General features: G+C 47.5%; 102 protein-coding genes and 7 tRNA genes (1 of these 109 running past the window's edge). 57 read left to right on the top strand and 52 right to left on the bottom strand.

Going from position 1 to position 115,343, the window contains the following annotated elements; genetic code table 11:
* From V2I46_11060 to V2I46_11050, 3 genes are all read left to right on the top strand, one after another.
* Nucleotides 1-155, top strand: the 3' portion of a protein-coding gene (locus tag V2I46_11060; protein ID MEE4178034.1) for an acyl-CoA carboxylase subunit beta. The gene continues 1,381 nt to the left of window position 1, outside the view; 155 of the gene's 1,536 nt are visible here — the last part of the coding sequence; its start codon lies beyond the left edge, outside the window; the stop codon is at nucleotides 153-155.
* Between the two features lie 84 nt (nucleotides 156-239).
* Nucleotides 240-314 (top strand) — tRNA-Val (locus V2I46_11055).
* A 20-nt stretch (nucleotides 315-334) separates the two neighbouring features.
* Nucleotides 335-416: transfer RNA gene (locus tag V2I46_11050), tRNA-Tyr, on the top strand.
* Between the two features lie 162 nt (nucleotides 417-578).
* On the opposite strand, the gene V2I46_11045 is transcribed toward V2I46_11050, so the two are convergent.
* The 4 genes from V2I46_11045 to V2I46_11030 all read right to left on the bottom strand — a co-directional run bounded on the left by V2I46_11045 (nucleotide 579) and on the right by V2I46_11030 (nucleotide 3,853).
* Complete coding sequence (locus V2I46_11045; protein ID MEE4178033.1) at nucleotides 579-1,037, bottom strand: NUDIX domain-containing protein; 459 nt, start codon at nucleotides 1,035-1,037, stop codon at nucleotides 579-581.
* A 134-nt stretch (nucleotides 1,038-1,171) separates the two neighbouring features.
* Nucleotides 1,172-1,855 (bottom strand): tRNA (5-methylaminomethyl-2-thiouridine)(34)-methyltransferase MnmD, encoded by a 684-nt coding sequence (mnmD, locus tag V2I46_11040; protein ID MEE4178032.1) that lies wholly within the window; start codon nucleotides 1,853-1,855, stop codon nucleotides 1,172-1,174.
* A 1-nt stretch (nucleotide 1,856) separates the two neighbouring features.
* Nucleotides 1,857-2,567 (bottom strand): class I SAM-dependent methyltransferase, encoded by a 711-nt coding sequence (locus V2I46_11035; GenBank protein MEE4178031.1) that lies wholly within the window; start codon nucleotides 2,565-2,567, stop codon nucleotides 1,857-1,859.
* A gap of 35 nt (nucleotides 2,568-2,602) precedes the next feature.
* Nucleotides 2,603-3,853, bottom strand: coding sequence for an S-adenosylmethionine:tRNA ribosyltransferase-isomerase (locus tag V2I46_11030; GenBank protein MEE4178030.1), 1,251 nt, complete (start codon nucleotides 3,851-3,853; stop codon nucleotides 2,603-2,605).
* Nucleotides 3,854-3,999: 146 nt separating this feature from the next.
* Between V2I46_11030 and V2I46_11025 the strand changes: the two genes are divergently transcribed.
* Nucleotides 4,000-7,119, top strand: a complete 3,120-nt coding sequence (locus tag V2I46_11025; GenBank protein ID MEE4178029.1) for an AAA family ATPase — start codon at nucleotides 4,000-4,002, stop codon at nucleotides 7,117-7,119.
* A 29-nt stretch (nucleotides 7,120-7,148) separates the two neighbouring features.
* Here V2I46_11025 and V2I46_11020 read toward each other — a convergent pair whose 3' ends face one another.
* The 5 genes from V2I46_11020 to trmD form a co-directional block, all read right to left on the bottom strand.
* Nucleotides 7,149-9,077, bottom strand: coding sequence for an AMP-binding protein (locus V2I46_11020; GenBank protein MEE4178028.1), 1,929 nt, complete (start codon nucleotides 9,075-9,077; stop codon nucleotides 7,149-7,151).
* A 351-nt stretch (nucleotides 9,078-9,428) separates the two neighbouring features.
* Entirely contained in the window at nucleotides 9,429-10,502 is a 1,074-nt protein-coding gene (locus V2I46_11015) for an alanine racemase (protein ID MEE4178027.1), read from the bottom strand.
* A gap of 63 nt (nucleotides 10,503-10,565) precedes the next feature.
* Entirely contained in the window at nucleotides 10,566-12,254 is a 1,689-nt protein-coding gene (gene ftcD / locus V2I46_11010; GenBank protein ID MEE4178026.1) for a glutamate formimidoyltransferase, read from the bottom strand.
* A gap of 231 nt (nucleotides 12,255-12,485) precedes the next feature.
* Nucleotides 12,486-12,842: a 50S ribosomal protein L19 gene (gene rplS, locus V2I46_11005; GenBank protein MEE4178025.1), complete on the bottom strand. Its 357-nt coding sequence runs from the start codon at nucleotides 12,840-12,842 to the stop codon at nucleotides 12,486-12,488.
* A 401-nt stretch (nucleotides 12,843-13,243) separates the two neighbouring features.
* Entirely contained in the window at nucleotides 13,244-13,921 is a 678-nt protein-coding gene (gene trmD / locus V2I46_11000) for a tRNA (guanosine(37)-N1)-methyltransferase TrmD (GenBank protein ID MEE4178024.1), read from the bottom strand.
* Nucleotides 13,922-14,255: 334 nt separating this feature from the next.
* Between trmD and V2I46_10995 the strand changes: the two genes are divergently transcribed.
* Nucleotides 14,256-15,317, top strand: a complete 1,062-nt coding sequence (locus tag V2I46_10995) for a hypothetical protein (protein ID MEE4178023.1) — start codon at nucleotides 14,256-14,258, stop codon at nucleotides 15,315-15,317.
* A gap of 145 nt (nucleotides 15,318-15,462) precedes the next feature.
* Nucleotides 15,463-18,132, top strand: coding sequence for a calcium-translocating P-type ATPase, PMCA-type (locus V2I46_10990; GenBank protein ID MEE4178022.1), 2,670 nt, complete (start codon nucleotides 15,463-15,465; stop codon nucleotides 18,130-18,132).
* Nucleotides 18,133-18,153: 21 nt separating this feature from the next.
* Here V2I46_10990 and V2I46_10985 read toward each other — a convergent pair whose 3' ends face one another.
* On the bottom strand, nucleotides 18,154-18,930 hold the full coding sequence (locus V2I46_10985) for a TIGR02757 family protein (protein ID MEE4178021.1): 777 nt from the start codon (nucleotides 18,928-18,930) through the stop codon (nucleotides 18,154-18,156).
* A gap of 113 nt (nucleotides 18,931-19,043) precedes the next feature.
* Here V2I46_10985 and V2I46_10980 point away from each other — a divergent pair, with 113 nt between their 5' ends.
* From V2I46_10980 to V2I46_10970, 3 genes are all read left to right on the top strand, one after another.
* Entirely contained in the window at nucleotides 19,044-19,511 is a 468-nt protein-coding gene (locus V2I46_10980) for a nucleoside deaminase (protein ID MEE4178020.1), read from the top strand.
* Nucleotides 19,511-20,257 carry an XdhC family protein gene (locus tag V2I46_10975; protein MEE4178019.1) on the top strand — a complete coding sequence of 249 codons (747 nt, stop codon included), beginning with the start codon at nucleotides 19,511-19,513 and terminating at the stop codon, nucleotides 20,255-20,257. Before V2I46_10980 ends, V2I46_10975 begins: the two co-directional genes overlap by 1 nt.
* Before the next feature lie 80 nt (nucleotides 20,258-20,337).
* A complete protein-coding gene (locus V2I46_10970) occupies nucleotides 20,338-20,916 on the top strand; it encodes a hypothetical protein (protein MEE4178018.1) in 579 nt (192 codons plus the stop codon).
* A gap of 3 nt (nucleotides 20,917-20,919) precedes the next feature.
* Here V2I46_10970 and V2I46_10965 read toward each other — a convergent pair whose 3' ends face one another.
* Complete coding sequence (locus V2I46_10965; protein ID MEE4178017.1) at nucleotides 20,920-22,323, bottom strand: amidohydrolase; 1,404 nt, start codon at nucleotides 22,321-22,323, stop codon at nucleotides 20,920-20,922.
* Nucleotides 22,324-22,505: 182 nt separating this feature from the next.
* On the opposite strand from V2I46_10965, the gene V2I46_10960 reads away from it, so the two are divergent.
* Nucleotides 22,506-23,321, top strand: coding sequence for a purine-nucleoside phosphorylase (locus V2I46_10960; GenBank protein ID MEE4178016.1), 816 nt, complete (start codon nucleotides 22,506-22,508; stop codon nucleotides 23,319-23,321).
* 78 nt (nucleotides 23,322-23,399) lie between these two features.
* On the opposite strand, the gene V2I46_10955 is transcribed toward V2I46_10960, so the two are convergent.
* Complete coding sequence (locus V2I46_10955; protein MEE4178015.1) at nucleotides 23,400-24,245, bottom strand: helix-turn-helix domain-containing protein; 846 nt, start codon at nucleotides 24,243-24,245, stop codon at nucleotides 23,400-23,402.
* Nucleotides 24,246-24,486: 241 nt separating this feature from the next.
* Between V2I46_10955 and dinB the strand changes: the two genes are divergently transcribed.
* From dinB to V2I46_10940, 3 genes are all read left to right on the top strand, one after another.
* The gene (dinB, locus tag V2I46_10950; protein ID MEE4178014.1) at nucleotides 24,487-25,644 is read left to right on the top strand and encodes a DNA polymerase IV; all 1,158 of its coding nucleotides are present in this window, start codon (nucleotides 24,487-24,489) and stop codon (nucleotides 25,642-25,644) included.
* 209 nt (nucleotides 25,645-25,853) lie between these two features.
* Nucleotides 25,854-28,787: a DNA polymerase III subunit alpha gene (dnaE, locus tag V2I46_10945; GenBank protein MEE4178013.1), complete on the top strand. Its 2,934-nt coding sequence runs from the start codon at nucleotides 25,854-25,856 to the stop codon at nucleotides 28,785-28,787.
* Between the two features lie 96 nt (nucleotides 28,788-28,883).
* Nucleotides 28,884-29,324: a hypothetical protein gene (locus V2I46_10940; GenBank protein MEE4178012.1), complete on the top strand. Its 441-nt coding sequence runs from the start codon at nucleotides 28,884-28,886 to the stop codon at nucleotides 29,322-29,324.
* Nucleotides 29,325-29,847: 523 nt separating this feature from the next.
* On the opposite strand, the gene V2I46_10935 is transcribed toward V2I46_10940, so the two are convergent.
* The 20 genes from V2I46_10935 to V2I46_10840 all read right to left on the bottom strand — a co-directional run bounded on the left by V2I46_10935 (nucleotide 29,848) and on the right by V2I46_10840 (nucleotide 47,807).
* The gene (locus tag V2I46_10935) at nucleotides 29,848-30,162 is read right to left on the bottom strand and encodes a DUF3467 domain-containing protein (GenBank protein ID MEE4178011.1); all 315 of its coding nucleotides are present in this window, start codon (nucleotides 30,160-30,162) and stop codon (nucleotides 29,848-29,850) included.
* 34 nt (nucleotides 30,163-30,196) lie between these two features.
* Entirely contained in the window at nucleotides 30,197-34,486 is a 4,290-nt protein-coding gene (rpoC, locus tag V2I46_10930; protein ID MEE4178010.1) for a DNA-directed RNA polymerase subunit beta', read from the bottom strand.
* A gap of 125 nt (nucleotides 34,487-34,611) precedes the next feature.
* Nucleotides 34,612-38,424: a DNA-directed RNA polymerase subunit beta gene (rpoB, locus tag V2I46_10925; GenBank protein ID MEE4178009.1), complete on the bottom strand. Its 3,813-nt coding sequence runs from the start codon at nucleotides 38,422-38,424 to the stop codon at nucleotides 34,612-34,614.
* A 128-nt stretch (nucleotides 38,425-38,552) separates the two neighbouring features.
* Nucleotides 38,553-38,933 (bottom strand): 50S ribosomal protein L7/L12, encoded by a 381-nt coding sequence (gene rplL, locus V2I46_10920; protein MEE4178008.1) that lies wholly within the window; start codon nucleotides 38,931-38,933, stop codon nucleotides 38,553-38,555.
* 52 nt (nucleotides 38,934-38,985) lie between these two features.
* Complete coding sequence (rplJ, locus tag V2I46_10915) at nucleotides 38,986-39,507, bottom strand: 50S ribosomal protein L10 (GenBank protein ID MEE4178007.1); 522 nt, start codon at nucleotides 39,505-39,507, stop codon at nucleotides 38,986-38,988.
* Nucleotides 39,508-39,545: 38 nt separating this feature from the next.
* Nucleotides 39,546-40,241, bottom strand: coding sequence for a 50S ribosomal protein L1 (rplA, locus tag V2I46_10910; GenBank protein ID MEE4178006.1), 696 nt, complete (start codon nucleotides 40,239-40,241; stop codon nucleotides 39,546-39,548).
* A 64-nt stretch (nucleotides 40,242-40,305) separates the two neighbouring features.
* The gene (gene rplK, locus V2I46_10905; GenBank protein MEE4178005.1) at nucleotides 40,306-40,740 is read right to left on the bottom strand and encodes a 50S ribosomal protein L11; all 435 of its coding nucleotides are present in this window, start codon (nucleotides 40,738-40,740) and stop codon (nucleotides 40,306-40,308) included.
* A 75-nt stretch (nucleotides 40,741-40,815) separates the two neighbouring features.
* Nucleotides 40,816-41,358 carry a transcription termination/antitermination protein NusG gene (gene nusG / locus V2I46_10900; protein ID MEE4178004.1) on the bottom strand — a complete coding sequence of 181 codons (543 nt, stop codon included), beginning with the start codon at nucleotides 41,356-41,358 and terminating at the stop codon, nucleotides 40,816-40,818.
* A gap of 95 nt (nucleotides 41,359-41,453) precedes the next feature.
* A complete protein-coding gene (gene secE / locus V2I46_10895; protein MEE4178003.1) occupies nucleotides 41,454-41,648 on the bottom strand; it encodes a preprotein translocase subunit SecE in 195 nt (64 codons plus the stop codon).
* Nucleotides 41,649-41,673: 25 nt separating this feature from the next.
* Nucleotides 41,674-41,746: transfer RNA gene (locus tag V2I46_10890), tRNA-Trp, on the bottom strand.
* 55 nt (nucleotides 41,747-41,801) lie between these two features.
* Nucleotides 41,802-42,989: an elongation factor Tu gene (gene tuf, locus V2I46_10885; GenBank protein MEE4178002.1), complete on the bottom strand. Its 1,188-nt coding sequence runs from the start codon at nucleotides 42,987-42,989 to the stop codon at nucleotides 41,802-41,804.
* A gap of 55 nt (nucleotides 42,990-43,044) precedes the next feature.
* A tRNA-Thr gene (locus tag V2I46_10880) sits at nucleotides 43,045-43,116 on the bottom strand.
* 21 nt (nucleotides 43,117-43,137) lie between these two features.
* Nucleotides 43,138-43,210 (bottom strand) — tRNA-Gly (locus V2I46_10875).
* An 8-nt stretch (nucleotides 43,211-43,218) separates the two neighbouring features.
* A tRNA-Tyr gene (locus V2I46_10870) sits at nucleotides 43,219-43,300 on the bottom strand.
* A gap of 20 nt (nucleotides 43,301-43,320) precedes the next feature.
* Nucleotides 43,321-43,394 (bottom strand) — tRNA-Thr (locus V2I46_10865).
* 146 nt (nucleotides 43,395-43,540) lie between these two features.
* Nucleotides 43,541-43,840 (bottom strand): HPF/RaiA family ribosome-associated protein, encoded by a 300-nt coding sequence (locus V2I46_10860; GenBank protein MEE4178001.1) that lies wholly within the window; start codon nucleotides 43,838-43,840, stop codon nucleotides 43,541-43,543.
* 17 nt (nucleotides 43,841-43,857) lie between these two features.
* Nucleotides 43,858-44,742 carry a tyrosine-type recombinase/integrase gene (locus V2I46_10855; GenBank protein ID MEE4178000.1) on the bottom strand — a complete coding sequence of 295 codons (885 nt, stop codon included), beginning with the start codon at nucleotides 44,740-44,742 and terminating at the stop codon, nucleotides 43,858-43,860.
* 103 nt (nucleotides 44,743-44,845) lie between these two features.
* Nucleotides 44,846-45,043 carry a 30S ribosomal protein S21 gene (gene rpsU / locus V2I46_10850; protein MEE4177999.1) on the bottom strand — a complete coding sequence of 66 codons (198 nt, stop codon included), beginning with the start codon at nucleotides 45,041-45,043 and terminating at the stop codon, nucleotides 44,846-44,848.
* Nucleotides 45,044-45,194: 151 nt separating this feature from the next.
* Nucleotides 45,195-47,393 carry a S9 family peptidase gene (locus V2I46_10845; GenBank protein ID MEE4177998.1) on the bottom strand — a complete coding sequence of 733 codons (2,199 nt, stop codon included), beginning with the start codon at nucleotides 47,391-47,393 and terminating at the stop codon, nucleotides 45,195-45,197.
* A gap of 165 nt (nucleotides 47,394-47,558) precedes the next feature.
* Nucleotides 47,559-47,807, bottom strand: coding sequence for a hypothetical protein (locus tag V2I46_10840; protein ID MEE4177997.1), 249 nt, complete (start codon nucleotides 47,805-47,807; stop codon nucleotides 47,559-47,561).
* Between the two features lie 45 nt (nucleotides 47,808-47,852).
* On the opposite strand from V2I46_10840, the gene V2I46_10835 reads away from it, so the two are divergent.
* The 5 genes from V2I46_10835 to V2I46_10815 all read left to right on the top strand — a co-directional run bounded on the left by V2I46_10835 (nucleotide 47,853) and on the right by V2I46_10815 (nucleotide 51,175).
* Nucleotides 47,853-48,575: a CDP-alcohol phosphatidyltransferase family protein gene (locus V2I46_10835; GenBank protein MEE4177996.1), complete on the top strand. Its 723-nt coding sequence runs from the start codon at nucleotides 47,853-47,855 to the stop codon at nucleotides 48,573-48,575.
* 31 nt (nucleotides 48,576-48,606) lie between these two features.
* Nucleotides 48,607-48,861, top strand: coding sequence for a phosphoribosylformylglycinamidine synthase subunit PurS (gene purS / locus V2I46_10830; protein ID MEE4177995.1), 255 nt, complete (start codon nucleotides 48,607-48,609; stop codon nucleotides 48,859-48,861).
* Nucleotides 48,862-48,892: 31 nt separating this feature from the next.
* Nucleotides 48,893-49,255 (top strand): YraN family protein, encoded by a 363-nt coding sequence (locus V2I46_10825; protein ID MEE4177994.1) that lies wholly within the window; start codon nucleotides 48,893-48,895, stop codon nucleotides 49,253-49,255.
* Nucleotides 49,256-49,476: 221 nt separating this feature from the next.
* Entirely contained in the window at nucleotides 49,477-50,166 is a 690-nt protein-coding gene (locus V2I46_10820) for a peroxiredoxin (GenBank protein ID MEE4177993.1), read from the top strand.
* A gap of 589 nt (nucleotides 50,167-50,755) precedes the next feature.
* On the top strand, nucleotides 50,756-51,175 hold the full coding sequence (locus V2I46_10815; protein MEE4177992.1) for a TM2 domain-containing protein: 420 nt from the start codon (nucleotides 50,756-50,758) through the stop codon (nucleotides 51,173-51,175).
* Between the two features lie 65 nt (nucleotides 51,176-51,240).
* Here the strand turns inward: V2I46_10815 and V2I46_10810 are convergent, their stop codons facing one another.
* The 7 genes from V2I46_10810 to V2I46_10780 all read right to left on the bottom strand — a co-directional run bounded on the left by V2I46_10810 (nucleotide 51,241) and on the right by V2I46_10780 (nucleotide 57,616).
* A complete protein-coding gene (locus V2I46_10810; protein MEE4177991.1) occupies nucleotides 51,241-52,173 on the bottom strand; it encodes a hypothetical protein in 933 nt (310 codons plus the stop codon).
* Nucleotides 52,163-53,062 (bottom strand): hypothetical protein, encoded by a 900-nt coding sequence (locus V2I46_10805; protein MEE4177990.1) that lies wholly within the window; start codon nucleotides 53,060-53,062, stop codon nucleotides 52,163-52,165. Before V2I46_10805 ends, V2I46_10810 begins: the two co-directional genes overlap by 11 nt.
* Nucleotides 53,001-53,858 carry a hypothetical protein gene (locus tag V2I46_10800; protein MEE4177989.1) on the bottom strand — a complete coding sequence of 286 codons (858 nt, stop codon included), beginning with the start codon at nucleotides 53,856-53,858 and terminating at the stop codon, nucleotides 53,001-53,003. The genes V2I46_10805 and V2I46_10800 overlap by 62 nt, the downstream gene beginning before the upstream one ends.
* Complete coding sequence (gene yidD, locus V2I46_10795; GenBank protein ID MEE4177988.1) at nucleotides 53,855-54,319, bottom strand: membrane protein insertion efficiency factor YidD; 465 nt, start codon at nucleotides 54,317-54,319, stop codon at nucleotides 53,855-53,857. The genes V2I46_10800 and yidD overlap by 4 nt, the downstream gene beginning before the upstream one ends.
* On the bottom strand, nucleotides 54,312-55,022 hold the full coding sequence (locus V2I46_10790) for a hypothetical protein (GenBank protein MEE4177987.1): 711 nt from the start codon (nucleotides 55,020-55,022) through the stop codon (nucleotides 54,312-54,314). The genes yidD and V2I46_10790 overlap by 8 nt, the downstream gene beginning before the upstream one ends.
* Before the next feature lie 125 nt (nucleotides 55,023-55,147).
* Nucleotides 55,148-56,689 carry a HAMP domain-containing sensor histidine kinase gene (locus tag V2I46_10785; protein ID MEE4177986.1) on the bottom strand — a complete coding sequence of 514 codons (1,542 nt, stop codon included), beginning with the start codon at nucleotides 56,687-56,689 and terminating at the stop codon, nucleotides 55,148-55,150.
* Nucleotides 56,690-56,737: 48 nt separating this feature from the next.
* Nucleotides 56,738-57,616, bottom strand: a complete 879-nt coding sequence (locus V2I46_10780) for a polyphosphate kinase 2 family protein (GenBank protein ID MEE4177985.1) — start codon at nucleotides 57,614-57,616, stop codon at nucleotides 56,738-56,740.
* Between the two features lie 177 nt (nucleotides 57,617-57,793).
* Here V2I46_10780 and V2I46_10775 point away from each other — a divergent pair, with 177 nt between their 5' ends.
* The 11 genes from V2I46_10775 (at nucleotide 57,794) to V2I46_10725 (ending at nucleotide 68,466) form a co-directional block, all read left to right on the top strand.
* Entirely contained in the window at nucleotides 57,794-59,308 is a 1,515-nt protein-coding gene (locus V2I46_10775) for a GH3 auxin-responsive promoter family protein (protein MEE4177984.1), read from the top strand.
* Entirely contained in the window at nucleotides 59,305-60,129 is an 825-nt protein-coding gene (locus V2I46_10770; protein MEE4177983.1) for a hypothetical protein, read from the top strand. Before V2I46_10775 ends, V2I46_10770 begins: the two co-directional genes overlap by 4 nt.
* 26 nt (nucleotides 60,130-60,155) lie before the next feature.
* Nucleotides 60,156-60,770: a deoxynucleoside kinase gene (locus V2I46_10765; protein ID MEE4177982.1), complete on the top strand. Its 615-nt coding sequence runs from the start codon at nucleotides 60,156-60,158 to the stop codon at nucleotides 60,768-60,770.
* Nucleotides 60,771-60,781: 11 nt separating this feature from the next.
* On the top strand, nucleotides 60,782-61,534 hold the full coding sequence (gene kdsB / locus V2I46_10760) for a 3-deoxy-manno-octulosonate cytidylyltransferase (GenBank protein MEE4177981.1): 753 nt from the start codon (nucleotides 60,782-60,784) through the stop codon (nucleotides 61,532-61,534).
* A gap of 190 nt (nucleotides 61,535-61,724) precedes the next feature.
* Nucleotides 61,725-62,861 carry an SPOR domain-containing protein gene (locus V2I46_10755; protein MEE4177980.1) on the top strand — a complete coding sequence of 379 codons (1,137 nt, stop codon included), beginning with the start codon at nucleotides 61,725-61,727 and terminating at the stop codon, nucleotides 62,859-62,861.
* Between the two features lie 25 nt (nucleotides 62,862-62,886).
* The gene (gene trmB, locus V2I46_10750; protein ID MEE4177979.1) at nucleotides 62,887-63,576 is read left to right on the top strand and encodes a tRNA (guanosine(46)-N7)-methyltransferase TrmB; all 690 of its coding nucleotides are present in this window, start codon (nucleotides 62,887-62,889) and stop codon (nucleotides 63,574-63,576) included.
* Entirely contained in the window at nucleotides 63,569-63,904 is a 336-nt protein-coding gene (locus V2I46_10745; GenBank protein ID MEE4177978.1) for an MGMT family protein, read from the top strand. Before trmB ends, V2I46_10745 begins: the two co-directional genes overlap by 8 nt.
* 78 nt (nucleotides 63,905-63,982) lie before the next feature.
* Complete coding sequence (locus V2I46_10740) at nucleotides 63,983-65,071, top strand: Mrp/NBP35 family ATP-binding protein (GenBank protein MEE4177977.1); 1,089 nt, start codon at nucleotides 63,983-63,985, stop codon at nucleotides 65,069-65,071.
* A 49-nt stretch (nucleotides 65,072-65,120) separates the two neighbouring features.
* Nucleotides 65,121-65,366 (top strand): NifU family protein, encoded by a 246-nt coding sequence (locus tag V2I46_10735; protein ID MEE4177976.1) that lies wholly within the window; start codon nucleotides 65,121-65,123, stop codon nucleotides 65,364-65,366.
* Between the two features lie 827 nt (nucleotides 65,367-66,193).
* Nucleotides 66,194-67,669, top strand: a complete 1,476-nt coding sequence (locus V2I46_10730) for a serine hydrolase domain-containing protein (GenBank protein MEE4177975.1) — start codon at nucleotides 66,194-66,196, stop codon at nucleotides 67,667-67,669.
* An 86-nt stretch (nucleotides 67,670-67,755) separates the two neighbouring features.
* A complete protein-coding gene (locus V2I46_10725) occupies nucleotides 67,756-68,466 on the top strand; it encodes a hypothetical protein (protein ID MEE4177974.1) in 711 nt (236 codons plus the stop codon).
* 211 nt (nucleotides 68,467-68,677) lie between these two features.
* Here V2I46_10725 and V2I46_10720 read toward each other — a convergent pair whose 3' ends face one another.
* Entirely contained in the window at nucleotides 68,678-70,324 is a 1,647-nt protein-coding gene (locus V2I46_10720; GenBank protein ID MEE4177973.1) for an NAD+ synthase, read from the bottom strand.
* 10 nt (nucleotides 70,325-70,334) lie between these two features.
* Entirely contained in the window at nucleotides 70,335-71,015 is a 681-nt protein-coding gene (locus V2I46_10715) for a porin family protein (protein MEE4177972.1), read from the bottom strand.
* Nucleotides 71,016-71,117: 102 nt separating this feature from the next.
* On the opposite strand from V2I46_10715, the gene V2I46_10710 reads away from it, so the two are divergent.
* Complete coding sequence (locus V2I46_10710) at nucleotides 71,118-72,137, top strand: hypothetical protein (protein ID MEE4177971.1); 1,020 nt, start codon at nucleotides 71,118-71,120, stop codon at nucleotides 72,135-72,137.
* Nucleotides 72,138-72,140: 3 nt separating this feature from the next.
* Here V2I46_10710 and yihA read toward each other — a convergent pair whose 3' ends face one another.
* Genes yihA through V2I46_10695 form a run of 3 tightly spaced genes read right to left on the bottom strand, consistent with a single transcriptional unit; the run spans nucleotide 72,141 to nucleotide 74,641 of the window.
* Complete coding sequence (gene yihA, locus V2I46_10705) at nucleotides 72,141-72,752, bottom strand: ribosome biogenesis GTP-binding protein YihA/YsxC (protein MEE4177970.1); 612 nt, start codon at nucleotides 72,750-72,752, stop codon at nucleotides 72,141-72,143.
* A 42-nt stretch (nucleotides 72,753-72,794) separates the two neighbouring features.
* Entirely contained in the window at nucleotides 72,795-73,748 is a 954-nt protein-coding gene (locus tag V2I46_10700) for a GNAT family N-acyltransferase (GenBank protein MEE4177969.1), read from the bottom strand.
* 23 nt (nucleotides 73,749-73,771) lie between these two features.
* On the bottom strand, nucleotides 73,772-74,641 hold the full coding sequence (locus V2I46_10695; protein ID MEE4177968.1) for a 1-acyl-sn-glycerol-3-phosphate acyltransferase: 870 nt from the start codon (nucleotides 74,639-74,641) through the stop codon (nucleotides 73,772-73,774).
* Nucleotides 74,642-74,958: 317 nt separating this feature from the next.
* Between V2I46_10695 and mraZ the strand changes: the two genes are divergently transcribed.
* The 21 genes from mraZ (at nucleotide 74,959) to V2I46_10590 (ending at nucleotide 99,827) form a co-directional block, all read left to right on the top strand.
* Nucleotides 74,959-75,435 (top strand): division/cell wall cluster transcriptional repressor MraZ, encoded by a 477-nt coding sequence (gene mraZ, locus V2I46_10690; GenBank protein MEE4177967.1) that lies wholly within the window; start codon nucleotides 74,959-74,961, stop codon nucleotides 75,433-75,435.
* A complete protein-coding gene (gene rsmH / locus V2I46_10685) occupies nucleotides 75,419-76,318 on the top strand; it encodes a 16S rRNA (cytosine(1402)-N(4))-methyltransferase RsmH (protein ID MEE4177966.1) in 900 nt (299 codons plus the stop codon). The genes mraZ and rsmH overlap by 17 nt, the downstream gene beginning before the upstream one ends.
* Nucleotides 76,319-76,342: 24 nt before the next feature.
* Nucleotides 76,343-76,747 carry an FtsL-like putative cell division protein gene (locus V2I46_10680; protein ID MEE4177965.1) on the top strand — a complete coding sequence of 135 codons (405 nt, stop codon included), beginning with the start codon at nucleotides 76,343-76,345 and terminating at the stop codon, nucleotides 76,745-76,747.
* A gap of 34 nt (nucleotides 76,748-76,781) precedes the next feature.
* Nucleotides 76,782-78,884, top strand: a complete 2,103-nt coding sequence (locus V2I46_10675) for a penicillin-binding protein (protein MEE4177964.1) — start codon at nucleotides 76,782-76,784, stop codon at nucleotides 78,882-78,884.
* Between the two features lie 13 nt (nucleotides 78,885-78,897).
* Nucleotides 78,898-80,349, top strand: coding sequence for a UDP-N-acetylmuramoyl-L-alanyl-D-glutamate--2,6-diaminopimelate ligase (locus V2I46_10670; protein ID MEE4177963.1), 1,452 nt, complete (start codon nucleotides 78,898-78,900; stop codon nucleotides 80,347-80,349).
* A gap of 31 nt (nucleotides 80,350-80,380) precedes the next feature.
* Nucleotides 80,381-81,637, top strand: coding sequence for a phospho-N-acetylmuramoyl-pentapeptide-transferase (gene mraY, locus V2I46_10665; protein ID MEE4177962.1), 1,257 nt, complete (start codon nucleotides 80,381-80,383; stop codon nucleotides 81,635-81,637).
* 2 nt (nucleotides 81,638-81,639) lie between these two features.
* On the top strand, nucleotides 81,640-82,980 hold the full coding sequence (gene murD / locus V2I46_10660) for a UDP-N-acetylmuramoyl-L-alanine--D-glutamate ligase (protein ID MEE4177961.1): 1,341 nt from the start codon (nucleotides 81,640-81,642) through the stop codon (nucleotides 82,978-82,980).
* A gap of 11 nt (nucleotides 82,981-82,991) precedes the next feature.
* Nucleotides 82,992-84,143, top strand: coding sequence for an FtsW/RodA/SpoVE family cell cycle protein (locus V2I46_10655; protein MEE4177960.1), 1,152 nt, complete (start codon nucleotides 82,992-82,994; stop codon nucleotides 84,141-84,143).
* Nucleotides 84,118-85,242, top strand: a complete 1,125-nt coding sequence (murG, locus tag V2I46_10650) for an undecaprenyldiphospho-muramoylpentapeptide beta-N-acetylglucosaminyltransferase (GenBank protein ID MEE4177959.1) — start codon at nucleotides 84,118-84,120, stop codon at nucleotides 85,240-85,242. Before V2I46_10655 ends, murG begins: the two co-directional genes overlap by 26 nt.
* Before the next feature lies 1 nt (nucleotide 85,243).
* On the top strand, nucleotides 85,244-86,602 hold the full coding sequence (gene murC / locus V2I46_10645; protein ID MEE4177958.1) for a UDP-N-acetylmuramate--L-alanine ligase: 1,359 nt from the start codon (nucleotides 85,244-85,246) through the stop codon (nucleotides 86,600-86,602).
* Nucleotides 86,599-87,390 (top strand): hypothetical protein, encoded by a 792-nt coding sequence (locus V2I46_10640; GenBank protein MEE4177957.1) that lies wholly within the window; start codon nucleotides 86,599-86,601, stop codon nucleotides 87,388-87,390. The genes murC and V2I46_10640 overlap by 4 nt, the downstream gene beginning before the upstream one ends.
* A gap of 8 nt (nucleotides 87,391-87,398) precedes the next feature.
* Nucleotides 87,399-88,667: a cell division protein FtsA gene (ftsA, locus tag V2I46_10635; protein ID MEE4177956.1), complete on the top strand. Its 1,269-nt coding sequence runs from the start codon at nucleotides 87,399-87,401 to the stop codon at nucleotides 88,665-88,667.
* A gap of 100 nt (nucleotides 88,668-88,767) precedes the next feature.
* On the top strand, nucleotides 88,768-90,312 hold the full coding sequence (gene ftsZ, locus V2I46_10630; protein MEE4177955.1) for a cell division protein FtsZ: 1,545 nt from the start codon (nucleotides 88,768-88,770) through the stop codon (nucleotides 90,310-90,312).
* 584 nt (nucleotides 90,313-90,896) lie between these two features.
* A complete protein-coding gene (locus V2I46_10625) occupies nucleotides 90,897-91,367 on the top strand; it encodes an FKBP-type peptidyl-prolyl cis-trans isomerase (protein MEE4177954.1) in 471 nt (156 codons plus the stop codon).
* 74 nt (nucleotides 91,368-91,441) lie between these two features.
* Nucleotides 91,442-91,723, top strand: a complete 282-nt coding sequence (locus V2I46_10620; GenBank protein ID MEE4177953.1) for a hypothetical protein — start codon at nucleotides 91,442-91,444, stop codon at nucleotides 91,721-91,723.
* Between the two features lie 65 nt (nucleotides 91,724-91,788).
* The gene (locus V2I46_10615; protein MEE4177952.1) at nucleotides 91,789-92,469 is read left to right on the top strand and encodes an SOS response-associated peptidase; all 681 of its coding nucleotides are present in this window, start codon (nucleotides 91,789-91,791) and stop codon (nucleotides 92,467-92,469) included.
* A gap of 43 nt (nucleotides 92,470-92,512) precedes the next feature.
* The gene (locus V2I46_10610; GenBank protein ID MEE4177951.1) at nucleotides 92,513-93,850 is read left to right on the top strand and encodes a pseudouridine synthase; all 1,338 of its coding nucleotides are present in this window, start codon (nucleotides 92,513-92,515) and stop codon (nucleotides 93,848-93,850) included.
* A 16-nt stretch (nucleotides 93,851-93,866) separates the two neighbouring features.
* On the top strand, nucleotides 93,867-96,473 hold the full coding sequence (locus V2I46_10605) for an AsmA-like C-terminal region-containing protein (protein ID MEE4177950.1): 2,607 nt from the start codon (nucleotides 93,867-93,869) through the stop codon (nucleotides 96,471-96,473).
* Nucleotides 96,474-96,492: 19 nt separating this feature from the next.
* Nucleotides 96,493-97,314 (top strand): 4-(cytidine 5'-diphospho)-2-C-methyl-D-erythritol kinase, encoded by an 822-nt coding sequence (ispE, locus tag V2I46_10600; protein ID MEE4177949.1) that lies wholly within the window; start codon nucleotides 96,493-96,495, stop codon nucleotides 97,312-97,314.
* A gap of 274 nt (nucleotides 97,315-97,588) precedes the next feature.
* Nucleotides 97,589-99,136 (top strand): AbgT family transporter, encoded by a 1,548-nt coding sequence (locus V2I46_10595; protein MEE4177948.1) that lies wholly within the window; start codon nucleotides 97,589-97,591, stop codon nucleotides 99,134-99,136.
* 280 nt (nucleotides 99,137-99,416) lie between these two features.
* Nucleotides 99,417-99,827, top strand: a complete 411-nt coding sequence (locus V2I46_10590) for a hypothetical protein (protein ID MEE4177947.1) — start codon at nucleotides 99,417-99,419, stop codon at nucleotides 99,825-99,827.
* Between the two features lie 79 nt (nucleotides 99,828-99,906).
* On the opposite strand, the gene argS is transcribed toward V2I46_10590, so the two are convergent.
* The 5 genes from argS to V2I46_10565 all read right to left on the bottom strand — a co-directional run bounded on the left by argS (nucleotide 99,907) and on the right by V2I46_10565 (nucleotide 104,417).
* Nucleotides 99,907-101,700, bottom strand: a complete 1,794-nt coding sequence (argS, locus tag V2I46_10585; GenBank protein ID MEE4177946.1) for an arginine--tRNA ligase — start codon at nucleotides 101,698-101,700, stop codon at nucleotides 99,907-99,909.
* Between the two features lie 100 nt (nucleotides 101,701-101,800).
* On the bottom strand, nucleotides 101,801-102,811 hold the full coding sequence (locus V2I46_10580; protein ID MEE4177945.1) for a DUF2846 domain-containing protein: 1,011 nt from the start codon (nucleotides 102,809-102,811) through the stop codon (nucleotides 101,801-101,803).
* An 83-nt stretch (nucleotides 102,812-102,894) separates the two neighbouring features.
* Entirely contained in the window at nucleotides 102,895-103,491 is a 597-nt protein-coding gene (locus V2I46_10575; GenBank protein ID MEE4177944.1) for a class I SAM-dependent methyltransferase, read from the bottom strand.
* A 71-nt stretch (nucleotides 103,492-103,562) separates the two neighbouring features.
* A complete protein-coding gene (locus tag V2I46_10570) occupies nucleotides 103,563-104,204 on the bottom strand; it encodes a hypothetical protein (GenBank protein MEE4177943.1) in 642 nt (213 codons plus the stop codon).
* Nucleotides 104,205-104,216: 12 nt separating this feature from the next.
* A complete protein-coding gene (locus V2I46_10565; protein MEE4177942.1) occupies nucleotides 104,217-104,417 on the bottom strand; it encodes a hypothetical protein in 201 nt (66 codons plus the stop codon).
* Nucleotides 104,418-104,770: 353 nt separating this feature from the next.
* On the opposite strand from V2I46_10565, the gene V2I46_10560 reads away from it, so the two are divergent.
* The 3 genes from V2I46_10560 to pyrI all read left to right on the top strand — a co-directional run bounded on the left by V2I46_10560 (nucleotide 104,771) and on the right by pyrI (nucleotide 107,612).
* Entirely contained in the window at nucleotides 104,771-106,129 is a 1,359-nt protein-coding gene (locus V2I46_10560) for a cyclic 2,3-diphosphoglycerate synthase (GenBank protein ID MEE4177941.1), read from the top strand.
* A gap of 78 nt (nucleotides 106,130-106,207) precedes the next feature.
* Complete coding sequence (pyrB, locus tag V2I46_10555) at nucleotides 106,208-107,116, top strand: aspartate carbamoyltransferase (protein MEE4177940.1); 909 nt, start codon at nucleotides 106,208-106,210, stop codon at nucleotides 107,114-107,116.
* Nucleotides 107,117-107,150: 34 nt separating this feature from the next.
* The gene (pyrI, locus tag V2I46_10550; GenBank protein MEE4177939.1) at nucleotides 107,151-107,612 is read left to right on the top strand and encodes an aspartate carbamoyltransferase regulatory subunit; all 462 of its coding nucleotides are present in this window, start codon (nucleotides 107,151-107,153) and stop codon (nucleotides 107,610-107,612) included.
* 76 nt (nucleotides 107,613-107,688) lie between these two features.
* On the opposite strand, the gene V2I46_10545 is transcribed toward pyrI, so the two are convergent.
* Nucleotides 107,689-109,368, bottom strand: a complete 1,680-nt coding sequence (locus V2I46_10545; GenBank protein MEE4177938.1) for a M20/M25/M40 family metallo-hydrolase — start codon at nucleotides 109,366-109,368, stop codon at nucleotides 107,689-107,691.
* 363 nt (nucleotides 109,369-109,731) lie between these two features.
* Nucleotides 109,732-111,369 (bottom strand): Zn-dependent hydrolase, encoded by a 1,638-nt coding sequence (locus V2I46_10540; protein MEE4177937.1) that lies wholly within the window; start codon nucleotides 111,367-111,369, stop codon nucleotides 109,732-109,734.
* Nucleotides 111,370-111,550: 181 nt separating this feature from the next.
* On the opposite strand from V2I46_10540, the gene V2I46_10535 reads away from it, so the two are divergent.
* The 3 genes from V2I46_10535 (at nucleotide 111,551) to V2I46_10525 (ending at nucleotide 114,149) form a co-directional block, all read left to right on the top strand.
* On the top strand, nucleotides 111,551-112,801 hold the full coding sequence (locus tag V2I46_10535; GenBank protein MEE4177936.1) for a DUF819 family protein: 1,251 nt from the start codon (nucleotides 111,551-111,553) through the stop codon (nucleotides 112,799-112,801).
* A gap of 98 nt (nucleotides 112,802-112,899) precedes the next feature.
* Nucleotides 112,900-113,166, top strand: a complete 267-nt coding sequence (locus V2I46_10530; protein ID MEE4177935.1) for a LapA family protein — start codon at nucleotides 112,900-112,902, stop codon at nucleotides 113,164-113,166.
* A gap of 74 nt (nucleotides 113,167-113,240) precedes the next feature.
* Nucleotides 113,241-114,149, top strand: a complete 909-nt coding sequence (locus tag V2I46_10525; protein MEE4177934.1) for a flavin reductase family protein — start codon at nucleotides 113,241-113,243, stop codon at nucleotides 114,147-114,149.
* 9 nt (nucleotides 114,150-114,158) lie between these two features.
* Here V2I46_10525 and nspC read toward each other — a convergent pair whose 3' ends face one another.
* The gene (nspC, locus tag V2I46_10520) at nucleotides 114,159-115,310 is read right to left on the bottom strand and encodes a carboxynorspermidine decarboxylase (protein ID MEE4177933.1); all 1,152 of its coding nucleotides are present in this window, start codon (nucleotides 115,308-115,310) and stop codon (nucleotides 114,159-114,161) included.
* Nucleotides 115,311-115,343: the final 33 nt, after the last annotated feature.

Genomic DNA, 115,343 nt, shown 5'->3' with positions numbered 1-115,343 from the left:
CCTTCTGCACCCCGTTTAAAGCCGCTGGACTGGGTTATATTGACGAGATCATCCATCCCAGGCAAACCAGGCTCAAGTTGATCCAGGCCCTCGAAATGTGCGAGAACAAGCGCGAAACTGCCCCTGCGAAAAAACACGGGAATATCCCCCTTTAACCCGGGTAAAATAAACCAAGAGCACGCATTTTTTTTACCTGATTAGGTTTTTTTGTTATTTTTGCATTCCCTAATTCAAAAAACGGGGCGTTAGCTCAGTTGGTTTAGAGCGCATGCTTGACAGGCATGAGGTCACTGGTTCGATTCCAGTACGTCCCACTTTTTACAGTCTTATTTCTGGGGGGATTCCAGAGCGGTCAAATGGGGCAGACTGTAAATCTGTTGGCACAGCCTTCGGAGGTTCGAATCCTCCTCCCCCCACTTCCAGAGTTTTTTCTTTATTTCATTTGCTTATTTAAAAAGGAAGTTTCTTTCCCCACCCAACGACGGGTCGAAGTCACTGATTTAATTCAGTAACTTACCTTTCTTTTGGTTCTTATTTTTCGATTTAGTATCGGGCAGCCAATCAAGAACAAAAAGATTTTACTGCTTTTTCTTCTGCCAGATCAAAAGCTTTTCCGTCACCAGTTTATCAATAGGCAGGGTTAACTCGTTTGGGCTTAGATGGTCTAGTGGCAGCCATCGAAAGGACATGGAGCCTTCCTTTTTCTCAAAATCAAATTTTTTGGAACTGACTTTGATCTTCTGCGGGCTTTTAATTTCCATCACATAATAAATGCTGATCAATTGCTTGCCAGGTAGAAATCTTGTCTCCTGGAAAAAATCCGTGGTATAAAAATGTTCCAGTACTTTTACTTCCTGACCAAACTCTTCCATGCATTCTCTTTTCAAGCAATCGATGGTTCCTTCCCCATATTCAAGCCCGCCACCAGGAAATTTGGTCATAAAAGTATCAAACCAGAACTCATCCACCACAAGCAGATGATCATCGTATATCCCAAGCCCATAAACACGAATAACAAAATGACCGTAGGAAGACATATTTAAGGATTAAGAATAAAGTATAAAGCTTATAAATAAAACAAAAATACTTTTTTCAATTCATTTGAATTACAAATCTTTTAACCGCAATAAGCCGTCAAGGATTTTTGATTTATCCTTAAGAAAAATTCCACCTAAGGTTTCACGGCCCGGGTCATCTCCCTTTTCCCTGGAGGTCCTGGAAGTCTTTCAATGGTAAAGCCGCAAGCCCGGAGGGCTCTTTTAACCATCCCTTTTGCACAATAGGTGACAAGCACCCCAGCCGAGTGCATGGCGTTGAAGACCTTTTCGAATAAGGCCTGCTCCCATAATTCGGGTTGGGTGTCAGGGCCAAAGGCATCAAAATAAACCAAGTCAAAAAATCCTGAGGACAGTTTGGCTTCTTTCAGACCATACCGGGTCTTATGAAAAGAAAAACCCTTGGCAATCTCTACCGGCTTATCCCATTCGCATTGATGAAAAGCTTCAAAACAGGCAGCATATTTGCCTTGTTCAAGGATTTGAGGATAATTCAGCACTTCGTATTCTTCCCTCTCCAGCGGAAAAGGCTCAAGTGTAAAATAATGAACCTGAATACCCTGGTTTTGTGATTCAATAAAGGTAAGAAGGGCATTCAAGCCCGTTCCAAATCCCACCTCAAGAATATGAATAGGGGTTTCCTTATGGGGGAGGCTAAGCAGGCCGCGCTGAATAAATACATGCCGGCTTTCCTGCACCGCACCAAATGTGGAATGATAATGTTCGCCTTGGCCCACCAACTCAAGGGAGTGTGAGCCATCGTCTGTCTTAATGATCCTTCGCTGAAACCCTTTTCCCATCTTACACCGGATTTTCCAGAACAAGTCTGGCTAAATAATTGCGGTCTTCTCCAAGGAAAAGGAACTCAACGGAGAAACCTTCTTTTTGGGCCGCATGCGTCAGGTTATCCGGGTCAACAAACAACCATGGAAAAGGTTTCCCTTTCCTGCCCTTGTATTCCAGCTGGTAAACAACCTCCCCGTAATAGTGGTCACCCATAGGGATACAATAACCCCCGTCTTCCTCTTCAAAAAGATAGATAAGGTCAGTAGATTCTACAAGGATTTGACCTCCGGGGTTCATCCACTTACGAGCGTGGCGAAACAGCCGCTGCAATCCTTCCAGGTTGGCCGCCATTCCAGCGCCATTCATCAAGAAAAGCAAGGAATCAAAACCTTTTTCTTTAAAATGGAAGAAGTCCTGGCATAGGGCGTTTTTGACGCCCCTGACCTTCATCATCTCGACGGCCCCGGGAGAGATATCAAGGGCCACCACTTCCATTCCCCTCTCCTGCAGGGCCAATGCATGCGCCCCTGCTCCAGCCCCGGCATCTAAAACCTTTCCACGGCAGGCATCCAGGGCGATCTGCTCCCAAACAGGCATATCTTCATAGGTCCTGAAAAAATAAGCCACCGGCAGGTCATCCGGCTCCGAAACATCCAAATAAACCTTTATTAGGGCTTTGGTGTCACCATCTAGAAAATCCTTAAAAGCCTTGCCAAATATATCCAATGGTCGATTGGTCTTTTTAAAAATAATTCCGGTTTCTAATGCAATTTTTTCCGAAAGAACAGGCAACTATCACCATAACTTAGGAACCGGAACCCATGGTGCATTGCGTAATCGTAGGCTTTTTTCCAGGCGGGTCCGGCAAAGGCAGCCACAAGGAGCAAAAGGGTACTCCTGGGCTGGTGAAAATTTGTGATCAATACATCCACAATCTTAAATTCATATTCAGGCACAATGATCAAGGCCGTTTCACCCTGAATCGTCTGCAGGCTTTCCTTATCCATAAAGGCGGCAATAGCTGTCAAGGATTCCTTAACACTAACTCCTACCCTTAGCATATAAGGCTCCCATTGCTCAATGCGAACATAGCCATCAGATGGTTTATACCCCTGAAGCATTTTTACCCCCAGCCAGTAAAGGCTTTCAAGGGTTCGCATACTGGTAGTGCCCACAGCAACGATATCACCTTGATGGTTGGCAAGGGCTGCAAGAAATTTACGATCAACCAGAAATTGTTCGCTGTGCATGGTATGCCCGCCTATGGTTTCAGATGAAACCGGCTTAAAGGTACCCGCCCCTACGTGTAAGGTCAAAAACCGGGTAGAAATTTCCTTTGCCTCCAGTTCAGCGAATACTTTTCGGGTAAAATGTAAGCCTGCCGTAGGTGCTGCCACAGAACCATCATCTTTTGCATATACGGTCTGATAAGTGGTTTTATCCTTTTCCTCAGCTTTACGAGTGATATATGGGGGCAAGGGGGTTTGCCCGGCCAGTTCAAGCACTTCTCCAAAGCTTAAATTGGGAGGATTCCACGAAAAAACAACCTCAAACTCTTCTCCATTCCTGTCTAATTGCTCTGCTGTTAGCCGAAGACCCGTGGCAGGGTTCTCCAGGCTAAGAACACCCGACTTCCACCTTTTTGCATTGCCCACCAAACATTGCCAGTGCACTGGGCTGGAGAGCCCCAGGGCCAGATGAACATCAGAAACAGGCTTAAGGGGCTGCAAACAAAAGATCTCAATACGCGCACCGGTTTCCTTGAAAAACTCAAGCCTGGCCTGCACAACCCGCGTGTTGTTCAGGACCATAAGGCTTCCGGCAGGCAAAAATTGCCCGATTTGGTCAAAACGGGACTCAATAATGAAACCCCCTCGCGAAACAAGTAATTTTGACTGATCACGCTGTTCCAAAGGAAAGGAAGCAATCCTTTCCTGAGGCAAGGTATAGGAGTATTCTTCTATCCTTAAACCAGCAATATTTTCAGGGATGTTCTGTTCACTTTTTTCCACAGGCAAAATTACCCAATAATTAGAAATGGCAGGCTTAAGGTCATTTTTTTCAGTATTACCCGTAAGAAAATCCTCTCAAGTGCCTATATTTTTGACAAAGGTTTTTACATTTGTCGTCAGTCTGTTTTTTTTAATATATCTTTTTTATGTTTGCATCCCGCTTTTCTTTTTCCAATGGCCCCATCTTTCCGCAATCTGATATTGACAAGCAATTCTGGCAAAAGAATGAGCCTGTCGGTTTTGTTTGTTATGCCAACAGCGTTTGGGTCATGTCAAATGCACTGGATTTCAGCAGTGCAGAGCAATCCTGGCTAATCAATCCAGAATTTCCTGAAAAGGAAATAAACGATATCATTCATAAAGGGCATGCCATAACCTGGCTCACATGGCAAAATGATGTTTGGGTTGTATTCTCCACACCCGAAAAAGTTTATGGAAATCAAAAGATTGTGACTGGGCGGAAATTCCCCGAAAGTGACATCAACAAACTAGCCCGTAAAGGGTATTTTGTCACCAATATTTCCTATGGGCAACAGCAATGGGTGTTAGTCTGCTCCCAAGGTACCGGCATTCATGAACAGCGAATTTCCACCTCCAGGGAGTTTCCCGAGCAAGGCCTTCAGCAGGCTTGGGACGATGGTTATGATGTATGGCAACTGGCTCATGGAAAAGGTCTATGGGATCGCGACCTGCATGTGCTGATTGGCATCAAAGGTCTGCCCTTTCAAGGTCAACACTGGTTTACTGCCAATGATTTCCCGGAGCAAGGTTTCCGCGAGAAATTAAAGGAGGGTTTCCGGCTCAGTTTCGCAAACTATGTTGGTGATCGTTGGTTCATAATGATGTCATTACCACCGGAAGGCTTCGAACAATTGAAGGCGCAGCGGAATGCTGAGGCAGCCATTGAGGAGCTGGAACAAATGCAATCACAGACTATGGCTGCTGAAGTGGCAGAGAACCCGCAGGAACAAGATGGGGTGAATCCGGATTATGCCGGCATTCCCCAAACAGCCATTGATTATGACAATACCGCCTATAAATTTTATCAGGAAGAAAAGTACGACAAAGCCCTGAAATATTGTAAGAAGGCGATAGAGACAGCTCCTGCCTTTGCGCTTTCCCACAACCGTATGGGGCTCATTTATTCCATTCAGGAAGAAATGGATAAGGCCAGGGCATGTTTTAAAAAGGCTTTTACCCTGATGCCAAAAGAAATGGCTTACCTGGAAAATTATGTTACCTCCCTGGAAGACAAAAAAGACGAAGAAGTATTCAACATTGTGGTCTCTACCAAGAAGAAGCTGTTCCAGAAATACGAACCTTCAGAAAAAGAATACTGGTCAATGCTGGGAACGCTTTGTTATGATTTTGAAGACTTTGAAAATGCCATCTTCTTTTATAAGCTTGGCCTGAAAAAGTATCCATCTAATAATTATTTAAAGGAAATGCTTGCAGATGCTGAGCGGGAAAAGGCAAAAAGCGCTGCAGGGAATGGAATTAAAGAACAAGCGGGCCAAACTGCCGGAATATCCAATACAGGTATTGATGCGGATTCTCAGGCAAGCCTTGAAGAGACCCTCAGAGAGCTCAATGGCCTCATCGGGATGACCCGAATCAAGCAGGAAGTGAATAAAATGCTCAAGGAGCATAAGATCCTGATGAGGCGCAAGGAAATGGGCATAGAAAGTGGACAAAAATCCTGGCATGCTGTATTTGAAGGCTCGCCAGGAACAGGGAAGACAACCGTTGCCCGCTTAATGGCACAGATTTTCAAATCGTTGGGAATCCTTAAAAAGGGCCACCTGGTAGAAGTAGATCGCAGTCAACTTGTATCAAATTATATTGGCGATACGGCCATCAAAACAAACAAGGTCATTGATTCGGCCCTCGACGGCGTGCTTTTCATTGACGAGGCCTACGCCCTGACGCCCTCCTCAAATAGCGACTTCAGTCAGGAAGCCATTGACACCCTCATCAAACGTATGGACGCTGACCGCGACCGCCTCGTGGTGTTTATGGCAGGATATCCCGAGGAGATGAAAGAACTCATTGCCTCCAACAGCGGTTTTGAATCAAGAGTAAAGAATTTCTTTCACTTTGAGGATTTCCAGCCCGATGAACTCCTGGCCATTTTCAAAACCATGGCCGAAAAAAACCAGTTCGATTTAACCGAAGAAGCTGAAGCAAAACTTGAACGGTATTTTGATTTCATTTTCCGCTCAAAGGACAACAACTTTGGCAACGCACGCCTGGTCCGTAACCTTTTTGAGAAGGTCACCTCACAGCAAGCCTTCAGGCTGGCTGACCTCCCCGATGTAAATGACAATGAGCTTATGCACATCATTGAAGAAGACATCACCGAAGTGGTGAAGCATGATTTCGACGACAACAAAGAGGTGCCACTGGAAACGATCCTGGATGAGCTGAATGACCTCGTTGGACTGGATTCTGTAAAGGAAGACGTATCACGCCTTGCCAAGCATATGAAAGTGGCCAGAAAACGCGTGGAACGCAATCTTCCTGTTGAGCCCATCATGCTTCATTCTGTTTTTGTTGGCCCTCCCGGAACAGGGAAGACTACCGTTGCCAGGCTGATGGGAAGGATCTTCCGCTCGCTGGGTTTGCTGGCCAAGGGGCATGTGGTAGAGGTTGACCGCTCAGGACTGGTTGGCCGCTATGTGGGTGAAACCGCCCAAAAAACCACCAAGGTAATCGATTCTGCTATGGATGGGATTCTCTTCATCGATGAGGCATATTCCCTGGCCGGAGGCGGTGAAAGCGATTTTGGGCCCGAAGCCATCCAAACCCTCCTTAAGCGTATTGAAGATGACCGCGAACGCCTTGCCGTTATTCTGGCAGGATATCCAAAAGAAATGGAGAACTTCTTTGACTCCAATACCGGGTTGCAATCACGATTCTCAAGAACCTTTGAATTCAAAGACTACAATCCACTGGAGTTGAAGGATATCTTCTGTCGCATTGCCAAGGCCAAAAATTACCTGTTGTCACCCGAAGCAGAACAAGCTGTCCTGGGCATCATGGAAGAAGCCTTCCAAAACCGTGACCGACACTTCGGAAATGGACGCATGGCCCGTAACCTTTTCGAAAAAGCCATTCAGAACCAGTCGGACCGAATTGTCGAACTTGAGGATATCTCTAATGAGGAGTTTATCACCATCCACGCTGAAGACATCCTGAAGGCAGCTCCTGATAAAAAACAAGCGCCGGGTGAGGATACCCGGCGCGAAATTGGTTTCAGAAAATAAGGCAACCATAAGCCTTTTTCCAGCAGGCATTAACTCAGCTGGGCAATCACTTCCATATTTTTGGGGTTCAGTAATTCCTTGCCCTCTGGTGAGTAAAGATAATCCAGCGTTTCCTTATGGTATTTTACAATGGCCGGGCGTACAATTTTCATCGTACTGTTCATCAGCTTATTCTGCTCAGAGAAAGGCTCATCGAGGAATGCTACAGCAGCCGGCAGCCATCTGGCAGGAAACATTCCGCCAAAGTCTCCGCCTGGCATAAAGCGATCAATCTCTGCACGCATTTTCACTAAAGCAGCCGTCTGACCCGATTCTGTATCAATAATCAATTTATGCTTCTGAAGGAATTCCTTCAGCTTGGCTTTATTGATCACCACCAAGGCCACCGTATACTGGTTCTGGTTGTTATAAAGCATCACCTGGTCAAAGAACGGGATCTGCTCTACCATTGCTTCTTCAATGCCTTCGGGACTGTATTTCTCACCGTCACTGCCAATGAGCAAACTTTTACTACGCCCCAAAACATAGAGATAGCCATCTTTGTCCAGGTAACCCAAATCACCTGTATACAGCCACCCATCGCGAATGGTTTCCCGGGTGGCCTTTTCGTTACCCCAATAACCTGCCATAACATTATCGCCGCGGATCACAATCTCACCCTGTTCGCCGATGGGCAATTCCCGGCCATCATCACTGCAGATCTTCAGGTCGAGCCAGGGAACCACCTTCCCCGAAGAGCCCAGTTTGTGAAAATCTGGCGTATTCGAAGAAATGATCGGCGAAGCTTCCGTCAGACCATAACCCTGGTACATTGGAATGCCTATGGCATAAAAGAAACGCTGCAACTCAATGTCAAGCAAGGCACCTCCGCCAACAAAGAAACGAAGCCTGCCCCCAAAGTTTTCCCGTATCTTTTTAAACAAAATGGTATCCATCAGGCTGTAAAGCGGCTTAAGAATGATCCGCCAGCCCTGCCCTTTATTAAATCCTTCCTGGTTGAAAGTATATGCCACCTTTATGCCAAAACTAAACAATGACCAGGCAAACTTCCCTTTGTCCCTAACACCCTTTTCAATGTTTTTGCGGAAATTCTTTGCCAAAGCAGGAACACTTAGCAGAAAATAAGGCTTCACTTCCTTGATGCAGATGGGCACATTGCGAAGGGTTTCGTTGGCCGTACGGCCCACTTTTACTGAAGCCAGGCTGGCACCGTTGCGAATCAGGGCATAAATACCTACCGTGTGGGCAAAACTATGGTCCCAGGGCAGAATATGAAGGGAAGTATAGTAAGAAGGCACATCAAAAATGGCTGAACCCTGTTCTACATTGCACAAGTAATTTTTATGTGTCAGAATGATCCCTTTCGGATCAGCAGTAGTCCCTGAAGTATAGCAAATATTTGCATGGTCATCTGGTTCAATACTGTTCTTAATTTCTTCCAGCTCTTCCCGGTGCTCCCTCAGATACCCATCCCCTTTTTCAATCAGATCGTCAATCACAACCACCTTATCTTTCAAGGCTGGTTCAGCTATCGCCTCTTCAGGGGCATCCAGCAAAAGAATGAATTCAACGGTTGGCAACTGATCTATGATATTAAAGATCTTTTGCTTATGATTGCCCGAAACAATCACGCCCTTGCAGCCAGAATGGCTGATACGAAAGATCAAATCACCGGGTTCTTCCAGTTTAACTGAAAGCGGAACACTGGCGGCATTGCAATAAAAGAGAGCAAGTTCTCCAATGACCCAGTCGTTCCTGCCTTCCGAGACCAAGGCCACACGGTCTCCTTTTTCCAGGTTAAGGGTCAGGAACCCTGCTGCCAACTGAAGTACCCGCTCATAGGTTTCCTGGTAAGTCATACCACGGTATTCTGTGGTTTTCTTCTCCCACAACAACACGTTGTCGGGAAATTTCTTTACACTTGTTTCAAATAGTTGAGGTAGACTCTTATGTTCCATTGGTTTTGTGTTGATTATTAAATGCTTAATAACAAAAGTCTCAAAAAACCCATGCTAATATCGTAACAAATAACTTAATTTTGCCCCTGTTTCAGAATTAATTTTACGCCATACACATTCAGGATCCCTTATAGCCCCATTCCGCAAGGCTTTTCCTTTTTCTGACCTTTGTTTTCCCCTGAATTTTTAACCACCATGAAAAAGTCTTACCAAAAGACATGCCTTACCCATCTCAGCTTCGGCATCAAACCCATTTATGAATTATTGACCTGAAAGTTAAAGAAAATATCGGTCCGAATAAGAAAGCGGCCCTTAAACTGGCAAGAGAGTTGGAAGGAAACGAAAATCAGGTTAAATATATCGGGTTTCTTTCCGCAACAAATCCGCGGTCAGGCAGGAATGCACCGGCAAAATGCCCACCAGATCACCTGGTTTAAAATGATTCAGAAAGTTTTCCGGAAGCCTGATCACCCCGTGTTCCTGTGAAATACGATTAACATAACATGGCTCTTCAGGGAAGCTCCAGTGTCCGTCTTCATCCAGTATGACCATTAGCCCGAAATGGGTATAGCCCAGGGCATCCTTACCGGACTCTTTCGAAAGGTGTACTGCTCCCCCGTATATCACCATTTCATTGCGTTCAGGATGGAGGGCAACCACTGGTGCAGCCACTGCAACGGCAATATCCTCCGGTCGGCAGGCACCCAGCGAAGCTTGCATCAGGTCATAATACACAAAATTGCCCGGCCGCAATTCATCGGCGCCAAAAAAGGTTTTGGCGAGCGAACACGAGGGCGTATCGCCCCACGAAATCTGAAGCGGGGGAAAAGAATCAGTAAAATAGTCTTTTAGGCCATTAAGGATGCGCATTGAATCACGCTGAATTTGCAGGATTTCCTGGGAATTTCGGGCGTGATAGGTATGCCCGGCGTGAGCCAGAAGCCCTGAAAGGGTAATCAGGGGATTTTTCCCAGCCTGCTCAAGTGTATGGCCGATGGCATCCAAATCACTGTGGTCAAATCCTGTCCGGTGTGTACCCACATCGATCTTCAGCCAAAGGTCAACAGGGGCTTGCAAAAGATCAGAAAATAAGGGCATCACTCCATGCGCAGATAGCGTCAAACCCATCCTGACGGAACCTGCCAGGCGGTTGATCTCAACCATTTCCCGAAGGTTCACAGGGAAGGCAATGAGAATGTCATTCCAGCCTGCTTTTGCAAACTGCTTCGCCATTGAAACCGAAGAAACCGCAATGCGGTCCACTCCCGATTCCCTGAACCACTGCCCAACTTCCACTGACTGATGCGTCTTAAAATGGGGCCGCAGTATGGCTCCCTGGTCGCGGGTCTTTTTCAGCATCCGGCCGATATTAGCCTTGGCCTTTTGACGATCAACCAGCAGGGTCGGTTTGGTTACGCCTTGCATATTGCATTGAGGTTTGTGGTGAATCCAATGAACCTGAAACCTGAAAACCTGAAACCTGAGACCTTATTTCTCCAGTCTTTGGGCTACCAGCTTAACTATTTCATCTTCTTTCTGACGGGCGGCAAGCTGTATCTCATTGGCTTTCCCCATTATCTCTTCAACAAAAGCCTTGTCTTCCAGATCCATCACATTAACCTTCACATTCAGGTAAGCACCGATCACGGCGGTGCGGGCACAAAGAGCTCCAACACCAGCATCTGTTACCGAAGTTGGATTTCCCTTCTCTACCATAGCCTCGATTACCTCCATAGCTTTAAAAGCGTTTTCCATCACCCTAAAGGGAATCTCAATGGCGTATTTTGTAGCGGCCTGAATGGCTTCTTTACGGTCTTTCTTCTCCTGTTCGGTTCCCTTCGGAAGCCCATAGGCATCCATGATACGGTTGAAGGCCCGTGTATCCTCATCCACCAGGAAGATCAGCTCGTCTTTAATGGCCTGACCTTTCTCGGCCCATTTGCTGAATTCTTTCCAGCGCTCATCCCATCCTCGCTTGTGCGATGACAGGTTGGCCACCATCGTACCCAGCGATACGCCCAGCGCACCCACATAGGCCGATACCGATCCGCCACCCGGAGCCACCGACTCACTGGCGGTTTCGTCGGCAAAGGCTTGCAGATCCATATCCACCAGTTTCTTGACCTTTTCTTCCTCAATGAGATATTCAATGACCTTTTCCTTGGGATTGAAAGGCTTCAGTTCATCCAGTCCAAGCGACTTCACCGCGATCTTGATGATCTCGGCTTCCGAGACACCCAGGCTGCGCTGCTGCTTGGCAAGGAAATATTTCCCTGCGTCGATCAGGGCTTTTTTTGGAACCAGCCCCACAAGCTCTGAACCCGTCACGCGCACGCCGCGTTCTTCAGCCTTTTTCCAAACCTCATCATAAGCCACGTGTATTGGGGTGATGCTGATGTTGGTCAGGTTCATCGAGATCTGCGCAATGCCATATTCCTCGATAAACCATCCGATGGCTTTCACGGCTTTCAGGGTTCCGGGGATGTATACCGGATCTCCTTTTTCATCTTTAACGATCTTGCCAGTAATGGGGCTCCCGTCACGCTTTACACGGCCGCGTTCGCGCACGTCGAATGCGATGGCGTTAGCCCTGCGGGTGGAAGTGGTGTTAAGGTTGATGTTATAGGCCACCAGGAAGTCGCGCGCACCCACAGCAGTGGCACCAGCCCTGGCATTGAATTCTGCGGGACCAAAGTCAGGTTTCCACTCGGGGTTAGACAACTTTTGGGGAAGGCCTTCATATTCGCCCTTGCGGCAATTGGCCAGATTACGGCGCTTGGGCTCAAAAGCCGCATTCTCATAACAATATACAGGGATATTCAGTTCATTACCAATGCGTTCGGCAAGCTTGCGGGCATATTCAACAACTTCTTCCATCGTGATATTCGAAACCGGCACCAAGGGGCAAACGTCGGTGGCTCCCATGCGCGGATGCTCTCCCTTGTGCTTGCTCATATCGATCAACTCGGAAGCCTTCTTCACGGCACGAAACGCCGCTTCGATCACCTCATCCGGGGTACCTACAAAGGTTACCACAGTGCGGTTCGTGGCCTTGCCGGGGTCTACATCCAGCAATTTCGCCCCTTCAACGCCCTTAATCTCATGGGTGATCTGTTCAATGATACCCATATCTCTTCCTTCACTAAAGTTGGGAACGCATTCAATCAATTTATTCATATCAAAATGATTTTATGTTTTTTGATGATTCTCATTCAATTCTGCGAAATTAAGCAATGCAGCCAAACAAGGGAAGCCACCGGATGAAATTTTTAGCCCTGCCCCTGCCTTGCAGCCCCTGCATCATTTATTCCTTAACAAAAAGCCGGGTCCAATCCATTTTGTCGCCGGGAGATAAAAAAAAAGCCCTCGTGAAAGGGCTGAAAGATATAGTGAGGATATAATGTAAGCTTACATCCTTTTTTCCTTGATCCTGGCTTTCTTACCCCTCAGTTCGCGCAGATAGAAAATACGTGCCCTGCGAACCACGCCATGGCGGTTCAGGTCAATTTTCTCAATAAAGGGTGAGTTGATGGGGAAAATACGCTCAACGCCAATGTTGCCTGAAATCTTACGGACAGTGAAAGTCTCGGAAGCACCTGCACCCCTGCGCTGAATCACCACGCCCTGAAAAGGCTGGATACGTTCTTTGTTGCCTTCCCTGATTTTATAATGAACGGTTACGTTGTCACCGGCTTTAAATGCAGGGTGCGATTTCTGCTCTATCATGGTGTCCTGCACGAAGTTGATCAATTCCTTCTGATTCATCGGTACGGTATATTTTATAATTTCTCTTGTATTCTGAAAAGGAGTGCAAATTTAGAGAAATATTTTCATTTAAAAAAACCCTTTCTCCAAATATTTTAAAATCCATTCATTAATTATGAAAATCCATCCAAATCCTCCCTCCTAACAAAAATCATAAACCATAAATCGCTAATCATTGATCTGAGATCAGAAAGTTCAGGGTTTTTGGTTCAATGTTCAAATTTCAAGGATCAGGTACTTCTGAAATTTTCATTTCCTGCCCGCAAAGGCAGGCGGGCTTGTTCCTTATTCTGAGATCAGGAGTCCTCAGGCTTTGTTTTTTTGAATCATGAACAAGGATTACCAAATAATGATTTAAGAATTTCTCCTAAGCTTGAACCAAAAATCCCAATTACCCAGCCTTACTCTCCCAGTAAGTCAGGCCGCCTGTCCCTGGTTCTATGAAGCGCCTGTTCGTGGCGCCACTCGTGGATCTTCCGGTCGTGGCCTGAAAGCAACACATTGGGCACTTTCCAGCCCTTGTAATCGGCCGGACGGGTATATACGGGCGGCGAAAGCAAGCCATCCTGAAAACTGTCGGACAAGGCCGAAGTCTCATCGCCCAGCACCCCCGGGATCAGCCTTACTACCGCATCGGTTAGCATGGCAGCAGCCAGCTCACCCCCCGAAAGCACATAGTCGCCTACCGAAATCTCGCGCGTAATGAAATGCTCGCGCACCCGTTCGTCAACTCCTTTATAATGCCCGCACAGCAGGATCAGGTTACCCATTGTCGACAAGCGATTGGCCACAGGCTGGGTCAGCAATTCCCCGTCGGGGCTCAGATAGATCACCTCTTCATAGTCCCGTTCCGCTTTCAACTTGCTGATGCAGCGGTCGATGGGCTCCACCATCATCACCATGCCCGCCCCGCCCCCAAAGGGGTAATCATCCACGTTACGATGTTTGGAAGTGGAATAATCGCGGAGGTTGTGCAAATGAATCTCGGCCAGGCCCTTCTCAAGCGCCCTTTTGATGATGGAGTGGGAAAAGGGGCCCGTAAACATCTCGGGGAAAATGGTCAGGATATCAATCCGCATAAGCCAGGAATTAAAGGATTTTCAAAGCGCAAAGTTAAATAAAAATGGCCGCCCAAAAGGGAGTTTCAGCTTATTATAGGCTCCGGAAACGAAGCATTGATTATAAAAAATATTTTTTATCTTAAATTTTTATTCTTTCGTTATTATTATATACGCGAATTTATCACCACGGTCGTACCATCCTCGTGTTTAGCTCTAATGCGGTTCGTGTAAGCTTCGTCTGGGCACGACCAAGGCAGGACTTTGGTACCTGTAAAAAGAGTATTTGGCGGGTTTTCGCAAGGAACCCGGGATGTAAATACATGATTCCATTCAATGTAAATAATTCTTACATTTGAATGTTGGCGCAGAAACCCTTCTCCTTCCTTACGGGGAAAAACTGGAAACCACCATTAAAAATGTCACTGACTCAATGAAAGCACAGGTTTTGGAGTGGTTGCTTCGGGAGGAAAATCCCTCAGTGAGGTATTATGCCCTCACCCGCCTATTACAAAAGCCTGAGAATGACCCCCTGGTTCAGCAAACCCTTAAGGACATCATGCAGGTGGGGGTGGTACCGAAAATCCTGGAAAAGCAGAACGAGGACGGGTCCTGGGGAGCCCCCCTGCGTTTTTATCGCAATAAGTATGGCGGGACGGTATGGCAGATCATGATCCTCGCTGAATTGTTCGCTAATCCCGAAGACCTCCGGGTCAGAAAGGCCTGCGAGTTTATCCTAGAAAATTCACAGGAACAGGAAAGATTTGGATTTGCCTATGATAAGGCCGCAAAAAGCAAGGGAGGACGTGCATCGGAGGTCATCCCCTGCCTGACGGGCAATATGGTGTGGAGCCTGATCAGGCTGGGAATGCTTGAGGACGAACTGGTGCAAAAGGGCATTGACTGGATATGCAAGTATCAGCGGGCGGATGACGACCGTTCGGAGTTTCCCGAAGACTGGCCCTACAAGCGCTTTGAGCCTTGCTATGGGCGGCATTCATGTCACATGGGGGTGGTGAAGTCACTTAAAGCCCTGGCAGAGATCGCGCCCGAAAAACGCAGCCCCGCGGTAAAGGAAAAGATCGAAACCCTGGCCGAATACCTGCTCATCCATCATATCTTCAAAAAAAGCCACGAGCTGGACAAAGTATCTCGGCCAGGCTGGCTGAAGCCCGGCTTCCCGCTGATGTACCAGACCGATATCCTGGAGATACTGGAAATACTGGTCAAATTAGGTTATCACGACCCCCGGATGGAGGAAGCGCATGACATCCTGGTAAAGAAACAAAGCCCCAAAGGAAGGTGGAAACTGGAGAATACCTTTAACGGAAGGATGCTTGTTAATATTGAGCAAAAGGGCAAGGATTCAAAATGGATTACGGCAAAGGTTTTGTTCGTGCTGATGCCCGAAGGTTGATGAAGACTTCTCTCTCCAGGACTATGACAATTCCATGCATTGTTTACACTCAAGGATTTTATTAAGAGAATTTCTGGCTACCTTTGCCTGTATTAATCAATGCCCCCTTTCCCTTTTCACATCCTCATAAAATTACAACCACGGAATGAAAACTTTCTTCAACCACGATTTCGTTAAGGTTGCAAGCCATTTCAATACGAATGTTTCCACAGGCCTTTCGACTGAGGAAGTCAGGAAAAGACTTCTCGAATATGGTCCTAACCAGTTGCCTTCAAAGAAAAAGAAGACTTTTCTGCAGGTATTCTTTTCGCAGTTCAAAAGTTTTATGATCATCATCCTTCTGGTTGCAGCAGCTATTTCGGGAGTGGTGGGCATTCTGCACGACGAAGGCTTGCTGGACACCTTTGTGATTCTGGGCATCCTGATCCTGAACGCGCTGGTGGGTGCCTTGCAGGAAGGCAAGGCCGAGTCATCGCTGGAAGCCCTGAAGAACATGGCGGCCCCCGAGACCAAGGTACTGCGCGACGGGATAATCCGCGAGGTGGAAAGCCGGGACCTGGTGCCCGGCGATATCGTGGTACTGGAAACCGGCGCAGTGATTCCGGCCGACCTCAGACTAATAGAATCGGTGAACCTGAAGGTTCAGGAGTCGGCCCTTACCGGGGAGTCTGTCCCGGTAATGAAACAAACCGAAGCCCTTGCGGGTGAAGATGTTCCGCTGGGTGACCGGAAAAACATGGCCTTTTCAAGCGGGATGGTGACCTATGGGCGCGGGCGCGGGATTGTTACCGGGACAGGAATGCAAACCCAGGTCGGGAAGATCGCCGACATGTTGCAGCAAACAGCAGATACCGAGACCCCTATGAGCAAGCGCCTGGAACAACTGGGCAAGGTCCTGGGCATTGCCGCCCTGATCATCTGCGCAGTCATCTTTGCAGTAGGTCTCCTATACGGTAACCCCTTGCTCAGCATGTTCATGGTGGCCGTGAGCCTGGCTGTAGCCGCCATTCCTGAAGGCTTGCCTGCCGTTTCAACGGTGGTACTGGCCATCGGGGTGCAACGGATGGTGAAACGCAATGCCATCATACGCACCCTTCCCGCTGTGGAGACATTGGGCGGCGCCACGGTGATCTGCTCAGACAAGACCGGCACCCTGACACAAAATAAAATGACGGTGGTGGAAGCCTATGTAAACCATATTCAATCACCCATCAACCGCGTGGACCACGCCCAGGAACTCAATCCAGAGGAAAGCACCCTGCTGTCCATTGCTGTGCTCTGTGCCGATGCCCAGATAAGCAAAAACCACGGAGGAGTAGCGGAATTTACGGGCGACCCAACAGAGACGGCCCTGCTCGACTTCGGCCTGCTCTATGGAATGGATAAAAACGAGATGGAACGCAAGCATCCACGCATAGCCGAAATCCCTTTTGATTCAGAAAGAAAGCGGATGACGACCGTGAACCAGATGGCGGAGAATACCACCCGCATCAATGTGAAAGGTGGTCTGGACGAAATCCTCAGTGTTTGTTCTCAAATTGTCATCGAGGGCAAGGTCAGAAACCTCACCGAAGAGGACCTTGAAAACATCAGGGCAGCAAACGAAAAAATGGCCAGGTCTGCCCTGCGGGTTCTTGCCATGGCTTACCGCGATCTGCCCGGGCCGCCTCAAAACTTACAGGTCGGTCATCTGGAAAATGAATTGATCTTTTCAGGTCTCGTCGGGATGATGGATCCGGCCCGCCCCGAAGCCATGGAGGCGGTTTCCAAATGTAACACGGCAGGCATCCGGGCGGTGATGATCACCGGCGACCATAGAATCACTGCCATGGCCATTGCCAAAGAAATCGGGATATTCCGCGAAGGAGATCTGGCCATTACCGGTTCAGAACTCGAGAAGCTGGACGATGAGACCTTTGCCAATGACATTGAAAAATATAGTGTTTATGCCCGTGTGGCGCCCGAACATAAGGTACGCATCGTCAAGGCCTGGCAAAGCCATGGTCAGGTCGTAGCGATGACGGGCGACGGAGTAAACGACGCCCCCGCGCTGAAGCAGGCTGATATTGGGGCCGCCATGGGCATTGTGGGCACTGACGTGGCCAAGGGCGCTGCGGATATGGTCCTCACCGACGACAACTTCGCCACCATTGTAACGGCGGTGGAAGAAGGACGCAGGATTTATGACAACATCCTGAAAGCCATCCAGTTCCTGCTTTCTACCAACGTAGGCGAGATCTTCCTGCTGCTGATCACCTCCCTCCTGAACCTGGGAATTCCCTTGCTGCCGGTACATATCCTGTGGGTAAACCTCGTAACCGACAGCCTGCCTGCACTGGCACTGAGCGTTGACCCGGCAGACAATAACATTATGAAGCGTAAGCCGAGAAACACCCAAAAGGGCTTTATGACCAAAGGGATGATCTGGCGCGTGATGTACCAGGGAGTGATGGTCGGGGGATTGTCCCTGGTAGCCTTTTTGATCGGGTTGCGTGACGGCGGGGAGACCCTGGGACAGACCATGGCTTTTGCCACCCTGATGTTTGCACAGTTGTTCCACGTGCGCAACCTCCACTCCATTACCCGTTCGTCCTTTACCTTCAATCCACTGAAAAACAAACCACTGATCGGAGCTATCTTTGCCTCATTGGTACTGGGACTGGCGGTATTGCTGATACCTCCTTTCCGTGAAGCCTTCAGCCTGACCACTATGGACAGGCTTCACTGGATCCTCGTTGGAGCGCTTTCGCTGGCACCCATTGTGATCGTAGAATTCTTTAAACTGCTGCGCCTTAACGGCAGGGCAGAGGAATAGGATTGGGGATATCCAGGAATCTTAGAGTTTTTCAAAAATGCCCATCCCAAACAGGGCGTAGTCATACGAGACAGGATCAGCAGGGTTCAGCCGGCGAAGGCTGGCAGTCAGCTCTTCCACGGCTTTCCAGTCATTCTGCCTGCGGCTGAGCAAACCCAGCTTTCGTGCTACACGCCCTGAATGCAGGTCGAGGGGGCAATACAGGTCGGCCTGGTCAATGCCTTTCCAGAGGCCAAAGTCCACCCCTGCATTATCCTGCCTGACCATCCACCTTAAATACATATTCAGGCGTTTCGCTGCGGCCCCTGAATCGGGATTGCTGACGTGCTTAAGGGTACGTGGCGGAAAGGGAATGCTGAAAAAAGTGTTTCTGAAGCCTGTAATGGCATCCTTCATTTGGCCGTTTTGCCGGTAAGGTTTGGTGAAACAGGCCTCCAGTCCCCCGTGCTCCTGGTAAATATTCTTCAGGGAATAGAGGAAAAACTCCAGATCAGTAAAGCAGAAGGTACGGTGCACAAATCTGGCAAAAGGCATAAGATCTTTTTCTGAGAAGTGAAGAATGAATTCAGCAGGCTGCCAGTCCATCCACTCCATGAGCCGCAGCCCGCTTGCAATGATGGTTGGGCGTTGCCCCCAGGCAAGGGTGGCTACCAGGAGCCCTGATATTTCAATATCCTCTTTGCGGATGAAACGATGGGGAACAGAAACGGGATCCGTTTTAATAAAGGAAGGGCAATTGTATTGGGCTGCCTTGGCATCAAGCCGTGCTTTAATATCCTCAGAGAATCTTTTGTGCATAGCGGAAGCAAAGATAACCAAAAGCAGAGGGCCGACAGGCTAAGAACTCCTGGTTTTACGTTACTTTTAGAGTAAATAATTTTGTAGATTTGTTTTAACTGAACCCAATTCATATGGACGATCAAAAATTTTTACCGGAAGCCATTTCCCTGGCAGCAGAGAATGCCCGGAAAGGCGGAGGGCCTTTTGGTGCCCTGATCGTAAAAAATGGGAAAGTCGTTGGTAAGGGGATTAACAGGGTATTAGATACCGGAGATCCGACAGCACACGCCGAGGTGGTAGCCATCAGGGATGCGTGCAAAAACATTGGGGATTTCAGGCTGGATGGCTGCGTAATTTACACCAGTTGCGAGCCCTGCCCGATGTGCCTGGGGGCTATTTACTGGGCGCATCTCGATCGCATCGTCTTTGCCGCCACGAAGGACGATGCCTCCCGTTGTGGCTTTGACGACTCCTTCATCTATAAAGAAATGGCCCTCCCCTTTGATCAACGATCCATCCCGGTAAAACGAGTAGAGGTAAAAAATGCGCTGGAACCTTTTGAGCAATGGACCAGGCTTGACAATAAAACACAATACTGATGGAACACTGGATCAAGCAAATTGTCGATGCGCGGAAACAACAGCGGCCATTTTCACTTTGCACCCTGACACGGGTAGAGGGTTCGTTTGGCCGTTCCCCTGGCGCCCGTATGCTGGTATTTGAAGATAGCAGCCTGCAAGGTACCATTGGCGGAGGGCCAGTGGAGGCTGAGGTCATTGCCAGGGCAAGAAAACTTCTTAAAGAAGGAAATAGCGGAACCCTTGAAACCCATAACCCTGAGACGGGTGCCAAAGTGTGGTTTTTCATTGAAAGCTTCCTGCCTGAAGCTGAGTTGGTGATCTTTGGCGCAGGACACGTAGCCAGGGCTCTGGTTTATTTTGCAAAGAAACTTGAGTTTCGCATCATAGTAGTAGATGAAAGGGATGATATATTTAACGACCCTGTCTTTGAAGACGTCATAACAAAAAGGATATCTCACAAGGAATTTCTCGAAGACTTTGAACCTACTGAAAGGCATTTCCTGGTTCTCTGCTCCCACCGCCACGAATATGACTATGAAATATTGGGGAAGGTGCTCCGCAAGCAATGGGCATACCTGGGAATGATCGGGAACAAGCAAAAAATTGCGGAAGCAAAAGCTTTTCTGGTGGAGAAAGGCCTTTATGATGAAACAGCCTTTTTAAAAGTGGATACTCCCATTGGCATACCTTTGCCAGGCAAGACACCTGAAATCATCGGATTGTCGATTGCCACCAAACTGATCATGGAAAGAAAATCTGTTTGAGGGTCGTTTCCAAATGCCTTGAATTTTCTTAACTTTGATAAAGGAGATGAGGTTTCCCAACAGAAATTTGTCAATTTTTTATGCACGATATAGAACCTTTTTATTCCTGGCGTAACCTGTATATCGCCTCTGAAGATGAACGCTCGCCATTCTTCGGACATGAAAACTTTGAAATTGAATTCACCCACGCTGTATATAATTACCTGATCCATCCTCAGTGGGATGAAATCGGATCAGCCACCCTTTTCATCAAAATTTTGTATGCCGATTACGAAGAGGGCTACTGCTTCATTGAGATGATCGGCGAATGGAACGATTGCCTGTATAATGACATCATGTACCTGAAGCGAAACATCGTTGAGCCGCTGGTGGATAATGGCATCAACAAGTTCATCCTCATTGGAGAAAACGTGCTGAACTTTCATTCATCGGACGACCTCTATTACCAGGAGTGGTTCGAAGACCTGGAGGACGGATGGATTGTAGCCCTTAACTTCAGGGATTTCGTGATCAGGGAGTTCGAAAATGCCAACATCGATTATTACATTGCCTTCGGAAAGCATTTCAACGATGTGGACTGGCGGAAGTATACCCCCATGGACCTTTTCCAGGTCATTGAAAGGGCAATGAGCAGAAGGCTAAACCCTTTTGAAGGCTAGGGTTTAAAGTTTCCTCAAGCGGTTGTTGAGCAAAGCCATGGTAGTGCTTTTCTCAGTAATTTGTTTGGCCAGTTGTTCCACCTTATCGTACAAGCGATCAAGATCAAGGGTGACAAGCTTACGGTTGTGTACCATGAGTTTGCCATCAACCAGAACGGTCTCCACATCCGATCCCCTGATGGAATAAACAATCAGTGAATAAATATTATAAACCGGGTGGGCATGTGGCTGGTCCATATCGAGGATAATGATATCGGCCCGCTTACCAGTTTCGAGTGAACCAATGAGATGTTCCATCCCCAGAACCCTTGCACCCCCCATTGTAGCCAGCCCGATTGCGGTTTGGGCATCAAGTACGGTAGGGTCGTTGCTGTTGAGCTTATGGATGAATGCAGCCGAACGAACCTCGTCAAAAAGGTCTAGGTCGTTGTTGCTGGCCACCCCGTCGGTACCAATGCCAACCTTCACCCCGGCTTTCAGAAATTCCGGCACAGGGGCCACACCGCTTGCGAGCTTCATATTGCACTGGGGGTTATGGGCTACCCCTACCCCTCTTTTGGCGAAAATCTCAATGTCCTCAGGTGTAACGTGCACACAATGGGCAGCCACAACATTAGGGCCAAGCACCCCGGCCTCATCTAGAAAACGTACCGGAGTCATCCCATATTCCTTTTGGATCATGTCGAACTCACCACGGGTTTCGGAAATGTGAATGTTAAAGGGAAGCTGGTATTTATCGGACAGATCCTTACCTTTCTTAATGACTTCCGGCGAAGTAGTATAAGGGGCATGCGCAGAAATGCCTATGGTGATCAGGGGATGGACATTCCATTTATTGATAAGCTTTTCAGTGACTGCAAGGGCATGTTCGGGCGAAGGGCTGTTGGGTACTGAAAAATCGATCAGGCTTTCGGTAAGTACCGCCCTGATACCCACTTGGTCAACAACGGTGGCCATCTCATCCACGTAATAATACATGTCGTTGAAAGTAGTCGTTCCGCTCAGGAGCATTTCGGCAATGGCCAGTCGGGTACCTGTACGCACATTTTCGGGATTTACAAACTCTGCCTCGATGGGAAAGATGTGATCATAGAGCCATTCCTTCAGGTGGAGGTCATCTGCATAACCCCTGAAGATGGTCATGGGCGAATGGGTGTGGGTATTGATCAGGCCAGGCATCACAAGCTTTCCAGTGGCATCGATGACCTGAGTAGCTTCGTATGTATTTTGAAGTTCAGCAGTAGTTCCCAGGGCTACAATCTCTCCGTCCTTCACCGCCAGCGCACCACCGTCCAGGATGCGGTATTTCGCATCCATGGTGACGATGAGGCCGTTGATGATAAGAAAATCGGCGTGGACCTTCGTGTTTGAATTGTTGCCTGCTGAATCACTTTTGGTTGTTGCCATTCCCAGAATTTTTGATAAAGATTTCGGTTGTATACTTACGTCCCGTAGATTTGATACCTGCATTAACAAGCAATGCAAGAAGAAAGTTCAGCCAGCACCCAAGGGTACAATCCAACAAATTTAATGGTTTTTGCTTAGCGATCTTTTTACTAATTTAGCAAACCTTCAAAACTTTCCATCCCATGTTTGAAAAGATTAAATCGACAGCGCAATTTTTAAAGGACCAAACGAATTTCAGCCCTGAGATAGGTATTATTCTGGGTTCCGGTCTTGGTGGCCTGGTAAAGTCCATCGATGTGAAGCACACCTTCGATTACAGTGAGGTTCCAAACTTTCCTGTTTCGACAGTGGAAGGCCACGATGGCAAGCTGATCTTCGGCGTCCTGGGAGGCAAGAACGTAATGGCTATGCAGGGGCGCTTTCATTATTATGAAGGATATCCCATGCAACAGGTCACCTTCCCGGTAAGGGTAATGAAGCTGATGGGCGTCAACACCCTGTTTCTTTCCAATGCTGCCGGAGGGCTAAACCCGGCCTTTGAGGTGGGCGACCTGATGATCATCCGCGACCACATCAATCTGTTCCCCGAAAATCCCCTTCGCGGGAAGAACATCGATGAACTGGGTACCCGTTTCCCGGAGATGAGCCAGACCTATAATCCCGCACTGATTGCCCGGGCAAAGAAGATCGCCCGCGATCACAAGATCAAGTTCCAGTCGGGCGTTTACATCGGCAGCCCCGGCCCTACCCTGGAGACCCCCGCCGAATACAACATGTTCAGGCTCCTTGGGGCAGACTCTACAGGGATGTCAACTGTTCCCGAGGTCATCGTTGCGCGGCACGCCGGGATGGAGTGCTTTGGCATTTCAATCATCACCAACCTGGCCAAGCCTGCCGATACCGATAAACCTACCAGCCACGAAGAAGTGCAAAACGTTGCACAGATCGCCGAGCAGAACATGACCCTGATCTTCACCGAAATGATAAAAAGCCTGTAAAACAGCCTTTCTGAACGAACTTAAAAATAGCCGGCCTTCCGAAGCTTTCACAGAAAGTTGCGGAGGGCCGGCCTGCTTTTAATCGTCAAAAAGCTTGCCCGTTTTTCCCTGGGAGGGGTTTTGTTTTTTCAGCTTGCTCTTGATGGATTCCACTTCCTTTTTCAACTGAGAGAACTGGTTGGAAAGCTGATCAACGGGCGAGTTAGCCTCAGGGATCTGGCTGCTGATGAAGTTGACGAACTTCCACACCTCGCGGATGTCGTTCACGTGAACCTCGTAGGGTTCATAGATGGGGTTCAGTGAATGCAGCCGCAACTTTCCTTCGGTTTTAATGAGGTTTTCCACCACCTTAAACACCACCCCATCGTTGAGGGTATGGATGACATAGGCGTGGCGGTCGCGGATAAGGTTCCAGTTCTGCACGAACTCACAGGTGACCCACGACCCTTCGGGGATGGGCAGCATGCTGTCGCCCGAGATCTGGAAGGAGCGATACTTTTTTTGCTTCGACAGGAAAGGCATCTGGAAGGTGGGCAGCACCTTGATGAACTCGGGATCGGCAAAGCCGGTGCGATAACCCGCCTTGGCCTTCTCCGACACCATTTCGATGTTCTCTTCGTTGTGATTATCGATGGTGGTAGCCAGTACACGCAGCTTGCTGCCCGTAACAAAGATATCGTAACCACGCTCGAGCTGAGAGAGCTGGCTCTCGCTCAACTGCGAGAGATCCACTTTTACCAGGGTGTCAATGGACACATTATAATACTTCGAGAAGGCCACCAGGGCCTCGAGGCCGGGCTGGGCTACCCCGTTCTCATAGCCGCTCAGGGTGGGGCGCTTCATCTCAAGCAGAAAGGCCACATCGTCCTGGGTACGGCCCCGGCGCTTGCGCAATAATTTAATGTTTGATCCAAAAAAGCTCATGGTTGTGTGTTTTTATATTGCCGGGCCAACGCCCGCTGAATGATCCTTGGTTGCAATCACATCTGAAAGTTCCTGTACGACCGTTTATCACCCCCGGACTTAAGTCCTGCACTGAAAAAATAAGCGCCAGATCTTTTCTTTTTGCCTGCTATTTGATTATATTATAATCAGTATTTTGATCATTTACTAATCAAAGTTAAAACATTTTTTGTAACTGCAAGCATTTTAGTACAATTTTTTTATGGATACCACATCGCGCACCATAGCCCATCTCGATCAGGACACTTTCTTTGTGTCGGTAGAGCGCCTGCACAACAGCAGCCTCACAGGCAAGCCCGTGATCATTGGCGGCATGGGCGACCGGGGGGTGGTGGCAAGCTGCAGCTATGAGGCACGGCAATTCGGGGTGCATTCGGCTATGCCCATGAAGCTGGCCCGCAACCTTTGCAACGATGCCATCTTCATCCGCGGCGACCTGGAGAGCTACAGCAAATACTCGAACATCATTACCCAGATCATCGCCGAGCGGGCACCTGTATTCGAGAAGGCCTCCATCGACGAGCATTACCTGGATATCACGGGCATGGACCGCTTCTTCGGTTGCTACAAATGGGCTTCAGAACTGCGGCATACCATCATCAAAGAAACGGGCCTGCCAATCTCCATGGGCCTTTCGATGAACAAGACCGTGTCGAAGATCGCCACGGGCGAAGCCAAACCCAACGGGCAGATCCAGGTGGAGCAGCCCCTGGTGCATTCTTTTCTTGACCCCCTGTCGATCCGCAAGATTCCGATGATCGGTTCGAAGACCTATTACACCCTGCGCACCATGGGCATTGCCACCATAGGCACCCTGAGCCGTATCCCAGCCGAAGTGATGGAAAACATGATGGGCAAGAACGGCAAGCTAATCTGGCAGCGCGCCAATGGCATCGATAACAGTCCAGTACAGTCGTGGAGTGAACGCAAGTCTATCGGCACCGAGACCACCTTTGAAACGGATACCATCGACATTGCCTATATCAACGACTTGCTGGTGCGTATGTGTGAGCAGCAGGCCTTCAGGCTACGCAAGAAACAGCAGCTCACCGGCTGCGTAACGGTAAAGATACGCTACGCCAACTTCGATACTCATACCCTGCAACAAACCGTGCCCTACACCTCCTTCGACCACATCCTCATCCCCGTGTGCAAGGAGCTGTTCCGCAGGCTCTACACCCGCCGTATGCTCATACGCCTGGTGGGGGTGCAGTTCACCCGCCTGGTACGCGGCGTACAGCAGCTCAACATGTTCGAGGAAACCCCCGAACTGATCAGCCTCTACCAGGCCATCGACCGCATGCGCCGCAAACACGGCGAAGGAGCTGTACACCGCGGGGTGGCGATGACTCCTGGATAAGGTAGGACGTTTGGAGTTAGGGGTTCAAGGTTCAAAGTTTAAAGTTCAAGATTCAAGGTTGATTGTACGCCACCATCCACCATATCCTCTACCCCTTGCCCTTGACTCCATGCCCCACGCCTTTTACTCGGTGCCCTTTGCTCCATGCCCCATGCCCTTGGCACTTTACTTTAATCAGCGTAATCCGTAAAAATCCGCATAATCTGTTTATGTACCTCAACTGCCACACATATTACAGCCTCCGCTATGGCACCATAAGCCCGGAAACACTGGTAGAGCTGGCCGGCAAGATGGGTGTTGAGCGGATGGCCCTGACCGACATCAACAATGCTACGGCCATGCCCGACTTTGTGAAGCTCTGCAAAGAACAGGGCATTGCGCCAGTGGCCGGGATGGAGTTCCGCAAGGGTGATCACTTGCTTTATGTGGTGCTGGCACGCGATTCCGAAGGTTTCCGACGCATCAACGCCTTCCTCAGCAACCACAACATCAGCCACTCGGCTTTTCCTTCACGCTACCCGGTGTGCGAACATACCTTTGTCATTTACCCTTTCGGGGAAAAGACCCCATTGCCTGCGGGCAAACACGAGTACATCGGCCTGCGGTCGCATGACCTCACCCGCCTCTCCACCTCTTCCCTGCGGCATCACACCGAAAAGCTGGTGGCCCTGCAGGCGGTTACATTCCTTTCAGAAAAAGAATATGAGTTGCACCGCCACCTGCGCGCCATCGATCACAACCTGGTGATCAGCCTGCTGCAGCCACGGCAAATAGGCCATCCGGAAGAGACCTTCCCCTCCCCTGAGGCACTTTGCCAGCGCTTTGAAAACTTCCCGCAACTCATCATCAATGCCGAGAAGCTCCTCGGGCAGTGTCATATGGACTTTGACTTCCGGGCACCCAAAAACAAGAAGACCTTCACCGGCCACCCAACCGATGACCGTGCCCTGCTCACCAAGCTGGCGATGGACGGGATGGAATACCGCTACGGGAAGAAAAATAAGGAAGCCCTGAGGCGGGTACAGCACGAACTGGAGGTCATCGACAAGCTGGGCTTCTCGTCCTACTTCCTCATCACCTGGGACATCATCCGCTATTCGATGTCACGCGGCTTTTACCACGTGGGACGGGGCAGCGGAGCCAACAGCATTGTGGCTTATTGCCTGCGCATCACCGATGTGGATCCCATAGAACTCGATCTCTATTTTGAGCGTTTCATAAACCCCAAGCGCTCCTCGCCTCCCGATTTCGACATTGACTACTCGTGGAAGGAACGCGACCAGGTGCTCGACTACATCTTCAAGCGCTATGGTCACGAGCATACCGCCCTGTTGGGCACCATCACCACCTTTCGCGACCGCAGCATGATTCGTGAACTAGGCAAGGTGCTCGGGTTACCCAAGGCCGAAATCGATGTGCTGGTGTCGAACCACGAGGCGCGAAGCGAGCCTGACGCTGTGGGGGCCCGCATCTTTGAAATGGCCGAACAGCTGGCCGACTTTCCCAATATGCGCAGCATACACGCTGGGGGGGTGCTTATCTCCGAGGAGCCCATCTGCTGTTACTCAGCCCTCGATATGCCCCCAAAAGGCTTGCCCACCGTACAGTGGGATATGTATACGGCCGAAGATCTCGCCTTTGAGAAAATCGATATCCTGAGCCAGCGCGGCATCGGCCACATCAACGAATGCGCCCAAATCGTTAGAAAGAACCACGGCGTCAGCGTGGACGTGCACCAGGTGGAACAGTTTAAAAAGGATGAGAAGGTCAAGGCCCTGTTGCGATCGGGCGAGACCACGGGCTGCTTCTATGTAGAGAGCCCTGCCATGCGTGGCCTGCTCACGAAGCTGCGTTGCGACAACTACATCAGCCTGGTGGCCGCCAGCTCCATCATCCGTCCGGGGGTGGCCCGCTCAGGGATGATGCGCGAGTATATCCAGCGCTTCCATAACCCCAATGGCTTTCAGTATCTCCATCCCGTAATGGAACAGCAGTTGAAGGAAACCTACGGGGTGATGGTTTACCAGGAGGATGTGATCAAGGTCTGCCACCACTTTGCCGGACTTGACCTGGCGGATGCCGATGTGTTGCGGCGGGCCATGAGCGGAAAGTATCGCTCGAAGAAGGAGATGCAGCGCATCGTCGATCGTTTTTTCGAGAACTGCCGTGCCAGGGGTTATCCCGAAAGCCTCACACAAGAGGTGTGGCGTCAGATCGAGTCCTTTGCAGGCTATTCCTTTTCGAAGGCACACTCAGCTTCTTTTGCGGTGGAGAGCTATCAAAGCCTTTACCTGAAAGCCTATTACCCAAGGGAATTCATGACCGCCGTCATCAACAACTTTGGCGGATTCTACCAGAGCCCCGTCTATTTCAACGAGGCTAAACGCAACGGGGCCAGCATCGAGCTGCCCTGCGTGAACCACAGCAACTACACCACCACTATTTACGGGAAGGACATTTACATCGGCTTTGTACACATCCAGAACCTCGAATATAAGGTGGCCCAACTCATCAGCGCAGAGCGCGATGCAGGCGGGCCCTACCTGGGGCTGGAGGACTTTGCCCGCCGCACAGGCTGCGGACTCGAACAGCTTATCCTGCTGATTCGCGTCAACGCCTTCCGTTTCACGGGCATTGCCAAGGCGCAGCTGATGTGGAAAGCCCACCTGCTGGCTGGCAAAAAGCCTGCCCCGGGTCCGATGCTCTTCACGGCACAGGAAAAGGCCTTTCATTTCCCTGCACCCGAGACCGACCCCGTTCAGGATGCCTACGATGAGATGGAGCTGCTGGGTTTCACCGTATCGATGAGCCCCTTCGACCTGGTGAAGAGTGACTTCCGTGGCGAGGTAATGGCCAACGAGATGCTGCAGCAGCTGGGGCGCAAGGTGCGTATGGTCGGCTGGCTGGTCACCATCAAATACGTGCGCACCGTAAAACGTGAGATGATGCATTTCGGCTGCTTCCTCGATGTGCAGGGCAACTTCTTCGATACGGTGCATTTCCCTGCGACCTCAAAAGCCTGGCCCTTCCGGGGAAACGGCATTTATCTGCTGTTGGGCACCATCACCGAAGAGTTTGGCTATCCCTCGCTGACCGTAGAGAAAATGGCCCGCCTGCCGATGAAACCAGACCCAAGAGGATAAAGAAAAATCAAGGGTTAGAAGGAAGAAAATATGGGAAGTCCAAAAACCTGTTCCCAAAAATCTTCTTTTATACTATCTTCGCAAAAACAAGTTATTATGAAAAGCCTAAGAGGATTTATCATTTTCAGTATTGTATTGCTAAGCATTATATCCTGCCAGCAGGAGCCCGGAAATTTGAATTCCCTGAAGGAAAGAATGATGGCCAATGGTTATGCCGGAGAGTATTGGCAACCCAACAGCAAACTGGAGAGAATGGCCCTGACCCTGATCGGGGTAGATGACTTGCTGGTTTACAATGACGACTACCTAAATGCTTTTGTATTCAAGATAAAAGAAGGAAAAGATCCCGAAAAAGCGCTCGCTGAGCTGGAGTCCTATGTCAGGGAGCAAGTCACTTTTAATGTGGAAAACGGAGACCAGTCGAAAGAGGTAACCTGGCAGCAAATCAAGGACGACGCCAAGATTCGCGGGCAATACCTGTTGCTTTGGTTTGGAGAGAATGAAGAGGACTTGCTGAGAGTATTCCGGTTCTTTTAATCTAAAAAATAATCCATCCGGGATTCTTTCGCCTTAGTTTTCCAGGGGGACCCTTTTCATAATACTTACTTCCTTCTCAAAACCACTCAGAAAATCAACCTGGTAAGAATACAACCGGGAACCAAACGCCATTCTCCATCGGGAGGAATTTCAGATAAAAGTCACTGCTGGGTTTTGATTCCATCTTCCAAAGAAAAATCCAAAACTTCCCCCTGAAATACAATTTATCATCTCTGATACCAATCAAAAAGCAGCAAAGGCCAATACCCTGTTTGAACCCTTAAAGGTCCAGACCAGGGTCATGGTTAATACGGAGTTAAAACGGAGTTTATACGGTTTAAACCGTATAAACCACGAGCGTGGTATGAGTATGGAAAGACTCGTTTCCAAACCAAGTCCTTGGCCAGATCAGAAATGATAGCAGAAAAAACAAGGAAAATTTAACAAGGAGTTTTGGGTTCTGCCAATTTGGGCAAAAAAAAAGAGGCTGTCTCCTTTTTTCGAGACAGCCTCTTTATTATTTTCAGGCTTGCGCTGTTGGCCCGCCCAGGTTCAGGGGTAATCCAGGCACATCAACATCCTTGATGGGTCCATGGACAGATTCAAACTTCCCAATATTCTCCTTCAGCGCCTTTAAAAGCCGCTTGGCGTGCTGGGGTGTAAGAATGATCCTTGATTTCACTTTGGCTTTGGGCAGACCAGGCATAAGTCTGACGAAATCGACCACAAACTCAGAGTGTGAATGGGTAATTACGGCCAGATTAGAATATACACCTTCTCCAACATCCTCTCCCAATTCAATGTTAATCTGGTTTTCAGGTTTTTTTTGTTCAGACATCACTTGCCTTTCTTTTTAGGGTTAATAATCAGTTTTACTCGACCTCTTCAACTTTTCGCTTGGAGGCCATTAACAAATTGTATTCTTCCATTGAACCAACAATGATGTTCTCATACTCCCTGAGGCCAGTGCCGGCAGGGATAAGATGACCAACGATCACATTCTCCTTCAGGCCTGCAAGATCGTCTATTTTAGCGTTGACAGCGGCATCTGTAAGGACTTTGGTGGTTTCCTGGAATGAAGCGGCAGAGATAAAGCTCTTGGTCTGCAGTGAAGCCTTGGTGATACCCTGCAACTGCTGGCGGGCAGTGGCCCCCCTTGCATCACGGGCAACCACAACAGCTTTGTCTTTCCGCTTGAGCAATGAATTTTCATCACGTAACTTCCTGGCAGTAATGATCTGGCCGGGCTTCATCACAGAGTCACCCGGATCTTCGACAACCTTCTTACCGAAGATATTGTCATTTTCTTCCATGAACTCAATCTTGTTCACGATTTCATTTTCGAGGAAACGGGTATCGCCCGGATCATCAATGGTTACCTTACGCATCATCTGGCGAACAATCACTTCAAAGTGCTTGTCGTTGATTTTCACACCCTGCATTCGGTAAACTTCCTGCACCTCGTTCACGATATATTCCTGAACTGCGGTGGGGCCTTTGATGGCGAGGATGTCGGCCGGGGTTATCGGTCCATCAGATAAGGGGGTCCCTGCCTTGACAAAGTCATTCTCCTGGGCAAGAATCTGCTTGGAGAGCGGAACAAGATAACGTTTCTCGTCACCAGTCTTTGAGGTAATGATCACCTCGCGGTTACCACGCTTAATTTTCTTTCCAAAGGAAACAACGCCATCGATCTCAGCCACCACAGCAGGATCGCTGGGGTTACGGGCTTCGAACAATTCGGTGATTCTGGGCAAACCACCGGTGATGTCACCTGATTTACCCACGGCCCTCGGGATCTTGGCAATGATCTTACCAGACACGATCTCCTGATCTTCGGAAATTACAATGTGCGCTCCCACCGGCATATCATAGTTGCGAAGGATTTCGCCATCCTTGTCAACGATGCTGATGGAGGGGTTTTTGGTCCGGTCTTTGCTTTCAACGATCACCTTTTCGTAATACCCGGTCTGTTCATCAGAATCGGTACGATAAGTAACCCCTTCCTGCATCTGATTGAAGACCACCTTCCCTGCCATATCGGAGATAATCACAGCGTTGTAAGGATCCCATTCGCAAATCAGGTCACCGCTTTCCACTTCTTGTCCGGCCTGGAAGTACAGGTTGGCGCCATAAGGAATGTTTTGACTGGTCAACACCATACGGGTATTCTTGTCAACAATCCGCATTTCAGCTGAACGTCCAATGACCACATGATAGGATTTGCCTTCGATATTGGTAAAGGGTACGCTGCGAAGTTCATCGATCTCCAATAACCCGCCATATTTGGCATTGATCTTGGAGGCGGTGGCCAGGCCACCTGCAACACCACCCACGTGGAAGGTACGCAGGGTTAGCTGTGTACCGGGTTCACCAATGGATTGTGCAGCAATTACACCGATAGCTTCGCCTTTTTGTACCATACGTCCTGTTGCCAGGTTACGGCCATAACATTTAGCGCAAACACCGAGTTTTGACTCACAAGTGAGCACGGAACGGATTTCGACGGCTTCAATTGGTGAGTCTTCAATAACCTGGGCAATTTCTTCGGTGAGTTCTTCACCTGCATTTACGATTAATTCACCCGTTGTGGGATGATAGATATCGTGCAGGGTTGTACGTCCAAGAATACGGTCGTAAAGAGGCTCAACGGTTTCTTCATTGTTTTTCAGGGCGGTAGCCGTTAACCCACGGAGGGTTCCACAGTCAGGTTCGGTCACAATAACGTCCTGGGAAACATCCACAAGCCTACGGGTTAGGTAACCAGCATCAGCAGTTTTAAGAGCAGTATCAGCAAGACCTTTACGGGCACCGTGGGTCGAGATAAAGTACTCAAGAACGGACAGCCCTTCCTTAAAGTTGGAAAGAATGGGGTTTTCAATGATCTCTCCGCCCTTTGCACCTGATTTCTGAGGTTTGGCCATAAGACCCCTCATCCCTGAAAGCTGACGAATCTGTTCCTTGGAACCCCTTGCACCGGAGTCAAGCATCATATAAACAGGATTAAAACCCTGGTTATCGGCAGTGGTCTTCTCGATCAAAACCTTGGTAAGCTTGGCATTTGTATGAGTCCAGATGTCGATGATCTGGTTGTATCGTTCGTTGTTGGTAATAAAGCCCATGCTGTAATTAGCACGAACCTCTTCTACCTGCTCATTGGCCTGATCGATAAGGATCTGTTTTTCTCCAGGAACAAGAATATCCCCAAGGTTAAATGAAAGACCACCCCTGAAGGCCATATTGAAGCCGAGGTCCTTAATATCATCAAGGAATTGAGAAGTACGCGAAATTCCTGTAACCTTCATAATTGACCCGATGATATCACGGAGTGCTTTTTTGGTAAGCAGTTGGTTAATAAAACCATATTCCTCAGGGATCACTTGGTTGAAGAGAACACGGCCCACGGTGGTTTCCACCAGGCGCTCAACCAGTTGACCTTCTTCAAGGACGGGAACACGAACCTTAATAATGGCGTGCAAATCAGCAGCGCCTTCATTGTAGGCGATAATCACCTCTTCGGGTCCATAGAAAACAAGGCCTTCCCCTTTAACAGGATGCTCAGCAATGCTCTTGCGCGCCTTGGTCATGTAATAAAGACCAAGTACCATATCCTGTGAAGGCACCGCAATGGGGGCACCATTAGCCGGATTCAAAATGTTGTGAGAAGCAAGCATCAGCATTTGGGCTTCGAGGATGGCCGCGTTGCCTAACGGCACATGAACAGCCATCTGGTCACCGTCGAAGTCAGCGTTGAAAGCGGTACAAACCAGGGGATGCAGCTGAATAGCCTTACCTTCAATCAATTTGGGCTGGAAAGCCTGAATCCCCAAGCGGTGGAGGGTGGGTGCACGGTTAAGTAATACCGGGTGTCCTTTTAAGACATTTTCCAGGATATCCCATACAACCGGATCCTTGCGGTCAACAATTTTCTTGGCAGATTTTACGGTCTTTACAATGCCCCTTTCCAGCATCTTACGGATGATGAAAGGCTTAAAGAGTTCAGATGCCATTTCTTTGGGAAGGCCGCATTCGTGCAGTTTCAGTTCAGGGCCAACCACGATAACGGAACGTGCAGAATAGTCAACACGCTTACCCAAAAGGTTTTGGCGGAATCGCCCCTGCTTGCCTTTAAGGCTATCGCTGAGCGACTTAAGCGGACGATTTGACTCCGTCTTGACAGCATTGGTTTTCCTTGAGTTGTCAAACAATGAGTCGACAGCTTCCTGAAGCATACGTTTCTCGTTGCGCAGGATCACGTCGGGAGCCTTGATCTCGATCAGGCGTTTAAGACGATTATTACGGATGATCACCCTACGATACAGGTCGTTAAGGTCGCTGGTGGCAAAACGACCGCCATCCAGAGGAACCAGGGGTCGAAGTTCCGGAGGGATAACGGGAACAACGTCCACAATCATCCATTCCGGTTTGTTTTCAATGGTTTTTTGGGCTTCGCGGAAAGCTTCAACCACCTGAAGTCGCTTCAGGGCATCAGCCTTACGCTGCTGTGAGGTTTCCGTGTTTGCCTTGTGACGAAGATCGTAAGAAAGCTGATCCAAATCCAGACGGGTAAGGATGTCCTTGAGGGCTTCTGCACCCATCTTGGCAACAAACTTGTTTGGGTCATCGTCTTCAAGCATTTGGTTCTCACGCGGAAGTGATTCGAGGATATTAAAATATTCCTCTTCGGTAAGAAAATCAAGGAAACTAAGCTCATCAGCCTTAATACCGGGATTAACGACCACATACCTTTCGTAATAAATAATCTGGTCGAGTTTTTTAGAAGGTAATCCAAGCAGGTAGCCGATCTTATTGGGAAGTGAGCGGAAGAACCAAATGTGTGCCACGGGAACAACCAGTTTAATGTGTCCCATTCTTTCACGGCGCACTTTTTTCTCAGTAACTTCAACACCGCATCGGTCACAAACGATTCCCTTATAACGAATGCGTTTGTATTTTCCGCAATGACATTCCCAGTCTTTAACCGGACCAAAGATTCTCTCACAGAATAACCCGTCACGTTCAGGCTTATATGTTCGGTAGTTAATGGTTTCCGGCTTCAGCACTTCCCCGTGAGACCTTTCCAAAACCGACTCAGGTGAAGCCAGGCTAATGGTGATCTTCGAGAAATTGCTTTTTACGTTGGTTTCTTTTCTGAAAGCCATATAGGTTGATATTGTTAAAGAAGTTGAATATACAATTTTGTCGTTAGCAACAATTAGCAACCAAAACAACGTGCTAATGGAATATTCTGCCTGCAGATAGATTTGCTGCAGGCAGAATCGTGGGTTTAATCAAACCGGATATTGAGGCCAAGTCCCCTGAGTTCGTGAACCAAGACATTGAATGATTCAGGCACACCAGGAGTTGGCATATTTTCGCCTTTTACTATGGCTTCATAAGCCTTAGCCCGGCCAATTACATCATCGGATTTCACGGTCAGAATCTCCTGAAGGATATTGGCAGCACCAAATGCCTCAAGGGCCCAGACTTCCATCTCACCAAAACGCTGACCCCCAAACTGAGCTTTACCGCCCAGGGGTTGTTGTGTGATCAGCGAATAAGGACCGATAGAACGGGCATGCATTTTGTCGTCAACCATATGACCAAGCTTCAACATATAAATGATACCTACTGTTGCAGGCTGGTCAAATCGTTCACCGGTACCACCATCATACAGGTACACTTTCCCGTTTTCAGGTAATCCTGCCTTACGCATATACTCGTTAATCTCATCAATGGTGGCGCCGTCGAAAATGGGGCTGGAGAACTTCATATTCAGTTTTTCACCTGCCCAACCCAGCACGGTCTCATAAATCTGGCCCAGGTTCATACGCGAAGGCACACCCAAGGGGTTCAAAACAATATCGACCGGGGTTCCGTCTTCCAGGAATGGCATGTCTTCTTCACGGACAATTCGGGCAACAATACCCTTGTTTCCGTGTCGACCGGCCATCTTGTCACCCACTTTCAACTTACGCTTCTTCGCCAGATAGATCTTGGCAAGCTGAACAATCCCTGCTGGAAGTTCATCTCCAACAGTACTGGTAAATTTCTTCCGGTTATATGCGCCCAGGATATCCTTGAATTTAATGGAATAGTTGTGAAGCAATTCCTTAATGAGCAAGTTCCTCTCGCGATCGGTTGTCCAGTTATTGGGGTTAATGCTTGCATAATCAAGGTTGTGCAGGATCTTTTGTGTAAACTTAGTACCCTTGGCAACCACTACTTCCTTGAGGCTGTTCATGACGCCTTGGGAAGTTTTCCCGCTTACCAGCACAATAAGTTTATCAACCAGTTTTGCCCTAAGCTCGGTAACTTCGGCATTGAACTCATCATCCAGTTTCTCAAGGATTATCTTTTCCTTTGTCTTGGCTTTTCGATCCTTGAAAACACGGGAGAAGAGTTTTTTATCAACAACAACTCCTTTCGTTGATGGCGGTGCTTTCAGTGAAGCATCCTTCACATCGCCTGCCTTGTCACCAAAGATAGCCCGCAATAACTTCTCTTCGGGCGTAGGATCTGTTTCTCCTTTGGGCGTGATTTTCCCGATAAGGATATCGCCTTCGTTGACTTCGGCACCAATACGGATCAATCCATTTTCATCAAGATCCTTGATGGCTTCTGCACTGACGTTTGGAATATCACTAGTAAGTTCCTCAACTCCCCGCTTGGTGTCACGAACGTCGAGGGAGAACTCCTCAATATGAATAGAAGTAAAGATATCTTCCTTTACAACTTTTTCGGATATAACAATAGCATCCTCAAAGTTATAGCCTTTCCAGGGCATGAATGCCACTTTCAGGTTGCGGCCTAAAGCAAGTTCCCCATCCTTGGTAGCATATCCTTCGCACAGCAGCTGACCCTTGGTCACTTTTTGTCCCTTTCGTACAATAGGGCGAAGGTTAATGCAGGTACTTTGGTTGGTCTTGGCAAACTTGGTCAGCTTGTAGATTCTAACATCATCTTCAAAACTCACCAACTTCTCATCATCATTTCTTGAGTAGCGAATAATGATCTCATCAGCATCCACATATTCCACCAAACCTTCTCCTTCTGCATTAATCAGCACGCGGGAGTCAGTTGCCACCTTTTTTTCCAGACCAGTACCTACAATTGGAGATTCCGGATTAAGTAAGGGTACAGCCTGGCGCATCATGTTACTACCCATCAGGGCACGGTTGGCATCATCGTGCTCAAGGAAGGGGATCAGCGAAGCAGCAATGGAAGCAATCTGGTTAGGACCGACATCCATCAGGTCAATCTTTTCGGGCTCTACAATGGGATAATCGGCCTGGAAACGAACCTTAACAAGGTCTTCGACGAATTTCCCATCCTTTTTCAGAGAAACGTTTGCCTGGCTAATGATTTTGGTCTCCTCCTCTTCCGCCGAAAGATACATCGGCTCGCTCTTGAAGTCAACTTTACCTTCTTTGACCTCGAAATAGGGAGTCTCAATGAAACCTAAGTCATTGACCTTTGCGTAAACACAAAGCGAAGAAATCAGACCAATATTTGGGCCTTCGGGGGTTTCAATCGTACAAAGTCTGCCATAGTGCGTAAAGTGAACGTCGCGCACTTCAAAACCAGCCCTTTCCCTGGACAAACCACCAGGACCAAGTGCTGACATCCTGCGTTTGTGCGTTAATTCAGCAAGCGGGTTGGTCTGATCCATAAACTGGCTTAGCTGGTTCGTCCCAAAGAAAGAATTGATAACCGATGAAAGGGTTTTCGCGTTGATCAGATCAGTTGGAGCAAATACTTCGTTATCGCGAACGTTCATGCGCTCGCGAATGGTGCGGGCCATACGGGCCAAACCTACACCAAACTGGGCATATAGCTGCTCACCAACAGTCCTTACACGACGGTTACTTAAGTGGTCAATGTCATCAACATCTGCCTTGGCATTAACCAGTTCAATGAGGTACTTCACAATAGAGATAATATCTTCCTTGGTAAGTACCCTTAAATCCATGGGGATTTCAAGATTGAGCTTCTTGTTGATCCTGTAACGGCCAACATCACCCAAGTCATAACGCTTATCGGAGAAGAAAAGCTTTTCGATCATGCCACGCGCGGTCTCATCATCCGGCGGATCAGCATTACGGAGCAAACGGTAAATAAATTCCACCGCATCTTTTTCCGAGTTGGTAGTGTCTTTTTGGAGGGTGTTATAAATCAGGGCATAATCGCTCAGGTTCAAATCCTCTTTGTGAAGGATAATGGTTTTTGCGCCTGATTCTACAATTAGGTCAATATGTTCATTCTCGAGGACGGTTTCACGGTCAATGATAACCTCATTTCGCTCAATGGAAACCACCTCTCCGGTATCTTCGTCAACAAAGTCTTCGACCCATGAACGCAATACCCGGGCGGCTAATTTACGCCCAACATATTTCTTCAGGCCGGTCTTGCTTACCTTTACTTCATCGGCCAGGTCAAAGATCTCAAGGATATCCTTATCACTTTCATAACCAATGGCCCTAAGCAAAGTGGTGACAGGCAGTTTCTTTTTCCTGTCAATGTAAGCATACATTACATTGTTAATATCGGTCGCAAACTCAATCCAGGATCCCTTAAAGGGAATGATCCTGGCACTGTAAAGTTGCGTACCATTGGCATGCAGGCTGGTTCCAAAAAACACCCCGGGAGAGCGGTGTAACTGTGACACCACTACACGCTCAGCACCATTGATCACAAAAGTACCACGGGGAGTCATGTAAGGAATCATCCCAAGGTAAACATCCTGGATTATGGTTTCAAAGTCTTCGTGTTCGGGGTCTGTACAATACAGCTTAAGTTTCGCTTTAAGCGGAACACTGTATGTCAGCCCGCGTTCGATACATTCCTGAATGGAATATTTCGGGGGATCAATAAAATAATCTAAGAATTCAAGTACAAAATTGTTTCGGGCGTCGGAAATGGGGAAATTCTCACTAAACACTTTAAAAAGGCCCTCATTCTTGCGATTTTCCGGAGTCGTCTCAAGCTGGAAAAAGTCCTGGAAGGACTTCAGCTGGACTTCAAGAAAGTCAGGGTAATCAAAATGAGTGGTTACTGAGGAAAAATTTACCCTCTCGACGGTTTTGATATTTGCTGCCAAGGTCTGAGGTGTTTGTAGTTACTAAATAAACTAAAAGAAGAAAAACAAATAAACAGCAATAAAGATTAGACTTCTACATCGATCGCGGGGATTCGGCAGAAGTCTAATCTTCAGATATTTACGAGAGCTTATTTTACTTCAACCTCTGCGCCGGCTTCTTCCAGTTGCTTTTTCAATGATTCTGCTTCATCTTTTGCAACACCTTCCTTAATCGCTTTAGGTGCTCCGTCTACCAGTTCTTTAGCTTCTTTCAATCCGAGGCTGGTGAGTTCTTTCACAAGCTTCACAACGGCCAGCTTAGAGGGGCCAGCAGCTTTCAGAATCACGTCAAACTGGGTCTGTTCTTCTGCAGCTTCGGCTGCCTCAGCACCAGCTGCGGCTGCCACAGCAACAGGAGCAGCGGCTGCAGGCTCAATGCCGTATTCTTCTTTCAAAATCTGTGCCAATTCATTAACCTCTTTTACCGTAAGATTAACTAATTGTTCTGCAAAAGCTTTCAAATCTGCCATTTTTATTTTTGTTTTAATTGGTTTTACTTTTGTGATTTTTTCATTCAAATGCTTAGCTTTCTTTTTCCGAAAGCGTTTTCAATACACCGGCAATGGTCGATCCACCCGATTGAAGGGCAGAGATCACATTCCGGGCAGGAGATTGCAGCAATCCAATAAGGTCGCCAATGAGTTCTTCTTTCGACTTGAGGTTTACCAGCGTTTCCAGCTGCTCTTCCCCAATAAAGATCGCTTCCTGAACATAGGCACCCTTTAGGATCGGCTTCGGACTGGTCTTGCGAAACTCTTTGATCAGGCGGGCAGGAACGTTGCCCGTATCTGAAAACATGATTGAGGTAGCCCCCTTCAACACGTCATACAACGCTTCGAAGTTTTTCTCACTGGCTTCCATGGCTTTGCGGAGCAAGGTGTTCTTTACCACCTGCAGCCCCACATTACGACGGAAACAAAGCCTCCTCAATTTATTGATGGTTTCTACATCCAGGCCAGAAGTGTCAGTCAGATACACTATATCGCCACCTTTTAACTTCTCGGTCAACGATTCGATAATCTGATATTTGTCTTCTCTTTTCATAAAGTGTCAGTATCTTTAAGGTGATGTGCCACCTATGTTTAATTGTTCACTGATTTGGTCTCAACCTGAATACCCGGGCTCATAGTACTTGACAAGAAGATGCTCTTCACGTAAGTACCCTTTGCAGCGGCAGGTTTTAACCTGATGATGGTCTGGATCAGTTCTTTGGCATTATCTACCAACTTCGGGGTGTCGAACGACACCTTGCCGATGGAGGCATGCACAATACCGTACTTATCCACTTTGAAGTCGATCTTACCGGCTTTCACCTCCTGGACGGCTTTGCCAATGTCCATGGTAACAGTACCGGCTTTGGGGTTGGGCATAAGGCCGCGGGGTCCGAGGATACGGCCCAGGGCACCTACTTTGGGCATAACATTGGGGGTAGTAATCACCACATCAACATCGGTCCAGCCTCCCTTGATCTTTTCAACATATTCATCCAGGCCAACGTAATCAGCTCCGGCTTCTTTAGCTTCGTCTTCCTTATCGGGGGTACATAATACAAGTACCCTGACGGTTTTTCCAGTCCCATGTGGCAGGGTTACAACGCCCCTGACCATCTGGTTGGCTTTTCGCGGGTCAACACCCAGCCTGATGTCAAGATCCACTGATGCATCAAACTTGGTGTAGGTGATCTTTTTTACGACTTCAGCCGCATCAGCCAATGAGAAAACCGCATCCTTATCAAACTTAGCTAAAGCTTCTTTTTGGTTTTTTGTTAATTTAGCCATTTTCAGATTCCGTTAAGCTTTAAGTTAATGAATACCCTTAAGTAAACTTGATGAGATCGATCACTTAGGCTTTTGCGCCCTTGATCCTGATACCCATGCTCCTTGCCGTACCGGCAACCATTTCCATGGCTGACTCAACGGTGAAACAGTTTAAGTCGGGCATTTTTGATTCTGCGATTTCCCGTACCTGTTCCCAAGTAATTGTGGCAACTTTGGTCCTGTTGGGCTCGGCTGAACCCGATTTGATCTTGGCTGCCTCACGCAGTTGCACTGCAACTGGTGGGGTCTTAGTTATGAAATCAAAGGACTTGTCCTTGTACACGGTGATAATGACAGGAATCACTTTCCCTGCTTTTTCCTGCGTACGGGCATTGAACTGCTTACAGAACTCCATGATATTCACCCCCTTGGCACCCAATGCAGGGCCCACAGGAGGTGAAGGGTTCGCAGCACCGCCTTTGATTTGCAGTTTTATTAAAGCACTAACTTCTTTTGCCATTTTTCGATTTTTTTTAACAAGTAAGGGGATCGAAATACATCATGCATGCTGATGTAAATGCGCGTAACAACACACCTACTCTTTCTCAACTTGCATGAAGCTCAGCTCTAGCGGAGTCTTTCGACCGAAGATTTTCACCATCACTTTCAGTTTCTTTTTCTCTTCGTTGATCTCTTCGATCACTCCGGTAAAGCTGTTGAACGGTCCGTCTGTCACTTTTACGGTTTCTCCCACAATAAACGGTACATTCAGTTCTTCTTCCTTGCCAGAAAGTTCGTCAACCTTTCCTAAGATGCGATTGACTTCTGAAGGACGAAGCGGGGCGGGTTCTGAACCAGAGCCTAAAAATCCCAATACCCCGGGAACGTTTCGTATAATATGAGGGATCTCCCCCATCAGAGCAGCTTCAATCAGAATGTATCCAGGAAAATAGTTGCGCTCAGCGCTCACTTTTTTCCCTTTACGGATCTGATAGACTTTCTCCTGGGGAATTAGTACTTGCGATACGTAATCCTGAAGACCAAGGCGCGAGATCTCACTTTCAATATACTGCTTGACTTTCTTCTCGCTACCACTAATAGCCCGGACCACATACCATTTTTTCACCTGGTCGCTCATACTCACGTAAAAACTTTAATCCTGGTCGTCTTTTTTGCCAATTGCTGAAAATCAGTAAAATATTAGAACTTTCGGCAAATCAGTCAACCAAATGATTATAAAAAGAGACGGTAGAATTGTTTCAGAATGGAGCTAAAGCTGGTATCCATCAAATAAACCACGATTGCGATTATGAGGGAAGCAATAGATACCACCACTGCGCTGTTCTGCAGTTCACTCCAAGTCGGCCACGAAACTTTATGGATGAGTTCATCGTAGGTCTCGCGCAAATAGGCTCTGATTTTCTTCATGTTTTTATTCGATTCTAATATTTAGCACGGGTGGAAGGACTCGAACCCTCAACCAATGGTTTTGGAGACCACTACTCTACCAATTGAGCTACACCCGTTTGTGCACAAGGGAGCAGATGAAATCACCTGCTCCCCTTATGCAAGGCATTATGTTTATTCAATAATTTCAGTTACCTGACCGGCACCAACAGTCCGTCCACCTTCGCGGATTGCAAAACGCAGACCTTTGTCCATGGCCACTTCGCTGATCAGTTCTACCGTAATGGTGAGGTTATCACCAGGCATACACATTTCAACGCCTTCGGGCAGATAAATTTCTCCGGTAACGTCAGTAGTACGGAAGAAGAACTGGGGGCGGTACTTATTGTGGAATGGAGTGTGACGACCACCTTCTTCTTTCTTCAGTACATAGACCTCAGCCTTGAATTTTTTGTGCGGCTTCACTGAACCGGGCTTGCAAATAACCATACCACGGCTGATCTCATCCTTGTCAATACCACGAAGCAGCAGACCTACGTTGTCACCAGCTTCACCACGGTCCAGGATCTTGCGGAACATCTCAACACCGGTAACAACCGACTTGAGTTTTTCTGCACCCATACCAATAATATCAACAGGGTCACTGGAGTTAATAACACCAGTTTCAATCCTACCAGTTGCAACAGTACCACGACCAGTAATCGAGAACACGTCTTCAACGGGCATCAGGAAGTCCTTATCAACGGCGCGGAGGGGCAGCGGGATAAAGGTATCAACAGCTTCCATCAGTTCTTCAACCTTGGCAACCCATTTGGGTTCGTTGTTCAAACCGCCAAGAGCAGAACCACGGATCACGGGAATATTGTCACCGTCAAACTTATAGAAAGTAAGCAAATCACGAATTTCCATCTCAACCAGCTCCAGGAGTTCTTCGTCATCAACAAGGTCAACCTTGTTCATGAAAACCACAAGCTGGGGAACACCTACCTGACGGGCCAAAAGAATGTGCTCACGGGTCTGGGGCATAGGACCATCCGTTGCAGCAACGACCAGGATAGCACCGTCCATCTGGGCAGCACCGGTAACCATGTTCTTCACGTAGTCAGCGTGACCGGGGCAGTCAACGTGTGCATAGTGACGGCTCTCGGTCTGATACTCAACGTGCGCTGTATTGATAGTTATACCTCTTTCTTTTTCTTCAGGGGCGTTGTCAATCGAGTCAAACGAACGAATTTCCGAAAGACCTTTTGAAGCCAGGATCTGGGTAATCGCAGCGGTGAGCGTAGTCTTGCCATGGTCAACGTGACCAATGGTACCTATGTTCACGTGCGGTTTTGTGCGTTGGAATTTTTCTTTTGCCATATCTAACTGGGTGTTTAAGTTTTTAAAAAAAGGGATTCAACATTTTTTTCGTTTGAGCCGACGATGGGAATTGAACCCATGACCTCTTCCTTACCAAGGAAACGCTCTACCCCTGAGCTACGTCGGCTAAATCAATTTATTAGCCTCGAGCGGAAAACGGGACTCGAACCCGCCACCTACAGCTTGGAAGGCTGTCGCTCTACCAGATGAGCTATTTCCGCTTATTCCGTGGGGGGAGGAGGATTCGAACCTCCGAAGGCTGTGCCAACAGATTTACAGTCTGCCCCATTTGACCGCTCTGGAATCCCCCCAGAACATTGTGTTTTTTTTGAGCCGATGGAGGGATTCGAACCCCCGACCAGCTGATTACAAATCAGCTGCTCTGGCCAACTGAGCTACATCGGCAAACATTTTACGCCTTTCGTTGGCCCATTTTCCCATGGCCCTGCAATAAAAATGCAGACCTTGTTAAAAAGGTCTGCAAATGTACGAAAGATTTAAAAACTACCAAAAAGAAATAAACTTTTTTTTGAAAAAACCAATCCAGCATTTTAAATCCCACGAACCTTTCCCTTATGACGCTGAAGTTGCCGCCTTAACGCATCAACAGCATTATCGGTCGCCTCTTCAAATGTCTTGGCCTGTTTCTTGGAGAACAGATCATTGCCGGGAAGCATCACTTTCATTTCTACAATCTTGTTTTCATTGTTTTGCGCGGGGTCTAACCGAAGGGTCACATCGCAACCTAAAACCCCGTCAAAATGAGTGGTTAACTTCGACGTTTTGTCCCGGATAAATTCTTCCAATTTTACATCTGACTTAAAATGCAATGAACTGATGTTTACTTTCATAAAGGGTTCCTCCACTTTTACGCCTTTGGATGGGCTTGTTTATAAACATTCTTAATTTTCTCAATGCTGTTGTGCGTATAAACCTGGGTAGCCGATAAATTGGCATGCCCCAGAATCTCCTTAATGGCATTCAGGTCGGCTCCGTGGTCAAGCATATGCGTGGCAAAAGTGTGCCGGAGAACATGCGGGCTTTTCCGGCTTCGTGTCGTTACATTGCTAAGATAACGGTTTACCAGCCTGTAAACATACTTAGGGTATATTTTCTTCCCTCGATCCGTTAGGAAAATATGCGAATCTGCCATACCCCCAAACGTTTTTTCCTTTTCAAGACAATAGTCCTGATAATGATCTGCCACTTCTTGTATAACGGGAATAATACGTTGTTTTGCACGTTTACCCAAAACTTTAATGGTATTTTTTCCAGCATCAAAATCCCGATGCTGCAATCCGCATAATTCTGATAAACGCATCCCCGTAGTATATAGCAACTCAAGAATCAACCGGTCACGTATGCCCGCATATCCCGGCCTGAAAGCCGAATAATCGAGCAAACGATGCATTTCTTCTTCTTTGACAACTACCGGCAACACTTTGTTCTTTTTAACACTGCCAAGCTTTTCCATGGGATTCTCTTCCACCACCCCATGCTTCAAGGCAAACCTGAAAAACGACTTCAAAGAAGAAAGCTTTCGGTTGATGCTGCTGCGTGCCATCCCCTGTTGCATTGCCTGAGCTAGCCACGAGCGAACCATGGGCGCTTTAACATTCTCCAGGTAATCCAGCTCATACTGGTCCCTGAAATAATCTGAAAATTGCTGAAGGTCGGTGCCGTACGACACAATAGTGTGAGCCGAGTAACGTTTTTCACGTTCGAGGTACTGCAGGAATTTTTCAGTGCTCACGGCCATGATCGATCAAAACAAAAAAGAAGAAATCTTTGCTTAAAGTTATGCTAAAAAAGCAGCATAAGCAAAAATTTCTTCTAAAATTTCCTTAATCGAAAAACTACATCGAATCTTTCTGATCCTGTAATTTCTGAATATAGATGGCTTTCAAACGCTGCTCACGGTTCTTCACAGAGGGCTTGGTAAATTTCTGACGCTCCCTCAGTTCCCTAAGGATGCCAGTTTTCTCAAATTTACGCTTCAGCTTCTTTAAGACCCGGTCAATGTTTTCGCCTTCTTTTACAGGTACAATGATCATGCTTACCTCTTTCTTTATTACGTTGTTATTTTTCTTTCTGTAAAGTCTACCTCAAAAGGGAGTGCAAAGGTAAAAAAGAATTTTTACTTATCAAAATATCTTAATCATATTTTGTTTTTTCTTCTCAATCCCCTCACCCCTACCTTTATCTTTATAGGAAGTTTTTGACTAAAAAGCGCGTCATGTGTTCATACAAGTGCAGCCTGGTATTCCCCCCGGCAATGCCATGGTTGTGATTGGGATACACTGCAAGCTCAAAAGGTACATTGGCCTCAACCAAAACACTGGCCATCTCCATGGTATTCTGAAAATGCACATTGTCGTCAGCACTGCCATGAACCAACAGGTAATGCCCTTTGATATTATCCGCATGGAAAATAGGCGAATTGTCATCATATCCTTCCGGGTTCTCCTGAGGCAGCCTCATATAACGCTCGGTATATACTGAATCATAATAGCGCCAGTTGGTCACGGGTGCAACGGCAATGGCCCCTGCAAAATAATCTGCCCCTTTGGCAAGGCATAGCGATGAAAGGTAGCCCCCATAGCTCCAGCCAAAAATGCTGATGCGATCTTTGTCCACATAAGGCAAAGCTCCCAGGTATTTAGCTGCTTCTATCTGGTCAATGGTTTCGTATTTGCCCAGTTGCATATAGGTCATCTTCCTGAATGCTTCGCCCCGAGCTCCTGTGCCACGGTTGTCGACCGAAACAATAATAAACCCCATCTGGGTCAGCATCTGGTACCAAGCACCATTTGAAGCATCCCAGCGGTCAACAACCGTCTGGGATCCCGGGCCCCCGTATGCATACATAAAGACCGGGTATTCCTTTGTGGGGTCAAAGTCCTCCGGCTGCATCATCCAGCCATTCAATGAAACGCCTTCGCTCGTTTCAAAACTAAAAAAAGTCCTTTCCACAAAACGATGCTCATTCATTTTCTGCAATAGCTCACGATTATCCTCCAACACTTTGATCAGGCTCCCGTCGGCATAGTGAATACTGTAAACGGGGGGCGTATTCGCATTTGAAAAGTTGTTGATAAAATACCTGAACCCTTTACTGAAAGAAGGGCTGTGGGTCCCTTCGCCCTGGGTGAGTTGTTGCTTCCCCCGCCCGTTCAGTTTCACGCTGTAAAGGTGATTCCGAAGGGGTGATCTTTCATGGGAGGAGAAAAACACCAGACCCTGGTCTTCATCAATCCCAAAAAAACGCTGAACATCCCAGTCTCCATTGGTTAGCGCCCTTACCTCACGTCCCTGGAGGTCATACAGATACAAATGGTTGTATCCGCTCTTCTCGCTGCTGATTATAAAATGACGACCATCTTCCAGGAAGGTAAGGTCATCAGTCACCTCAATATAGTACAAGTTATTTTCCTCATACAAAACTTCCGAGGCACCGCTTCGGGCATCTGCCAGCAATAACTCCAACTGATTCTGATGGCGGTTCATGCGCATGACACAAAGCAGTTCCGGATTCTTGGTCCATTGGATGCGCGGAATATACTGGTCGGTTTCAGGGCCTGTATCAACCTTAGTGGCCCGGCCAGTGGTCACATCATATATGTGAATGCTAACCCGGCTATTCTCCTCGCCGGCTTTGGGATACTTAAAGCGGTAATCCTCCGGGTACAGGCTCCCGTATAAAATCATATTGAACTCTTTCACCCGGCTTTCATCAAAGCGGTAAAAAGCAAGCTTCTGACCATCAGGCGACCAATGAAATCCCTTGGTCAAACCGAACTCTTCCTCATAAACCCAGTCCGCAGACCCATTGATAATAAAGTTATGCAAGCCATCGCTGGTCACGGCTGTTTCAACATCCTTGTCCAAATCCTTAATAAACAAATTATTCTCCCGTACAAAAGCAACCTTACGTCCATCAGGTGAAAATGCAGGCAAGCTAAGACGGGTGCCCTCTGAGAGTGGCTTCAGGGTTTCGGATTCCGTATCCCACACAAAATACTCGGCAATGTAAGAGTGCCGGTATATGGCCTCCCGGTTGGTTCCTATCAACAGGGTCGTCTCATCGGGGCTGAAAATATACTCACTGATTCGTAACCCTTTCCCCTGATCATTGGTCAGGATACCTTCAGTCGAAAAAGCGGTATGCTGTTTCTCCCCACTCTCATAAGAATAGATGTTAATATCGGTTTGATTCTCCACGATGGAATATTGCAGCCCATCATTCATCGACTGTCCCAAGCGAATGCTCTTGGAAGCAAAATAACGGTCCTTCCATATCTGCTCCAATGTTATCGAAGGCTCCGCAGCCTGAAGAATGCCGAGAATAAGGAAAAAATAAAAGGTGGCCAGCAGCCGGGTCATTGCAAATTGATTATACTTCATGGCTGATCAAGATAGGATTGGTTAATGAATTTGGTGGCCACAAAAATATCAGTTTAAGAACTAAAACAAAACTTTCCTTTGATCCTTGTATAAAAAAAGAAAACAGAAAAAGGGCAAAGTGTCAAAAAAGTTTGCCGGGAAGCAAGCCAAAGGCCGAAAAACTGTTTACTTTAGCAGGGAGGAAATGTCGAAATCATTGCGATAAATGTGCAGCACCTCATCCATAATCAGGGTTTCCACTTTATCGATCTTATTGGAGGATGGGACATACCAGATTTCAGCAAAAAATTCGTGCAGTATATATAACTTAATATTGTAATAAAGGAATTGTCTGGACGAGATCTCACGACCCTGCTCCAGTAGAATGTATACTTTCTCCTTTAAGCTGGCTTTGTCAAATGCTGATTGATCCATGAAACCGAAATTTGAACCAAAAATATTTTTAATCTTATAAACAAAATGAAACATTTTCCAAATGCAGTCACCCTGATGAACCTGTTTTTGGGGGCTGTAGCCATGGTCCTGGCCATTTTGGGCCAACCACATTATGCCGCTGTCCTGATTGGCATCTGCGCTGTGCTCGATTTTGCTGACGGCCTGCTGGCCCGTATTCTCAACGCCAGGTCTGAACTGGGGCAGCAACTCGACAGCCTGGCCGATTTGGTGAGCTTTGGCATGGCTCCTGCAGGCATTTTGTTTCATTACCTCCAACAGGCGGTTCAAACTATTAACCCCCCAGCCCTGCAAAATGTTTTGCCTTTTGCCGCCTTTTTTCTAGCCGTTTTTGCTGGCCTGCGCCTGGCCATCTTTAACATCGACACCCGACAAACCAGTGGCTTCATTGGATTGCCCACCCCTGCCAATGCCGCTTTTTTCGCTTCAATGCCTTTCGTCTTGGCATTTGCCAATCGCCAGGGTATTATCTTACGTACCGTCGAAGCCATAACCCAGAGTTGGCCCTGGCTGCTAATCTTCCTGGCCCTGTTTTCATACCTGATGGTATCGCCCATTCCTATGTTCTCCTTAAAAATCAAAAATTTCCAATGGAAGGAGAACCGCGTCAGGTATATCTTTATCGGACTGATACTGCTCTCTCTGCTGATTTTCGGTCTCCAGGCCGTAGCCCTGATAGTAATTTTTTACCTAATTTTGTCGCTGTTATTTGCAGCCCAAACAAGATAACATAATCCCAATCCGCCAAAAAACCAATAACATGATATTCCGCGCCGAAATTAACGTAATGCCCCTGAAAGCCTTGCTCGACCCCCAGGGAAAAACCATCACCAAAAGCATGAAAAACCTGGGGCTTCCCGAAATCAACAATGTCAGGATGGGTAAGCATATCACCCTCGAAGTGGAGGCTGCTGATCACCAGGACGCACACCAAAAGGTGGAAACAGCATGCAAAAAACTCCTCGCCAATCCCATCATGGAATATTTTGAGTTTGAGTTGTTCGAGCAAGAGTAAAAGCATCCCGGGGCTCAAAAGTTTTTATCCCATGGCCGAATCACACCTCACAGGAAAACAGGGCGAAGCCATCGCCCTCAAGCACCTCCAGCAGAAAGGCTATGCCGTTCTTGAAACCAATTGGCAGGCAGGGCATAAGGAAATCGACATCATTGCCCGAAAAGATGACCTTTTGGTGATTGTGGAAGTTAAATCCCGCAAAACAGCATTTTTTGGCGAACCCGAAGAATTTGTCAGCCGCAGCAAACAAAAATTACTCATCGCTGCTGCCAACCAATACCTTGAAAAGAATGACCTGGATCTCGAAGTTCGCTTCGATATCATCAGCGTTTTATTCAAAGGCGAGAATTTCCAGGTCCACCACATTGAGGATGCCTTTTACCCCACCCTCTGATTACCAAACCACAAGCTTCAGATGCCCTGAATCCTGCATCAAACCTTATTACTGGCAATGAACAAAACATTGTTTAGAAAAGTTATATATACGCTATCTTAATTAAATTAAGACTAAATAAACTTGACAATTTAGAATAAACCAAATAAATTTGACTTCAATAATTTAATCCTCGTCTGAATTTATCAGACAAATAATATTAACCTTTAAAAATTCTTAAAATGGATCAAAACACACCAATGCAGGAAGTAACAAGAATGCCCTTGATTGGCGAAGTAGCCCCTTCATTCAAAGCCAAAACAACTCAGGGCGAAATTAATTTCCCCCAAGATTACAAAGGGAAATGGGTTATTCTTTTCAGCCATCCGGCCGACTTTACCCCGGTTTGCACCACCGAGTTCATGACCTTCGCAAGCATGCAGGAAGACTTCAAAAAACTCAACACCGAACTCATCGGCCTTTCGATCGACAGCATCTATGCTCACATTGCCTGGCTGCGCACCATCAAGGAAAAGATCGAATACAAAGGCATGAAGAACGTTGAGGTCCTCTTCCCCGTCATCGAGGACCTGAAAATGGAAGTGGCCAAGGCTTTTGGCATGCTTCAGCCCAGTGCCAGCACCACCCAGGCTGTCCGTGCCGTATTTATCATGGACCCCGAAGCCAAGGTGCGCGCCATCCTGTATTATCCCCTCTCAATGGGCCGCAACATGGACGAGATCAAGCGCATGATCATTGCCCTTCAGAAAGCCGACAAGGAACAAATTGCCACCCCCGCCAACTGGCAGCCCGGTGATGACGTGATCATCCCTACCCCGGGTTCCTGCGGCGCTGCCAAAGAACGCATGGAAAGCCAAGATGAGAATAAGTATTGCCTCGACTGGTTCCTCTGCTTCCGCAAAGAAAAATAATCCATCAGGATTTTATTATTGGAGGCCGTTTCCCGATCAAGAAACGGCCTCTTGTTTTTATTACCCGAAAGCCCTCCTTTAAAAAAATACCCGGCATCTTCTTTCCTATTGCCAAGGCCAGCAAGGAGGCTATGGCATTCCCTTACCTTTTCAACTGAAAAAAGAAAGAAAAAGAGGAGATTCAAAACCACTGAAGGGACTTGTCAGAATCAGAGTTCAGACGTAGTTAACACGTAGTTAACACGTAGTTAACACGTAGTTCAGACGTGTGTGCACGTCTGAACTACGTCTGAACTACGTTTAAAATTCGTTTTATCTACGTTTTATTTTTGATCCGGATACATGCTTGCCAAGGGTCGAAACCCGGCCGGGAGTGGTTCCAAATTTCCTGATAACCAAAAGGTTCGATATTCCAAATCCAATTTAGTGAAATTAATTCCTGGCAAAAAATATTTTATGGCAGGAACTAATCATTTGTTAATGGGTTTTTTTTAATTTTCGCCATTCTTTTTTGCAAGAATAATTTTTAAATTCATATATTTGTTTTCTTAATTAACCCAATCATGTCAATCACCAAATTTTGAATTGTATGAAAAAATTGTTCCTCATTCTTGTTGTTTTCCTGGGAGGTATTGTTGCGGTGCAGGCTGAAGCCAATATGTACCGGCTTGACCAGGCTGCTGTGGACAACATGTTTGCCCAGGCAGAGCAAGTGGACTACCTGAACATGAATACCCTGTCGCCCCTCAACGTCAGCGGCGACCAGGGAAGCACTCTTTACATGAGTGAGAAGACCCCTGCCGTTGCTTTTGTCCTGGCATGGTTTCTTGGCCCCCTTGGAATTCACCGCGCTTACCTGGGTACAACCACTGGGGTAATCATTGGGTATATCCTGACCCTTGGCGGATGCGGCATCATTGCCTTCGTTGACTGGATTGTCCTGCTAATCGGCGTCATCGAGGACGATATCAGCAAATACATTGACAATCCCAAGTTCTTTATGTGGTAATTGATCTGCCACGCAAGGCCGGCTTTCCCGACTGCATATACGGTCAATTGGGGAAGCCGGTTTTTTTATTCCCCAAACACACTCAGCAGATGATGGCGCTGAGCCTCGCTAAGTTCATTGGCCATGCGTGTTGCCCTGGTTAGGGCCGCTTTTTCTTCCCCGGCTTTAACCTGTTCCCCCATTCGCTCAAGGATCTTAACGAAATGCTGACGGAAGATGAGGTTTGAAGGATATTCTTCCAGCAACGCCCTCAACAGGGGTAAGGCTTTTTCAGGCTGCTGCTCCAAGTCCAGATAAATCCTCATCAACAGGTAACCGGCCTCAGTCCGCCAGATAAAATGATCGCTGCGGGCGGCGGTGTGAAGTTGTTCAAGCCCAAGTTCCCTGTCTCCCCGGGGATACAACAGGGTGTAAAGGGCCAGGAAGGGGTATTTCTGACGAGCATATTCAAGCATGTAATTGTACATCCCCGAACTAAGGTTAAAAGGCAGGTAAACCTCTTCCTTGCCTATGGATGCTTCAATTTGGTCAATGCAACTTTTCAGACTGAAGATGGTTCGCAGGTATTCCTTTTTGTCAAGGAACAACCTGGCCTGCATCGCGTAAATATTTATAAAATAGAAAATATGTGCATAAGAATGGTTTTCATTGATCAGGGGCTTAATGGCTGAAAGCGACCTTTTCAGGCTTTGGTAATATGCTTCCTCTAGCCGTGGGTTTTGGGGATGGGTAATAATCATCCACCACAGATACTGAGACCGGGTAAAATGCGAGAGGTAGTTATTGGGAAAGCGCAGAATCATTTCGGTCGACAAAGTATTGGCTTGCTCAAAATTGAATGCATACAAGGCTTTCATGGTTTGTTCCATGTACAGGTCAACCGAGGGCTGAAGGGTTCTCTCACCCTCTGCCCGCCCTGTTGCAAAAAACAAGAAGAAAAAAAGGAAAATTATTCCCCTGTAATTCCATTGAGGGTTCTCCTTTTTCTTAAGGTTCATTGGGTGCAGATTGATAGAGTTCCAGCAGCATTGCCAAAAGGGTTTCCTGGTAAGCCTGCATGGTAAGGATATTTCTTTCCTCTGTCAGTTCGCCGGCCTGACGAATCCCACCGAAATAAAACGACTGAAACATCCCCAGCCCGACGATCACACCACTGATGTACATTTGGTTGTAACCCAATAAAACCGCTACACCCAGAGAGGCCAGCTGGGAGAAACCGTTGAGTATTCCTGCCCCTGGGTTCCCTGCAAAAAAATGCCCTGTTCCCGGCAAGAAGGTAGAAAGCAGGCGGGCTTTTTCCGGATCGCGCTCCACCGGCCGATGCTCTTTCAGCAGCAGGGTTTGCATGGCCTTCAAAAGGCTGTCCCGACCGTCTGATGGATGTTGTGACCGGGAAATTCCCAGCAAGTAATCATTTAGTTGATCCCAGTTTCTCATTTTAACCAATACCATACCTTTTAAGAGGGAAAAGGCTTCCGAATGGTTTGCATTGGGATACTGAACTTCATATTGCTGAAGCAGTGAGTATGCCTGTGAGTATACCCCTGACAGGTACGAGCAAACAGCCATTTCATAAAGCATCTCGCGGCGCAGCGAATCTCCCGGGGCATAAGGCAGCGAGCGCTGCAGGTCCATCACAGCTCTGAAATATTCGCCCTGTTGTTTCAGCGCCCTGCTTTTGCGAAGACTTGCCTCTGCCCGAACCACAGCTTCCTGCGAAAGGAAAAATTCCCGTTCGTAGGCAATGGCAGCTTCAAAAAAACGGCCAGCGGAATACAAACTGTCACCCGCTTGAAATGCCTGCTCCTGTGCCAGGGCCTCTCCCCTACCTGAAAATATTGCGCAAAGGAATATGCATATCGAATAATATGCGCTGATCCATTTCATAATTAAACTCGTTTCGTTGTCTGCCTGCGGCTATGGCGCTGCCCCAGACGTTGCCCACATAAAAAACCCCCGTTGTTGCAGCCGAAAGGATAAAAAAAACGTTTTTCGGACCAAGCCTGCGGTAGAAATCAAACGTTGTCAGTGCCATGGCCCCCACATATAGAAAGGAAGCGATTCCCTCAGCCTTTTTCCCGGAATACACTTTCCCCAGTCCTGGAATTACCGCCGAGAGGGCTCCAGCAAGTGCAGGAGACCTGCGCGGAAAATCCCTGAGTTGCCCGCTAAGCTCGACCAGGCTTTTCTCCTGCAGGGCAAAGGCATTATAAGATCCTGAAAAACTGGCTGCATATTGATCAAACGCTTCATAATCTCTCATCAGCAAGGCAACTCCTCCCTTTTCAAAATTCAGTAGGGCTCCCTCTACTGATCCCGTTTCAAAAACCAATTCCTGCAAAACGGAATCGGCCTGCAGATAAAACCCTGAATGCCCCAGGTTGTAGGATGCAAAAAAACGGGATTTATTAAACAACGGGCTTTCAGGAGAAACAGCCAGAAGAAAGTCAGCCGAAGGTTTAAGTTGTTTTTGCTGATAAAGGATCCATCCTTTAAAATAATTAACAGAGTCAATCAGCATGGGCTCTTCAGGCTTGAGCCCTTCAAGCAGGGAAAGGCTTTCCCTGAATTCGTTGCGGCTCATCAGGTGACGGACAAAATCCAGTTCCTGCCTGACAGGTTTTTGTGCCACGGAAGGCCATGAAATTAGAAGGGAAAAGATCATCAACCAGGCACGTGTCATTCTTCCAGACGATAAATTTGAACGGATTCACGAATTTTTCCCGATTGTTCTCCAATCACCAGGGGGTGCACATCAAGGGCTGCCACACGGTTGCAGCGGGTAAGCCGGTCGGCGGTAAAAAACACCCCCCTCATCAGGCCGTACTCACGGATCAGATTTTTGCTGAAATGCGAACAGGAAGTTTCGTACAGGCACTCTGAAGGCAACTGGGGCGAAACATAACGCTGGTAGACAAACATCAGACCAGTGAAAGTGAGCGAAAAGGGGTTGTACCGGGCTAGCCAGGAACCCGAGCGGGTCTCCAGCAAATCCACATGCTGGTGGTCATCGTGACCAACGACAGTGGCAACACTGGCTTCAAGCAACTCCAAATCAGAAAGGGCTGCCTGACCGAAGCTCCCCTGGCTAGTAAGCAGCAAGGCCACAAACAGCCAAAAGCACCAGCGTATGTTTTTATTCAAGGATCTTTGCATCATGGGGTATGGAAAAGTTAAACCAAGGGCTCACGGCGCGCTGGTTGATCTGCACCTCAGAGAACTTCACGCGATTAACAATGGAATCGCCACCGGGCAGGTAATTAAACTCGGTAATGGTCATCGGCAGAGTGATCTCGGGAAACTGCCGGTAATCGGTATAATACACTTTCTTCACCAGTTTTTTGTCTGTATCGTAATATCCGGTATAGATGGGCAGGTAGTTTTCGTGCACCAGTTCGATCTGGCTGAATAGATGGTACAGGCCTGAAGGAGGAAACCACTGCGTGACCACCATCCCATCCTCAAAGCGGGTATCCATCAGCTGAAACCCCATTTGCTGCAAGCCCAGGTCACTGGTTTTTCCCTGGAGAAAGAAATAAATAAGGTTGTTTTCCGAGCTGTACTCCAGACTTTGGGTCCGGTAAACGGTATAGTCCTGTTCGTTGAAGATGGCCAGCTCACCCTTGTTGTTGGTAATCATCACCTGTTCAACGGGTTGGGTGTAACGGGTAACCAGACGACCATCAAGCGACTGGTAAAATAAACTGGCCTGCACATCTGCGCGCTTACCCCGGTGAAGGCTCTGGCTTTCCATCTCCATCATGATGCGTTCTACGCTCAGATAATGGAAACCTAAAGTAGCAAAGCTAATGACAAGCAAGACAATGAGAGGTAACCTGTGTTTCATGGCTTTGTTTTTGATGCACAAAATTGGGAAAATACTGGCAAAAAACCTTGGAAGGTTTTCACATTTTGAAAAAAACAAAAACCATGCCTCATGAAACCTTTGTCATGAAAAATTGCTTTTCTCAGCTATTTGTTGAGAATAATGCGAAAGGTAGTGCCTTTATTGATCTCCGATCGTTTCACAAACAACTTGCCCTTGTGATAGTTTTCGATGATGCGCTTGCTCAGTGAAAGCCCGAGGCCCCAGCCTCTTTGCTTGCTTGTATAGCCGGGATTAAAGATCGTTTTGTGCTTCGATGCCACAATACCCTTACCGGTATCAGTGATATCAATCACCACATTTCTGGGCTGGTCCTCAATCTCAATGGTCAGGCTGCCCACGCCATCCATAGCATCCACTGCATTTTTGCAAATGTTTTCAATCACCCACTCATACAGGTTGGTATTGAGCGGCACCATAACTTCCTTGTCAGAAGACAGGATTTTAAAAGCCACCTTCTTTGAGGTTCTGTTTTTCATATATTCCACCGCCCCGCGGGTGGTGTCAATAATATTCACCGGTACCAGCTTAGCTGGGGAACCAATCTTTGAAAACCTTTCAGTGATGTTTTCCAGTCTTTTTACATCTTTTGTGATCTCTTTGATGGTGGCTTTATCCACCCCCTTCATCTTAAGGATTTCAATCCAGCCCACCAGGGAAGAAAGTGGTGTGCCCAGCTGATGTGCGGTCTCCTTCGACATCCCCACCCAAACCTGGTTTTGCTCAGCATTGCGGGCCGTGCTAAAAAGGATGTAGGCCGCCAGTAAAAAAATCCCAATGATCAGGAATTGGGCTAAGGGATAATATCTCAACTGGGTAAGCAGGAATGAGTTTGCATAGTGGACGTGGCATGTGCCATAGGTCGGCAGCTGGATGGTAATGGATGGGTTCCTCCCGGTAAGCGATTCAATGACCTCATTCACGCGAAGGGTATCTTCGGCCGGCGGCTGTTCAATATTTCCGGCTGCAATGATTCGTGAACTGGTGCTGTCAACAATAATTACAGGAACACTGGCCGAGTTGACTACGATCTCCGATATGAACGAGTCGATCAGGTCTTCCATCAGGCTGCGCAATTCGGTAAACACGTGCGAGTCCTGATAGAAAAGATATTGTGTTTCAATGCCGGGGACGTTGTGAGCTGTGATTGGAATGGGTGGATAAACAGAAAAATACTCGCGCAGTTCATCGGTTAGCACCTCTGGATTGCCGAAACGGGGATCCAGATTCCGGTAGTTTAGCACATTCCCCTGATGATCGGTGACCAGCACCGGAATGTTGGTATTCGACTGGATGATCTCAAGGTAAAGATTGTCGATGTTGGCATTAATGGGCAGCTCCATGATCCGCTGGTTGGCCATGTTCCACAGCTCCACCCGCTTGCGTTCTTCAGCCTGGATCTTCCCGAAAAATTCCTCTGTGTAGCTCACCAGGTTCGCCCTCCGCTCTACCGCATCTGCCCACAGCACCACCTTTTGCCGCTCATCCTCGGCAATCTTTCTCACTAGCACATCGGTATAGTAAAGGGATACACCCACAATGGCCGCGGCAAATACGAGCAGGAACAACTTCCACCGCTGCTTACTGGAATAAACCTCAAAACCGGCTATGCGCTTTAAAAACTTCAAGGATTGCTGGTGTATTAAATTAAAACGATAGTCAACAGGGCTTAGTATTTACTTGTTTTCGTTTTCCAAAATGACACGGGCCTTTTCAATGTCCTTCAGATGGTCCGGACCTGCATCCGGGTATTTCAGGTCGAGTTTTTCCAGGTGATTCACGAGGATTTCACAAACAGCCAGACGCATAAACCATTTCCTGTCGGCCGGGATCACATACCAGGGGGCAAAATCCTTGCTGGTATGTTTCAGCATGTCTTCAAAAGCCTCCAGGTACTTTTCAAAATATTGTCGCTCGGACACATCGCCCATCGTAAACTTCCAGTTTTTTGCAGGCTCATTGATGCGGTCGAGGAATCGCTCCTTCTGTTCCTTACGCGACACATGTAGGAAAAACTTCAGCACCAGGAAGCCATTGTTCGAGAAATACCTTTCGAAATTGGAGATATCTTTAAATCGTGTTTCCCAAAAGGCCTGGTCAGCCTGATCGACACTTTCCAGGCCCGGAAGATTTTGCTGCAGCAAAAACTCTGGATGCACCCTTACGGCAAGCACTTCCTCATAATACGAACGGTTGAAGATGCCGATGTTACCCCTTTCTGGCAATGCCTTGAAGCAACGCCACATAAAGTCGTGGTCAAGTTCTTCGCCCGATGGCGTCTTGAAGCTTTTCACCTGGCATCCCTGGGGATTTACCCCGCTCATCACGTGCTTGATGGTGCCATCCTTTCCTGCAGCATCCAGGGCCTGTAAAATGATCAGCACCCCGTGCCGGTTATGGGCATAAAGCTTATCCTGCAATGCCCGCAAGCGCTCAAGGCCTTTTTCAAAATCCTCCCGCGCTTCCTTTTTCCTTTCATAAGGACCCTTAAAATCCGTTGGATAATCCTTTAAAGACCTGGATGGATCAAAGAAAAATTCATTATTATAATCCATAGGGACTTTCATTAATGAAATTTGTTGTTGCCGATCAAATATAAAACTTTTACCCCGAATGCTTGCAATATGAATACGCCAGAAAACAAAATATCCGGTAAAAAAGACTGTCCCTCAAAAGTTTTGTCCTAAATCCGTATTTTTGCACGTTAGCCTCCATTAAAGAAATCGAATCCCATGCCCTTTTTAAACACCGTCATTTCCTGGTACCTGAAAAAAAGAATCCCGCAGATTGAATACTTCATGGATTATCCTTACGATGTCCAGGAAGATCAGCTCATGAAACTCGTCACCTTTTCTGAAGATACCGAATGGGGACGCAATTATGATTACGCGAGCATCCGCAATTATCAGGATTTCAAATCGCGTGTGCCCATTCAGGACTATGAGGGGGTCAAACCCTTTATTGAGCGTCTGCGCAAGGGCGAGAACAACCTGATCTGGCCTAGCGAGATCCGTTGGTTTGCCAAATCGAGCGGCACCACCAGCGACAAGAGCAAATTCATCCCCGTAAGCGATGAGTCCCTCGAGGATTGCCATATGAAAGGGGGCAGAGACGTGATGGCCCTCTATTGTCAGAACCGTCCGCAGAACCAGGTGTTCAACGGCAAAGGCCTGGTGCTGGGCGGCAGCCACAAGGTCAGCGAGTTCAATAACCGAGCCTATTTTGGCGATCTCTCGGCCATCCTGTTGCAGAACTTCCCCTTCTGGGGTGAATTCTTCCGAACCCCTGACCTCTCTTTAGCCTTGCTCGATGACTGGGAGATCAAACTCGACAAAATCGCCAACGCCACCATCAAGGAGAACGTCACCAGCATCAGCGGGGTGCCCTCGTGGAACCTGGTGTTGCTGAAAAGGATCCTTGAAATCACCGGCCGCAACAACATCCTCGAAATATGGCCCAACCTTGAGTTGTTCAACCACGGAGGCGTCAGCTTCATCCCCTACCGCGAACAATTTGAAAAGCTAATCCCCTCAAAACGGATGTATTATCTTGAAACCTACAATGCCTCTGAGGGCTTTTTTGGCATACAGGACAAGGCTTGCTCCAACGAAATGCTGCTAATGCTCGACTACGGCATCTTCTACGAATTCATCCCCATGGACGAGTTGGGCAAATCCGATCCAAAGGTACTGACACTTGAACAAGTGGATACCCAGACCAATTATGCCCTGGTCATCACCACCAACGGGGGTTTGTGGCGTTACCTGATTGGGGACACCATCCGCTTTACCAGTTTATCGCCCTACCGGATCCGCATCAGTGGACGCACAAAAAACTTCATCAATGCTTTCGGCGAAGAGGTGATTGTCGACAATACCGACAAAGCCCTCGAAGCCGCCTGCAAGGCCACCGGAGCCATCATTACCGAATACACCGCAGCACCCATTTACCTGAGTGACGAGGGCACCGCGGCCCACGAATACCTTATTGAGTTTGAGGTGGAGCCCGATGACCTGGACAAGTTTACCCACGTACTAGACAAGGAGCTGCAAAGCCTCAACTCTGACTACGAGGCCAAGCGAAGCGCCGACCTGATGCTCAAGATCCCGATGGTGCACAAGGTGCCCCATGAAACCTTCTTTCGCTGGCTGAAATCGAAGGGTAAGATGGGCGGGCAAAACAAGGTGCCCCGTCTCTACAACGAACGCAAATATGTGGACGAGATCCTAAAATTCATTCAGGAGTGAAGCATCTTCCCTTATTTCTGAGTACCCTTTTCCTGGGTTTTCTTACGCTCCTTAACTCAGGAACGAAAGCACAGCCGATATTCACTCCGGAAGACACGCTTTCTATCTCCTGCCATTTCTTTACCGTCGACCCCATTGGCAACCTGTATTGCGCCACCCACGATGGAATGACCAAATACAACGCGGCAAGAACCGAACAATGGCATTATTCAAACCCAGGCTACGGACGCATCCAAAGCATCGATGCCACCGACCCCCTCAACATCCTTGTGTTTCACCCCGACTTTCAGCAAGTCCTGTGGCTCGATCGCAACCTGGCTGAAAAGCCCCATCCAGAATCCGGCCCGGTCCTTTCACAGGAACTTCCTAAAATCATTTGCAGCTCTGCCCAAGGCGGTTTCTGGGTCTTTATGCCCCAAAGCGGCCGCCTTCGGCGATTCAGCCAGGCCTTGCGCCCCGAAGCTCAAAGCCTGCCATTTTTTGAGATCCTCCCGAGTTTTCAATCTCCGGTGTTTATGACGGAAAGCGAGGGAAAGGTCTATGTCAGCCAGCCCGACCAGGGCATAGCCGTTTTCGACGCCTTTGGCAATTTCCTCTCCCTCATGCCCCTCCGGGGCGTTGAACGTTTTCAGGTGATGGGAAATCAGCTCATCTGGTTTTCTGAAAAAGAAATGGTGGTTTTTGATTTTGTGCTTCAGGAGGAAAGATTATTTTTGTTACCTGAAACACGAATCCGTTCAGGCTTACTTATGGGCCGGAAAGTTTTCATTCAGACCGACCATGAAATAAAAATATTCAGGGCAGCCGGCAGGCTGTTTTAGTGTTTAACCTCAGAAAATAGTATATTATGCACATTGCCATTGCCGGAAACATCGGATCAGGGAAGACCACTTTGGCCGGATTGCTTTCGAAGCACTACGGCTGGGAAGCCCACTACGAAGATGTGGACACCAACCCTTACCTGAATAACTTCTATGAGGATATGCAGCGGTGGTCGTTCAACTTGCAGATCTATTTCCTCAACAGCCGTTTCCGGCAAATCGTAGAGATACGGGGTGGCGACAAAACGGTCATCCAGGACCGTACCATATACGAAGACGCCCGGATCTTCGCCCCCAACCTTCACGCCATGGGCCTGATGTCGTCGCGCGACTTCGAGAATTACAAAAGCCTGTTCGAGCTGATGAGTTCCTTCATCAAGCCCCCCGACCTGCTCATTTACCTCAAGGCCGGGGTGGGAACCCTGGTGAGTCAGATCCAGAAAAGAGGCAGGGAATACGAAAGTTCCATCCGCCTCGATTACCTCAAACGCCTTAACGACCTCTATGAGGACTGGATCGCCACCTACGACCTGGGCAAGCTGCTCGTCGTGAATGTCGACACCATCAAGTTCAGCGAAAACCCCGATGACCTGGGGCATATCATCCAGCGCATCGACGCTGAGATCCACGGTCTTTTCTAAGCCAAACCTGAATGAAATACATCGGCATCATTCCGGCCCGTTACGCCTCCACGCGCTTCCCGGGCAAGCCCCTGGCAATGATCGGCAACAAGTCGATGATCCGCAGGGTCTATGAACAGGCCATCCAGTGCAAACAGTTCGATAAAGTCGTGGTGGCCACCGATGATGAGCGCATCCTGAACCACGTGCTCCAATTTGGTGAAGCGGTAATGACAGCCAGCAATCACCGCAGTGGCACCGACCGCTGCCTGGAAGCCACTTCCCTTATTTCGGGCGAACAGGAGATCGGCGACGGCGATGTGGTGATCAATATCCAGGGCGATGAACCTTTTATCCAGCCCGAGCAGATCGAACTGCTTGCATCCCTCTTCTCCGACCCTGAAACCCTCATCGGCACCCTGGTGAAGCGTATCAACCAGTCCGACGATTTGTTCAACCCCAACATCGTCAAGGTGGTCTTCGACCGTAACTTCCGGGCGCTGTATTTCAGTCGCTGGGCCATCCCCTTCATTCGGGGAGCAGAGCTCGACGAGTGGCTGAATCACCACCGTTTCTTCAGGCATATAGGGCTGTATGGCTACCGTCTGGGCGTGCTGAAAAAACTGGCCAGCCTGCCCTTCGGAGAACTCGAAAAAGCCGAATCGCTCGAACAACTGCGATGGCTGCAACACGGCTTCCCCATCAAAGTGATGGAAACCGACCTTGCTTCTCCCGGAATAGACACCCCGGAGGACCTGGAAAGCATTCCGCCGCAGTGGCTGTAAAATACCCGGGTAACTTTGCCCGCTTTTTTGCGTAGAATCTACATATTGTAAATAGTTTTTCTTAATTTAGACCTGTTAAATGGTGCCGGCGTGTTTCCTCAATGTATTAATTTACAGGACTCAAAGAGGCTCAGGCAAGGCTTATGAATTCAAACAATAAACGCAGATCTTCTGGAAAAAAATTACACCTATGAAAATCGGAACCTACATCAGCGAACTGCTTTTTGATCAAGAATATGTCTTACTCCCGGGATTTGGGGAATTCTCAACCAAATACATTCCGGCCCGTTTCATTCCGGAAGAGAAGAAAATTGAATCGCCCAAAAAGGTAATTACCTTCAACGCCGAAAAAAAGGAAGGCGAGACTCCGCTGATTGCCCATATCGCCGGCAAGGAACTCAAGGATTTGAACGAGGTGAAGGATTACGTGGATAATTTTGTCCGCGAGATCAAGGAAACCCTGTCGTCGGGACAAAAGGTACAGCTCGACCGCCTGGGTATTTTCAGCAATGATGCCGATGGCAATCTGTCGTTTGATCCTGACTTGGGCATCAATTACCTGGCAGATACTGCTGGCCTTGATACTATAAGCGAACCGCCCAAGGCCACTGTGCCACCGGTGGTTACACCCGTGGTTGTGCCTGAAGAAATACCGGAAGCCGAAGCCCCTGCCGAAGCTGCTCCCGAAGAAGCCGAGCCCGAAGAAGTAAAGGAAGAACCTATAGCAGAACCTGTTGCCAAACCTGTGGAGGAACCCGTATCAAGGGAGGAAGAACCTGCTGCAGCCTATCCTGCCAGCCCCGAACCTGTCAGGCAGGATCTGCCCAAAGCCGTCAAGTGGCTGGCTTGGGTCATCATCCCCTTCCTGGTCGTCATCATCATCCTGGCTTTTAACTGGAACTTTATTTTTGGCAAGCGGAGCAAGGCCCCGGCCCCGAAAGCACAGACTGAACAGGCCGCCCCTGCTGCCGTTAGTGAAACTGACACCGAAACGCCTGCTGCTGAAGAGGTGACCCCCGAAGAAACCCCGGCTGCGGCTCAGCCGACCGCAGCGCCCGCCGCTGCGCAGGCCCCTGCAAAACCTACGCCCGGACAAAAAACCTATTTCATCGTTGTGGGAGCCTTCCAAGATGAAGCACAAGCCAACCAGCTGGTCAACGAACTTCAGGGAAAAGGCGCCAGCCAGGCACAGATATTTATGACCACCAACACGGGCTACCACCGGGTTTGCTACGCCTTCTTCACCGACCTGACACAAGCTGAAACCCTTTTGCCCAGGGTACAACAGGAGGTCAACCCCAACGCCTGGATCCTGCATCGTAATTAACTGAACAAAACATTTTTGTACTGTTGTGGGTAAGAAAAAACTGAAGCGCTTTGCCGAGATCGGAAGCTTTGCAAATGTGATTCAGCCGAATGACCGTTATCCCGTCGAGGATCATCCTTATAAAGGGCGCTGGAACGAGGCTTTTTTCAAAAACGATCATCCCATTGTATTTGAGATGGGATGCGGCAAGGGAGAATATACCCTGGCCCTGGCCCGGAAATACCCTGAAGTGAATTTCATCGGCATCGACATCAAGGGCGAGCGCATCTGGAAAGGTGCCAATCAAGCCCTTCAGGAAGGCATCACCAATGCCGCCTTTCTGCGCATACAGGCCGAACGTATCAATTACTTCTTCGGGCCTGATGAGATCAGCGGCATCTGGATTACCTTCCCCGACCCGCAGCCACGACAGTCGCGCCAGAAAAAACGGCTCACCTCTCCCCGTTTCCTCGATCGATATGCCGGCATCCTCAAGCCCGGAAGCCCTATCCACCTGAAAACCGACAGCAGGGAACTGTTTGAATATACCCTGGAGGTGGTACACGAACTGGGGCATACCCTGCATTACCACACCGCCGATCTGTATGAGAAGGGCAATGTGGACGAGCCCCTCATTAAAGCCATTCAAACGCATTACGAAAGCATCTTCAGGGCCGAAGGCATCCCCATCAAATACCTGAGGTTCTCGCTTAAAACCCCGCCCGACAATGGATGATCCCTCCTTTTTCGAAAAGGTTTACGAAGTGGTGCGCTGTATCCCCCACGGCCGCGTCACCTCCTATGGAGCCATTGCCGCTTACCTGGGTAGTCCGGGGGCTGCACGAATGGTGGGCTGGGCTATGAACGGCTCACACCATTGCAAGGATTATGTTCCCGCCCACCGTGTGGTCAACCGCCTGGGGATGCTCACCGGAAAACACCATTTCGGGGGTTCGCAACTGATGCAACAACTCCTTGAATCGGAAGGGATTGAAGTTGTTGACGACCAGATCGTTCATTTTCAGAAACACTTCTGGGACCCTGCAAAGGAATTAAGGTATTGAAATACTTTTTTCCTTGGCCATTTTCCTTGCCGTCAGCAAAAAAAGCATTACTTTTACCGATTCTAAATAAACACTATTGTGAACATCACTACCGAACAAGTATTGCAAGCCCTGGGACAGGTCATTGAACCCGATTTAAAGAAGGACCTGGTAAGCCTTGGGATGATCCGCGACCTTGAAATTGAGGGCAATCAGGTTCGTTTTTCAGTGGTTCTGACCACCCCTGCCTGCCCGCTGAAAGATAGCATCAAAAATGCTTGCATCCGCGCCGTCCACGAACTGGTCAGCAAGGATGCCGAAGTGGTGGTCAACTTGACCTCCAACGTCACCAGCACCCGCAAGCAGGAAGAAACCCTATTGAAAGGGGTGAAAAACATCATTGCCGTTGCCAGTGGCAAAGGCGGCGTAGGGAAATCGACCATTGCGGCCAACCTGGCCATCACCCTGGCCCGCAGCGGCGCCCGCACGGCCCTGCTCGATGCCGACATTTACGGACCTTCCATCCCCATGATGTTCGATGCCCTCGACGATCAGCTCCAGGCTGTAGAGATCGACGGGCATACCAAGGTCATCCCCCTGAAGAAACACGGGGTATCCATCCTGTCCATAGGTTTTTTTGTCGATGCCTCCCGCGCCCTGATCTGGCGGGGCCCCATGGCTTCGGGCGCCCTCAAGCAGCTCTTCACCGATGCCGACTGGGGCGAACTCGATTATATGATCGTGGACCTGCCGCCCGGTACGGGCGACATTCACCTCTCGCTGGTGCAGACCGTGCCCCTGACAGGCGCCGTCATCGTCACCACCCCGCAGGAGGTAGCCCTGGCCGATGCCCGCAAAGCCGTCAGCATGTTCTCCAACGACAATATCCACGTGCCCGTGCTGGGCGTGGTCGAAAACATGGCTTGGTTCACCCCCGCCGAACTGCCCGAAAACAAGTATTACATCTTTGGACGCGAAGGCGGCAGGAAAATGGCCGAGGCCATGCACCTGCCCTTCCTCGGACAAGTGCCCCTGATACAATCCGTCAGGGAAGCCGGCGACCAGGGAAAACCCGAGGTGATGCTCGACAACAGTATTTCGAAGCCCTGGTTCGACAGCCTGGCAGAGAAGCTGGCACAGCAGATCTCCATCTCAAACGCCAAAAGAAATGAAAAAGTGGGCGTTTAAAGCCCCGCATATTGCAGTCAAAATTTGTCCAACCTTTAAATAAGTCTCTATGTCTCAAAATCAGAATGCTGAACTCATCCAGAAAGTACAGAATGTCATCGACCAGATCCGCCCCTACCTGGAGGCCGATGGTGGAAATATTCGCTTTGTTGAATTAACCGAAGACAACGTGGTCAACGTTGAACTGCTTGGCGCCTGCGGCTCCTGCCCCATGAGCACCATGACCCTCAAGGCCGGCGTTGAACAGGCCATGAAAAAGGCCATCCCCGAAATCAAGTCGGTGGAAGCCATCTAAACCCTTTGAAAACCATTCCTGAAACCGTCTGCCGGACTTTCCCGGCGGACGGTTTTTTATTACCCGGCCACGCCCCCACCGGCCATTTACAGCGATAAAGGCTAAAAAAACCCAACCACAATCCTACCAAAGTCCTGCTTTGGTCGTGTCAGGCAAGGCCTTATCCGAGCCCGGCACGAGCATAACACGAGCATGGTAAGAGCATGGTCGAATAGAAAAAGAAAAATTAAAAATAAAAAATGAATAATTAAAGACAAGAGTTGAGAAATAATAAGTGAGAGGTGAAAAATAAAAGAATCCGGCTGGCAGCAGCTAAAAGAACGGTTGCCCTGCTGGAAAAGGGAGAAGAAAATTTCGGCGGGGAACAACCTGGGAATGTTTCCCGAAAAGCGGGAGTGACAAAAGGCCAGGAGGAAAGACTCATAAACAGCAGGACGTTTTACCCAATCCTTTTAAGGAGATTCTTATGGCAACCCTAAGATATAGCCATTTGGCACAAATATAGGGGTGCGCATTGGAGGTTCAGAAATGGCTTTATCTACGAGGTGTTTTTTTATTGTCATTCCTTCGCTTTTACAATTCAATAATGCCCATGTCTTTTCCCCCATAAGGGTGAAATAGCGATTGAAATAAAGCCCCTTAACTATGCCTGCCGTTTTTTTATAAATCCTTATATTTGAAAAGTTTAACAAAAAAAGATGATATAATTTTTCAATATCGGTTGTAAAATATTAAGTTAAGCTTTTCGTTTTCAGAAGCTTAATAATATGGCTTTCAATTGATAATGGATTTTGGGAATAACATGTAAACCAAACCCATATTCTATCATGAAGAAATTAAAAATGCTTTTTTTCAATTCACTCATGGTGATTCTTTTTTTTTCATGCACCCCTGGCAATGAAAACAAAGGCCTCGGGAATGAAATCATCCACGGATTAAGGCCGGCGGTTTATACCAGCGAAAGGCAAGTGACCTATGATTTAGAGGAACGTATGGAATACTGGAATGTTCCTGCAGTTTCCCTGGTTGTGGTTGACGGCATGCAAATCGTTTATTCGGGCGCATTCGGGGTGAAACGGATGGGAGATACTACCAGGATAAATGAAAATACTTTATTCCAGGCTGCATCCGTGAGCAAACCTGTCGCAGCCGTTGGGGCGATGACCCTGGTTCACCAAAATGAACTGGATCTCGACACAGATATCAACCAGTTGTTGCAAGGCTGGCAGTTGCCCCATGAAGCGTTTGAGCAAAAAATTACCCTGAGGAATATTCTCTCTCATTCTGCAGGTTTAAATGTTGGAGGTTTTGCCGGGTACCCATCGGAAGAATCCTTACCAGGTTTGCTGGAAATTATTGAAGGAAGACCTCCTGCCAACTCCCATGCCGTCAGAGTTGTAGCTGAACCCGGGACAAAATTTATGTATTCCGGAGGGGGATACCAGATCATGCAGAAGATCATGGAGGATGTCACCAAAAAACCTTTTCCGAAGATCATGGAAGAAAATGTTTTTAACCCCTTAAATATGACCAACAGTCATTATGCACCCCTTGACTCTGCTGAGAAAATAAATGCGGCATATGGGCATTTTACAGAGGAGCACATCCCCAATTATGGACCCATCCATGTGGAGTCAGCAGCTGGTGGGCTCTGGACAACACCTACGGATTTAGGGAATTTGTTAATAGATTTGATGAAAGCATACACCCATCAAGAATCAAAAATATTAGACCCTGAAACGCTACATTTAATCATGAAGCCGGTTTTCTGGGAATACGGTTTTGGATTTAAAGTAGTGGGTGAAGGGCAAAACTTCCGCTTCAGCCATGGGGGCGCTACCACAGGTTGGCATGCTCATTTTTTGGCTTTCCCTGAAAGAGGGCAAGCAGTCGTTGTAATGACTAACGGAACCAATGGTTGGGTACTTTGGCCTGAAATTGAAAGGTCGGTGGCTAACATCCTGGGATGGCCTATTCTGGAGCCAAAATATATTGAAACTATTGAGCTAACAGAAGATGAAATAAAAGGATATACAGGCGAATATATAATGAATGGTTTGAATATTCAAATCACTTCAGACTCCTTGGGTTTAAATTTTGAAGGAGCAGGATTAAAATGGTATCTCATCCCATCGAAAAAAGACACGCTTGAGATTGTCGATATGGAAGGACAGGTGTTTTTCAGAAGAGATGAAAACCTTGCTGTGACCGGGATGCATTTGTGGTTTGGGGAACCCGACTGGTCTCCTTACAGGTCATGGGATTTTATCAAGTCAGACCATCAATCTGGTTTGGTTCCCTGAACCCTTTCTGAAAAATTAGGAAAAGAAATCGAGGCGCGTTATTTGCACACTCAAGACAATAGATTGTTTACAAAAAATTTTCAATCATGTTAATTCAAAAAAGAAACGATTTTTTGTGTTTTGGTTTGCTTATTTCAGCAGTGGTTGCTGTTCACTATGTTATAGCCTGGTGGCCGGATGTAGAAATGCTTCAAAGCCAAAAGTCCCTATTCTCTTGGAAAGCTATCGGGATTATTGGTTCCCTGGGATTTTTCAGTGTGTATCTCCTGAATTTAACCGGGTTGAAGAAATTGTGGGATGGCAGGGTTGGCCTGAATTATAAAATCACACTTCCCTTCGTTACAGGGCTACTATTGGGAGTCATCCACTCAACGTATGACCTGTTTAGCGGGGCAGCATCAGAAATAGCTGCAACGATGGGTTTGGAAAATATCCATATTGCATTTCCTTTCTCCATACCTGTTTATTCGGGGGGCGCCATACTGGTAAATACTATTTATTATCTGATCCCGATTCCCATCCTGGTATTCCTTGTTTCAACCAAAATCCTAAAGGGAAAAGCAGAAAGTATTGTATTTTGGACCGTTGGTATCCTGATAGCCTTATTCGAGCCCCTGACCAATCCCGGCGTATCTGTGCTTAAGCAAGTGGGGCCGGTGGCCATTCCGCTGTCAGTATCTGTTCTGGTTTTCAACCTTGTAACTGTGCTATTTATCCGAAAATACGGTTTTGTTTCCGCCTATTTTTTACGGTTTGGTCATTACGCAGTTTGGCATATCCTTTACCCGATCATTTAATCCCTCGTTTGCAGCAAGGTCAGCATAACATTTAAACAGAAGGCTTTTTCCAATGCTACCACGTGCGTTTATTCCCAGCAATTCCCAATATTCACAAAGATTCGTTCATCCTATTAATGAATGTGGGGGGGCTCTATTGCCTGAATCCCGTAAAATTCAGTGAAACTGTATAAGAATGTCCGAAAAAGGGACAACAACAATGGTTATTATACTATTCGGGGAATCGGGCCACCAAAGGCATTTTGCGCCCTGATCCGAAGGCTTTTTTCGATACCCTAAGAATGGGCGGGGTTTGATGACGCTTGTATTCGTTGGCGTTGACCATCCGCAGCACTTTTTTTACCAGCTCTTCAGGATGCCCGCCGGCAACGATCGCTTCGGCCGACATTTTCTTTTCAATGTAGCTGAAAAGGATGTCGTCGAGGATCTCGTAAGGAGGCAGGGAGTCGGTGTCGCGCTGATCAGGTTTGAGTTCAGCCGAAGGAGGTTTGTTGAGGATATTGACCGGGATAATTTCCTGGATGCAGTTTATGTACTGCGACAGGCTGTAAGCTTCGGTTTTGTATATATCGCCTATTACTGCGAGTCCCCCGCACATATCACCATAAAGGGTTCCGTAACCCACAGCGGCTTCGCTCTTGTTGGATGTGTTTAGCAGGACATACCCAAACTTATTTGCCAGGCCCATCAGTATGACTGCTCTAGCCCTTGCCTGCAGGTTTTCTTCAGCCACCCCAGGGGTAGTTCCTTTGAAATAGGGGCCAAGAGAATGTTGCAGGGCACCGAAGGTTTCATTGATGGGAATGATATCGAAGGGCACACCCAGGTTTTGCGCCAGCTGAACGGCATCATTGATGGAATGGTCGGTGCTGTATGGCCCGGGGAGTAATACGGCACGGCAGTTTTCGGGTCCCAGGGCATCAGCGGCAAGGACCAGCGTAAGAGCGCTGTCGAGTCCACCCGACAGTCCAAGGATGGCTTTTTTCAGGCCCAATTTTCCAAAATACGCCCGGATGCCAAACACCAGTGCCTGATAAATTACTTCGTTTTTTTCGGCTTCGCTAAGCTTAAGTGGGACAGGTTGCTCCTGGCTATTAATTACATCCTCTAGGTCGAACACACGTATACCTTCAGTAAAGGAATCGATGCGGCCCACCAGTCCTCCCTGGGGATTGTAAACAGCCGATTGCCCATCGAAGAGCAATTCGGCATGCCCACCCATTTGATTGGCAACAAAAAGCGGGAGACCATACTGGCGGGCGTTTTCTGAGAATGTATAGTGGCGGTCGGCCAGGTGGCTCCAAGCAAAAGGGGAAGCTGAGATGTTGATCATCAGATCGGGCTCCTCGCGAATCAGCACATCCATTGGGGTCATGGAATACAAAGCATGCACATCCAGGTTCCAGAGGTCCTCGCAAATGGTCAAGGCAATCTTCTTCCCTTTGAAATTGATTGTCTTAAAAGATGAAGCGGGTTCAAAATACCGGTACTCATCGAAAACGTCATAAGTGGGAAGCAAACCCTTATGGTAAGTGGCACTGATCTCGCCCTCGGCCAACAGGAAGGCAGAGTTAAGCAAGCGCTTGCCAAAGGCCTGGGGATTGCGACTGGGAGCACCTATGATGGCAGCAATGCCGAGGCATTGGCTGGCTATTTTACTGACGCCTTCTTCGCACAAATCAATGAAATGGTCCATTTCGAGGAGATCGCGGGGGGGATATCCGCATATCGCCAGTTCAGTAAACACCACCAGGTCCGCGCCCTGTGAACGGGCCCTGGCAAGGGCGTCAATCATTAAACCGGTGTTATGCTCGAAATGCCCTACGATAAAATCCAGTTGGGCCAGGGCAATTTTCATTTAGAAAGGTTTAGAACATGATCCCAAAAGTAAGTTCAAGGAAGTTGTTGATGGCGCTGGGTTTACGGCCGATGACATCATTGGTCCCTTTCAACACATTGGTAAACCCGTTGTTGAAAGTAAGGCCACCAACAAGGGCTGTTCTTCCACCAAGGGAATATTCGACCCCTAACCCCACGATCAAAGAGCCGCGCAGGAGGCGGGTTTCGCTTTTGATATCCTCGCGTTCGATGGTGATCTGGTCGCCGGAGGATTCATAGCTGTCGCTGGCTCTTGAGCGCAAATTAACCCCAAACCCAAAACCAAATCGCCCATAATAGGTCAGGTAACCGATCTCCTGGGTATGCATTTTGATGGTCAGGGGAATCTCAAGATAGTTTAACTTATAAGTCCTGGACAGATTCACCTGTTCGGTGACTGAAAGCTGGTAAGGATAAACCAACTTTCCTCCCACCATATTGATACTTATGCCGGTGGAGAAATCGTAAAAGTCACCGAGGCGAATGTCGCCAACAAATCCATAGGCGAATCCAATGCGTAAACCATCGCTTGTATAGTTACTGATTTCGGGACGCATCCAGGCAATGGATGGAGAGGCCTTTAAACCAAAACGAAATCCGCTGGGATCCAATGAAAAAGCAGCAGGGGCTAACAATGCAAGCAATATAACCGACAACAGTATTTTTTTCATAATTTTGGCATTTATAATTAAATACAATATTAACCATTATTTTTTATTTTTTGAGATTTAAGCAAAGCCAGTTTTGGTTTTAACCCCAAATTAAGATTCCTTATGAAGATCCGTTTAAACACCCAAAACCTTATTTTGATCCTTTTCCTTTTTTCCGTTGTTTTTGTTTCATGCGGTGGAGCAGGCAAAAAGCCGCATTACCAGGCTGATATTTCCGGGATCAAAATAGATCCGGTTTCCATTAACCGGTACGAGGAAATGCTCTTCAGCCTGAATCCCTTTGCCCTGAAGGAAGAAATTCAACCTTTCATTGATCAGTATGCTGTTTTCCTGGGCGAAAAGATTGAAACGGAGGAAGGACAACAGCAATTGTTTGATTATATTACCGATCCTCAAATCCGTGAATTGTATCTCGACACCGAAGAAGTCTGGCCTGATGTAGTTACCCTGGAAGGAGAACTCACGGAAGCATTTCGCTATTACCGCTATCATTTCCCCGAACAACAAATCCCAAGCGTTTTCACCTATATTTCAGGGTTGGATTATCAGTACCCGGTAAAGGATTTTGAAGGCAGTTTGGTGATTGGGCTCGATATGTACCTTGGGAAGGATTATCATTTATATCCTAAAGTCGGGGTTCCTTCCTATCAGACTTTTGGCATGCAGCCTGCCTTTGTGGCCATTGATGTGATGAAGTTGCTGGGAGAAAGACGGCTGGGAGAAATGTCAGCCTTACCCGAACGCTTTCTGGATTTCATGGTGTATGAAGGCAAGATCCTGTATTTTCTTGATTGCATGCTGCCCCAGCATCACGACACGCTGAAAATGACCTATACCAGTGAACAGCTTGGTTGGCTTCAAAACAATATGGGCAGGGCCTGGTCGTATTTCCTGGAAAATGAAATGCTTTATTCGAGTGACCGGCAGATTATCATTAAATTTCTTGGGGATGCCCCTTTTACGGCACCTTTTTCGAGGAATGCTCCGCCGCGAACGGCATCCTATATAGGATGGCAAATCGTAAGAAAATATATGGAAAAGAACCCGGATAAAGGGCTGATCGATTTATTCAGAGAGAATGACGCCCAGAAGATCCTGAATCAATCGGGTTTCAGGCCCTGATCCCTAAAGCCCTTCGGCTTCAAAGCCCTGGTTGAACGATTCAATCAACTCCAGAATGTCTTCGCGGCCCAGCCCGGTTTCACTGCTTGTAGCCACATAAGGGGGCAGAGGCTCCCATTGTTCGGAAAGCACCTTCATATAGGCCGCAATAGAGGATTGCCGTTGGTTGTGGGTCAACTTGTCGGCTTTGGTGAAAACCAGGTAAAAAGGAATTCCCCGGCTGCCCATCCAAGCCATGAATTCAAGGTCATTTTTCAGGGGTTCGTGGCGAATATCAATGAGCAGAAAGGAACAGACAAGATTGGGCCTTTTCAGCAAAAAATTCCGGATCATATTATCCCATTTCCGCTTGATTCTGACGGGGACTTTGGCAAATCCAAAGCCTGGAAGGTCGGTCAGGTACCAGGCCTCATTGATCAGAAAATGATTGATCAACTGGGTTTTACCCGGGCTGGATGATATTTTGGCCAGTTTGGAAAAGCCGGTAATGGAATTTATCAGTGAGGATTTCCCAACATTTGACCTCCCTATAAAGGCGTATTCGGGCAAAGTGCTCTCGGGACATTCCGCAAGGGAAGGTGAACTTTTAATGAATTCTGCTGAACGAATCACCATGAATAGCCTTTCTGGTCATTTAAAGGAAAAGTATGCTTCCATTTATTCCAAGTCCCTGTTTTCGAGGTAGCTCTTCATATACCGATCTTTCTTAGCTTCATGGATATCTGCAACGGTAATCAGGATGCCGGTCTCCTCTACCCCTCCGAATTCATGGTTGATGGCTGAACCAAAGGTTTTCATGGTAGAGCTCAGGGCAGCATAAGCATTGATGAGGGGTGGGATGGTTTCCTTTTGTTTACGGACGGCCTGGGAGAGCAGCCTGAAGTTCTCTTCCAGGTTATTTCCAGTAAAGACCTTCTCCAATTTCTCTACGGGTGTTTTCAATTCCAGGGGTTCGATGGGGTAAACCAGGTTTTCAGGATCGGGGAAAAACCGCCTAAGGAAATAGAGAATCAGGTCGCGGGCATATAAATTAAAATGGGTATACATGGTGACCTTTCCAAAATAATATTTAATATCAGGATAATCAATCACCAAGGTTCCCAAGCCATCCCAGAGGTTATCGAGGGAAAAAATGCTTTTGCGGTTTTCCCTGGAGGGCTGATAAGCAGGCTGAACGAAAGACCGACCCAGCTCAACGGTATAAGGAAAGTATTCGTTTAGAAATTTCTCAGAGAAACGAAACAGGCCAGAAGTGGCTAGCTTGGGCACACCCAGACTGTCAATCGGGGCGTCCTTGCATAGAAGATAGCGATAGCCTCCTACGATTTCTTCCTGTTCGGGATCCCAAACGATCAATTGTTCATAGGGCTGGGAACCGATATCGTAGTGGTCAATGTCGAAAGGTTTACCCGTACCCCCGCCGGCTGTACGAAAGGATAGTTCGCGCAGCCTTCCGATTTCGCGCATTAAATTAGGCGCATTGTTGGCGTTTATCACATAAATTTCATTGGAAGCGTTATTGGTTTTTCTTAGAAAACGCTCCCGGGTTAGCTCACCCTTTATCAGATCCCTGGCTACGGGGGGGATCAGCCCCTCTGTATTCTCCTTCATCTTGCTGGTTAAATTTGAAACCTCTAAACCTGAAATTTCAACTGGCCTTTCGGCAAACCGTAAACATGTGCCTTCATCCTTTCAGCCCACTGCTTATGCGTTAACGCATTAGTAAAGGTAGTGTATGAAACAGGTTCACCAAAGGTAATCGTAATATTTTTGTTTTTTTGCCTGAACATTTCATCGGGCAAATACAGCATCTCGATATTGGCCTTAATCCTTAAACGTTTCCGCCAGCGGGCCAGGTTATAAAAAAACCAGGAATTATTCCCATCGATATGAACCGGGATAATATCGCGCTGATATTTGATCGCTTTTGAAATAAAGGTTTTTTTCCACTCGAGGTCATAGATCCCATGCTTTTGTTTGCGCGAAACCAAACCGGCCGGAAAGATCAGGACTGCTTCATCTGACCTGAAAAGTTCGTCGAGCATACGGACTGCCTCATAGGAGTTGCGGCCGTGCTTGTTGATGGGCACAAACAACTCCTTGACATTGGGCAACTCCATGAGGATATCGTTGGCCAGGAATTTAAAGTCTTTCCTTTTCTTTCCCACCACGTGCATTAACGCCATCCCATCGAGCCCACCCAGGGGGTGGTTGCCGGCGACAATATAACGGCCTTCTTTGGGCAGGTAGCCAAAGTTCTGCGTGCGGATGTTTACCTTGAATTCATTCAGAAGGATTTCCTCCAGAAATTTATGGACATCAAGGTGATGAAGCCGACGCAAAGCGGCATTCATCTCATCCTGGTGAACAATCCGCTCCAGATACCGGATGATGAACTTGGGAATGTAAGGATAGATCTTTTTTCCCTTCTTCCGGAAAACACTGTCAACATCCAAAAAATCCCCAACTGGTTCTTCCTCTTCTTCCCTCATTAAATCATCCATGTGCGTATGCAGTAAAAAATTAATCCATTAAGCCATTCAGGTAACCTTCACGATGCAGAAAGGTCTGAAGCTGATAACACAAAATTAAGGATAATCCAAGAAAAAACATCGCATTCGCTAATAATCTGTATTCCAAAAACATGTATTACCAAATTAAATAAATGAAATTCTTTAATAATTGAATATCAGCCATTTATGAATTTTTTCTTTAAAATCAAGGGTTTCAAGGGCAAAAAGTTATCAACAATGTGGTAAAAAGTGGTAAAAAGTGGTAAAATTTGCCTTATATTTACAAACCAAAACCAATTCGTGGGAGAATGACATATCTTCTTGGAGAATTTGATATTAAGGTCGACTCCAAAGGCCGCTTCATGTTACCCTCTGGCTTGAAAAAGCAACTGATGGATGGTGACCAGGAGCGATTTGTCATTAACCGTGGATTTGAGAAAAACCTTACGCTATATCCGCAAAGCGAGTGGCAAAAGATTTCGCAGGAAGTAAACTCCCTGAATTTGTATAACAAAAAGAATCGTGAGTTTGTGCGATACTTTTTCAGGGGAGCTTCAGAAATCACGCTGGACGCAGCGAACCGATTGCTATTGCCCAAGTCGTTGCTTGAATATGCGGGGATAGATAAGGAGATCGTTCTTTTTGCATATGGACAAAGGATTGAGATCTGGGCAAGAGATGTTTACGAAGCAATGATGAACAATGAGCCGGAGGACTTCTCTTCGCTGGCGGAGGATGTCATGGGAAAAATCACCAAAGATTCCGGAAATGACAGGATATCATAAACCGGTTTTGTTGGGGGCTTCCATTGAAGGGCTTCAGGTGGTTCCTGAGGGGCGATTTGTTGACGCTACTTATGGAGGCGGGGGTCACTCAGCCGCCATACTTAAAAAACTGGGAGATGGAAAACTCATTGCTTTTGACCAGGACCGGGATGCTGAGGCCAATGTACCGGATGACCCAAGGGTCTTGTTTCTGAACCAGAACTTTCGGTATTTAAGGAATTTCCTGAAACTCTACAGCTTAATACCGGTGGATGGCATCCTGGCCGATCTGGGGGTATCGTCCCACCAATTTGACCAGGCCCAACGTGGATTTTCGATTCGTTTTGATGGTCCTTTGGACATGCGCATGAACCGGGAAGCCGGACTTACGGCCCGGGAAGTCATCAACGAATATCCAACGGAGAAGTTGGCAGACCTGTTCTTCCTTTACGGAGAACTGCGGAATGCTAATAAGATTGCAAGATCCATTGATCGACACCGAAAAGAGAGAAGCATTGAAACGACCCTTCAACTTACAGGAATCTTGGAGAAGCTGGCCCCAAAAGGAAAAGAAAACAAATTCTTTGCTCAGGTTTTTCAAACCCTCCGGATTGAGGTCAATCAAGAACTGGAAGCTTTAAGGGAGTTCCTTGAGCAAAGCGCCGATGTTTTGAAGCCAGGGGGGCGCCTGGTAGTGATCTCTTATCATTCGTTGGAGGACCGTTTGGTTAAGCACTTTATGAAGTCAGGCAACTTCAAGGGAGAAATTGAAAAGGACTTTTTTGGCAATCCATTGACGCCAATGGTTCCCATCGGGAAAGCGCTCATGGCCGGGGAAGAAGAAATGGAGCAGAACAGCAGGGCGCGCAGTGCCAGGTTGCGGATTGCAGAAAAAAGAACATAGAAGGAAAACACGGGGAATCAATAAATGGGGGCAAATAAATACAGACAGGAAAAGAAGAAAAAAACAGCAACCAAAAAGGGAGCTGTTTCGCGTTTCATCCACAACATATTGGATGGAAGTATCCTCACGAGGGAAGGGATGGCTGCATCACTGCCTTTTTTCTTTTTCCTGACAGGATTAGCTCTTTTCCTGATATCCAACACCTATTACGCAGAAAAAAAGGCACGTGAAGTGGAGGCTTTGCGCAAGGAGATCGTTGAGTTGCGCACCCGGCACACCTTAACGAAGTCGGAGCTGATGTACCTGAGCAATCAGTCGGAGATCGCACGCAGGCTTCACAGCCGGGGGTTTGTGGAATCAACAGTTCCGCCAAGGCAAATTCCTTCCAAAATATCGAATGGAAATCTGCTGAAAAAACTCATTCAATAAACTGAAGAAAACCAACAAACAGTCACTGGCAACAATGGATGAAAGGAAACAAATAATATTACGGACTTACCTGGTATATTTTGTCATGGTAATCTTCGGGTTTTCCATCCTGGTGCGGGTCATTTTTATTCAGACCGTTGAAGGAGAGTATTGGCGGGAGATGGCTAAAAATTCTACCATCCGTTATGAAAACATTGATGCCATTAGGGGTGATATTTGTGCTGATGATGGCCGGTTGCTTGCCACCAGCGTACCCATTTATGAGATCCGGATGGACCTTAGTCCTGAGGTAATCTCAGAGGAAGTTTACCGGCAAGGGATCGATTCGCTGGCATTGCGGCTCTCCCAACTTTTTGGTGACCGCTCAAAAGCCCAATACCTGCAGACGCTTAACCAGGCGCGAAACAATAAGGAGCGGTATTTCCTTGTCAAGCGTAATGTAACCTACAACCAGCTTCAAATCTTGCGAGATTTCCCAATTTTCAGGCTTGGCAAGTACCGTGGCGGCCGCATTGAGAATGAGCATGCCCGTAGGGAAATGCCTTACAGGACCATGGCTGCCCGCACCATTGGATACGAGGCCGAGGGTGTATATGTAGGCCTTGAAGGTGCTTACCGACGTGAGCTGGAAGGGATCCAGGGGAAACGCCTTATGCAGCGCTCAGCAGGCGGAAGCTGGGTGCCCATTAATGACGAAAATGAGATTCAGCCGGAAAACGGAAAAGACCTCATAACTACCATTAATATCACTATGCAGGACATGGTTGAAAATGCCTTGCTGAAGCAATTGAACAGGTTTGAAGCAGAGTTTGGGACTGCAGTGCTGATGGAGGTGTCCACTGGAAAGATCAAAGCCATTTCGAACCTGACCAGACAAGGTGATGGAAACTACCGTGAAACCTACAATTATGCCGTTGGGGAAAGTGCAGAGCCCGGATCGACCTTTAAACTGGCAAGCATGCTGGCTTTGCTTGAAGACGGGAAGGTAAATCCAGATGACATTGTTCATACCGGGGAAGGAGCAATCCGCTATGCAGACCGTATCATGCGAGATGCCAGGGATGAGGGTCATGGCAGTATCACAGTTAAACATGCTTTTGAGGTATCTTCAAACGTAGGCATTTCGCAGCTAGTATTTAATGCGTATAAGGATCGTCCCCAGCAGTTTATCGACAGAATAAAGGCACTGAAATTGGATCAACCTTTGGGCCTAGAAATTGCCGGTGAGGGCAAACCCTGGATCAACGACCCCAAGAGCCCCTCGTGGTCAGGGGTAACTCTTCCCTGGATGTCAATTGGCTATGAAGTATCCTTAACACCCCTGCAGACCCTATCTTTATATAATGCAGTTGCCAACCAGGGGCAAATGATGAAGCCGATGTTTGTGGAAGAAATCAGGCAAACTGGGAAAACCATCAAACGGTTTCAGCCCGAAGCAATTCAGCGGAGCATTGCCAGCCAGTCAACCCTGAAGTTGATCCAGGAAATGCTGATTGGAGTGGTTGAAAACGGAACAGCCAAAAACATTTACACCCCCCTGTATTCCATCGCCGGGAAAACCGGGACAGCCCAGGTGGCCAACACAAGCCAGGGATATCGCAACACAAGTGGAAAAACATCTTATCGCTCTTCCTTTGTAGGTTTTTTCCCGGCTGACCAACCGGCATACAGCATGATCGTGGTAATACACAATCCCAAGGGATATATTTATACCGGCAGCCAGGTTGCAGCCCCCGTATTCAAAGAGGTGTCAGATAAGATCTTTGCCACCCAATTAGAGTACCCCCAGCCCCAAACCACTGAGAATCTGCTGGCCTATCTCCCATCCTTTGGCAATGCTAATGCGGAGGATGTCAGGACCATTTATTCGGCTTTCGATTGCATGATGATCGACAATATTCAAAGCAGCTGGACAACTACAGTAGCCAGTAATGATACTGTCAGTTTCTGGGAGAAAAACTTAATTGAAAATCTGGTCCCTGATGCCGTTGGCATGAGTTTGAAAGATGCTTTGTATGTACTTGAAAATGCAGGTCTTCGTGTACGTTTTACTGGCCGTGGAATTGTCAGGCGGCAAAGTCTCCAACCAGGAGTGAGGGTCAATCCGGGCTATCAAATCTATATTGAGTTAAACTGAAAATTCAGAATTATTGGAGAACCTTCGTGACATATTATATAAAACTGAACTGCTCGAAACGCGGGGATTTACCGACCGTGTAGTGGAAGCCGTGGCGTTTGACTCGAGAAAAGTAGTGCCCGGCACACTTTTTGTTGCAGTAAAAGGGCTTACCACCGATGGCCACCTATATATCTCCAAGGCCATAGAAAGCGGTGCTACTGCAATTGTATGCGAAGAGTTTCCTGAAGAGACACCCGAAACGGTCACCTTTATAAAAGTCAGGAATTCAGCATATGCTCTTGGCATCATCGCTTCAAACTTCTTTGACAACCCTTCGGAAAAACTAAAACTGGTCGGAGTTACCGGCACCAATGGAAAAACTACGATAGTTACCCTCTTGTATGAGCTGTTTTCGCAACTGGGTTATACCTGTGGCTTGATCTCAACGGTACGCAACCTAGTTGGAGAAAAGGAAATCCAATCCAACTTTACAACCCCTGATCCCCTGCAGTTGAATGGCCTTCTGCATGAAATGGCTAATGCAGGTTGTGAATTTGTATTTATGGAGGTCAGTTCACATGCAGTGGTTCAAATGCGCATTGCCGGATTGACCTTTACAGGCGGGGTGTTCACCAACCTCACCCACGACCACCTGGATTTTCACAAGACCTTCAGTGAATATCTGAAAGCGAAGAAGACCTTCTTTGACCAGCTTGATGCGCGGGCATTTGCCATCACCAACCTGGATGATAAGAATGGCAGGGTGATGTTACAGAACACCCAGGCAAGGAAAAAGACCTACAGCCTGAAAAATATGGCTGATTACAAAGGCAAGATTTTGGAAAACGGTTTTTCTGGATTACAGCTCCTTATCGATGGAAAAGAAGTCTGGTGTAAGCTGGTAGGTGAATTCAATGCATACAACCTTCTGGCTATTTATGCTACTGCACGTATGCTTGGCCTCGAGCAGGATGAAGTGCTGACTGCCCTGAGTACTTGTAAACCTGCAGAGGGCAGGTTTGACTTTTTCAATGGACCAAATGGAGTGATTGGAATAGTAGATTATGCCCACACTCCGGATGCACTTGAGAATGTATTGAAAACCATAGATGAAATACGGACGGGGACAGAGAAACTGATATCGATATTTGGTTGCGGAGGAAACCGTGACGCGGCAAAGCGTCCGCAAATGGCAGCCATTGGAGCCAGACTTAGCAACCAGGTAATCCTGACCAGTGACAATCCCAGGAACGAATCGCCCGAGCAGATCATTGAAGAAATGAAAGCCGGCCTTGACCCTGTCAGCATTAGGCGGACGCTCACCATTGTAAACCGGCGTGAAGCCATCCATGCGGCATGTGCCATGGCAAACCCGGGTGACATTATCCTGGTTGCTGGCAAAGGACACGAAAAATATCAGGAGATCATGGGGGTAAAGTACCCCTTTGACGATAAGGAGATTTTAAAGGAATACCTGGGCTGAGCCAGGGGCAAATAAACGAAAGAGCAGAGCCATGCTGTACTATTTGTTCGATTACCTTGATAAAGCATTTGAGATTCCAGGAACAGGCGTGTTTCAATACATCTCGTTCCGTGCAGGCATGGCTGTGATTTTTTCGCTTTTCATTACCATGATCTCTGGCCGCAGAATCATTCGCATGCTTCAAAAGAAACAGGTCGGAGAGGTCGTACGTAACCTTGGGTTGGATGGTCAAATGAAAAAACAGGGCACACCTACCATGGGAGGTATCATTATCATTGCGGCCATTCTTATCCCAACATTGCTTTTTGCCAAACTGGACAATATATATATTATCCTGATGCTGATGTCAACCATATGGCTTGGCGTTATTGGCTTCATTGACGATTACATCAAAGTTTTCAAAAAGGACAAAAAGGGGCTGCATGGGCGATTCAAAATACTGGGACAGATCATTCTGGGCATTATTGTAGGGACCACCCTTTATTTTAATGACTCCGTTGTAATAAGGGAGAAGGATAACCAACCCCTGGAATTTGAAAACACCAGCCAGATAATGGTGCTGGAGGATTCATCAGGTCCGGCATCAGCATTTTCAATCGAATCGGTCAAATCAACCAAAACAACCATCCCCTTTTTTAAGGATAATGAATTTGACTATGCTGTATTGTTGAAATTTCTGGGAGGGGATTATTTCAAATGGTCATTCCTGATTTTTATCCCCATCGTCATTCTTATCATTACGGCAGTTTCAAACGGTGCAAACATAACGGATGGCCTTGACGGGCTGGCAACAGGAACTTCGGCCATCATCGGTGCTACCCTGGGAGTCCTGGCTTATGTGTCAGGTAATACAGTGTTCGCAAACTATCTGAACATCATGTATATCCCTATGACAGGCGAGCTTGTGATCTTTATAGCGGCCTTTGTAGGGGCCTGTATCGGCTTTTTGTGGTACAACACTTATCCTGCTCAGGTTTTTATGGGTGATACAGGCAGCCTTGCCCTAGGAGGAATCATTGCGGTGTTTGCCATTGTTATCCGCAAGGAATTGCTAATACCCTTGCTCTGCGGCATTTTTCTAGTCGAGAATCTGTCGGTAGTTATGCAGGTGAGCTGGTTCAAGTTCACTAAAAGACGCTATGGAGAAGGACGAAGAATTTTCAAGATGGCACCCCTCCATCACCATTACCAGATTCTGGGGTACCATGAGGCTAAAATCGTACAGCGGTTCTTAATTGTTGGGATCATCCTGGCCGTGTTCAGTGTGATAACATTAAAACTGAGGTAAAAATGAGCAGACGGCTGGTTGTGCTTGGCGCAGGAGAAAGCGGAACAGGAACAGCCATTTTAGCCCGCAAAAAAGGATGGGATGTTTTTGTCTCCGAAAAGGGAGCCATCAAAGAACAATACAAAAACGCTCTTATACATCATGATATCAGCGGGGAAGAAGGGAAGCATTCCGAGAATTTGATTTTGAATGCTAATGAAGTGATGAAAAGTCCGGGCATTCCCGAAAAGGTTTCGATTGTTCAGTCCATTCTGCATAAAGGGATACCGGTCATTTCAGAGATTGAGTTTGCTGGACGATATACCCGTGCAAAAACCATCTGCATCACTGGCAGTAATGGTAAAACCACCACAACCCTGCTCACCGGGCACCTGTTGAAAAAGGCAGGCCTGAATGTGGGTATTGCGGGAAATGTGGGAAACAGTTTTGCCTGGCAGGTGGCAGAAGAGAACCACGACGTATATGTTCTGGAAATATCTTCCTTTCAATTGGATGGGATGAAAGACTTCAGGGCAGACATTGCAGTGCTTCTCAACATCACGCCCGACCACCTCGACCGCTACGGTAACAGCTTTGAGAATTACATCGGGTCGAAGTTGCGCATTTTGCAGAACCAGACCCCAGCTGATAAAATCATTTTCTGCGCCGACGACCCCGTGTTGGAGGCCAGGATAAAACAAACGGAAAACGGACCCGGGCTGATCCCCTTCAGCATAAAGAAAACCCTGAAGAAAGGCGCCTGGATTGACAGAAAAGGCAAGTTGAATATAAACATAAAATCTGAGGGATTCACCATGGACCTCCTTGAACTGAGTCTAAAAGGGAAACATAATATTTACAACAGTATGGCCAGTGGCATTGCCGCCCGCCTGGTCGAAATCCGCAAGGAAGTTATAAGAGAAGGCCTCAGCGACTTCCAAAATGTGGAACACAGGCTGGAGTCAGTGGGTTTTGTCCGTGGCATAGAGTTCATCAACGACAGCAAAGCAACCAATGTGAATTCCACATGGTATGCACTTGAGTCGATGAATAAACCGGTCATTTGGATCGTTGGGGGGCAGGATAAAGGCAATGACTATTCAGAGTTGACCGAATTGGTTCAAAAGAAAGTTAAAGCCATCGTTTGCCTGGGCAAGGACAACAGCCATATCCTGGAAGTCTTTGGTGAAAAGGTACCCGCAATTTTTGAAACCCGTTCAGCCGCCGATGCAGTCAAAGCTGCATATCTGGCAGGCAATCCGGGTGATGTAGTATTATTATCGCCTGCATGTGCCAGCTTCGACCTTTTTGAGAATTTCGAAGACCGGGGCAAACAATTTAAGCAGGCAGTTTACGACTTATAATAAATAAGGAAATGAACAGAATCCTTGAAAAAATTAAAGGTGACAGGGCAATCTGGATGGTGGTGATCTTTTTGTCCATTTTTTCCCTGCTGGCCGTTTACAGCTCAACGGGCACGCTGGCTTACCGGTTTCGCGCGGGGAATACGGGTTACTATATCATTAAGCATTTCATCATTATGTTGTTAGGCTTGGGCTTAATGGTGCTGGCCAGCCGGGTGAAGTACACCTATTACTCAAGGATTTCCCAACTTGCCCTTTGGATTGCCGCTCCCCTGCTGTTGCTTACATTGGTAAGGGGGACCAACATCAACGAGGCCAACCGCTGGCTTACCCTGCCCATCATAAATATCAGTTTCCAAAGCTCAGACTTTGCCAAGTTGGCTTTGATTATGTTTGTTTCGCGTATACTGACCAAAAAACAGGAAACCATCAAAGATTTCAAGGATGCCTTTGTTCCGGTGCTGGTGCCCATTCTGATCATTACGGGACTCATCCTTCCTGCCAACCTCTCAACAGCAGGGATCCTGTTTCTTACTTGTGTTATCCTGATGTTTATCGGAGGGGTCAACATTAAATACCTATTAGCCTTTGGAGGAATCGGCCTGGCAGGTCTCGCCCTGTTTATTCTAATTGCCACCAAAATGCCTGAGGGAAGCAGGGTTTCTACATGGTCAAATCGCATTGAAACTTTCGTTGGTAAACCAGGAGATAATTACCAAACGGAGCAGGCAAAAATCGCCATTGCTACAGGAGGTGTTTTTGGTAAAATGCCTGGTAATTCGACCCAGCGTAATTTTTTACCTCACGCCTACTCCGACTTTATCTATGCCATTATCATCGAAGAATATGGCCTGATAGGGGGCTTTATTGTCCTGATCTTATACCTGATATTGTTTTACCGCGGAATCAGAATCGCCCGGGAAAGCCCCGGCACATTCGGGGCATTGCTGGCAGCCGGTCTTAGTTTCAGCCTTGTATTTCAGGCAATGATCAATATGGCAGTGGCCGTGGATCTTTTCCCGGTAACCGGTCAGCCCCTTCCCCTGATCAGCATGGGAGGAACTTCCTTATGGTTCTCCAGCCTGGCCATTGGGATCATATTAAGTGTCAGCAGAAAAATTGAAGAAAACGAATTAAATGGAAAAGCCATTGTCACAAGCTGATGAGCTGAAGGTGATCATTGCCGGAGGCGGCACCGGGGGCCATGTGTTCCCGGCCATCGCTATAGCTTTGGCCCTGAAAAAGAAGGTTTACAATGCAAAAATTCTTTTTGTAGGTGCCAAGGGGCGTATGGAAATGAAGAAGGTGCCTGCAGCAGGATTTCACATCATTGGACTGAACATTTCAGGCATACAGCGCAGGCTGACCTGGAAAAACTTGCAAGTACCATTTAAGTTACTCGACAGTTTGGTGAGGGCCAGAAATATCGTGAAGCGTTTTAAACCGGATGTTGTGATCGGGGTGGGTGGCTATGCCAGTGGCCCCATTGTCAGAGCAGCAGCCAAACAGGGCATTCCCACGCTGATACAGGAACAGAACTCATTCCCGGGCCTTACCAACCGGATCCTTGGAAAAAAAGCAGACAAAATCTGTGTGGCCTATGAAGGCATGGAGCGCTTTTTTGAGAAATCAAAACTATACCTTACCGGGAACCCTGTCAGACAAGACATTGTTAGCCTGGAGGGCAAATATGAAGAAGCCATGACATTCTTTGGCTTTTCAGCAACCCAACCTGTCCTTTTCGTAACCGGCGGAAGTCTTGGCGCCTATTCGATCAATGAAAGCATTGCGCACAACCTACAGTTCTTCATGGAAAAGGGAATTCAGCTCATCTGGCAAACGGGCACCCACTTTTACCAGAATGCATTGGGCCTGGTAAAGGGTTATGAAAACCAGGTCTATGTAAAGCCTTTCATCGACAGGATGGACTTTGCCTATGCAGCTTCCGATGTAGTAATCAGCCGGGCAGGCGCCATTGCAGTTTCTGAGATATGCACCGTACAGAAACCTGCCATTCTGATTCCATCACCCAATGTTGCTGAAGACCATCAAACAAAAAATGCCCTGGCCCTGGTAAATCACCATGCAGCGGTGCTGGTCAGGGATGCAGAAGTAAAGGAAAAGCTGGGGCCTGTTGTGTTCGACCTGATCCAGGACGAAGAAAAACGATTCAGGCTAAAGGAAAAACTCGTTGGTTTATCATTCAGGGATGCTGCTGATGTGATTGCAGGGGTGGCTTTAAGCCTGGTAAAAAACAAATAAAATGAATATTAACCGCTTAAATAACATATTCTTCCTCGGCATTGGAGGCATTGGCATGAGTGCCCTTGCCCGCTATTTCCATGCCAGGGGAGTCAATGTTAGCGGTTACGACAAAACTCCCTCCTCCATTACCAACGCCCTGCAACAGGAAGGCATTCAAATCTGGTTTGAGGATCAGGAAAACATCATTCCTGAAAATCTTGACCTGGTTGTTTATACGCCTGCAGTTCCCAAAAACACTGTTTTGTTCAACGGGCTGGAAAGCAGGAATATTCCCATGATGAAGCGGGCAGAACTGCTTGGCCTGATTACCAATGACATGAAGACCGTTGCCATTGCTGGCACCCATGGAAAAACAACCATTAGCACCATAATTGCCCACATCCTGAAAACAGGCGGAATTAAAACCACTGCTTTTTTGGGGGGCATCAGTGTGAATTACCAAACGAATTTCCTTTCAGAGGAGCCTTCAGAATGGGCCGTTGTGGAAGCTGACGAATTCGACCGGTCTTTCCTCCAATTGAAACCGGATATTGCCCTGGTCAGTGCCATGGATGCTGACCACCTTGACATTTACGGCTCAGAATCAGCCTTAATTGAAAGTTTCAGGGAATTTGTAAAAAGAATAAAGGCCGATGGCACCCTGGTGATTAAAAAAAGCCTGGAAGGCAAGCTAGATTTCCCCGGAGAAACCTTGACCTATGATTGCGAGGGGCCGGCAGCGTTTATGGCAAGGGAATCCGAAGTTAAAAACGGGAAGTTTTATACTGCCCTTGACGGGATGATAAAAACCCCGCAATTTGAACTGGGCTTCCCGGGCCACCATAACCTGGAAAACGCTTTAGGTGCAGCAGCCATTGCCTGGCGTATGGGCATGGACAGTATAACCATCATGAATGCCTTGAACACATTCAGGGGAGTAAAACGCAGATTTGAGATCTGTTACCAGGGACCGGCTGCCGTTTACATTGATGATTACGCCCATCATCCTGAAGAGATCAAAGCCTGTATTAAAGCTACCAGGTTGCTTTATTCCGGGAAAAAGATAACAGCAATCTTCCAGCCTCACCTTTTCAGCAGGACCCGCGATCTTGCCGAACAGTTCAGTGAATCACTGGGACTTGCAGATGCAGTTTGGATGCTCGATATCTATCCCGCAAGGGAACTGCCTATTGAAGGGGTGCATGCAGAAATGCTTTTGGAAAAAATTGATCTGAAAGAGAAATTCCTGATCCGTAAGGGAGAGGTTCTGGAAACCCTGGAAAAGAACCCACCGGAAGTATTACTGACAATGGGAGCAGGCGATATCGACCGCCTGGTTCCCGATATTGTTGAATTCCTGAAAAGAAAGGCTTTATGATCCGGAAATTAATAAATATACTGCTGCTTATCGCCATACCAGTCGCAACCTTGGTTCTGCTGGGATTTGCCGTGGAAGAAAACCGAAAACTCCCCTGTAATCAGCTCCTGGTGAGCGTGGATTACCGTTGCGGCCATCAGTTCATCACCCCGGAGGAAGTAAAAGCCAAGGTTGAAAATTCAGTTAGTGAAATCGAAGGACAGCAGTTGCCCGAGGGCAAATTAGGCCAGATTGAATCGGTGGTTACAGGAATTCCCTATATTGAGAACGCCAGTGTTTTTCAAACCATTGATGGAGACCTGAATATAACCATTACGCAACGCCAGCCAATAATAAGGGTCATCAATTCACACAACCAAAGCTATTACCTGGACCGCAAAGGGTCAATGATGCCCCTTAGCCAGGAATACACAGCAAGGGTTTTGGTAGCGACAGGGCACATCCATGCCGGTTACTCTCCTTTGATGGATCTCCGGGAAGAAAAAAAACCAGAGGAGATTTCTACCAATGAAAGAATTTTAAGGGAGCTGTTTCACCTGGCCAATTTCATTGAGAACGATCCATTCTGGAATGCATATATCGACCACATTTATGTCACCCAAAATGGCCAGTTCGAATTAACGCCCAAGAACGGAGCACATGTTGTTGAATTTGGAACCCTGGATCAAATGGAAGAAAAATTCCAGAAACTGATGATCTTTTACCAAAATGGTTTGACCAGAACCGGTTGGAACCATTACAGAAGAATTAATTTAAAATATAGTAATCAAGTAATTTGTTCAAAATAAGCACTGTTATGACACAATCAGAAATTGTCGCCGGATTAGATATTGGGTCCACCAAGATCGCTTGTATCGTTGGACGGAAAAATGAATACGGAAAAGTCGAGATTCTGGGGCTTGGTCGCTCCGATTCCCTTGGTGTGAACAGGGGTGTGGTTGAAAACATTCAAAACACCGTGGACTCCATCAATAAGGCGGTAGCCGAAGCCAGCCATAATTCTGGGGTTGACATAAAAGTAGTCAACGTGGGGATTGCCGGGCAGCATATCCGCAGCCTACAGCACCGTGGGAGCATCATGCGCAACAGCATTGATGACGAGATCGAACAGGACGATGTTTCCAACCTCATTGAGAATATGTACAAACTGGTTTTGCCTCCCGGAGAAGAAATAATCCATGTAATCCCGCAGGAGTATATCATTGACAATCAGCAAAGAACCCGCATCCCAATTGGGATGTCAGGAATTTTGCTCGAAGCAAACTTCCATATCATCACCGGGCAAGTGGCGGCTGCAAAAAATATTGAGAAATGTGTAAAAAAGGCTGGCCTTGAGATTTCAAGTATGATCCTCGAACCCCTGGCATCGGCCGAAGCCGTTCTTAGCAGCGAAGAAAAAGAAGCCGGCGTAGCGCTGGTTGATATTGGTGGAGGCACAACCGATATTGCTATTTTCCAGGATGACATTATTCGTCATACAGCTGTGATTCCACTGGGTGGAAATGTGATTACCGATGATGTGAAGGAAGGCTGTTCCATTATCCGCAGCCAGGCTGAAGAGTTGAAAAAACGATTTGGTTCATCCCTTGCCAGCGAAAACAAAGATGAGGAAGTGGTTTCCATCCCCGGGTTGAAAGGCCGTAGCGCAAAGGAGATTTCACTGAAAAACCTGGCCCATATTATCCAGGCAAGAATGGAAGAAATCATCGAACACGTGCTTTACGAAATCAAAAATTCAGGCTTTGAAAAGAAACTTATTGCAGGAATAGTCCTTACCGGCGGTGGCAGCCAATTGCGTCATGCAGCCCAGCTTACCGAATTTATTACCGGCATGGACACCCGCATTGGGTATCCTAATGAGCATCTGGCCAAATCCCTTTCGGGCGAAACTGGAAGCCCTATGCATGCCACAGGGATTGGCCTGGTAATAAAAGGTCTGGACAATAAGGAGTTTTTGAAGAAAAGACAAACCTCAAAAATCTCCAAGCCTGGCATAGGCTCCGGATTCTTTTCAAGACTATTCAATCAAGGTATTGATTTTTTTGAAAAAGACCAGTCCGTTTAATCCGATTTTATTAACAATAAGGCGGAAAAACCTGTTAATAAAAGTTCCATTTTCCCCTTCAACCTCTAAATGAAAATATTTACCTTCAACCCCGAAAATTATGACCAAAGAAATGATCAAATTCGACCTGCCAAAAAACCAATCATCCATTATCAAAGTATTGGGTGTTGGTGGCGGCGGCAGCAATGCCGTTAACCACATGTTCAAGCAAGGTATTGAAGGTGTTGACTTCATTGTATGCAATACCGACAGCCAGGCATTGGACATGAGTCCTGTCCCCAATAAAATTCAACTTGGTGTGAGCCTCACCGAGGGAAGAGGTGCCGGAAGCCTCCCTGAAGTAGGTAAAAATGCCGCCATAGAAGACCTGGAACGCATCAAGGAAGTATTGGATAAGGGGACCAAAATGTTGTTTATCACAGCTGGGATGGGTGGTGGTACCGGTACGGGTGCAGCCCCTGTTATTGCCAGCGCCTCCAAAGAAATGGGAATCCTCACCGTTGGGATTGTTACCATCCCTTTTATGTTTGAAGGAAGAAAACGCCGGCAGCAAGCTGAAGAAGGCATAAAACAACTTCAGGAACATGTTGATACCCTTCTGGTTATCTGCAACGACCGCTTGCGCGAGCTCTATGGAAACCTTTCGGTTACCGAAGCTTTTGCCCGGGCAGACAATGTTCTGACAACAGCAGCCAAAGGCATTGCCGAGATCATCACCCTTACCGGGAATATCAACGTTGACTTTGCTGATGTAAAAACCGTCATGTCAAACAGTGGCGTAGCCATCATGGGCAGCGGAAATGCCGAAGGCGAAAATCGTTCCATCAAAGCCATTGAAATGGCCCTCTCTTCTCCTCTGCTCAACGATAATAACATCCGCGGTGCAAAAAACATTTTGCTTAACATTACCAGCGGCACTGAGGAGATCCTTATGGATGAGATCACCGAGATCACTGATTATATCCAGGATGAATCAGGCTCAACCGCTGAGATTATCTGGGGACTGGGTAAAGACGAATCCCTGGGGTCAAAAATCAATGTTACCCTTGTAGCTACAGGTTTTGGAGTGGGCAAAGGCTATCAGCCTGACCAGATGCCTGAGAAAAAGGTGATCAAGATGGATCAGGAAACCGAAAAAGCCAGACATGTGGGTCAAAATGAGCCTTACCAGGAGGAAGCTGGTGGCATGAGAAAATATACCAGGCAAAATCCTCCGGCAGAAAAGACCCCTGACAACAAACCCGAGATTCGGGCAGACCAGCCAGCCGTGACTTTCGAGTTTCCAGTCTCAGAGGACAACAATTCGTTCAGGGATTCCAAGGCCACCCCCAGCAACCAAAACGCTCCTTACCAGGAAACCAGACCGGAAGAAGAGCCCATGGCAAATCCTGTATCAGAAGCCGAACTGCAGCGAAAAATTAGGGATAGGGAGCAACGACTGCGCGAATTGAGCATGAAACTCAAAACCCCTGAAGGCCTCCAGGATCTGGAAAGACAACCTGCTTTTGTAAGACGAAACGTAAACCTTAACAATACCCCTCTGAGTTCTGAGTCACAGGTCTCCAGATACACTTTGAATGAAGGAGACGATGAGAAAGTGCAGATAAAATCAAATAATTCGTTCCTTCATGATAATGTAGATTAGATTCATTTCAGGTTTCCCTTTTTTTTGTTTTCATCATTCTTTGGTTTTGTTTTCTCGAAAAGGTGGCTGCCTTAGTAACTTGAGGCAGTCCCTTTTTTTTGCCTAAACCGAAGAAGCCACTGGCCCAGAACCCATTAAATATCTGTTATTCATACCTTTAACCAACATTTCACGTATCCAGCAGGACCCGGACAGGTTCCTTTTGGAGTGATCCCTGACTCGGTGTTTAACCGGTGTTTAACCAGTGTTTATTCAGTTTAAACCGAATAAACACCGGTTAAACTACGACCATGGTAAGAGCCGGAAAAGGCTCTGTTGGAATCATTGGACTGGAAGTGCTGTTGACTGACGAGAATGATAAACCAATGATCAAAACCTAAAATAAACATTGAAACATTTGAGGTTCTCGTCCGGCCTTCCCTTAAAAAATAATGGTAACAACCCATTTCTCTTATTTGAATTAGCAAGGAGGTTAACCGCCAAAAGGCCATTGAGGTAATTTCTTTTCGGGGGGTCTTGTCGAGACGAGGCCTTTTATTCTTAAATTTGCCTTCAATTTTAAGTCACTGAAGTCATTAGAAAGAATGAAGCATTTCAAAAATTTGTCTGTTATCCGCTTTCTCATTCCTGTTTTTATCCTTGGTCTGATTACATCCTGTGGTTCGGACGATCCCGAAAAACAGGCCGAAAAAGACCGGGAAAAAATCCTGGAATATATTGAAGAACATGATCTGGATGCCCAGGAACTTGAATCCGGTGTTTTCTATGTCATTGAAGAAGAAGGTTCTGGAAGTTTCCCCACAGAAACATCCACCGTAATTATTAATTATACAGGCTTCCTGTTAGACGGGGATGAATTTGGTGCAGGCACCGCCTCCACCTTCAACCTTAATAGTACCATCCTGGGATTTAAATACGGAATCCCGATGTTCAACCGCGGCAGCAAAGGGATTCTCCTCATTCCTTCGGGGCTTGCTTACGGCGAATATGGCTCATATACCATTCCTCCCAATGCCGTGTTGATATACAACATTGAAATGATTGACTTTTTATAAGCCTAACAATTTGATTTTTTTCTTAAAAGGCTCAAAAAGTATTGTTACTTTTGCAGTCAAAATAATTCCGAAAAATGGCAAGCATAAAGAACCTTAAGAAAGACCTCAATTATTTGATCGATGAAGTGATCGGCACTTGCATGATCCACCAGTATACCCAACAGGATAAGCGCGAAGAGTTGGATCAGATCATTAACGAGATGATTGAGTTCCGCGAAAATATGATCTACCGGATCAACAATCCTGAGGTCAACGGAAACGGACAAAGCCTCCGGATCTTTTACCGTTCGCTGTTTGACGAATTGCTCGAAAAAGTGAATAGCGCTTTTGATAAATTGAATAAGATAACCGATTAAGCATCGGTAAACAAAAGATCTCAAAGGCGCTTCAAGCGCCTTTTTTTATCAGATACAACATCATCATGTGCGGTAGGTATTCCATTAGCAAAAAGGCCAGGGAAATCGGTGAGCATTTCAATGTCACGATACCTTCAGGTTTTCAGGGCGAACTATTCAATGCTGCTCCTGCTCAAAGCCTGCCGGTGATTGCTATGAATCAACCCCTTAGCATACAAATGTTTCAGTGGGGACTTAAAGCCCCCTGGAAAAACGCTTCGGGTGAGTCTTCGCTGGTCATCAATGCCCGCTCTGAATCCCTGCGTGCAAAAAAAATGTTCAGCCGTCTGCTCGACGGCCAGCGATGCATCATTCCTGCTGATGGTTTTTTTGAATGGGAAAAAACCAGGAAAATAAAACAACCCTGGCGATTTCTGTTGGAAAGCGAAGAACTATTTTCCTTCGCGGGCCTTTTCGATCTGATGGAAACACCCGATGGCTGCCGCTACTATGCCTTTTCCATCATTACAACCCAGGCCAATTCACTACTCGAAGGAATTCACGACCGTATGCCTGTTATCCTGGACCAGGAGGGGCATGCTGCCTGGCTCAGGGAAACCAGTCCGTCCGTTTTGGATGACCTTCTTCAGCCCTTCCCTTCCGAAAAAATGAAACATTATAAGGTTTCCCAAAAAGTAAACAATGCTGCCAACAACAACCCTGAATTAATAAAACCATGGCAGGACCCCAACCTGACACTTTTTTAGTCAAAAAAGCGTTGCATAATTAACACTTCAATTACAAGAAAGAATGAGAAAAACATCAGCCGGATCCAATGGAGGCCGGCGAAACCAACGTCAGGAGACCCCTGGCAGAAGAAACACGGGAAAGCATACCAGCCGTGAGGCCCGTCCCGACAAAAGAAACCGGGAGGACAAGCCCTATAAGAAAGACAGCAGACCTTCCAGAGAGGATAACAGGCCTTCGAGAGAAAACAGGTCCTATCAGAAAGACACCAGGCCTTCCAGGGAAGACAAGCCTTATCAGAAAGACAGCAGACCTTCCAGGGAAGACAACAGGCCTTCCAGAGAAAACAGATCCTATCAGAAAGACAGCAGATCTTCCAGGGAAGACAGGCCTTATCAGAAAGACAGCAGACCTTCCAGGGAAGACAGGCCTTATCAGAAAGAAAGCAGACCTTCCAGGGAACGACCTTTCCAGAAGGATCGCAGCGCTACAGACAGCAGGCGAGAAAAGCCTGCTTCGCCCTATTCACGAGACCGAAAAAAGTCAGCGGATGATTCGCAAGCCCGCGAAAAACGCTTTTCAAAAGATCGCCCTTTTAAGAAAGAAAGGTATACAGACGGTCCTGAAAAAGTTACGGACCGGCCAAAATTTGGCCGAAAGCCAGCGCCCCGAAAAGACCCTGCAGACGATAGCATCCGCCTGAACAAATATATTGCCAATGCAGGGGTCTGTTCCCGTCGTGAAGCTGACATGCTTATTAAAAATGGGGCCATAACCGTGAATGACGAGATCGTTACCGAAATGGGCATCAAAGTCAAGCCGGGGGATGTGGTGAAGTATGGCAATGAACGGCTTATCAATGAGAAAAAAGTGTACGTCCTGCTCAACAAGCCCAAGGATTACATCACGACTTCCGACGACCCCCAGGAACGCAAGACCGTTATGGACCTCATCAGGGGTGCATGCCCCGAAAGAATCTATCCCGTAGGACGCCTCGACAGGAATACCACTGGACTTCTCCTGCTGACCAACGATGGTGAACTGGCTAAAAAACTGACTCACCCCAGACATGGCGTTAGTAAACTTTACCATGTCCACCTTGATCAGCCTGTCAAAAAAGCAGACCTGGAATCAATCGCACAGGGCGTGAAAATTGAGGATAACCTTGTAGTGCCAGATGCCGTATCATATATTGACAGAGCAGAGAATAAAAAAGAAATCGGCATTGAGATTCACTCCGGGCAAAACCGGATTGTAAGGCGCATCTTTGAGCATTTTGGATATAAGGTAACCAAACTCGACAGGGTAACCTTTGCCGGACTAACGAAAAGAGACCTGCCCAGGGGTAGATGGAGATTCCTCTCTGAAAAAGAAGTGAATTTCCTGAAAATGATCCGGTAAAAACCGACAAAACTGAATGGATCGAACAGGGCTCAGTAGAAAAAAACTTATACTGAAATTCCTGAAACTTGCAGGAATTTCGGGTGGGATTTTTGTTGTTGCTCTTTTCCTGCTTCTTAGCCTCACTGCCTTGATCTTTCAAAACAAGATCAAGGAGGTGTTTGTTGAAACCATTAACCAGAACCTGAATACAGAGGTGGCGGTCGATAATATCCGCCTGGATGTTATCAGGCGATTTCCGCTGGCATCAGTGACCTTTTCTGGGATTTCCATTCCAGGGAAAAAGGATCAAACGGATGAAACGCCTCTTCTCCTTCAAGCTGACCGGATCTATTTCAAATTCAGTTTATGGAGCTTCCTGCTTCGAAACTATACCATTCGTGAAGTTGAAATAAACCACGCAAGCATTCACCTGAGTATTGATTCGAGAGGGAACCCTAATTACCGGGTTTGGAATTCCAGTGAAGTGGAGCAAGATTCTGAATTTGCCTTCGACCTCAAAAAGGTATTGTTAACAAGCGTTCATTTCGTTTATCACGATCAGCCCCAGAGTAGTTTGATAGATCTGGATATTGGCAAGGCCACCATGAGCGGAAACTTCAGAAACGCCTCCTATAACCTGACTGCCCGAGGCAACCTGATGGGCAACCTGGTGGCTATTGATTCGGCTGTTTTTATCCGGGAACGCCCTCTTGAGATCGATATGATCCTGCAGGTGGACAATAACCGTGAATTTTTATTTAAGAAAGGAATTCTGGAGGTCAATCAAAATGTCCTTGAATTGCAAGGCACTATCGCCAACCTTAAGGAGGGTCTTCTTTTTGATACCCAGATCCAGGGAAAACAACTGCAACTGGGCCAGCTATTGACCGACCTTCCCGAAAGCCTTCTCCCCTATGTGCAAGGATACAGGGGAAAAGGAACTCTGGAGGCAGATGTAAAGATCAATGGATTACTGACTGCTGAGGAGAATCCTTACATCCAGGCTTCTTTTAACATTTCACGGGGTGAACTCACTCACCGGGGCAGCAATCTGACGCTTAAAAAGATTCAGCTCAACGGGCTTTTCGATAATGGGTCGAAACGTAACCTCACCACTTCCACCTTGGCTTTTGACCAGTTTTATACAACCATCAACAAAGGCGAATTAAGGGGTCATTTCTCCATGGCTGATTTCACCAAACCGCGGCTCGATTTTAACATGTTTGCCGATGCCGATGCCGGCGACCTGGTGAAACTCTTCCGGATAGATACCATCCAGAAAGCATCCGGAAGGATCCAAATGGACCTGAACTTCAAAGGAGGTATGAGTGAGAAAAATCGCTTTACCGGACAGGATTTCATTTCAGCACGGGCTTCGGGTACCTTGAATTATGAGGATCTCAAATTTGAAATTAAGGATAACCCGCTGGCTTTTTGCGAATTTAACGGAGCTTTACTTTTCAGTAATAATGACCTGGTGGTGGAGAACTTCAGCGGTCACGCCGGAAGCAGTGACTTTGAACTGAAGGGCTATTTCCGCAATGTCCTGCCATTCCTTTTCCTTGAAAACGAAAAAATTAACATTGTAGCCAGTTTATACAGCAACAACTTAAATTTTAACGAATTGCTGAAGCATAATGTTAGCGAAGCCGATACCACTTACCACCTGAGTTTTTCTGATCGCATTGGTTTTAACCTGGAGGCCAATGTAGTCCACTTGACCTTTCAAAAATTTGAGGCTACCCACGTGATGGGGCAGGCAAGCCTTCAAAACAAACGCTTTCTTGCCCAGGACCTTTCCTTCAGGTCAATGGAGGGGCAGATCAGGGCTTCAGGCTATATCGACGGGGTGCGCGATGATTATTTTACCGTTGGATGTCGCGCAAGGGTGCAGGAAGTCGATATCAACCAGTTATTCTACCAGATGGGAAACTTCGGCCAGACCAGCATCACCGACGAGCATATCTTTGGGAAAATGACTGCTGATATTGATTTCTCGGGACGCTGGACCCCTAACCTGGCAGTGGACTGGAACAGCATTGAAACCACTGCCGATATGCGGGTTGAGCAAGGTGCACTGGTTAACTTTGAGCCCCTGATTGCATTGTCAAGGTTTCTAAGAGTCGATGATCTGGATAAGGTTACCTTCTCAACCCTTGAGAATCAGATTAGGATCAAGGAAAAGAAAATCATCATTCCTGATATGGAGATCAACTCCAGCGCCCTTAACCTGAAGGTTTCCGGCGAACACACCTTCGAAAACAAAATTGATTACAGGATACAGGTACTCCTCAGTGAGATCCTCTCGCGAAAAAACCGCCAGAGGAGAAATCCCCAGGAACAATATGGGGATATTATTGACGACGGACTGGGCCGCACAACCCTGTTCCTGAGGGTTACCGGGACAACTGAAAATCCGGAATTTGGCTACGATGCACAGGGCGTGCGCGAAAAAATGCGCGACAACTTACAGCAAGAGGGTCAAAACCTCCGTGATGCCTTCCGCAGGGAATTTGGTGGTAATGAACCCTCTATTGAACCTATCGATTCGATCCCTCCCGAAACTCAACGCCAGGGACTGTTTCGAAGGAAAAAGGAAAAAACAAAATTTGAAATCGAATGGGATGAAGGAGGTCCCTGATCCTCAACAAGCACTCCTTATGATCGTTTTTCCAAATGCTAAAATAAACCTTGGGCTCAACATTCTGGAGCGCCGCCCCGATGGCTTTCATAACATTGAATCGCTGCTTTTCCCAATAAAATTTACGGATGTTTTGGAAGTGATCCCGGCAGAGCCTGATTTTGTTCCCTTCGCATCTACAGGACTAAAGATCCCCTCCAATGGGAAGCCTAATCTTTGCCAGCAAGCTTACTTCCTTTTAAAAGAAAAGTACTCAATCCCTGGGGTTTCCATCCACCTCCATAAAAACATTCCTTCGGGTTCTGGATTGGGGGGAGGTAGCGCTGATGCGGCATTTACCCTAAAATTGCTTAACCAGCTTTTCTCACTGGGCTTAACCACCGTTGAACTGAAAAGGCTTGCTGCAAAACTGGGCAGCGACTGCCCTGTTTTTATTGACAACCAATCCCAGTTTGCCGCTGGACGGGGTGATGTTCTGGAACCCTTTAAGGTAAATCTCTCAGGCTTTCACTTGGCATTGATCATCCCTCAAGTTCACGTGAGCACCTCTGAAGCTTACGCCGGAGTAAAACCTGATCATCCCGATACGCCCCTCAGGGAAGTCCTTGGACAGCCCATTGAAAGATGGAAACACCTTTTGAAAAACGATTTTGAGGAATCTGTATTCAGGAAGTTTCCTTCACTGGCATCCATTAAGCGCGATCTTTACCAGTTCGGGGCAGTGTATGCCTCAATGAGCGGAAGTGGTTCTGCCATATTTGGCTTGTTCGAAAAGACTCCTGGAAAAAGACTTCAGGAGTCATTCCGGGACTCTCATTTCTGGGTTGAAGCCCTCGATTAGATCCAGTCCTTTCCTCCTGTACTGGGTTACAATTTAGAACAAGTTTTCCTTGCCCCCTTCTCCCGATGGTTAATATCTAAATGCTTGATATACAAAATTAAAGCATAAAAAAAATGGCTAAAAAGGGAGCAGTTTAGGTGATTTTGGGGCTCCATAAAAACAATTCTTTTATCTTTGCCGCCGACAGGTTTTTATTAACTGAAGTCATGGATAGAGAAAAATGCTCTGTTCCAGACTTGCCCTCCGGGCATTCCAAACAAAAAGGATCGCTTATATGAAGGACTATCTGACAGTTATTAAACGTTTCTCTTCCCGGGCATTTGCCAAATCTTTGGATTATATTGAACTCGTGGGCAATAAACTGCCCCATCCGGCAACCCTTTTTCTTTTACTTGCGGTGACCGTAATGGTGTTGTCCTGGGTAACCGCGGCATTAAATGTCAGCGCCCACCACCCCGTTGACGGGACCCTTATCACGGTTAACAACCTGGTAAGCGGGGAAGGATTCCGCTGGATCTACACAAACATCATCGCCAACTTCCTGAAGTTTCCTCCCCTGGGTTATGTTCTGGTTGTTATGATCGGTATCGGTGTGGCAGAAGGTTCCGGGCTATTTACCGTCATGATAAGGTCATTGGTGCTGGGTTCCCCTCGCAGGCTGATTACGGGAGCAATCGTAACTGCCGGGCTTGTATCGCATCTGGCTTCCGAAGCTGGATATGTAATATTGATCCCTCTTGGTGCCATGATTTTCCACGCCCTTGGCAGGCATCCTATGGCAGGACTTGCAGCCGCTTTTTGCGGGGTCAGTGGGGGATTTGGGGCTAACTTCCTCATTGGTTCTATCGATCCAATACTAGCCGGGATCAGCGAATCGGCTGCCAGAATGATTGTTCCCGATATGGTAGTGAATCCAGCCGTAAACTATTATTTTATGTTCTTCTCAGGCTTTCTGGTTATTCTGACCGGCACCTGGGTGACTGAAAAGATCGTTGAGCCACGCCTTGGAAAATATTCCGGGAATGCAGAAAAACTACCCATTGAACAGTTGACCCCGGTCGAAAAAAAGGGTTTGCGCTGGGCAGGCTATGGGCTCCTCTTAACCCTTGGCTTGCTGGCATTGACCATTGTACCTTCCTGGGGTATCCTGCGCGACCCGGAAACTGGTTCTGTCCTTCATTCTCCTTTCTTCAATGGAATCATCATTGGCATCCTGCTCATGTTTTTTATCCCAGGATTGTTTTATGGCATTGCCGTTGGCAGCATTAAAAACGATAAACATGTGGCAAAACACATTTCCCAGTCAATGGCGGGCATGGCAAGTTATATTGTCCTGGTGTTCTTTGCAGCGCAATTCGTTTATTTCTTTAATTACAGCAACCTGGGAATAATCCTGGCTATAAAGGGGGCACAGGGACTTCAAAGCATTAATCTTACCGGCCCGTTACTTATTGTGGCATTTGTTTTGCTATCTGCGTTTATCAATTTATTCATGGGAAGCGCATCGGCAAAATGGGCCATTATGGCACCCGTTTTTATCCCCATGCTTATGCTTATTGACCCGCCCTATCACCCAGGCCTTACTCAGGCTGCTTTCCGCATCGGGGACTCCGTCACCAATCTAATAACTCCCATGATGAGTTATTTCGCCCTGATTGTCACCTTCGCCCAGAAATATGATGAGAAGTATGGCATTGGTACCATCATCTCGACAATGATCCCTTATACTGTGGTCCTTACACTGATATGGATCGCTGCCCTGGTAATCTGGATGCTTCTTGGCATTCCGCTAGGTCCCGATGGACCTATTTTTATGAGCTAATCGTATGTTGATTTAGGCTGGCTTTGAGTTTCCTTTCCATCACTGCCCTTTAGCAATAGTGGCATGTGAAATGAATGCATGTGTCCTGTAATTTTTCTTTTGCAGCAACATTTGAATACGTTTTATTTATTGCAGGCATTTTGCCTTTTCAACTCTGTTCTTGCCCTGATTTGATTTAATTTTAAACAATCAAGAAGAAATCAAAACCCATCCGGCCGTTTTTTTTTATATTTGAATAACCTTTTGACTGAAATATAAGGATTAACCTAAACAATATACTATGAAAGTGATAAGCAAATTGTTCCTTTTTGTTGTTGCCCTAGGCATGATTTCCTGCAGTGCGCAACGGCAACTTGCATCCCGGTTGACCGGGGAATGGCTGATTGAAGAATACGAGGTTTCCATGGCAAATGGTAGCGAAACCCGGATGGAAAACGCCGGGACCATCCTTTTCATGAGCAGTGGCCGTGGTCAGCAAACCTTCACAAGCGCAATTTCACAAATCGATGCCTCCAATACCGGTGACTTCCGCTGGGACAACAATGCCAACGTGGTTTTCATTTGGGGGCAGGATGCTCAGTACCGCAAGGCCTGGATCATCGTTGAATCGAGCCGCAGTAAACAATTATGGAGATCAACGGACAGTGAGGGAAATGTTCAGACCATGGTCCTCACCCGCAAAAAGGAATAATGGGCTTTTATTGGAATGAGAAACCCGCCTTTTTTCTGAAAGAGCGGGTTTCTTATTATTTGAAGAATATTTTTGAGAATCACATACGCTCGGGCACTTCGATTCCCAGCATCGTCATGGCATTTTTTATGGTTTGAGCGGTCAATTGGGACAATTTAACCCGAAAATCACTGACTTCCTGGTCCGGTTCGTTGAGCACGCTATGCTCGTGGTAGAACTGGTTAAACTCCTTGCACAACTCAAAAGTGTAATTGGCAATCTCCGCCGGACTAAACTGTTCGGCCGCTTCATTTACTACCGCAGGAAACTCGTATATGTTCCGCAACAAGTTGCGCTCACGCAGGTTCAGCTTTTCTGCCGCCACAGTGAGTTGGATGGCATCGACCTGCTCCTGTCCGGCTGTGCGAAGGATTGAACGAATCCTTGCGTAGGTGTATTGAATGAATGGGCCGGTATTGCCATTGAAATCGATCGATTCCGCCGGGTTAAAAAGCATATTTTTCTTGGGATCCACCTTTAAGATGAAGTATTTCAAAGCGCCAAGCCCGATGATGTAAAACAACCTGGCTTTCTCATTCTCGCTGAAATCCAGTGTTTTACCTAGCTCTTCAGTCGTTCGGCGCGCTGTCTCAACCATCTCTTCCATCAGGTCATCCGCATCCACCACGGTGCCTTCCCGCGATTTCATCTTTCCCTCAGGCAACTCCACCATGCCATAACTCAGATGGAAAATGGCATCTGAATAAGGTTTCTCCAGCTTGGCAAGCACCTTTTGAAGGACATCAAAGTGATAATTTTGCTCATTGCCCACCACATAGATCATCTTGCCGGGCTGGAAATCATCATATCGCAATTGGGCAGTGCCAAGGTCCTGCGTAATGTAAACAGAAGTGCCATCCGAACGCAGCAAGAGTTTCTCATCCAGTCCTTCAGCGGTTAGATCCACCCAAACCGAGCCATCTTCACGCCGCTCAAATACCCCTTTTTCCAGACCTTCCTTTACCAGGTCCTTTCCAAGCAAATAGGTATCTGATTCGTGATATACCTTGTCAAAGTCAACCCCGAGACGCTTGTAGGTAGCATCAAACCCCTCATACACCCAGCCGTTCATTAATTCCCAAACAGCCATGGTCTGAGGGTCGCGAAGTTCCCATTTCCTTAACAGTTTCTGGGCTTCCTGCATCAGGGGAGCTGTTTTGCGTGCCTCTTCCTCACCCATTCCCGAGGTGGCCACCAGATCCTTCACCTGCTGGCGCAATTCCGTCTCAAACCTTACATAATAATCCCCTACCAGCTTATCCCCCTTCTTTCCGGAGGATTCGGGTGTCTCTTCTTTCCCAAATTTCATCCAGGCAAGCATCGACTTACAGATGTGAATGCCCCGGTCATTGACAAGGTTGACCTTGTAAACCTTTTTACCAGAAGCTTCGAGGATGCTGGCCACTGAATAACCAAGTAAATTATTCCTGATATGCCCCAGGTGAAGCGGCTTATTGGTATTGGGCGAAGAATATTCAACAACAACCGGAGGCTCAATTCCCTGGGGTGTAATCCCATATGAAGCATTGTTCATCTGTTGCTTCAGGAAATCCAGCCAATAATCCGGTCTCAGGCTTAAATTCAGAAATCCCTTGATAACATTATATGCTCCAACCTCAGGAACCCTGTCCATAATTGCTTTACCCAGCATCTCAGCAGTCAGCTCAGGTGAGCGTCTAACCATTTTTACCAATGGGAATACCACCAGCGTAAAATCGCCTTCAAACTCTTTGCGGGTTTTTTGCAGGATCAATGCTGAGGCGGGGGCTTCCACCCCGAACTCATCCCTGATGATTGCAACAAGGGCTTTTTGAATCTTTTCTTCTGCTATCATTCCTTTTTCCTTTATTTAAGCCTGCAAAATTAGGCATTTTTAAAGGAAATTACCCTACATTATTGCAGTCCTCCAAAAGACTGGACGGACCGTTCCTGAATCAGAAATACAGAAAAAAGCCCAGCAGCATATCCATTCCTGCACCAGAGGTTTCCCTCAGTTCTGGAAAAGAAACTTCCTCAGGAGTGAAACGCTCTGCAGAATTAAAAGTATACCCAACGTGGTAGAACTTTAAGCCATAAATAAAAGAAGCTTTATCAGAGAGGTTCATCTCAAGGATGGCATTAAAATGCGGTCCAAGGGCATTTTGATAAGTCCATATATCATTAAATCCTCCCGGTATGCTGCTGCTTTCAATTTTCAGGCGGTTACTCCAGTAGTAATCGAGTCCTGCCCCAAGTTTAACGCGCATCTCATCGCCCTCTCGAATGGGGATAATATAGGAAGGCGTAACCGAAAGAATACCCCGTGAGAAGGTAACGTCTCCATTGGTAATTGGCGGCCTGAGGTTGCTGAACTGATAATTCAACTCTGAGCTCAGGTCAAAATGCTTGCCGAACTCCCTGCCATACTTCAGCCCAATGGCAACCCCTCCTCCTAAGCTGATCTTTGATTTTCCTCCACCCTCAATCTCAAAAAATGGATGGTTCTTAAAACCAAAACCTGCAGCAAGGTTAATGCCGATCCTATTGGAAGGACGAGTAAGGTTAAGCATTTCAGGGGTTATCTGACGCATCTGCCCGGAGCTGATTGCAGGGACTGCAGAGGCACCTTCCACAAGCAGCATCTCAGGAACGCTGCTCCAAAAACTCATCCTGAACCCTAAGCGAAGATAATACGTCTCCCCTGCCTCTACCCGCAAGGTTAAAGGCGCCTCGCCCTTGCGATTCAGGCTGAATGCATAATCCCCAGGAATGCAGTCGTATTCAAAGTAAGAATTGTTCTTAAGCTTCACTACCTGCTTATGATTCACATAAACCGGTATGGACACTGCTGAGCCCTGGAAATTTTGCTCACGGTAAAATACAATGCGGCCCGTTTCCGGTTCCTGGGCAAATACAGAAATAAACATTCCAAATAGGATAACAACCAGGCTCAGGTGCTTTTTCATATTCAGAAGAAAATTTTGAATGGGTGAATGTTTTGAGCCTGCAAAAATAAACATTCAGCAATACAATCGTTGTTCCGGTCAATTTATTTTTTTCCTACCAGCCTAATCACTGAGGCTTTGCCTTCGTGGTACCTTCCCTCCTTCAATTCAATTTCTGTTTGCTCTATATGAAAAGATTGCAATCTGGGAAAATCTTCACACAGATCTTTTTCCAAATAAAGCAAATCAATATGCTGCGGTCCGCCCGATTCTCTTCCTAGTTGATCTTTCGAAAATACCTCCATAATCAGTGTGCCACCCGGTTTTAGATAAGAAAACAACTTTTGGTGAATCCGCTTTCTTTCCTCGGCATGAAAATGCACAAAGATAAGGGCCAGGCAATCAAAAGACTCCTGTTCTGCCTCAAAATCATCAGTCTTGCAAACCTGATATTCAATGTTTACCTTTTTCTGGGAAGCCAGCTTCAGGGCTTTCTCCCTACCCTTGGTGCTCTGATCGAAAGCAACAACCTCCCAGCCTCGCCTGGCTGCATATACTGCATTCCGCCCCTCCCCTTCTCCGGGAAGCAACAACCTGCCTGGGGCAAGCTTCCCGAGTTTTTTACAGAAAAAAATATTCGGGTGATGTCCGTATACAAATCCATCTTCAGCATAACGCTGATCCCAGAATTCCTTTGCCATGGCTTTTCTTTGATGAATTAAAAACCCCGGACCGTTCTAACGACCCGGGGTTTTATTTTCAATATCCTGTATTAACGCCTCTCAGGGGTTGTTTCAGGAGCTCTTTCAGGAGCCGTTTCGGGAGCCCTTTCAGGGGCTCTTTCCGGCATCCGCTCGCGAATCACTCGTTCAGTCTCTCGACGGACCGTTTCGATCCGCTCAATCTCCTTTTCAATTTCTTCGATCCGCTGATTCTTCTCCTCATATTCTTCACGGGAGATCTCGCGATTTTGCACCCGCTCTTCCAGTCGCTGGCGAGCTTCTTCAATTCGAGTGGTAGTCCTTTCAACACCTTCCTCCACTTCAATAGCCACTTCACGGGTCACTTCTTCCTTTTCTTCCTTTGAACGGGCAGCAGCGGCGCGAGCCTGTCCGAAGTCGCGCCCACTCAAATCGCCTTTATTCCTGCCATAGGCATGTCCGCGGGGTTCACTTCCCTGGCGTCCTTCTTCTGCCTGTTCACGCACTCTTTCGGCTTCTTCCAGCCCTTGTTCGCGGGTCCCTTCTGCCTCTTCACGGGCCTGCTCGCGGGCTGCCTGGCCTTGCTGGCGGCCTTGTTGAGTCACTTCTTCCTTTTTCTCTTTTCCCTTACCCCCTTGCTGTGAGCGAGGGTTTTGGGCAAATAATGCTACGCTAACCAGCATTACTCCGGTCAAAATCAATATCTTTTTCATTTTTTTTCCTTGTTAAAGATTGTTCATCAAACTGTCCAGTTCATTTTCTAATGAGTCAATTTGAGCATTAAGCTCAATATTGGTCTCCAGGGCTTCTTCCAGTTCTGCTTCCATTTCAACGGGAGCCTCGGATTCGGTAACTTCACGGTTTCCCTGACCGCCACAGGCACTCATAAAGCCTGCGACCATTAAGATCAAAAATAATTTTTTCATTTGGTTAAGGATTTTGATTCAGATACAAATTTAATCATTAAATACCTAAAAAAGACAAATGTAATCAGACTAATTTCCTGAAATTCACTGATTATTGCTGAATAAACGTCAAGTTTCAACAATGACCAAGATCAACATTTTGAAAAAAATAACCTTTTCTCCCTGCCTATTAATCTAACCAAAAATTTGAAAAAAGTCCCCTTTTCGCCGCAAAAATTCCTCGCATCCAAACCATCAATACTTTTTGAAAAAAAATTTCTTATTGACTTGCCGGAAAAACTTAAACCTGTAAATTTGTGAGGCCGTTTCGAAATGCATTCATTTTCAAATATCCAACCATAAAAATTCAATATATGTCTAAAAACAGAAAAAATGTAATCATTATTGGAGCCGCCGGAAGGGACTTCCATAATTTTAACACCTATTACCGGGGAAACGAGAATTACCGTGTTGTGGCCTTTACCGCAGCACAGATCCCTGACATTGACGGCCGCAAGTATCCCGCCGAACTGGCAGGGGCGCTTTATCCCGATGGAATCCCCATTTATGCCCAGGACGACCTTCCCCGACTGATTAAAGAGTTGGATGTAGACATTTGTGCATTCTCTTACAGTGACGTATCCTACCAGCAAGTCATGGCCCTAGGCGCCATCGTCAATGCCAATGGAGCCGACTTCCTGTTAATTGGCCCTAAAGAAACCATGATCAAGAGCACCAAGCCGGTTATTGCAGTTGGTGCTATCCGCACCGGTTGCGGCAAAAGCCAGACCTCCCGCCGCATCATTGAGGTGCTTATGGAGCATGGCATCAAGGTGGTTGCCATTCGCCACCCCATGCCCTATGGCGACCTGGTAGCCCAGAAAGTACAGCGGTTTGCCACTGTCGAAGACCTCCACAAACACAAGTGCACCATCGAAGAGATGGAAGAATATGAACCCCATGTGGTGCGCGGTAACGTCATTTATGCCGGGGTAGATTATGAAGCCATCCTGCGCGAAGCCGAAAAAGAAGCCGATGTTATCCTCTGGGATGGTGGCAACAACGACTTCCCCTTCTACAAACCCGACCTGATGGTGACTGTGGTCGACCCGCACCGTCCGGGCCACGAACTTAACTATTATCCCGGAGAGGTGACCCTTCGTCTTGCCGATATCGTGGTGATCAACAAAATGGACAGTGCTGGCCCCGAAAATATCCAGATAGTCCGCGACAATATTGCCAAAGTCAACCCCAAAGCCATTGTGGTGGATGGAGCTTCCCCACTGACCGTTGACAAACCTGAGCTGATCAAAGGCAAGCGTGTGCTGGTTGTTGAAGATGGTCCTACCCTTACCCATGGCCATATGAAGATTGGTGCTGGAACCGTGGCTGCCAACAAATACGGCGCCAAAGAACTGGTTGATCCCAGGCCATTCGTCGTTGGCAAGCTGGCCGAGACCTTCAAGATCTACCCCACCATCGGTACCCTCCTGCCTGCAATGGGCTATGGTGACCAGCAGGTGGCCGACTTGGAAAAAACCATCAACAACACCGATTGCGATGCCGTGGTCATTGCCACCCCCATCGACCTCAATCGCATCGTGAAAATCAATAAACCCACCGTGAAAGTGGAATATTCCCTCCAGGAGATTGGCGCTCCCACCTTCGGCGGGCTCATCTGTGATTTCCTCAAGAACAAGCAGCTAATCAAGGCTGATTGCGATTGTAAATAATTTCAAAAGGGGCTGACGCCCCTTTTTTTTTGCTTATTTTTATAGTTGTCCTGAAACCAAATTCTAACCCGGAAAACAATGAAGAACAAAAGCCTCGTTTCCATCAACGATTTCAGCAAGGAAGAACAACTGCGCGTACTGGAAGTGGCCCGCGAGTTTGAAAAGAACCCCGTGCAGACCATCCTCCAGGACTATGTGGTAGCCTCTTTGTTTTTTGAGCCCTCCACCCGCACCCGCCTGAGTTTCGAAAGCGCCGTTAACCGGCTCGGCGGAAAGGTGATCGGATTCTCTGAAGCAGGAAGTACCAGCGTCAAAAAAGGAGAATCGCTGCGCGACACCATCCTCACCATCGCCAATTATTCCGACCTTATCGTCATGCGAAACCCCATTGAAGGCAGCGCCCGCTTTGCTTCCGAAATCAGCCCCGTGCCCATCATCAACGCAGGCGATGGCGCAAACCAGCACCCCACACAAACCCTGCTCGACCTTTACAGCATCCTGAAAACCCAAGGATCGCTCGACAACCTGAACGTCGCTTTTGTGGGCGATCTGAAATATGGCCGGACCGTACACTCACTGGTTATCGCCCTCTGCAACTTCAATACCACATTCCACCTTGTTTCACCCATCGAACTGAAGCTGCCCAGCTCAGTGAAAATGCACATCAAGGAGAAAAACCTCACCTATTACCAATACACGGATATGGAAGAGGTCATCCCAAAGGCTGACATTTTGTACATGACCCGTATTCAGCGCGAACGGTTCAGCGACCCCCTCGAATACGAACGGATAAAAAATTCCTATAACCTCCACAACGACATGATTGTCGACACCAAGGAGAACTTCAGGGTGCTTCATCCCCTGCCAAGGGTCAATGAAATCGACATCAATGTCGACCCCAGCCCCAAAGCCTATTATTTCGAACAAGCCCTGAATGGTGTTTTCGTGCGTCAGGCCCTGATGGCCCTCATCCTGGGCTTACGCTAATTCATTCACATAACCATCAACAACCCCATATACAATGAGTGAGAAAATTAAGGAATTAAAGGTATCAGCCATCGAAAACGGCACAGTCATTGACCATATCCCCTCCAATGCTGTATTCCAGGTTATTCGCATGCTGAAACTCGACAGTTTCGACAGCATGGTGCTTTTTGCCACCAATCTCGAAAGCAAGAAATACGGCACCAAAGGCCTTATCAAGGTTAGCAATAAATTCTTTTTGCCAGAAGAACTCAACAAGATCGCCCTGGTGGCCCCTCACGCTTCCATCATTGAGATCAGGGACTTCCGGGTGAGCAGCAAGAAGGTCGTGGAAATCCCTGCCCAGGTCACCGGCATTGTCAAATGCTTCAACCCCAATTGCGTCACCAATCACGAACAGGTGACCAGGCGCTTTACCGTGGTCGAAAAGGAAGACCTGAGGCTGAAATGCCACTTCTGCGAAAAGATTACCCGCAGGAGCAATATGGAGTTCATATAGCCCTATGCCAAAAAACCAACAGGCAAGCCATTCCGGAACACCGGCGGGCTTGCCTGTTATTTTTTTTAAAGGAAGGTTACAGCTGAACCTCGAAGGTCATTTCTTCTTCTCCCCTCTTCACGGTAATCATTGCCTTACTTCCGGCTTTCAGGTTACCCAGGGCGCGCATATAGGTCTGGATCTCCCGGATCTCCTCCTCATCGATACGAATGACCACATCTCCGTTGGCTATTCCGGCCTTTTGCGCCGGGCGGTCATCAATCACGGCCTGTATCTTAAGCCCTTCCCCTGAATATACATGATCTGGCATCAGCCCAAGGGTAACACCTTCTGTGCGGCGACGACGCGTGTCGTTCGACTGGGTGGGGGTAAATGCCAGCCGCTCTTCTTCTTCCAACACTCGCATCAGATCGTAGGTAAACTTCATGATCTCCAGGGTGCCCTGGTAGTTCACCTTTTCGGGCGTATCACCAGGCCTGTGGTAATCGTCGTGGATGCCCGTAAAGAAAAACAATACAGGGATGTCTTTCAGGTAAAATGCAGTATGGTCGGATCCACCCAGACCGCCGGGGCTTTTGCGGATGTTAAAATGTTCGGGAGCTACCCGGTCGATGACAGTTTCCCAGCTGGGCGTGGTGCCGGTGCCGATCAGCGACAGGTTGTAATCGGTCAGGCGGCCCAGCATATCAAAATTCAGCATATAGTTTACCTTGCTCATATCATAGGCATCACTCTCGGCAAAATAGCGGCTGCCGATCAGGCCTTTCTCCTCAGCCGTAAAGGCAATGAAAACATAGTTATGCTTTTTCAGGTCTGATTGCACCAGGTAACGGGCTGCTTCCAGCATCCCCGCTGTTCCGCTGGCATTGTCGTCGGCACCGGGGTGAATGACATGTTCCCCCGGACTGCGCGAGCCCGATCCGCCATAGCCCAGGTGGTCGAAATGCCCGCCAATAACCACTGTGGTGGGAGCGCCATTGTCCCAATAACCTGCCACATTGTAGCCGGTATGCATCTCTCGCTCCAGTTCTGTCGACAAAAGCACTTCCACCCCTGCAGCTGCCAGAATGGCGTCCTTTACCCGTTCACTGCCATACACCACCGGGATGGCTTCGCGCGGCACATCCATCCGGAGGCTGATGCGCGGATCTGATTGCCACGAAAGGGTATTCACCAGAATGATGCCTGCGGCACCTTTCTTTACTGCGAGTTCAAGCTTTTGTGCCAATGCCTCGCGTGCAGAAATGCCCAGTTTTTCATTCAACCCTTCAGGGGAATAATACTCCAGCACCACCACGCGCCCTTCGATGCTGCCAAGGTCTTTATAATTGTCAATTCCTTCCACCCCTTCAAGGCCAAAACTGGCGTACACAGCCGGAGCATTCACTGCGGCATTGCCAGTATTGGGCAGGGCAAAAAAGTCTTCATTGAAAGTAAAAGTAACCCCTTCAATGACCAGGTAATTATCAGGGCCTTCGATAAAATCACCCGGGAAAGGTACCTCCTGAAAAAACGAGCCATTGATCATAGGTTTCAGGCCCGCTTCCCTCATGCGCATGGCAATGTACTCAGCGGCCATCCGTTCACCGGGTGTTCCGGCCTCACGGCCCTCCATACGCTCGTCGGCAAGGGTGTTAATATCCTTCTTCAGGCGCTCAAGCACCCCCTCATCAGAAAAATCAAAGGCTTGTTGTCCAAAAGCACCCTGAAGGGCAAAAACCATCAACAGGGTAAAAATCGATTTCAATATTCTCATAGCTGCAAATTAATAAATGAAAAAAATGTCAGGTATCCTTACTGTCTGGAAAGGGCGATGCCTGATGGGGTGTAAAAATAATGTTTTTTGAATATTCTTTTTTCAAAAACCGGGCCATTCCCCAACAATGAATCAAAAAAATCCCAAGATCATTTCAATCTGCCAAAGATTAACCCCGGTGAAAAGAGATAACAGGCTCATATTTTAACCGGTGTTTAACCGTTTAAAAACGGTTAAACACCGGTTAAACTATGGTTGGAATAAGAAATTGGTCCTTCCCTGAAAGGGTAAAAGTAACCGGCTTCCCTGAAAGTCCTTATGGAACGCTCAGGAAAGCCGGCATCAATAAGATGAATCTCACCTTTAATTCAGGCCAAGAACTTCTTTACCTTGTTTGAAAACAATATCAACAGGGATTCCGGCAGCATTGACTTTTTCAAGGTCCTTGCGGAGCTGATCCGTCATCACACCATCACTGTCCACCCAGCTTTTGGCTTCGGCGTAGTTGCCATCGCCCTGAACCATCAGGATGTCGGCTACCAGCGCAAATACGGCATCACGCATGGCTTCAAAATTCACCAGGTAAGTACCGTTTTCCTGATAAACAAAAGCGTTGCGGTCAGCGAAATACTTCATCGTTAACATGTTGGCGCGTCCGTGGGCGCTGCTGGCACCAAAACGGCTGCTACGGAAGATCCCGGCAAAGAAGGTTACATAGTTGTCCATCACCTCACCGCTGGTAATCTCACCCATTTCATAGAGTTTTGTAACCAGGTACAAACCCATGATGTCGGCTTTGGCTTCTTCGATGGGGCTGTAATATTCGCGCAGGGCTTCACGCATGGGCCCCTGACCATTGATGGTATTTTTAACGCCCATTCCGTGCGAAACCTCGTGGAAGGTGGTGTTCTCAAAGAAGGCATCAAATTTGATGTGGTGGCGCTGGCTCTCATCAATAAGCATATTGGCAATCGGCACCAGGATATTTTCGAATTTTGCCTGCATGGAATTCTTGAGCTGCAACTTACGCGTACCTACACTGACGTGGATCTCAGGGTCATTGGGCAGGTTGATGGCAATGGTTTTGCTGCCTGCATTGCAGTCGCCCGCATAATACAGGGCATAATAAACATTCATATCGGCATCCGTACCAGGGGTTTCAGCCTTGTATTGTGCAGGAACGGGCAAGCCGGCCTGCAGATCGGGAAGCATCGCATTAAACTTCACCAGACGGGCGCTCCATTCGGGGTCTTTGACCAGCACAAAGGCTTCATTGGCTGCTTTATAACCAAAGAGGCGGTCTTCATAGTTTTCGATGGGGCCAACCACAAAGTCAATATTGCTTTCTTTCATGGCCATCCAGGCAAAATCGCTGGGCTGGTAGTCGTCGTTGAGGAGAGCCTCGGCGCGGGCCAGCAGGTAGGTCTTAAGGCCTTCGTCTTCGGCCAGTTCAGCGGCTTGACGCAACAACTCAGCAGCCTTTTGATGCTGTTCGGCATAGGCCTGTGAATAAGGCACACTCACCAGGTTGCCGGCTTCATCGCGGCGTATCACCGTGTAAAGACTGGTTTTATCAGGATCTTCCCAGGCTTCAAACTCTTCCTTGGTCATGTCGAGGGGATAGAAATTGGCTCCCTCGGGCTTCTCTCCCACTTCGGGAACAAAGGGGGCCATGCCATCGAGGCGGTCCCAAGGACCGTAATGGATGGCGGCATATTGGCGGGCAAATTCGTTATCGAGCTGTTCCATCAGCGTTTCCTTGTCGCCATAGGCCTGAAGCCAGAACACCTCGTCCATCAGGTCGGCAGCATCGATCAGGATGCTGATCATTTCACGTTCATTTTCACTTAACCACGACAGATCTGTGGTAAGGGTCACTTCTTTAAACTGTTCAAGCTTCGCTTTCATCGTTTCAGAGTATTCATCGGTTTTTGGCGCGCATCCGGTCAGGGCCCCGAAAGCCAGGATCGCCGAAAGTAACAATAAAGAGAACTGTTTCATTGGTTGGATGATTTGAGTTGGAAAAAAATGTTGTGAGACTTCAAAATTACTAATAATTACAGGGCCTTGGGCATCGAATATTAATAATTTTAATGGAGGCCCTCAGGGGAAATACCGCATTTGTTAAAAAAATTTAACTTTATACAATTGTTTTCAACAGGTAAACCAAAAGCGAACCACTATGGAGATGATTTTACTGGCGTTGTTTTATGTTCTGACCCCCGTTCTGATCCTTTACCTGACTTACCGTTACAGGACTGCTGACCGGATTGGATCGGTCATCATCGCTTACCTGGTCGGGCTGATCCTGGGTAATATCGGTCTGATTCCAAGTGCGGGCGAGGTCGTTAACAACATCCTGCTCAACCAGCCTGGCACTACCCTTGCTGAGATGCAGGCAATGGAAGCGGGTGGAGAAATAACGGCAAGGGATGTGATGGCTTTCAGGGTATATAAGCTTCGTGATATGCTTATGACCATCACGGTACTTCTGGCTATCCCGCTCATGCTTTTCTCAACCAACATCAATCATTGGAAAAAGGTAGCTGGAAAAACACTGGTTTCATTGTTGACTGGGCTGGTAGCGGTGGTTACGGTCATTGTTGCAGGATTTTACATTTTCCAGCATACCGGCACCAAAGACCTGTGGAAAGTGGCTGGAATGCTAATCGGGGTCTATACCGGCGGGACGCCTAACCTTGCTTCCATCAAACTGGCCCTGGATGTGGATCCTGAGATCTACATCCTGACACACACCTACGACCTGGTGGTTGGTGTATTTTACCTGGCATTCCTGATTTCTATCGGTCAGCGGGTTTTTCATAAGTTTCTGCCCAAGTTCCCGGCCTTTGCAGAAGTCTTTGTCGCCGCCGAGCAAAAGGTAAAAAGGCCCTTTTTCCATGTTTTCCAGCGAAAATATTTCCTTCCTCTGCTCAAAGCCATCGGTTTGGCCATCCTGATCTTTGGAGCAGGCGTAGGATTAAGCATGATTCTGCCCAAAAGCATGGAAATGTCTGTAGTGATCCTGACCATAACCACCCTGGGCATCATTGCCTCTTTAATTCCGGGGATTAACCGCATTGACAAAACCTTTGATGCCGGCATGTACTTCATCCTGGTCTTCAGTTTGGTGGTATCTTCCATGGCAGATATCAGGAACTTTGGCGGTATCACCCCAGGCCTGTTCGCCTACGTGACCCTGGCCGTATTCGGATCCTTATTTTTGCACGTGCTGTTGAGCAAAATATTCAAGGTCGATGCCGACACCACCATGATCACCTCCACGGCCTTTATCTGTTCGCCTGCTTTTGTGCCGGTCATTGCTGGTTCTATTGGCAACAAGCAGGTGATCGTTTCAGGAATGACCATCGGAATTATTGGTTACGCCATTGGCAACTACCTTGGAGTAACCATTGCCTATTTGCTCAGGTAAACGGAAAAATAAGGTCTATTCCTGATTAGCATAGAGAAAACAATCTTGAAGAACCATTTTTGAAAAAATATTTCCGACTCAAATAAAACAAAAGAATCATGGAAAAGAAAAAAACCACGAATGTATTGTTGATGATCCTTTATGTCATCATTGCCATTTTGCTGGTTGTTTTTATTGTTCAGAACTGGCAACCTGTAAACATAAATATCTTTGGGCTCAAGGTAGAAGGGCGGTCATTCATTGTTTTCCTGGTAATTTTCATCCTGGGATTTTTCTCAGGATGGTTCTGGAGTTTCCTGAGGCAAACGCGCAGAACAATGGCCGAAAAAAAGACAACTCCTGGAGTAAAGTACTCTGAAGAATAAGCAAGTTTCTTTCCCATTGTCTGAATATTCATCCGCCGGTTGCCTGAGCTCCCGGTTAATCTGTTATTTGCCCCATGAGATTAATGAAAACTTTCGACCCTTCAAAACTGGACCCCCGGCAGCGTTCGCAATTTGTGCTTGGCACGATAGGGCCCCGTCCCATTGCCTTTGTCAGCACCCTTGACCGGGAAGGCAGGCCTAACCTGGCTCCCTACAGTTTCTTTAACGTTTTCAGCAGCACCCCGCCCGTGCTCATCTTCTCGGCCAACAGCAGGGTGCGCGATGGCAAACCCAAGGACACCCTTCAGAATATCCGGGAGACGGGAGAGCTGGTGATCAACCTGGTCACTTACAGCATGGCCCGTCAAATGGCCCTTGCAGGACTGGATTATGAGCAGGGGGTCAACGAATTTGAGAAATCCGGCTTTACCCCCCTGGTTTCTGAGCGGGTTAAACCATACCGGGTGAAGGAAAGTCCGGTACACTTTGAGTGTAAAATTCTTGAGATCAAAGCCTTGGGTGACCATCCAGGGGCAGCCAACCTGATCATCGCCGAAGCGGTCTTGATTCATCTGGATGAACGGATCATTGGTCCCGAGCAGAAGATTATTCCGGAAGCGATGGAGCTTATTGGCAGGCTGGGAGGCTATAGCTATGCGCGGGTGGATGCATCCAGCCTGTTCGAGGTGGTTCAGCCCCGGAGTGAACTGGCGCTTGGGTTCGATGCCCTGCCTGAGTCGGTCAGGAAAAGTTCCATTCTCAGTGGACAGGATCTTGCCCTGCTGGCCGGGCAAACTCAATGGCCTAGCCAGGAAGAAGTGGAAGCTTTTGCTAAGCAAAGCGCGATGGCTGGGTTCCTTATTTCCCTGCCAGAAGAACCGGAGGCCAGGACAAAGACCATCCATAAAAAGATCCGGGCGCTTCTTAAACAGGAAACGCCCGGGGAGGCCTTAAAGCTTATCGCCGCTTGCGGCCTGCGTTAGGTTATTGCTTTAGGAAAGCTTGCCCTTGTAATCTTCGTAACCAAACTGGCGTAAAAGAACAAACTCACCCTTGCCGCGCCATATCCCAATGTTCGGATGTTTGACTCCATTGAAAAAAGTTGTTTTCACCATGGTATAGTGGATCATGTCGTCGAAAACAACTTTGTCGCCCACCTTTAATTCATTGCCAAAACTGTAATCACCCATTCCCATATAGTCGCCTGCCAGGCAGGTAGTACCTCCAAGGCGATATACGGTTTGACCTTCTACGGCATCGGTAGCACCCAGAATGTGGGGCTTATAGGGCATCTCGAGGCAGTCGGGCATATGGGCCGAGAAGCTCACATCCAGCATGGCAATGCGCATATCGGGCTTCTCAATGATATCCAAAACCGAGGCCACCAGGTAACCGGTTTGCCATCCTACGGCTTCCCCGGGCTCGAGGATAATGGTTTCCAGATTGGGATAACGCTCACGGAATTCCGTAAGCAGGCAAACCAGGTGCTTCACATCGTAGTCCTTGCGCGTAATGTGGTGGCCCCCTCCCATATTAAACCATTTGGCCTGCCTGATCAGGTGAGCGAATTTTTCTTCCACCTTCTCAAGGGTACGTTCGAGGACAAAGCTGTCGTTCTCACACAACACGTGAAAATGCAGGCCATCAATGCCTTCGGGAAGGGTGTCGCCAAGCTGGTCAATGGTGATGCCAAGTCTTGAACCAGGTACCGCAGGGTTGTAAAGGTCGGTTTCTACTTCCGAATATTCGGGGTTGATACGCAGGCCCATGGACACAGGCTGGGGAAAAGCCTTTACCCGGTCTTTGTATTTTTCATACTGGCCAAGGGAGTTAAAGGTAACATGGCTGCTGTATTGCAGGATAGCCTCAAACTCGTCATCCATATAAACAGGGCAATAGGTATGGGCCTTCACACCCATTTCCTCGAAGATCAGACGGGCCTCGTGGAGTGAACTGGCGGTGGCTCCGCTCAGGTATTCACCCACCAGCGGAAAAGTACTCCACATCGAATAACCTTTCAGGGCGCAGATGATCTCCACCCCTGCCTCCTCCTGCACCAGTTTCAGGATTTCAAGGTTTATCCGGAGCAAGGTCTCGTCGAGCACATAGCAGGGCGAGGGAATGCGGTTGAAGTCAATACTCATCATTTCAGGGATTAGGGGTCAGGGGTTAGGGAT

The sequence above is a fragment of the Bacteroides sp. genome (genome assembly GCA_036351255.1).
In the GTDB taxonomy this organism is placed as follows: domain Bacteria; phylum Bacteroidota; class Bacteroidia; order Bacteroidales; family UBA7960; genus UBA7960.
This window is presented reverse-complemented; position numbering and strand designations above follow the sequence as displayed.

Bases quoted from the DNA above. Each gene is read 5' to 3' on its own strand.
- V2I46_11045 (MEE4178033.1), bottom strand. From the start codon at position 1,037: ATGTCTTCCTACGGTCATTTTGTTATTCGTGTTTATGGGCTTGGGATA.
- mnmD (MEE4178032.1), bottom strand. From the start codon at position 1,855: ATGGGAAAAGGGTTTCAGCGAAGGATCATTAAGACAGACGATGGCTCA.
- V2I46_11025 (MEE4178029.1), top strand. From the start codon at position 4,000: ATGTTTGCATCCCGCTTTTCTTTTTCCAATGGCCCCATCTTTCCGCAA.
- V2I46_11020 (MEE4178028.1), bottom strand. From the start codon at position 9,077: ATGGAACATAAGAGTCTACCTCAACTATTTGAAACAAGTGTAAAGAAA.
- V2I46_11015 (MEE4178027.1), bottom strand. From the start codon at position 10,502: ATGCAAGGCGTAACCAAACCGACCCTGCTGGTTGATCGTCAAAAGGCC.
- ftcD (MEE4178026.1), bottom strand. From the start codon at position 12,254: ATGAATAAATTGATTGAATGCGTTCCCAACTTTAGTGAAGGAAGAGAT.
- rplS (MEE4178025.1), bottom strand. From the start codon at position 12,842: ATGAATCAGAAGGAATTGATCAACTTCGTGCAGGACACCATGATAGAG.
- trmD (MEE4178024.1), bottom strand. From the start codon at position 13,921: ATGCGGATTGATATCCTGACCATTTTCCCCGAGATGTTTACGGGCCCC.
- V2I46_10990 (MEE4178022.1), top strand. From the start codon at position 15,463: ATGAAAACTTTCTTCAACCACGATTTCGTTAAGGTTGCAAGCCATTTC.
- V2I46_10985 (MEE4178021.1), bottom strand. From the start codon at position 18,930: ATGCACAAAAGATTCTCTGAGGATATTAAAGCACGGCTTGATGCCAAG.
- V2I46_10980 (MEE4178020.1), top strand. From the start codon at position 19,044: ATGGACGATCAAAAATTTTTACCGGAAGCCATTTCCCTGGCAGCAGAG.
- V2I46_10975 (MEE4178019.1), top strand. From the start codon at position 19,511: ATGGAACACTGGATCAAGCAAATTGTCGATGCGCGGAAACAACAGCGG.
- V2I46_10970 (MEE4178018.1), top strand. From the start codon at position 20,338: ATGCACGATATAGAACCTTTTTATTCCTGGCGTAACCTGTATATCGCC.
- V2I46_10965 (MEE4178017.1), bottom strand. From the start codon at position 22,323: ATGGCAACAACCAAAAGTGATTCAGCAGGCAACAATTCAAACACGAAG.
- V2I46_10960 (MEE4178016.1), top strand. From the start codon at position 22,506: ATGTTTGAAAAGATTAAATCGACAGCGCAATTTTTAAAGGACCAAACG.
- V2I46_10955 (MEE4178015.1), bottom strand. From the start codon at position 24,245: ATGAGCTTTTTTGGATCAAACATTAAATTATTGCGCAAGCGCCGGGGC.
- dinB (MEE4178014.1), top strand. From the start codon at position 24,487: ATGGATACCACATCGCGCACCATAGCCCATCTCGATCAGGACACTTTC.
- dnaE (MEE4178013.1), top strand. From the start codon at position 25,854: ATGTACCTCAACTGCCACACATATTACAGCCTCCGCTATGGCACCATA.
- V2I46_10940 (MEE4178012.1), top strand. From the start codon at position 28,884: ATGAAAAGCCTAAGAGGATTTATCATTTTCAGTATTGTATTGCTAAGC.
- V2I46_10935 (MEE4178011.1), bottom strand. From the start codon at position 30,162: ATGTCTGAACAAAAAAAACCTGAAAACCAGATTAACATTGAATTGGGA.
- rpoC (MEE4178010.1), bottom strand. From the start codon at position 34,486: ATGGCTTTCAGAAAAGAAACCAACGTAAAAAGCAATTTCTCGAAGATC.
- rplL (MEE4178008.1), bottom strand. From the start codon at position 38,933: ATGGCAGATTTGAAAGCTTTTGCAGAACAATTAGTTAATCTTACGGTA.
- rplJ (MEE4178007.1), bottom strand. From the start codon at position 39,507: ATGAAAAGAGAAGACAAATATCAGATTATCGAATCGTTGACCGAGAAG.
- rplA (MEE4178006.1), bottom strand. From the start codon at position 40,241: ATGGCTAAATTAACAAAAAACCAAAAAGAAGCTTTAGCTAAGTTTGAT.
- rplK (MEE4178005.1), bottom strand. From the start codon at position 40,740: ATGGCAAAAGAAGTTAGTGCTTTAATAAAACTGCAAATCAAAGGCGGT.
- nusG (MEE4178004.1), bottom strand. From the start codon at position 41,358: ATGAGCGACCAGGTGAAAAAATGGTATGTGGTCCGGGCTATTAGTGGT.
- secE (MEE4178003.1), bottom strand. From the start codon at position 41,648: ATGAAGAAAATCAGAGCCTATTTGCGCGAGACCTACGATGAACTCATC.
- tuf (MEE4178002.1), bottom strand. From the start codon at position 42,989: ATGGCAAAAGAAAAATTCCAACGCACAAAACCGCACGTGAACATAGGT.
- V2I46_10860 (MEE4178001.1), bottom strand. From the start codon at position 43,840: ATGAAAGTAAACATCAGTTCATTGCATTTTAAGTCAGATGTAAAATTG.
- rpsU (MEE4177999.1), bottom strand. From the start codon at position 45,043: ATGATCATTGTACCTGTAAAAGAAGGCGAAAACATTGACCGGGTCTTA.
- V2I46_10845 (MEE4177998.1), bottom strand. From the start codon at position 47,393: ATGAAGTATAATCAATTTGCAATGACCCGGCTGCTGGCCACCTTTTAT.
- V2I46_10840 (MEE4177997.1), bottom strand. From the start codon at position 47,807: ATGGATCAATCAGCATTTGACAAAGCCAGCTTAAAGGAGAAAGTATAC.
- V2I46_10835 (MEE4177996.1), top strand. From the start codon at position 47,853: ATGAAACATTTTCCAAATGCAGTCACCCTGATGAACCTGTTTTTGGGG.
- purS (MEE4177995.1), top strand. From the start codon at position 48,607: ATGATATTCCGCGCCGAAATTAACGTAATGCCCCTGAAAGCCTTGCTC.
- V2I46_10825 (MEE4177994.1), top strand. From the start codon at position 48,893: ATGGCCGAATCACACCTCACAGGAAAACAGGGCGAAGCCATCGCCCTC.
- V2I46_10820 (MEE4177993.1), top strand. From the start codon at position 49,477: ATGGATCAAAACACACCAATGCAGGAAGTAACAAGAATGCCCTTGATT.
- V2I46_10815 (MEE4177992.1), top strand. From the start codon at position 50,756: ATGAAAAAATTGTTCCTCATTCTTGTTGTTTTCCTGGGAGGTATTGTT.
- V2I46_10810 (MEE4177991.1), bottom strand. From the start codon at position 52,173: ATGAACCTTAAGAAAAAGGAGAACCCTCAATGGAATTACAGGGGAATA.
- V2I46_10805 (MEE4177990.1), bottom strand. From the start codon at position 53,062: ATGAAATGGATCAGCGCATATTATTCGATATGCATATTCCTTTGCGCA.
- V2I46_10800 (MEE4177989.1), bottom strand. From the start codon at position 53,858: ATGACACGTGCCTGGTTGATGATCTTTTCCCTTCTAATTTCATGGCCT.
- V2I46_10790 (MEE4177987.1), bottom strand. From the start codon at position 55,022: ATGAAACACAGGTTACCTCTCATTGTCTTGCTTGTCATTAGCTTTGCT.
- V2I46_10780 (MEE4177985.1), bottom strand. From the start codon at position 57,616: ATGGATTATAATAATGAATTTTTCTTTGATCCATCCAGGTCTTTAAAG.
- V2I46_10775 (MEE4177984.1), top strand. From the start codon at position 57,794: ATGCCCTTTTTAAACACCGTCATTTCCTGGTACCTGAAAAAAAGAATC.
- V2I46_10765 (MEE4177982.1), top strand. From the start codon at position 60,156: ATGCACATTGCCATTGCCGGAAACATCGGATCAGGGAAGACCACTTTG.
- kdsB (MEE4177981.1), top strand. From the start codon at position 60,782: ATGAAATACATCGGCATCATTCCGGCCCGTTACGCCTCCACGCGCTTC.
- V2I46_10755 (MEE4177980.1), top strand. From the start codon at position 61,725: ATGAAAATCGGAACCTACATCAGCGAACTGCTTTTTGATCAAGAATAT.
- V2I46_10745 (MEE4177978.1), top strand. From the start codon at position 63,569: ATGGATGATCCCTCCTTTTTCGAAAAGGTTTACGAAGTGGTGCGCTGT.
- V2I46_10735 (MEE4177976.1), top strand. From the start codon at position 65,121: ATGTCTCAAAATCAGAATGCTGAACTCATCCAGAAAGTACAGAATGTC.
- V2I46_10730 (MEE4177975.1), top strand. From the start codon at position 66,194: ATGAAGAAATTAAAAATGCTTTTTTTCAATTCACTCATGGTGATTCTT.
- V2I46_10725 (MEE4177974.1), top strand. From the start codon at position 67,756: ATGTTAATTCAAAAAAGAAACGATTTTTTGTGTTTTGGTTTGCTTATT.
- V2I46_10720 (MEE4177973.1), bottom strand. From the start codon at position 70,324: ATGAAAATTGCCCTGGCCCAACTGGATTTTATCGTAGGGCATTTCGAG.
- V2I46_10715 (MEE4177972.1), bottom strand. From the start codon at position 71,015: ATGAAAAAAATACTGTTGTCGGTTATATTGCTTGCATTGTTAGCCCCT.
- V2I46_10710 (MEE4177971.1), top strand. From the start codon at position 71,118: ATGAAGATCCGTTTAAACACCCAAAACCTTATTTTGATCCTTTTCCTT.
- yihA (MEE4177970.1), bottom strand. From the start codon at position 72,752: ATGGTGATTCGTTCAGCAGAATTCATTAAAAGTTCACCTTCCCTTGCG.
- V2I46_10700 (MEE4177969.1), bottom strand. From the start codon at position 73,748: ATGAAGGAGAATACAGAGGGGCTGATCCCCCCCGTAGCCAGGGATCTG.
- V2I46_10695 (MEE4177968.1), bottom strand. From the start codon at position 74,641: ATGGATGATTTAATGAGGGAAGAAGAGGAAGAACCAGTTGGGGATTTT.
- mraZ (MEE4177967.1), top strand. From the start codon at position 74,959: ATGACATATCTTCTTGGAGAATTTGATATTAAGGTCGACTCCAAAGGC.
- rsmH (MEE4177966.1), top strand. From the start codon at position 75,419: ATGACAGGATATCATAAACCGGTTTTGTTGGGGGCTTCCATTGAAGGG.
- V2I46_10680 (MEE4177965.1), top strand. From the start codon at position 76,343: ATGGGGGCAAATAAATACAGACAGGAAAAGAAGAAAAAAACAGCAACC.
- V2I46_10675 (MEE4177964.1), top strand. From the start codon at position 76,782: ATGGATGAAAGGAAACAAATAATATTACGGACTTACCTGGTATATTTT.
- mraY (MEE4177962.1), top strand. From the start codon at position 80,381: ATGCTGTACTATTTGTTCGATTACCTTGATAAAGCATTTGAGATTCCA.
- murD (MEE4177961.1), top strand. From the start codon at position 81,640: ATGAGCAGACGGCTGGTTGTGCTTGGCGCAGGAGAAAGCGGAACAGGA.
- V2I46_10655 (MEE4177960.1), top strand. From the start codon at position 82,992: ATGAACAGAATCCTTGAAAAAATTAAAGGTGACAGGGCAATCTGGATG.
- murG (MEE4177959.1), top strand. From the start codon at position 84,118: ATGGAAAAGCCATTGTCACAAGCTGATGAGCTGAAGGTGATCATTGCC.
- murC (MEE4177958.1), top strand. From the start codon at position 85,244: ATGAATATTAACCGCTTAAATAACATATTCTTCCTCGGCATTGGAGGC.
- V2I46_10640 (MEE4177957.1), top strand. From the start codon at position 86,599: ATGATCCGGAAATTAATAAATATACTGCTGCTTATCGCCATACCAGTC.
- ftsA (MEE4177956.1), top strand. From the start codon at position 87,399: ATGACACAATCAGAAATTGTCGCCGGATTAGATATTGGGTCCACCAAG.
- ftsZ (MEE4177955.1), top strand. From the start codon at position 88,768: ATGACCAAAGAAATGATCAAATTCGACCTGCCAAAAAACCAATCATCC.
- V2I46_10625 (MEE4177954.1), top strand. From the start codon at position 90,897: ATGAAGCATTTCAAAAATTTGTCTGTTATCCGCTTTCTCATTCCTGTT.
- V2I46_10620 (MEE4177953.1), top strand. From the start codon at position 91,442: ATGGCAAGCATAAAGAACCTTAAGAAAGACCTCAATTATTTGATCGAT.
- V2I46_10615 (MEE4177952.1), top strand. From the start codon at position 91,789: ATGTGCGGTAGGTATTCCATTAGCAAAAAGGCCAGGGAAATCGGTGAG.
- V2I46_10610 (MEE4177951.1), top strand. From the start codon at position 92,513: ATGAGAAAAACATCAGCCGGATCCAATGGAGGCCGGCGAAACCAACGT.
- V2I46_10605 (MEE4177950.1), top strand. From the start codon at position 93,867: ATGGATCGAACAGGGCTCAGTAGAAAAAAACTTATACTGAAATTCCTG.
- ispE (MEE4177949.1), top strand. From the start codon at position 96,493: ATGATCGTTTTTCCAAATGCTAAAATAAACCTTGGGCTCAACATTCTG.
- V2I46_10595 (MEE4177948.1), top strand. From the start codon at position 97,589: ATGAAGGACTATCTGACAGTTATTAAACGTTTCTCTTCCCGGGCATTT.
- V2I46_10590 (MEE4177947.1), top strand. From the start codon at position 99,417: ATGAAAGTGATAAGCAAATTGTTCCTTTTTGTTGTTGCCCTAGGCATG.
- argS (MEE4177946.1), bottom strand. From the start codon at position 101,700: ATGATAGCAGAAGAAAAGATTCAAAAAGCCCTTGTTGCAATCATCAGG.
- V2I46_10580 (MEE4177945.1), bottom strand. From the start codon at position 102,811: ATGAAAAAGCACCTGAGCCTGGTTGTTATCCTATTTGGAATGTTTATT.
- V2I46_10575 (MEE4177944.1), bottom strand. From the start codon at position 103,491: ATGGCAAAGGAATTCTGGGATCAGCGTTATGCTGAAGATGGATTTGTA.
- V2I46_10570 (MEE4177943.1), bottom strand. From the start codon at position 104,204: ATGAAAAAGATATTGATTTTGACCGGAGTAATGCTGGTTAGCGTAGCA.
- V2I46_10565 (MEE4177942.1), bottom strand. From the start codon at position 104,417: ATGAAAAAATTATTTTTGATCTTAATGGTCGCAGGCTTTATGAGTGCC.
- V2I46_10560 (MEE4177941.1), top strand. From the start codon at position 104,771: ATGTCTAAAAACAGAAAAAATGTAATCATTATTGGAGCCGCCGGAAGG.
- pyrB (MEE4177940.1), top strand. From the start codon at position 106,208: ATGAAGAACAAAAGCCTCGTTTCCATCAACGATTTCAGCAAGGAAGAA.
- pyrI (MEE4177939.1), top strand. From the start codon at position 107,151: ATGAGTGAGAAAATTAAGGAATTAAAGGTATCAGCCATCGAAAACGGC.
- V2I46_10545 (MEE4177938.1), bottom strand. From the start codon at position 109,368: ATGAGAATATTGAAATCGATTTTTACCCTGTTGATGGTTTTTGCCCTT.
- V2I46_10540 (MEE4177937.1), bottom strand. From the start codon at position 111,369: ATGAAACAGTTCTCTTTATTGTTACTTTCGGCGATCCTGGCTTTCGGG.
- V2I46_10535 (MEE4177936.1), top strand. From the start codon at position 111,551: ATGGAGATGATTTTACTGGCGTTGTTTTATGTTCTGACCCCCGTTCTG.
- V2I46_10530 (MEE4177935.1), top strand. From the start codon at position 112,900: ATGGAAAAGAAAAAAACCACGAATGTATTGTTGATGATCCTTTATGTC.
- V2I46_10525 (MEE4177934.1), top strand. From the start codon at position 113,241: ATGAGATTAATGAAAACTTTCGACCCTTCAAAACTGGACCCCCGGCAG.
- nspC (MEE4177933.1), bottom strand. From the start codon at position 115,310: ATGAGTATTGACTTCAACCGCATTCCCTCGCCCTGCTATGTGCTCGAC.